At 64.6% G+C, this 109587-nt stretch carries 119 protein-coding genes, 2 tRNA genes, 1 other RNA gene and 2 pseudogenes (2 of these 124 running past the window's edge); 56 read left to right on the forward strand and 68 right to left on the reverse strand.

Annotated elements, in window-relative coordinates:
- Positions 1-288: the 5' end (the start) of a PAS domain S-box protein gene (locus Hhyl2_RS08585; RefSeq protein ID WP_483550327.1), read on the reverse strand. The gene continues 2115 nt to the left of window position 1, outside the view; only the first 288 of its 2403 coding nucleotides appear in the window; its start codon is at positions 286-288; its stop codon lies off the left edge, out of view.
- Between the two features lie 600 nt (positions 289-888).
- Between Hhyl2_RS08585 and Hhyl2_RS08590 the strand changes: the two genes are divergently transcribed.
- The gene (locus Hhyl2_RS08590; RefSeq protein ID WP_483550328.1) at positions 889-1179 is read left to right on the forward strand and encodes an ArsR/SmtB family transcription factor; all 291 of its coding nucleotides are present in this window, start codon (positions 889-891) and stop codon (positions 1177-1179) included.
- Complete coding sequence (locus Hhyl2_RS08595) at positions 1169-1594, forward strand: DUF8036 family membrane protein (RefSeq protein WP_483550329.1); 426 nt, start codon at positions 1169-1171, stop codon at positions 1592-1594. Before Hhyl2_RS08590 ends, Hhyl2_RS08595 begins: the two co-directional genes overlap by 11 nt.
- 77 nt (positions 1595-1671) lie before the next feature.
- Here Hhyl2_RS08595 and Hhyl2_RS08600 read toward each other — a convergent pair.
- Together Hhyl2_RS08600 and Hhyl2_RS08605 are read right to left on the reverse strand one after the other, a co-directional pair.
- Positions 1672-2027 (reverse strand): annotated as a pseudogene (locus Hhyl2_RS08600) (ATP-binding cassette domain-containing protein); the annotation flags it as partial.
- Positions 2028-2100: 73 nt separating this feature from the next.
- The gene (locus tag Hhyl2_RS08605) at positions 2101-4320 is read right to left on the reverse strand and encodes a TrmB family transcriptional regulator (RefSeq protein WP_483550330.1); all 2220 of its coding nucleotides are present in this window, start codon (positions 4318-4320) and stop codon (positions 2101-2103) included.
- Between the two features lie 266 nt (positions 4321-4586).
- On the opposite strand from Hhyl2_RS08605, the gene Hhyl2_RS08610 reads away from it, so the two are divergent.
- From Hhyl2_RS08610 to Hhyl2_RS08635, 6 genes are all read left to right on the forward strand, one after another.
- Positions 4587-6554 carry a glycoside hydrolase family 32 protein gene (locus tag Hhyl2_RS08610; RefSeq protein WP_483550331.1) on the forward strand — a complete coding sequence of 656 codons (1968 nt, stop codon included), beginning with the start codon at positions 4587-4589 and terminating at the stop codon, positions 6552-6554.
- Between the two features lie 61 nt (positions 6555-6615).
- Positions 6616-7755 carry an ABC transporter ATP-binding protein gene (locus Hhyl2_RS08615; protein WP_483550332.1) on the forward strand — a complete coding sequence of 380 codons (1140 nt, stop codon included), beginning with the start codon at positions 6616-6618 and terminating at the stop codon, positions 7753-7755.
- A 42-nt stretch (positions 7756-7797) separates the two neighbouring features.
- The gene (locus Hhyl2_RS08620; protein ID WP_483550333.1) at positions 7798-9171 is read left to right on the forward strand and encodes an extracellular solute-binding protein; all 1374 of its coding nucleotides are present in this window, start codon (positions 7798-7800) and stop codon (positions 9169-9171) included.
- A 2-nt stretch (positions 9172-9173) separates the two neighbouring features.
- Positions 9174-10094 carry a carbohydrate ABC transporter permease gene (locus tag Hhyl2_RS08625; protein WP_483550334.1) on the forward strand — a complete coding sequence of 307 codons (921 nt, stop codon included), beginning with the start codon at positions 9174-9176 and terminating at the stop codon, positions 10092-10094.
- Positions 10087-10956 carry a carbohydrate ABC transporter permease gene (locus Hhyl2_RS08630; RefSeq protein WP_483550335.1) on the forward strand — a complete coding sequence of 290 codons (870 nt, stop codon included), beginning with the start codon at positions 10087-10089 and terminating at the stop codon, positions 10954-10956. The genes Hhyl2_RS08625 and Hhyl2_RS08630 overlap by 8 nt, the downstream gene beginning before the upstream one ends.
- A gap of 4 nt (positions 10957-10960) precedes the next feature.
- Positions 10961-11611 (forward strand): hypothetical protein, encoded by a 651-nt coding sequence (locus Hhyl2_RS08635; RefSeq protein ID WP_483550336.1) that lies wholly within the window; start codon positions 10961-10963, stop codon positions 11609-11611.
- Between the two features lie 286 nt (positions 11612-11897).
- Here Hhyl2_RS08635 and Hhyl2_RS08640 read toward each other — a convergent pair whose 3' ends face one another.
- A complete protein-coding gene (locus Hhyl2_RS08640; protein WP_483550337.1) occupies positions 11898-13286 on the reverse strand; it encodes an ATP-binding protein in 1389 nt (462 codons plus the stop codon).
- A 458-nt stretch (positions 13287-13744) separates the two neighbouring features.
- Between Hhyl2_RS08640 and Hhyl2_RS08645 the strand changes: the two genes are divergently transcribed.
- Complete coding sequence (locus Hhyl2_RS08645; protein ID WP_483550338.1) at positions 13745-14233, forward strand: type II toxin-antitoxin system death-on-curing family toxin; 489 nt, start codon at positions 13745-13747, stop codon at positions 14231-14233.
- A gap of 25 nt (positions 14234-14258) precedes the next feature.
- Complete coding sequence (locus Hhyl2_RS08650) at positions 14259-14399, forward strand: hypothetical protein (protein ID WP_483550339.1); 141 nt, start codon at positions 14259-14261, stop codon at positions 14397-14399.
- A gap of 425 nt (positions 14400-14824) precedes the next feature.
- Here the strand turns inward: Hhyl2_RS08650 and Hhyl2_RS08655 are convergent, their stop codons facing one another.
- From Hhyl2_RS08655 to Hhyl2_RS08670, 4 genes are all read right to left on the reverse strand, one after another.
- Complete coding sequence (locus Hhyl2_RS08655) at positions 14825-15319, reverse strand: DUF8154 family protein (protein ID WP_483550340.1); 495 nt, start codon at positions 15317-15319, stop codon at positions 14825-14827.
- Positions 15320-15321: 2 nt separating this feature from the next.
- The gene (locus Hhyl2_RS08660) at positions 15322-16005 is read right to left on the reverse strand and encodes a nucleotidyltransferase domain-containing protein (RefSeq protein ID WP_483550341.1); all 684 of its coding nucleotides are present in this window, start codon (positions 16003-16005) and stop codon (positions 15322-15324) included.
- Between the two features lie 469 nt (positions 16006-16474).
- Positions 16475-17314 carry an oxidoreductase gene (locus Hhyl2_RS08665; protein WP_483550342.1) on the reverse strand — a complete coding sequence of 280 codons (840 nt, stop codon included), beginning with the start codon at positions 17312-17314 and terminating at the stop codon, positions 16475-16477.
- 38 nt (positions 17315-17352) lie between these two features.
- Positions 17353-18030, reverse strand: coding sequence for a helix-turn-helix domain-containing protein (locus Hhyl2_RS08670; RefSeq protein ID WP_483550343.1), 678 nt, complete (start codon positions 18028-18030; stop codon positions 17353-17355).
- Positions 18031-18636: 606 nt separating this feature from the next.
- Here Hhyl2_RS08670 and Hhyl2_RS08675 point away from each other — a divergent pair.
- A complete protein-coding gene (locus Hhyl2_RS08675; protein ID WP_483550344.1) occupies positions 18637-18909 on the forward strand; it encodes a DUF433 domain-containing protein in 273 nt (90 codons plus the stop codon).
- Complete coding sequence (locus tag Hhyl2_RS08680) at positions 18910-19236, forward strand: DUF5615 family PIN-like protein (RefSeq protein ID WP_483550345.1); 327 nt, start codon at positions 18910-18912, stop codon at positions 19234-19236.
- A gap of 405 nt (positions 19237-19641) precedes the next feature.
- Here Hhyl2_RS08680 and Hhyl2_RS08685 read toward each other — a convergent pair.
- A tRNA-Arg gene (locus Hhyl2_RS08685) sits at positions 19642-19716 on the reverse strand.
- A gap of 178 nt (positions 19717-19894) precedes the next feature.
- Between Hhyl2_RS08685 and Hhyl2_RS08690 the strand changes: the two genes are divergently transcribed.
- Positions 19895-20521 carry an RAD55 family ATPase gene (locus tag Hhyl2_RS08690; RefSeq protein WP_483550346.1) on the forward strand — a complete coding sequence of 209 codons (627 nt, stop codon included), beginning with the start codon at positions 19895-19897 and terminating at the stop codon, positions 20519-20521.
- A 14-nt stretch (positions 20522-20535) separates the two neighbouring features.
- Here Hhyl2_RS08690 and Hhyl2_RS08695 read toward each other — a convergent pair whose 3' ends face one another.
- Entirely contained in the window at positions 20536-20814 is a 279-nt protein-coding gene (locus Hhyl2_RS08695) for a DUF5798 family protein (RefSeq protein ID WP_483550347.1), read from the reverse strand.
- A gap of 79 nt (positions 20815-20893) precedes the next feature.
- Here Hhyl2_RS08695 and Hhyl2_RS08700 point away from each other — a divergent pair, with 79 nt between their 5' ends.
- Positions 20894-21307 carry a DUF7548 family protein gene (locus tag Hhyl2_RS08700; RefSeq protein WP_483550348.1) on the forward strand — a complete coding sequence of 138 codons (414 nt, stop codon included), beginning with the start codon at positions 20894-20896 and terminating at the stop codon, positions 21305-21307.
- A gap of 61 nt (positions 21308-21368) precedes the next feature.
- Positions 21369-21680: signal recognition particle sRNA (gene ffs / locus Hhyl2_RS08705), an RNA gene on the forward strand.
- 197 nt (positions 21681-21877) lie between these two features.
- Here ffs and Hhyl2_RS08710 read toward each other — a convergent pair.
- The 4 genes from Hhyl2_RS08710 to Hhyl2_RS08725 all read right to left on the reverse strand — a co-directional run bounded on the left by Hhyl2_RS08710 (position 21878) and on the right by Hhyl2_RS08725 (position 23957).
- Entirely contained in the window at positions 21878-22192 is a 315-nt protein-coding gene (locus Hhyl2_RS08710; protein WP_483550349.1) for a nucleoside triphosphate pyrophosphohydrolase, read from the reverse strand.
- A 271-nt stretch (positions 22193-22463) separates the two neighbouring features.
- The gene (locus Hhyl2_RS08715; protein ID WP_483550350.1) at positions 22464-23372 is read right to left on the reverse strand and encodes a mechanosensitive ion channel family protein; all 909 of its coding nucleotides are present in this window, start codon (positions 23370-23372) and stop codon (positions 22464-22466) included.
- Complete coding sequence (locus Hhyl2_RS08720) at positions 23369-23617, reverse strand: YhbY family RNA-binding protein (RefSeq protein ID WP_483550351.1); 249 nt, start codon at positions 23615-23617, stop codon at positions 23369-23371. Before Hhyl2_RS08720 ends, Hhyl2_RS08715 begins: the two co-directional genes overlap by 4 nt.
- Positions 23618-23669: 52 nt before the next feature.
- The gene (locus Hhyl2_RS08725) at positions 23670-23957 is read right to left on the reverse strand and encodes a ribonuclease P protein component 4 (protein WP_483550352.1); all 288 of its coding nucleotides are present in this window, start codon (positions 23955-23957) and stop codon (positions 23670-23672) included.
- Positions 23958-24037: 80 nt separating this feature from the next.
- Here Hhyl2_RS08725 and Hhyl2_RS08730 point away from each other — a divergent pair, with 80 nt between their 5' ends.
- Positions 24038-25093: a glycosyltransferase family 4 protein gene (locus tag Hhyl2_RS08730; protein WP_483550353.1), complete on the forward strand. Its 1056-nt coding sequence runs from the start codon at positions 24038-24040 to the stop codon at positions 25091-25093.
- A gap of 36 nt (positions 25094-25129) precedes the next feature.
- On the opposite strand, the gene Hhyl2_RS08735 is transcribed toward Hhyl2_RS08730, so the two are convergent.
- Positions 25130-25648, reverse strand: a complete 519-nt coding sequence (locus Hhyl2_RS08735) for a GNAT family N-acetyltransferase (protein WP_483550354.1) — start codon at positions 25646-25648, stop codon at positions 25130-25132.
- Positions 25649-25764: 116 nt separating this feature from the next.
- Between Hhyl2_RS08735 and Hhyl2_RS08740 the strand changes: the two genes are divergently transcribed.
- Positions 25765-26715: a hypothetical protein gene (locus Hhyl2_RS08740; RefSeq protein WP_483550355.1), complete on the forward strand. Its 951-nt coding sequence runs from the start codon at positions 25765-25767 to the stop codon at positions 26713-26715.
- Here Hhyl2_RS08740 and Hhyl2_RS08745 read toward each other — a convergent pair whose 3' ends face one another.
- Complete coding sequence (locus Hhyl2_RS08745) at positions 26716-28038, reverse strand: MFS transporter (protein WP_483550356.1); 1323 nt, start codon at positions 28036-28038, stop codon at positions 26716-26718.
- Positions 28039-28132: 94 nt separating this feature from the next.
- Between Hhyl2_RS08745 and Hhyl2_RS08750 the strand changes: the two genes are divergently transcribed.
- Positions 28133-29260, forward strand: coding sequence for a glycosyltransferase family 4 protein (locus Hhyl2_RS08750; protein WP_483550357.1), 1128 nt, complete (start codon positions 28133-28135; stop codon positions 29258-29260).
- Here the strand turns inward: Hhyl2_RS08750 and Hhyl2_RS08755 are convergent.
- From Hhyl2_RS08755 to gatC, 5 genes are all read right to left on the reverse strand, one after another.
- Entirely contained in the window at positions 29247-30758 is a 1512-nt protein-coding gene (locus Hhyl2_RS08755; RefSeq protein ID WP_483550358.1) for an FAD-binding domain-containing protein, read from the reverse strand. The genes Hhyl2_RS08750 and Hhyl2_RS08755 overlap by 14 nt on opposite strands.
- A gap of 42 nt (positions 30759-30800) precedes the next feature.
- Positions 30801-31913: a M48 family metallopeptidase gene (locus Hhyl2_RS08760; RefSeq protein ID WP_483550359.1), complete on the reverse strand. Its 1113-nt coding sequence runs from the start codon at positions 31911-31913 to the stop codon at positions 30801-30803.
- Positions 31914-31964: 51 nt separating this feature from the next.
- On the reverse strand, positions 31965-32141 hold the full coding sequence (locus tag Hhyl2_RS08765) for a hypothetical protein (protein WP_483550360.1): 177 nt from the start codon (positions 32139-32141) through the stop codon (positions 31965-31967).
- A gap of 180 nt (positions 32142-32321) precedes the next feature.
- Positions 32322-33599 carry an Asp-tRNA(Asn)/Glu-tRNA(Gln) amidotransferase subunit GatA gene (gene gatA, locus Hhyl2_RS08770; RefSeq protein WP_483550361.1) on the reverse strand — a complete coding sequence of 426 codons (1278 nt, stop codon included), beginning with the start codon at positions 33597-33599 and terminating at the stop codon, positions 32322-32324.
- A 1-nt stretch (position 33600) separates the two neighbouring features.
- Positions 33601-33879, reverse strand: a complete 279-nt coding sequence (gene gatC, locus Hhyl2_RS08775; protein ID WP_483550362.1) for an Asp-tRNA(Asn)/Glu-tRNA(Gln) amidotransferase subunit GatC — start codon at positions 33877-33879, stop codon at positions 33601-33603.
- Between the two features lie 218 nt (positions 33880-34097).
- Between gatC and Hhyl2_RS08780 the strand changes: the two genes are divergently transcribed.
- Genes Hhyl2_RS08780 through Hhyl2_RS08790 form a run of 3 tightly spaced genes read left to right on the forward strand, consistent with a single transcriptional unit; the run spans position 34098 to position 36024 of the window.
- On the forward strand, positions 34098-35072 hold the full coding sequence (locus tag Hhyl2_RS08780) for a transcription initiation factor IIB (RefSeq protein ID WP_483550363.1): 975 nt from the start codon (positions 34098-34100) through the stop codon (positions 35070-35072).
- Between the two features lie 38 nt (positions 35073-35110).
- Positions 35111-35587 carry an NUDIX hydrolase gene (locus tag Hhyl2_RS08785; protein ID WP_483550364.1) on the forward strand — a complete coding sequence of 159 codons (477 nt, stop codon included), beginning with the start codon at positions 35111-35113 and terminating at the stop codon, positions 35585-35587.
- Positions 35588-35616: 29 nt separating this feature from the next.
- Complete coding sequence (locus tag Hhyl2_RS08790; RefSeq protein WP_483550365.1) at positions 35617-36024, forward strand: universal stress protein; 408 nt, start codon at positions 35617-35619, stop codon at positions 36022-36024.
- Positions 36025-36052: 28 nt separating this feature from the next.
- Here Hhyl2_RS08790 and Hhyl2_RS08795 read toward each other — a convergent pair whose 3' ends face one another.
- The 5 genes from Hhyl2_RS08795 to Hhyl2_RS08815 form a co-directional block, all read right to left on the reverse strand.
- Entirely contained in the window at positions 36053-37138 is a 1086-nt protein-coding gene (locus Hhyl2_RS08795) for an asparagine synthase C-terminal domain-containing protein (protein ID WP_483550366.1), read from the reverse strand.
- Positions 37138-37824, reverse strand: a complete 687-nt coding sequence (locus Hhyl2_RS08800) for a PHP domain-containing protein (protein ID WP_483550367.1) — start codon at positions 37822-37824, stop codon at positions 37138-37140. The genes Hhyl2_RS08795 and Hhyl2_RS08800 overlap by 1 nt, the downstream gene beginning before the upstream one ends.
- A gap of 342 nt (positions 37825-38166) precedes the next feature.
- A complete protein-coding gene (locus Hhyl2_RS08805) occupies positions 38167-39390 on the reverse strand; it encodes a TIGR04347 family pseudo-SAM/SPASM protein (RefSeq protein ID WP_483550368.1) in 1224 nt (407 codons plus the stop codon).
- Positions 39387-39701, reverse strand: a complete 315-nt coding sequence (locus Hhyl2_RS08810) for an Htur_1727 family rSAM-partnered candidate RiPP (protein ID WP_483550369.1) — start codon at positions 39699-39701, stop codon at positions 39387-39389. The genes Hhyl2_RS08805 and Hhyl2_RS08810 overlap by 4 nt, the downstream gene beginning before the upstream one ends.
- Before the next feature lie 385 nt (positions 39702-40086).
- Entirely contained in the window at positions 40087-41244 is a 1158-nt protein-coding gene (locus Hhyl2_RS08815; RefSeq protein WP_483550370.1) for a multicopper oxidase domain-containing protein, read from the reverse strand.
- 212 nt (positions 41245-41456) lie between these two features.
- On the opposite strand from Hhyl2_RS08815, the gene Hhyl2_RS08820 reads away from it, so the two are divergent.
- The 3 genes from Hhyl2_RS08820 (at position 41457) to Hhyl2_RS08830 (ending at position 42534) form a co-directional block, all read left to right on the forward strand.
- Entirely contained in the window at positions 41457-41834 is a 378-nt protein-coding gene (locus tag Hhyl2_RS08820) for a winged helix-turn-helix domain-containing protein (RefSeq protein ID WP_276222242.1), read from the forward strand.
- A gap of 4 nt (positions 41835-41838) precedes the next feature.
- Positions 41839-42138: a DUF7521 family protein gene (locus Hhyl2_RS08825; RefSeq protein ID WP_483550371.1), complete on the forward strand. Its 300-nt coding sequence runs from the start codon at positions 41839-41841 to the stop codon at positions 42136-42138.
- A gap of 102 nt (positions 42139-42240) precedes the next feature.
- Positions 42241-42534, forward strand: a complete 294-nt coding sequence (locus Hhyl2_RS08830) for a DUF7521 family protein (RefSeq protein ID WP_483550372.1) — start codon at positions 42241-42243, stop codon at positions 42532-42534.
- Between the two features lie 5 nt (positions 42535-42539).
- Here Hhyl2_RS08830 and Hhyl2_RS08835 read toward each other — a convergent pair whose 3' ends face one another.
- Positions 42540-43856 (reverse strand): hypothetical protein, encoded by a 1317-nt coding sequence (locus tag Hhyl2_RS08835; protein WP_483550373.1) that lies wholly within the window; start codon positions 43854-43856, stop codon positions 42540-42542.
- 44 nt (positions 43857-43900) lie between these two features.
- On the opposite strand from Hhyl2_RS08835, the gene Hhyl2_RS08840 reads away from it, so the two are divergent.
- Positions 43901-44206: a DUF2249 domain-containing protein gene (locus Hhyl2_RS08840; protein WP_483550374.1), complete on the forward strand. Its 306-nt coding sequence runs from the start codon at positions 43901-43903 to the stop codon at positions 44204-44206.
- Entirely contained in the window at positions 44203-44484 is a 282-nt protein-coding gene (locus Hhyl2_RS08845) for a glutamyl-tRNA reductase (protein ID WP_483550375.1), read from the forward strand. The genes Hhyl2_RS08840 and Hhyl2_RS08845 overlap by 4 nt, the downstream gene beginning before the upstream one ends.
- 2 nt (positions 44485-44486) lie before the next feature.
- Here Hhyl2_RS08845 and Hhyl2_RS08850 read toward each other — a convergent pair whose 3' ends face one another.
- The 3 genes from Hhyl2_RS08850 to Hhyl2_RS08860 form a co-directional block, all read right to left on the reverse strand.
- The gene (locus Hhyl2_RS08850) at positions 44487-44810 is read right to left on the reverse strand and encodes a cupin domain-containing protein (RefSeq protein ID WP_483550376.1); all 324 of its coding nucleotides are present in this window, start codon (positions 44808-44810) and stop codon (positions 44487-44489) included.
- Positions 44807-45043, reverse strand: a complete 237-nt coding sequence (locus tag Hhyl2_RS08855; RefSeq protein WP_483550377.1) for a DUF2249 domain-containing protein — start codon at positions 45041-45043, stop codon at positions 44807-44809. Before Hhyl2_RS08855 ends, Hhyl2_RS08850 begins: the two co-directional genes overlap by 4 nt.
- Before the next feature lie 69 nt (positions 45044-45112).
- Positions 45113-45484 (reverse strand): cupin domain-containing protein, encoded by a 372-nt coding sequence (locus Hhyl2_RS08860; RefSeq protein WP_483550378.1) that lies wholly within the window; start codon positions 45482-45484, stop codon positions 45113-45115.
- Positions 45485-45573: 89 nt separating this feature from the next.
- On the opposite strand from Hhyl2_RS08860, the gene Hhyl2_RS08865 reads away from it, so the two are divergent.
- From Hhyl2_RS08865 to Hhyl2_RS08885, 5 genes are all read left to right on the forward strand, one after another.
- A complete protein-coding gene (locus Hhyl2_RS08865; RefSeq protein ID WP_483550379.1) occupies positions 45574-46134 on the forward strand; it encodes a DUF7998 family protein in 561 nt (186 codons plus the stop codon).
- 128 nt (positions 46135-46262) lie between these two features.
- Positions 46263-48011, forward strand: coding sequence for a cbb3-type cytochrome c oxidase subunit I (locus Hhyl2_RS08870; RefSeq protein ID WP_483550380.1), 1749 nt, complete (start codon positions 46263-46265; stop codon positions 48009-48011).
- 52 nt (positions 48012-48063) lie between these two features.
- Positions 48064-48372: a hypothetical protein gene (locus tag Hhyl2_RS08875; RefSeq protein WP_483550381.1), complete on the forward strand. Its 309-nt coding sequence runs from the start codon at positions 48064-48066 to the stop codon at positions 48370-48372.
- A 524-nt stretch (positions 48373-48896) separates the two neighbouring features.
- Positions 48897-51062, forward strand: coding sequence for a phosphoribosylformylglycinamidine synthase subunit PurL (gene purL / locus Hhyl2_RS08880; protein ID WP_483550382.1), 2166 nt, complete (start codon positions 48897-48899; stop codon positions 51060-51062).
- Between the two features lie 40 nt (positions 51063-51102).
- Entirely contained in the window at positions 51103-52308 is a 1206-nt protein-coding gene (locus tag Hhyl2_RS08885; protein WP_483550383.1) for an NAD(P)/FAD-dependent oxidoreductase, read from the forward strand.
- Positions 52309-52323: 15 nt separating this feature from the next.
- On the opposite strand, the gene Hhyl2_RS08890 is transcribed toward Hhyl2_RS08885, so the two are convergent.
- Positions 52324-52515 (reverse strand): DUF7550 family protein, encoded by a 192-nt coding sequence (locus Hhyl2_RS08890; protein ID WP_483550384.1) that lies wholly within the window; start codon positions 52513-52515, stop codon positions 52324-52326.
- A 102-nt stretch (positions 52516-52617) separates the two neighbouring features.
- Here Hhyl2_RS08890 and Hhyl2_RS08895 point away from each other — a divergent pair, with 102 nt between their 5' ends.
- From Hhyl2_RS08895 to Hhyl2_RS08905, 3 genes are read left to right on the forward strand one after another with little or no spacing between them, the layout of a single operon-like run.
- On the forward strand, positions 52618-53622 hold the full coding sequence (locus Hhyl2_RS08895) for a LamG-like jellyroll fold domain-containing protein (RefSeq protein ID WP_483550385.1): 1005 nt from the start codon (positions 52618-52620) through the stop codon (positions 53620-53622).
- Between the two features lie 52 nt (positions 53623-53674).
- Entirely contained in the window at positions 53675-54490 is an 816-nt protein-coding gene (hisF, locus tag Hhyl2_RS08900) for an imidazole glycerol phosphate synthase subunit HisF (protein ID WP_483550386.1), read from the forward strand.
- A gap of 54 nt (positions 54491-54544) precedes the next feature.
- Positions 54545-55408 (forward strand): hypothetical protein, encoded by an 864-nt coding sequence (locus Hhyl2_RS08905; protein ID WP_483550387.1) that lies wholly within the window; start codon positions 54545-54547, stop codon positions 55406-55408.
- Positions 55409-55420: 12 nt separating this feature from the next.
- Here Hhyl2_RS08905 and Hhyl2_RS08910 read toward each other — a convergent pair whose 3' ends face one another.
- The 3 genes from Hhyl2_RS08910 to Hhyl2_RS08920 form a co-directional block, all read right to left on the reverse strand.
- Positions 55421-55702 carry a DNA-directed RNA polymerase subunit L gene (locus Hhyl2_RS08910; protein WP_483550388.1) on the reverse strand — a complete coding sequence of 94 codons (282 nt, stop codon included), beginning with the start codon at positions 55700-55702 and terminating at the stop codon, positions 55421-55423.
- Positions 55703-55780: 78 nt separating this feature from the next.
- The gene (locus tag Hhyl2_RS08915; protein WP_483550389.1) at positions 55781-56071 is read right to left on the reverse strand and encodes a C2H2-type zinc finger protein; all 291 of its coding nucleotides are present in this window, start codon (positions 56069-56071) and stop codon (positions 55781-55783) included.
- Entirely contained in the window at positions 56068-57447 is a 1380-nt protein-coding gene (locus tag Hhyl2_RS08920; protein WP_483550390.1) for a hypothetical protein, read from the reverse strand. Before Hhyl2_RS08920 ends, Hhyl2_RS08915 begins: the two co-directional genes overlap by 4 nt.
- Positions 57448-57539: 92 nt before the next feature.
- On the opposite strand from Hhyl2_RS08920, the gene Hhyl2_RS08925 reads away from it, so the two are divergent.
- The 4 genes from Hhyl2_RS08925 to Hhyl2_RS08940 all read left to right on the forward strand — a co-directional run bounded on the left by Hhyl2_RS08925 (position 57540) and on the right by Hhyl2_RS08940 (position 59702).
- Positions 57540-58409, forward strand: a complete 870-nt coding sequence (locus Hhyl2_RS08925) for a cytochrome c oxidase subunit 3 (protein ID WP_483550391.1) — start codon at positions 57540-57542, stop codon at positions 58407-58409.
- Between the two features lie 33 nt (positions 58410-58442).
- Positions 58443-58685 carry a DUF7385 family protein gene (locus Hhyl2_RS08930; protein WP_483550392.1) on the forward strand — a complete coding sequence of 81 codons (243 nt, stop codon included), beginning with the start codon at positions 58443-58445 and terminating at the stop codon, positions 58683-58685.
- A 49-nt stretch (positions 58686-58734) separates the two neighbouring features.
- The gene (locus Hhyl2_RS08935) at positions 58735-59070 is read left to right on the forward strand and encodes a DUF7344 domain-containing protein (RefSeq protein ID WP_483550393.1); all 336 of its coding nucleotides are present in this window, start codon (positions 58735-58737) and stop codon (positions 59068-59070) included.
- Positions 59071-59219: 149 nt separating this feature from the next.
- Complete coding sequence (locus tag Hhyl2_RS08940) at positions 59220-59702, forward strand: hypothetical protein (RefSeq protein WP_483550394.1); 483 nt, start codon at positions 59220-59222, stop codon at positions 59700-59702.
- A 25-nt stretch (positions 59703-59727) separates the two neighbouring features.
- On the opposite strand, the gene Hhyl2_RS08945 is transcribed toward Hhyl2_RS08940, so the two are convergent.
- From Hhyl2_RS08945 to Hhyl2_RS08995, 11 genes are all read right to left on the reverse strand, one after another.
- Positions 59728-59898, reverse strand: a complete 171-nt coding sequence (locus Hhyl2_RS08945) for a hypothetical protein (RefSeq protein ID WP_483550395.1) — start codon at positions 59896-59898, stop codon at positions 59728-59730.
- Between the two features lie 299 nt (positions 59899-60197).
- Positions 60198-60272: transfer RNA gene (locus tag Hhyl2_RS08950), tRNA-Thr, on the reverse strand.
- A 100-nt stretch (positions 60273-60372) separates the two neighbouring features.
- Positions 60373-60786: a universal stress protein gene (locus Hhyl2_RS08955; protein ID WP_483550396.1), complete on the reverse strand. Its 414-nt coding sequence runs from the start codon at positions 60784-60786 to the stop codon at positions 60373-60375.
- A gap of 1 nt (position 60787) precedes the next feature.
- Positions 60788-61534 carry an ABC transporter ATP-binding protein gene (locus Hhyl2_RS08960; RefSeq protein ID WP_483550397.1) on the reverse strand — a complete coding sequence of 249 codons (747 nt, stop codon included), beginning with the start codon at positions 61532-61534 and terminating at the stop codon, positions 60788-60790.
- A gap of 1 nt (position 61535) precedes the next feature.
- A complete protein-coding gene (locus tag Hhyl2_RS08965) occupies positions 61536-62321 on the reverse strand; it encodes an ABC transporter ATP-binding protein (protein WP_483550398.1) in 786 nt (261 codons plus the stop codon).
- The gene (locus Hhyl2_RS08970; protein WP_483550399.1) at positions 62321-63397 is read right to left on the reverse strand and encodes a branched-chain amino acid ABC transporter permease; all 1077 of its coding nucleotides are present in this window, start codon (positions 63395-63397) and stop codon (positions 62321-62323) included. Before Hhyl2_RS08970 ends, Hhyl2_RS08965 begins: the two co-directional genes overlap by 1 nt.
- Positions 63394-64281, reverse strand: a complete 888-nt coding sequence (locus Hhyl2_RS08975) for a branched-chain amino acid ABC transporter permease (protein WP_483550400.1) — start codon at positions 64279-64281, stop codon at positions 63394-63396. Before Hhyl2_RS08975 ends, Hhyl2_RS08970 begins: the two co-directional genes overlap by 4 nt.
- A gap of 4 nt (positions 64282-64285) precedes the next feature.
- On the reverse strand, positions 64286-65617 hold the full coding sequence (locus tag Hhyl2_RS08980) for an amino acid ABC transporter substrate-binding protein (RefSeq protein ID WP_483550401.1): 1332 nt from the start codon (positions 65615-65617) through the stop codon (positions 64286-64288).
- Between the two features lie 128 nt (positions 65618-65745).
- Positions 65746-67293: an SLC13 family permease gene (locus tag Hhyl2_RS08985; protein WP_483550402.1), complete on the reverse strand. Its 1548-nt coding sequence runs from the start codon at positions 67291-67293 to the stop codon at positions 65746-65748.
- 37 nt (positions 67294-67330) lie between these two features.
- Positions 67331-67582 carry a hypothetical protein gene (locus Hhyl2_RS08990; protein WP_483550403.1) on the reverse strand — a complete coding sequence of 84 codons (252 nt, stop codon included), beginning with the start codon at positions 67580-67582 and terminating at the stop codon, positions 67331-67333.
- A gap of 46 nt (positions 67583-67628) precedes the next feature.
- Positions 67629-68609 (reverse strand): class I SAM-dependent methyltransferase, encoded by a 981-nt coding sequence (locus Hhyl2_RS08995; RefSeq protein ID WP_483550404.1) that lies wholly within the window; start codon positions 68607-68609, stop codon positions 67629-67631.
- Between the two features lie 75 nt (positions 68610-68684).
- Between Hhyl2_RS08995 and dph5 the strand changes: the two genes are divergently transcribed.
- Entirely contained in the window at positions 68685-69467 is a 783-nt protein-coding gene (gene dph5 / locus Hhyl2_RS09000; RefSeq protein WP_483550405.1) for a diphthine synthase, read from the forward strand.
- Here dph5 and artA read toward each other — a convergent pair.
- The 7 genes and pseudogenes from artA to Hhyl2_RS09035 all read right to left on the reverse strand — a co-directional run bounded on the left by artA (position 69464) and on the right by Hhyl2_RS09035 (position 80926).
- Positions 69464-70462, reverse strand: coding sequence for an archaeosortase A (gene artA / locus Hhyl2_RS09005; RefSeq protein WP_483550406.1), 999 nt, complete (start codon positions 70460-70462; stop codon positions 69464-69466). The two genes, dph5 and artA, sit on opposite strands and share 4 nt — an antisense overlap.
- Before the next feature lie 143 nt (positions 70463-70605).
- Positions 70606-73740 (reverse strand): DUF7282 domain-containing protein, encoded by a 3135-nt coding sequence (locus Hhyl2_RS09010; RefSeq protein WP_483550407.1) that lies wholly within the window; start codon positions 73738-73740, stop codon positions 70606-70608.
- A gap of 16 nt (positions 73741-73756) precedes the next feature.
- Entirely contained in the window at positions 73757-77878 is a 4122-nt protein-coding gene (locus tag Hhyl2_RS09015) for a VWA domain-containing protein (RefSeq protein WP_483550568.1), read from the reverse strand.
- Between the two features lie 150 nt (positions 77879-78028).
- A pseudogene (locus tag Hhyl2_RS09020) lies at positions 78029-78121 on the reverse strand (surface glycoprotein); the annotation flags it as partial.
- Positions 78122-78464: 343 nt separating this feature from the next.
- The gene (locus Hhyl2_RS09025) at positions 78465-79217 is read right to left on the reverse strand and encodes a VOC family protein (protein ID WP_483550408.1); all 753 of its coding nucleotides are present in this window, start codon (positions 79215-79217) and stop codon (positions 78465-78467) included.
- Positions 79218-79248: 31 nt separating this feature from the next.
- On the reverse strand, positions 79249-79725 hold the full coding sequence (locus Hhyl2_RS09030; protein ID WP_483550409.1) for a TIGR04206 family protein: 477 nt from the start codon (positions 79723-79725) through the stop codon (positions 79249-79251).
- 91 nt (positions 79726-79816) lie between these two features.
- Positions 79817-80926 carry an OBG GTPase family GTP-binding protein gene (locus Hhyl2_RS09035; RefSeq protein WP_483550410.1) on the reverse strand — a complete coding sequence of 370 codons (1110 nt, stop codon included), beginning with the start codon at positions 80924-80926 and terminating at the stop codon, positions 79817-79819.
- Between the two features lie 131 nt (positions 80927-81057).
- Here Hhyl2_RS09035 and Hhyl2_RS09040 point away from each other — a divergent pair, with 131 nt between their 5' ends.
- On the forward strand, positions 81058-81258 hold the full coding sequence (locus Hhyl2_RS09040; RefSeq protein ID WP_483550411.1) for a VNG_1110C family protein: 201 nt from the start codon (positions 81058-81060) through the stop codon (positions 81256-81258).
- 168 nt (positions 81259-81426) lie between these two features.
- Complete coding sequence (locus Hhyl2_RS09045; RefSeq protein ID WP_483550412.1) at positions 81427-81915, forward strand: 50S ribosomal protein L11; 489 nt, start codon at positions 81427-81429, stop codon at positions 81913-81915.
- A 171-nt stretch (positions 81916-82086) separates the two neighbouring features.
- On the opposite strand, the gene Hhyl2_RS09050 is transcribed toward Hhyl2_RS09045, so the two are convergent.
- Positions 82087-83739, reverse strand: a complete 1653-nt coding sequence (locus Hhyl2_RS09050; RefSeq protein WP_483550413.1) for a sensor histidine kinase — start codon at positions 83737-83739, stop codon at positions 82087-82089.
- Between the two features lie 150 nt (positions 83740-83889).
- Between Hhyl2_RS09050 and Hhyl2_RS09055 the strand changes: the two genes are divergently transcribed.
- The 4 genes from Hhyl2_RS09055 to Hhyl2_RS09070 all read left to right on the forward strand — a co-directional run bounded on the left by Hhyl2_RS09055 (position 83890) and on the right by Hhyl2_RS09070 (position 87285).
- Positions 83890-84528: a 50S ribosomal protein L1 gene (locus Hhyl2_RS09055; RefSeq protein ID WP_483550414.1), complete on the forward strand. Its 639-nt coding sequence runs from the start codon at positions 83890-83892 to the stop codon at positions 84526-84528.
- Between the two features lies 1 nt (position 84529).
- On the forward strand, positions 84530-85576 hold the full coding sequence (locus Hhyl2_RS09060) for a 50S ribosomal protein L10 (RefSeq protein WP_483550415.1): 1047 nt from the start codon (positions 84530-84532) through the stop codon (positions 85574-85576).
- A gap of 15 nt (positions 85577-85591) precedes the next feature.
- Complete coding sequence (rpl12p, locus tag Hhyl2_RS09065; RefSeq protein ID WP_483550416.1) at positions 85592-85939, forward strand: 50S ribosomal protein P1; 348 nt, start codon at positions 85592-85594, stop codon at positions 85937-85939.
- A 119-nt stretch (positions 85940-86058) separates the two neighbouring features.
- On the forward strand, positions 86059-87285 hold the full coding sequence (locus tag Hhyl2_RS09070) for a tripartite tricarboxylate transporter permease (protein ID WP_483550417.1): 1227 nt from the start codon (positions 86059-86061) through the stop codon (positions 87283-87285).
- On the opposite strand, the gene corA is transcribed toward Hhyl2_RS09070, so the two are convergent.
- The 4 genes from corA to cysS form a co-directional block, all read right to left on the reverse strand.
- Positions 87280-88257 (reverse strand): magnesium/cobalt transporter CorA, encoded by a 978-nt coding sequence (gene corA, locus Hhyl2_RS09075; RefSeq protein ID WP_483550418.1) that lies wholly within the window; start codon positions 88255-88257, stop codon positions 87280-87282. The genes Hhyl2_RS09070 and corA overlap by 6 nt on opposite strands.
- Positions 88254-88421, reverse strand: a complete 168-nt coding sequence (locus Hhyl2_RS09080) for a hypothetical protein (RefSeq protein WP_483550419.1) — start codon at positions 88419-88421, stop codon at positions 88254-88256. Before Hhyl2_RS09080 ends, corA begins: the two co-directional genes overlap by 4 nt.
- 53 nt (positions 88422-88474) lie before the next feature.
- A complete protein-coding gene (locus tag Hhyl2_RS09085) occupies positions 88475-88972 on the reverse strand; it encodes a hypothetical protein (RefSeq protein WP_483550420.1) in 498 nt (165 codons plus the stop codon).
- 80 nt (positions 88973-89052) lie between these two features.
- The gene (gene cysS / locus Hhyl2_RS09090; protein ID WP_483550421.1) at positions 89053-90531 is read right to left on the reverse strand and encodes a cysteine--tRNA ligase; all 1479 of its coding nucleotides are present in this window, start codon (positions 90529-90531) and stop codon (positions 89053-89055) included.
- Between the two features lie 90 nt (positions 90532-90621).
- Here cysS and Hhyl2_RS09095 point away from each other — a divergent pair, with 90 nt between their 5' ends.
- Positions 90622-91071: a hypothetical protein gene (locus tag Hhyl2_RS09095; RefSeq protein WP_483550422.1), complete on the forward strand. Its 450-nt coding sequence runs from the start codon at positions 90622-90624 to the stop codon at positions 91069-91071.
- On the opposite strand, the gene Hhyl2_RS09100 is transcribed toward Hhyl2_RS09095, so the two are convergent.
- Positions 91068-91538: a DUF7523 family protein gene (locus Hhyl2_RS09100; protein WP_483550423.1), complete on the reverse strand. Its 471-nt coding sequence runs from the start codon at positions 91536-91538 to the stop codon at positions 91068-91070. The two genes, Hhyl2_RS09095 and Hhyl2_RS09100, sit on opposite strands and share 4 nt — an antisense overlap.
- Before the next feature lie 105 nt (positions 91539-91643).
- On the opposite strand from Hhyl2_RS09100, the gene Hhyl2_RS09105 reads away from it, so the two are divergent.
- Together Hhyl2_RS09105 and Hhyl2_RS09110 are read left to right on the forward strand one after the other, a co-directional pair.
- Positions 91644-92525, forward strand: coding sequence for a CbiX/SirB N-terminal domain-containing protein (locus Hhyl2_RS09105; protein WP_483550424.1), 882 nt, complete (start codon positions 91644-91646; stop codon positions 92523-92525).
- Between the two features lie 63 nt (positions 92526-92588).
- Entirely contained in the window at positions 92589-93677 is a 1089-nt protein-coding gene (locus Hhyl2_RS09110) for a DR2241 family protein (RefSeq protein ID WP_483550425.1), read from the forward strand.
- A gap of 3 nt (positions 93678-93680) precedes the next feature.
- Here Hhyl2_RS09110 and Hhyl2_RS09115 read toward each other — a convergent pair whose 3' ends face one another.
- Both Hhyl2_RS09115 and Hhyl2_RS09120 read right to left on the reverse strand, forming a co-directional pair.
- On the reverse strand, positions 93681-94235 hold the full coding sequence (locus Hhyl2_RS09115) for a DUF7524 family protein (RefSeq protein ID WP_483550426.1): 555 nt from the start codon (positions 94233-94235) through the stop codon (positions 93681-93683).
- A gap of 33 nt (positions 94236-94268) precedes the next feature.
- Complete coding sequence (locus Hhyl2_RS09120; RefSeq protein WP_483550427.1) at positions 94269-94463, reverse strand: methytransferase partner Trm112; 195 nt, start codon at positions 94461-94463, stop codon at positions 94269-94271.
- A 119-nt stretch (positions 94464-94582) separates the two neighbouring features.
- Between Hhyl2_RS09120 and Hhyl2_RS09125 the strand changes: the two genes are divergently transcribed.
- Positions 94583-94948, forward strand: a complete 366-nt coding sequence (locus Hhyl2_RS09125; protein ID WP_483550428.1) for a truncated hemoglobin — start codon at positions 94583-94585, stop codon at positions 94946-94948.
- Between the two features lie 7 nt (positions 94949-94955).
- Here the strand turns inward: Hhyl2_RS09125 and Hhyl2_RS09130 are convergent, their stop codons facing one another.
- Positions 94956-96332, reverse strand: coding sequence for an adenylosuccinate synthase (locus Hhyl2_RS09130; protein ID WP_483550429.1), 1377 nt, complete (start codon positions 96330-96332; stop codon positions 94956-94958).
- Positions 96333-96529: 197 nt separating this feature from the next.
- Between Hhyl2_RS09130 and Hhyl2_RS09135 the strand changes: the two genes are divergently transcribed.
- The gene (locus Hhyl2_RS09135) at positions 96530-96835 is read left to right on the forward strand and encodes a hypothetical protein (RefSeq protein WP_135304560.1); all 306 of its coding nucleotides are present in this window, start codon (positions 96530-96532) and stop codon (positions 96833-96835) included.
- A 49-nt stretch (positions 96836-96884) separates the two neighbouring features.
- On the opposite strand, the gene Hhyl2_RS09140 is transcribed toward Hhyl2_RS09135, so the two are convergent.
- Positions 96885-99638, reverse strand: a complete 2754-nt coding sequence (locus Hhyl2_RS09140; RefSeq protein ID WP_483550430.1) for a DUF7527 domain-containing protein — start codon at positions 99636-99638, stop codon at positions 96885-96887.
- A 71-nt stretch (positions 99639-99709) separates the two neighbouring features.
- The gene (locus tag Hhyl2_RS09145; protein WP_483550431.1) at positions 99710-99880 is read right to left on the reverse strand and encodes a glycine zipper domain-containing protein; all 171 of its coding nucleotides are present in this window, start codon (positions 99878-99880) and stop codon (positions 99710-99712) included.
- 88 nt (positions 99881-99968) lie between these two features.
- On the opposite strand from Hhyl2_RS09145, the gene Hhyl2_RS09150 reads away from it, so the two are divergent.
- From Hhyl2_RS09150 to Hhyl2_RS09175, 6 genes are all read left to right on the forward strand, one after another.
- Entirely contained in the window at positions 99969-100364 is a 396-nt protein-coding gene (locus tag Hhyl2_RS09150) for a DUF7541 family protein (protein WP_483550432.1), read from the forward strand.
- A 48-nt stretch (positions 100365-100412) separates the two neighbouring features.
- Positions 100413-100664 (forward strand): DUF6684 family protein, encoded by a 252-nt coding sequence (locus Hhyl2_RS09155; RefSeq protein WP_483550433.1) that lies wholly within the window; start codon positions 100413-100415, stop codon positions 100662-100664.
- A gap of 140 nt (positions 100665-100804) precedes the next feature.
- On the forward strand, positions 100805-102598 hold the full coding sequence (gene ctaD / locus Hhyl2_RS09160) for a cytochrome c oxidase subunit I (RefSeq protein WP_483550434.1): 1794 nt from the start codon (positions 100805-100807) through the stop codon (positions 102596-102598).
- A 211-nt stretch (positions 102599-102809) separates the two neighbouring features.
- The gene (locus Hhyl2_RS09165; protein ID WP_483550435.1) at positions 102810-103094 is read left to right on the forward strand and encodes a DUF7520 family protein; all 285 of its coding nucleotides are present in this window, start codon (positions 102810-102812) and stop codon (positions 103092-103094) included.
- Positions 103095-103138: 44 nt separating this feature from the next.
- Positions 103139-104053, forward strand: coding sequence for an ABC transporter ATP-binding protein (locus tag Hhyl2_RS09170; protein ID WP_483550436.1), 915 nt, complete (start codon positions 103139-103141; stop codon positions 104051-104053).
- Positions 104050-104898 carry an ABC transporter permease subunit gene (locus Hhyl2_RS09175; RefSeq protein WP_483550437.1) on the forward strand — a complete coding sequence of 283 codons (849 nt, stop codon included), beginning with the start codon at positions 104050-104052 and terminating at the stop codon, positions 104896-104898. The genes Hhyl2_RS09170 and Hhyl2_RS09175 overlap by 4 nt, the downstream gene beginning before the upstream one ends.
- Before the next feature lie 10 nt (positions 104899-104908).
- Here the strand turns inward: Hhyl2_RS09175 and Hhyl2_RS09180 are convergent, their stop codons facing one another.
- The 5 genes from Hhyl2_RS09180 to Hhyl2_RS09200 form a co-directional block, all read right to left on the reverse strand.
- Complete coding sequence (locus tag Hhyl2_RS09180; RefSeq protein WP_483550438.1) at positions 104909-105703, reverse strand: CBS domain-containing protein; 795 nt, start codon at positions 105701-105703, stop codon at positions 104909-104911.
- 37 nt (positions 105704-105740) lie between these two features.
- Positions 105741-107288 carry a DHH family phosphoesterase gene (locus Hhyl2_RS09185; RefSeq protein ID WP_483550439.1) on the reverse strand — a complete coding sequence of 516 codons (1548 nt, stop codon included), beginning with the start codon at positions 107286-107288 and terminating at the stop codon, positions 105741-105743.
- A 35-nt stretch (positions 107289-107323) separates the two neighbouring features.
- Complete coding sequence (gene lrpA1, locus Hhyl2_RS09190; protein WP_483550440.1) at positions 107324-107752, reverse strand: HTH-type transcriptional regulator LrpA1; 429 nt, start codon at positions 107750-107752, stop codon at positions 107324-107326.
- A gap of 77 nt (positions 107753-107829) precedes the next feature.
- Entirely contained in the window at positions 107830-108768 is a 939-nt protein-coding gene (locus tag Hhyl2_RS09195) for a thiamine pyrophosphate-dependent enzyme (protein ID WP_284008220.1), read from the reverse strand.
- Positions 108769-108770: 2 nt separating this feature from the next.
- Positions 108771-109587, reverse strand: the 3' portion of a protein-coding gene (locus Hhyl2_RS09200; RefSeq protein ID WP_483550441.1) for a 2-oxoacid:acceptor oxidoreductase subunit alpha. Its footprint extends 1082 nt past the window's final position; only the last 817 of its 1899 coding nucleotides appear in the window; its start codon lies off the right edge, out of view; its stop codon occupies positions 108771-108773.

Genomic DNA, 109587 nt, shown 5'->3' on the forward strand with positions numbered 1-109587 from the left:
GGCAGTTGCGAGTGTTTCTCGCAGGAACGTCGAATCCCCAGGATCGGCCTGTTCGGCCATCAAATCGAGCAGTGTGTCGCCGAGTATCTGGCCGGACGTGTAGCCGATAATTTCCTCGAATGCGGGGTTCACGAAGACGACCGTCCCCCCATCGGTGAGAGAGACGAGCCCACGATCGACGGCCAGAGCCATTTCCTGATAGAATTCGGGCTCTCCGTCCGCCGACACTGACCTATCGTCGCTCTCGGGGATCTCTGACTCCTGCGGCTCTCGACCTTGATCTGCCACACTGGATATATGCCAACCACAATGGAAAACTCCTCGCCATATATTATCTGATATGATTTCCTTCTTGGCGGTGGGGTCAGTGACCCCCCGTGATAGAGATACGAGCGCATACCCCCGCCTTCCCGTGAGTGACGAGTGTTCCGACACCAGTCGGAACCGAGGAGCGAACAGGCGGGGGTCGAGCGGACACTCCGACCGATACACCGCCGTACTGTGGCGGATCTGGATGACCAACCGAACGTTTTTGTCGTGGCCCGACAGACTGGAAACTGCTACGGAATCGGTGAGATGCCGGTCCCCAACAGACAAGGGGCGGTGACGAACCAGGTCTGTTCGTCACACGGCGATGACACGGATTCCGATGGGGCCTCAGTGACCGGGCCACAGCCCTATAGCGAGGGAGAAAACGAGAGTTTCGCCGGTATGCTGCCGGTTCCCTCTGAGTGCGGGTTGGAACCGGAACGGCCTGTTTCGACAGGCCGGTCATCCGGTGGCCGGATGCCACGGCCTTCAGCCCGTGGAGGAGGTCACTCACGTCCCCAGCGAGTATCCGAGGGTGAAACAGAACACATATTCACAGAATCTCTGTACATCCCGTAGATGCGGCAGTTGCTCTGGTGGCTCATCGGTGGCTCCCGCGGCGGTCGGAACCGGTTGCGGATCGTCCGCGCACTCGACGCACAGCCACGGAACACGAACCAACTGTCGAACGACCTCGATCTGAACTACAAGACCGTGCAACACCATCTGGAGGTACTCGAAGAGAACGACGTCGTCACCACGGAGGGTGACAACTACGGGCAGATGTACTTCCTCACCGAGAGAATGACCAGGCACCTCGACATTCTGGGGGACGTAGCCGAACAGGCGGGGGTGGACGATGACGTCTGAACTGACGAACACACCCCTGCGAACCACACTGGTCGCCGCCATCGTCGGAGGCGTAGTCGCCGTAGCGGTCGTGCTGGCGATACCGATTCCAGCACACGGGCCCCCCGGACGCTCACTCCCGCAGCGTGTGGAACTGTTGATACAGGCGGAAGTGTTCTTCACGACACTGAACCTCGTCCTCCTGCTGGGACTCGCGCGAATCTACGGTGGCCTGTACCAGGACCTCCCGAACAAGTACACGGCGAGTCTTCTCCTGTTGAGTCTCGCACTCTTGCTGTACGCGTTCACCTCGAATCCGATCGTCCACAACCTCCTCGGGTTCCGGCCGAGCCCGAACATCGGCCCCTTCGTCTTTCTCCCGGACCTCTTCGTCGGGCTGGCGATCGTCGTGCTCATCTATCAGAGCCAGACGTGAACGTGACGAATGTGGATGTCGACACGTGAGAAAGCCTCGGGGGTTCGGGCTTGGCAGCTGTGGGGAGCAAGAGACTCCTATCGGTCCGCATCGTGGCGAGGACCGAGTGGCTCGATCTGTGGTCCGCGGGTGTGACTGTCACATCGGCGTCGATCTCGAAGACATCCGCGAGGAGGTCCTCGGTCACGACCTCCGCTGGAGGGCCCCGGGCTCTAACCTCGCCGGATTTGAGAGCAACCATCTCGTCGGCGAGGCGAGCTGCCTGCTGTACATCGTGCAACACGACAACGACTGTCATCTCGCTCTCGTCCCGAAGCGTCTCGATGATCTCCATCACTTCGAGTTGATGGTGTAAGTCGAGAAACGTCGTTGGCTCGTCCAGCAGCAAAACGTTCGTCTCCTGTGCGAGGACCATCGCGATCCACGTGAGCTGTGGACGACGGCGGACTCGTCGAACACGCCAAGTGGTAGTCGTTTCACTCCGTTACGAGGAACAGGTCACTCGTCTACGACTCTGCGAAAAACGAGTCGTACGCCGCGACGAACGACCGGAGCTCCTGCGGTGTCGGCGCCTTGTCGTGGCGCATGAAGTACCCGGCGACCGAGTTTGCCAGAACGAGCGCGGCTCCATCGGATAGCCCCTCAGCGAGTCCGAGCGCCAGTCCACTGATGAAGTGAGCGGTGACGTTTCGAATCTGACGCGGATTGACGACCTGTGGTGCCTGGACGGAGATGACCTCGTCCGGCGAGGCAAGCGTGGCCCCTCGCTGGGAGTGGAGAACGAACCGCGTGATCCCGATCTCGTCACGGACCTGTTCGACCGTCGGCGACGAGGAATCGCTCTCGTCCATCACCAGTGCATCCCTGAATCGCCGGGTTTCACTCCGATTCGCGGTCACGGTCACGGGGACGAGGTCGTCGAGAGCGGCGATCGATTCACACCCCGCTCTGATCTCCGCATCCGACAACTGGCTGATCTCGCCAGGGTGGATGTGGACGTGTGGCGGCGGCGAGTTCAGGATCGGCCAGAGCTCGGTTCGGAGGCCGTCGAGGATATCGGGCAGTTCAGGGGTCGCGAACCACGTACCCATCGTCAGAATCGCGGCATCGTTGACGTGCTCTGCGAGCGTGGAGACGTCGATGCGGTCGGTGACCCGGTCCCAGTCGAGGATCTCCGGGTTGGGCTCGGTGAGGAGGAACTTCCGATCTTCGAACCAGACGTAGTCCGTACTCGTCGTCTGCCCGAGGCTGATGAGTTGCTGGTCTCTGAACTCGCGTGTGAACTCGGACCGGATCGGGTTGCCGAGCTGTCCAAGGAGCGTCACGTCGTATCGCAACTCGTCGAATACCCCACCGACGTGAGCGACGTGTCCGCCCGGTTCCGTGTCGGTCTCGCGCCATTCGATACGTGGCGCCGACTCGCTGGCTTCGAAGCGGACGAGTGCTTCCCGGAAGTCGTCGAACTTTCGAATCCGTTCGTAGTCCGTACCTGGCTTCCTGGTCACGAACTCTCTGATCCGGTCGATAAACGCATCGAAACAGGTGACGACGGACTCGTTGCCGAACTCCGTCGGGAGTTCGGACCGACACGTCTCCAGGTGGCGTGCCGTCTCACTGTCCAGTTCGTCGGCGTGAGTCACACCGTTTTCGCTGAGTTCGATGTTGTGTGCCGCATAGTCGACGTTCCGGGTTCCGACCCCACCGACGGTCACCAGCGAGGACTCGACATCGTTGGCAGTCGATTCCGTGCTGAGCGTGAACGAGGCCCGGATGTCGTACTCGGTGTAGTAGTAGCTGGTCAGCGTCCCCTCCAAGCTGACAGTTTCGCCCGTCTGCGTATCGTACCCGTCGATCGAGACAGTGAACGAATCGACAGGCCGGCTCTCGGTCAACACCGAGATATCAGCGAGGCAATCGCGGATCCGGATGTACTCTTTCGGGAGTGACGGACGACGAGACCCGTGGTCGACGGACCGTGCGAGCGGCCAGATCGACTCCGAGACGAACCGATCCAGCACCATCGTCAGACTGGGGTTCGTGACGTAATACCCCTGGCCCTCGCTCTCGTGGTATTCGTGGCCCTCCTGTACCCAGTACATCCCGCGACGGCGATCGACCGTGAGGACGAAGTCTTCACTCGTCGAGACGACGCGGAGTTCGTCGACAGTATCGGGAACAGCCGTGTCGAGTTCGGAGACGTCGTTCGACTCCGGAGAGACGTTCGAGAGGATGAGACGGAGTTGCTGCGCCTCACACTGGTCTAGAATATCTGCGACCGACGAGAGCTGGCCGACCGGCAGTAACAGGAAGATATCGCGTTCGGCAGTCTGGAGCAGTTCCCGGACGTATTTTTGGATCGTGCTCTCGCTCTTGAACAGCGCGATGCCGCTTTCGACCGTGTCGATCGTATCGTACAGTTCTTCGAGGTATTCCTCGGCCTGTGAGAGCCGGTCGCGGATGGAAGAGATCGCCTCGGATGGGTCGACAGCGTAGGCCTTCTTCGGATAATCGTCGATGACCTCGACGAAGCCCCGGTTCTGCAGATCGTCGACGATGTCGTAGACCCGCTGTTTGGGGACGTCACTCGTTTCAGCTACCTCGGTGAACGTCTGTGCCCCCCCGCGGACGAGCGCGAGATACACCTCTGTCTCGTAGGTCGTGAAGTCGGCGTTGGCCTCCATCGTCTCGCGCAGGAGAGCCATCTTGGCCTCGTCTTCGGCGGTCATTGTTCGAATATCAGGGTTCGGCAATAAGCCGTTTTCTGAACGGCTATCCGGACATGGCCCATGTCATATAGTACCGCGCTCAGACAGATAAGGCTTAAGGAACCACCACGATAGTTGTGAATATGGAATATAGAGGCTCGGCCTGTTCTGCTGACTTCTCTTCACAGACTGCCCGTCTCACTGTCGGCCCGTCTGAGGGCGCTGAAACGGAGTCCGACAGCGTATCGCTCCGCGATCTCGATACAACAAATCTGAACGAGTACGATATGCTATGGTGGCATCGGCGCTCGGCATTAGACGAGGCCGCGTACGATGCGCTCGCCGTAGCAGGGCCGGAACTACTCGCATACGTCGAGTCCGGAGGCGGACTGCTTCTCACTCACGGGGCGATGGAAGCAGCCGCAGAGATAGGAATAGAGTCACACAGTCCCGATACCATCGGGCGAATCCAGGGCGACTCCGCGGGATTTCTCGTCAATCGTGCGTTTTGTAATCACGCACTCTTCGACGGAATCGAGGGACTACGGACAGAGGCCGCACCAACAGGTGACGCCGTGGCAGTCCACTACGAGTCGATTACCCCGAAGGACGGCGACGTGTTCGCTGCGAGTCGTATCGACGGCGAAGACGTGCCTGCCCGGAAGTCGATACTCCACTGGAGCGTCGGCGACGGACGTGTCGTGGGCGTCGGGCACGGCCTGACCGATATCGACAGCGACCACCAATCGACGCTCGTCACCAACATCGAGCGGTACCTGAGTGGAGACGGCGACGACCCTGAGACGGTCGGACGACCGAAGGGAAGTCGAGAGTTGCAGGCACTCCGTGACGAGGTTCCGGACTCAAACCACAGGCCTGCGTACCATTTCACCCCGCCGGCGAACTGGATCAACGACCCGAACGGGCTCGTCCAGTGGAACGGGCGGTACCACCTCTTCTATCAGTACAACCCCGCCGGCCCGTATCACGGGACGATCCACTGGGGTCACGCCGTCTCGGACGACCTGGTAACGTGGGAGGACGAACCGATCGCGTTGACCCCCGACCCGGACGGGCCGGACGCCGACGGCTGCTTCTCGGGGTGCTTCGTCGACGACGACGGCGACCCTGCCGTCTTGTATACCGGTAGCGCCGGACAATCTCAACTCCCCTGTCTGGCTCGGGCAGACGACCCTGCGCTGACCGAGTGGACGAAGGCCGAGGAGAATCCACTGTTAGACGGCGCACCCGAGGGTGTAGACGTCTTCGAGACGATCAACTGGACGGCCGAATTCCGGGATCACAGTGTCTGGCGGACCGGTGAAACGTGGTATCAGCTGATCGGATCCGGGATCGACGAGGAGGGCGGAACTGCCTTCCTCTACCGGTCGGATGATCTCGTCGAGTGGGAGTACTGTAACCCGATCCTCTCCGGTGACTGGCGCAAGACCGGGCCGATCTGGGAGTGCCCAGAACTCTTGCACTTCGAGAACGGATCGCTCCTCCACGTCTCGGACTATACGAACGTCTGGTACTTCGTCGGGGAGTACGACGAGGAAGCGAACCGCTTCGACCCAGACGACAGGGGCAGAGTCGATCACGGCGTCTTCTACGCACCACAGTCGTTCGAAGACGAATCGGGACGGACACTGATGTTCGGATGGCTGAAAGAGGATCGTGACGAGGCGGCCCAGTGGGATGCTGGGTGGTCCGGTGCGGTTTCGATCCCACGAGAGGTTTCACTCACGGCAGATGGGCAGCCCCGGATCACACCCGCAGACGAACTCAAACAACTTCGCGGGACCCATCACACCTTCTCAGACCTTACTCTCGAACCAGGCGATTCCGGAGTACTCGACGCCATCGAAGGTGATACGCTCGAACTGAAAATCACGGTCGATGCAGCGAATGCCGGTGAGTTCGGTCTCGTGCTTCGTTCGACGCCTGACGACGAAGAGAAGACGGTGGTCCGCTGTAAGAGCTGGAAGCGGGAACTGGAGATCGATCGATCCCGCTCGTCGACGAGCGAGGCCGCCTGTGATACCCCAGAAGTGATGCCGATAAACCTCGACGACGGATCTCTCACACTCCACCTGTTCGTCGATCGGTCCGTCGTCGAAGTGTTCGCCAACGACGCACAGTGTCTCTCGACCCGGATCTATCCGACTCGTCACGACAGCAAGGGTCTCGATTTGTACGCGCGCGACCGTGACGTGACGGTAGAGTCGCTCGACGTGTGGGAACTCGCGCCCTGAGAAGATTCTCCACTTTCATTGGGAAAAGTTGAAGTGGTAGTGACAGAGAGGGATTGGCAGGATGAGTCGTATCACGATAGACAATGTACGTAAGGAGTATGACTCCGATGCCAGCACGATCACAGCCGTCGAAGACGTAAGTCTCGACATCCGAGACGGGGAATTTCTCACGATCGTCGGCCCATCGGGCTCCGGGAAGTCCACGCTGCTTCGGATGATCGCGGGGCTCGAAGACATCTCGGGCGGCGAGATCAGAATCGGGGAGACGGTCGTCAACAACATCGCCCCACAGAACCGTGGTGTGGCGATGGTCTTCCAGAACTACGCGCTGTATCCCCACATGAGCGTCCGCCAGAACATGTCCTACGGGCTGAAACTGACCACGGACCTCGACAGCGAGGACATCCAACGCCGTGTCGAGGAGACGGCCGAGATGATGGGTATCGGGGACTTACTCGACAAGAAACCGAACAACCTCTCGGGAGGGCAGCAACAACGCGTGGCGACAGGGCGTGCGATCGTACGCAAGCCCGAAGTGTTCCTGTTCGACGAACCGCTGAGCAACCTCGACGCGAAGCTCCGCCTCCACATGCGGACCGAACTCCAGCGGATCCAGGAGGAACTCGAGACAACGTCGGTGTACGTCACACACGACCAGACCGAGGCGATGACGATGTCGGATCGGATCGTGATCCTCTCGGATGGGACGATCCAGCAACTCGGAACACCGGCGGAGGTCTACGCAGAGCCCGCCAACAAGTTCGTCGCGGACTTCATCGGGTCGCCGTCGATGAATTTCTTCGATACCCGCCTGGAAAACGGTGTCCTCTACGGGGACGAGTTCGAGTACGAACTCGATCCACAGCTCGCGGAGGCAGTTCGGAACGGCAGTACCACCGACGACCTCGTCCTTGGTATCCGACCGGAACACATCCGAGTCGATCCAGAGGAGCGAGATCCCATCAACGCGACGCTGGACGTGCTCGAACACGAGGGGAGCGACAACTATCTCTACCTCTCGAAAGGGGACGCCGAGTGGACGGTCCGGGTCGACGGGAACACGCGATTCGAGGAAGGTGAGCGGATCGAATTCACCTTCCCACCCGAACACGTGCACGTCTTCGATGGATCGACTGGCGAGAATCTGGTCGTAGAGACGCCAGTTTCGGCTGGATCGAGCGATTCGTCGGCAACAGCATAGAGACAGCAAGATTAATAACTATAGTGGTTAATCTAGATAATCATGTCACGGCATGACAGCACGGACGGCGGGCGGCACAGTTCGGCAATCGATCGGCGGCAGGTTCTGAGCGCGGCCGGTGCAGCACTCACTGCGGGGGTCGCTGGGTGTGGCGGTCTGACCGGGAGCACCTCCAGTGGCAGTTCCGGCGGGAGTTCGAACAGTGGGGACGTCGAAATCACCTTCTGGTACTACTTCGGCGCGAAAGAGCGCGAGGTCATGACCTCGCTCATCGACGAGTTCAACCAGCAGGACAACGGGATCCAGGTCAACGCACAGGGAGTTCCGTTCGGTGAGTTCCTGAACAAGGTGTTCACGGGAGTCAACGCCAACAGCTCCCCCCACGTCATGACCTTCTTCGGGTCCTACGGTCGCCACTTGGAGCCAGTGACCTACCCCATCGACGACTACCTCTCAGATGGGGCGAAAAACGAGTACTTCGACGTCGCCTGGAACAGCCTCCAGGTCGACGACTCGACCTACGCGATGCCGATCGACATCCACGGGAAAGCAGTCTACACCAACAACGACGTGCTCGACTCGGCCGGTGTCGATCCGGACTTTACCGACTGGGACTCGTTCTCCAACGCCTGCGATACGATCGTCAGCGAGACAGACGCGAACGCGTTCTCCTTCCTCAACTGGAAATCCGGACAGGAGGCGTTCCGCGCGTACACCAGTGCGCTCAGTCAGGCTGGTGGAACAGTCCTGTCTGGAGAGCCCGGTAATTTGGAGGTCTCGTACAACAACGAGACAGGGATGGAGACTGCCGAGTTGATGGCGAACATCACTGGTGACTTCGGGTGGGATTCGTCGACGTTCCAGAGCGATTCGGCGCGTGTAGAGAACTTCATCGGCGACAAACTCGGGATGTTCATCGCCGGGACGTGGTCGGTTAACAACTTCAAGAACGAGGAGGGCGAACTCATGGACGACCTCTCGTTCAGCTTCGAGAAACCGTTCATGTTCCCCGGCGAGGGTGAAGATGTCGCGTGGTGTGAGTCCAACTCGCTGTTCTTCCCGAAGAACGACAACCACACCGAGGCCGAAAAGCAGGCGGCTGTAGAGTTCGCCGAGTACGTCACACAGAACAACCCGGAATGGGCGTCTGCCGGTGGCCACCTCCCGTCGGCCAAGTCCGTCGCGACGTCCAGTGCAGTCCAGAGTTCCGTCCTGTGGGACGAGGTCGGCACGATCTCGACGATGCACGACATGGTCTCGGACGGGCAGGTCCAGTACCAGCCACAGACCCCTGTCGACATCAACAGCTCCCGGTTCTGGGGCCCCTTCCTCGACATGTACCTGCAGAACACCGACGTCGCCGCTGGCGTGGAAGCCAGTGCGAGTGAACTACAGAACGCCCTCGACAGTGCATAACCATGGACACGAATACGTTGACGAGTAGTCAGACGTCCACCCGCTGGGAGCGCATGTTCGAGCGGTCGACGCGCGAGACGATCATGGGGCTGGTGTTCGCCATCCCCTATCTCGTGCTGTTCGCCGCGTTCCTGCTGTTCCCGCTGTTGAAGGGGCTCTACATGAGCCTCTTCGAGTGGAACTTCCTCAACCCCTCGGAGTCGACGTTCATCGGGCTGGACAACTACGCTCGGCTCGTGAACGACCCGGCGTTCTGGAACGCCCTGTGGAACACTCTCGAGTTCGTGGCACTGACGGTTCCACTCATCGTCGTCGTCAGTCTCGTGCTCGCGCTCGGCCTGAACAAGGAGCTCAAAGGGAGTCGGCTCCTCCAGTTCGTCTACTTCAGTCCGTACGTTCTAACCGTCTCCGTCGTGGCGATCGTCTGGTCACAGATGTTCGCCCAGAGCGGTATCGGGACGTACTTCCTCGGCTGGCTGTTCGAGGGCTCACCACTGAACTCGAAGTTCTGGGCCATGCCGGCCATCGTCATCACGACGGTGTGGTGGCAGGCAGGGTTCTACTTCGCGGTACTGCTGGCCGCTCGACAGAACGTGCCCGAACGACTGTACGAGGCAGCACGACTCGACGGCGCCGGCCCGTGGCGGATGTTCCGTGACATCACGCTGCCACACATGAAGAACGCGCTCCTGTTCGTCGTCATCGCCTCGACGATCTTCCAGTTTCAGGTATTCGGGCAACCGTTCCTGATGACCGACGGGGGTCCAGTTGGCGAGACAGAGACACTCGTCGTCTACCTCTACGAACTCGGCTTCAGAGCCCGGGAGCTCGGGTTCGGAGCAGCTGTGGGGTACACACTCCTCGCAATCCTGGTGGGCGTATCGATACTGAACTACGTACTCGTGGGGACGAACGATGAGTAACGCAGACCGCTCCGAGTCGCTGGTCGACCGTCTCACAGACCGCGATACGCTGTACCGTCTCGGGCTCTACCTCGTGATGTACGGCCTCGCAGCGGTGTTTTTCGTCCCCTACGTCCGGATGTTCGAACTCTCGGTGACGCCGCTGAGCGTCATGTCCGATGGGGGATTCTTCTGGATTCCACCGGAGACGACCTTCGCGGTCTGGGAACGATTCCTGTTCAGAGAGCCGATTATCTACCGCTGGGCGTGGAATACGCTGCTGATCGCTAGCATCACCACGTTCATCGTGTTGGTCGTCGACTCGATGATCGCCTTCTCGATCACTCGCCTGGAGTGGCCCGGACAGAGTCTCGTCCTCGGCATCATCATGGCGAGTTTCATGATTCCCGGGTACGTGAACATCATCCCGCTGTACACCGTGATCAACGACCTCGGGCTCCTGAACTCCTACTGGGCGATCATCCTGCCGTTCGCGGCCGGCCCACTCGGCGTGTTCCTGCTCGTGCAGTTCTTCCGCGACATTCCGGAGGAACTGGAAGAAGCCGCACGTCTCGACGGGTTCTCCCAGTTCCGGATCTACGCACAGATCATCCTCCCGCTGTCGACGCCGATTCTGACCGCACTCGGCCTGTTCGTGTTCATCTGGAGCTGGAACCAGTTCCTCTGGCCGCTGATCGTGCTGAACAACGACCAGCTCTATACGCTCCCCATCGGTGTCGTCATCCTCAGAGACGTTAACGCGCTCGCGCCGAATCTCATCATGACATCGCTGGCGATCGCGTCGCTCCCGTTGTTCGTCGTCTTCTTGCTGTTCCAGGACAAACTCATTTCCAGCGTCCAGATGCAGGCTGGAACGGGATGATACCATGACGGCTGTGACCGACCAGGACGCGTTCCGCGCGGCATTCGCTGGGGTCCCCGGTTTCGTGTACCGGAACTGGCTCACGTTGACGCTCCTCAGTGTGCTCTGGTTCGTCGCATCCGTCCCACTGGTGACGATCGGCCCGGCCACGCTCGGGGTGTACGTCGCGATTCAGGGCCTCCGAAGCGACCGGAATCGGATCGACCGAGACCGTGTCTTCACAGTACTCAAAGAACGCGGAATCGCGAGTCTGGTGTTCAGCGGTCTCCCGGTCGTGTTCGCGGTCGTCGCCGGAACGTATGGCCTGACAGCTATCCAGCAGCGATCACTGCTCGGGGAAGCGATTGCGCTGCTGGCAGCCTATATTGCGTTGTATCTGGCGCTCGCGTTGATGCCGACGTACGTCGCACTCGCACGCGGCGCCGACCCTGTCGACGCGTTCCGGTACGGGATCGGGTGGCTTGTCTCCCATCCGACACCGGCACTCTCGATGGGGCTACTGAGTGTTCTCTTGCTCGTAGTTACTGTGCTCTTGACGATCGGATTCGTACTCCTGTTCGCCGGCCTCGCGTTCTCTCTACAGGTCGCTGTCGTCGAAACGGTGGACTCGAAGACTGCCGAATCACCGCTTCAGGAACGTTTCGCAGCACTGTAGTCGCTCAGAGCCCCCAAGACGGCTAGTTCGCTCGGCCGATTGTCATCGTCGACCCCACAGTCACCTCCACCCTCTCTCTCAGAGGTGACTACCGGGTTCGAACGAAAGCAACAACACTGCGTTCGTAGCGATACAGACAGCGGTGCTGTCTGGCGGTTTGAACCCCGAAAACCTGATACGGGCGCTGAGGGAACTCGTTCGAATGGCGAACGATTACCATTAGATCACTGCTACGGCTTTCTCAGGCTGTCCTCGAAGTCTTCCTCGGAATCGTCTCTCTGCACACTCAGCCGTCTGTCACGATTTCGCCAGGAGTGAAAAGCGACACATCGTCCCGCTCGGCAGCCGTCTCTCGTAGGTCGTTAGAGAACCCGGATCGGCAGAAACAACAGTAATGATCTCTCCGCTCTGCACCATCAGATGGAGACCACTGAATCTGGCCAGCACTGCGCTCCAGATCGGCTAGGTCACCCTCCGACATCTGTCTCGTGGTGTACTTGCACTCGCCCGCAACGAGCGTGCCGTCCTCGGCGAGTCCCACGACATCGAGTTCGTGCTGTCGGTGCCACCAGTAGCCGATTCCCTGGTACACCTTCGGGATCAACGACGGGAGCGCGTTCTGGCAGACTTGCTCGAACATCGTCCCCATATAGTCGCTGAACGTCGGTTCGACCAGTTGCTCGTATGCATCGTCGCCCAGTTGCGTGAGTTTGCCTTCCTGTCCGTAGACGTAGCGAAACCAGAACCGAAACAGCGGTTCGCGGAGCCGATACCGACTCTTCCGAGTCGAGGTCGGATTCGCAGTCACCGGGATATCGCGCTCGACGAGTCGGAGTCGCCGGAGCTTCGAGAGGTACGATCCTAGTGTATTCGAGTCGACCCCGACGAAGTCGGCGATCTCGTTGGCCGCCCGTTTCCCGGTCGCAATTGCCCGGAGGATGGTGTAGTACGTCTGTGGCTCTCGGATTCCAAACTCCGTGCGGAGCAGGAACTCCGGTTCGTTGTGGAGAACGCCGTGTTCCGAGAGGAGATGTCGCTGGATGTTCTCCGCGAGCGACGCCGACGGCGTGAGCGCCTGTAAGTAGAACGGTGTCCCGCCGAAGACAGCCCACGACTGGATGATCGAATCCGGGTCGTCTGCGGGATAGAACGCTCTGGCGTCGGCCAACTCGAGCGGTGGAAGATCGATAGTACCCGTCCGACGACCGTACAACGGGCTCCCACCACTGAGGACCTTATCTTCCATGATGCTTATCGACGAACCCACGAGTACCAGCGTCGCCGCCGTCTCCTGCAGGTGCATGTCCCAGACACGCTGAATCTTGGACGGCAGTGCCCCGTTGGACTCGATCAGGTACGGGAACTCGTCGAGAATCACGACCGCGTCCTCCCGGCCGAGCGCACGGAGAAGTGCTTCCCAGTCACGCTGGATATCGTCTAGAAGTGGGAACGTCTCGCTGGCGGTCTCGACGAAGTTCGATAGCTGTGCCGCCTCGGTTTCTTCGGTTGCTTGCCAGTATACGGTGTTCTCCCGGTCCGCAGCCGCCTCACGAACGAGCGCACTCTTCCCGAGCCGTCGTCGTCCGTACACCACGACCAGTTCTGCCTCGTCGCTCTCGAAGCGTGACTCCAACATCTCCAGTTCGGCGTCACGATTGACGAAACGCAGAGCCATACACTCAGTCTCGGCCAGTGAAAGGTAGTTCCTTCGATTATCTAAATCTATTTTTTACTAATCGTGATTTTACTGTCTGTATCGAGAGGTGGTGGTATATGAATTGACTCGGGACCAACGGGTGGCCACGACTGTCGAGATGAGTTCCAGCGAATCGTTCAGTTTCCGAACGAACGTGCTCTCGAATTCCGTTCACACAACCGATAAACCCGGTCTCGTCTGGTGGTTCGAGCCGCAGAAACCTGCCACGGGCGCTGAGGGCGCTCGTTCGTGTAACGAACGAAGTCCCTTGTTGAGCCTGAGACATCCGAATTCGAGGGGTTGAATACGCCCCTAATATCAGGTTTCAAATCAGACACTCGGGTCGTGGTAAATACAAAACGCGAGTGGGTTTGCCGTAGCAACCTGACTTAGCCGATAGTAAGGGTTACCCTGACTCGGACACAACGCCGAATCGAATGGCCGACTCGTTCTGGTATCCGTCGGTCGAGGATGTGCTCACCATCCACGACGACATCGTGTCGGAGTACCCCGACACGCCTGGCGGTATCAAGAACCGTGGCGACATCGAGTTCGTCCTAAACTTCATCGAAGAAGGTCGTTTCGGAACGGGACCCGAGACGATTCACGAGAAGGCGTTCCACCTCCTCCGGTTGTTAGTCGCGAACCATCCGTTCGTGGATGCGAACAAGCGGACCGCGCTCAACACGACAGTCGTGTTCTACTTTCTCAACGGATACCGCTTCGAGTACACCAGTGAAATCAGATCGATCCTCAAGCAGTTCGGTACTGACGAAGCGAACGTCGATCAGACGGACGTCGTCGAATACCTTCGGTCCCACACCGAGGAGATCGATCTAGTCGGCGAAATCGAAGACTGGCGTGACGACCTCATCAGATATGGGCTGGACGAACTGACTGATGGCTCGTCGGACCCGAATCATTAATCCCGCTCGGCACGACAGTTCGCACATGGCGACCGAAGAAGAGTCCGAGTCCGGGTCTCCGCTCGACGAAGTGATGGAAGACATCCGGAGCGAACTCGTCCGACGGGTCGCGGCGAGCGACCGGGAGGCGAACCGGGATGTCTACGACGCGCTCGAAAACGAGTGACGGTCACGGCTACACTGGACGTACTGTTGCCTGGCAGACGTTGGCGAGTCTGACAGACGTACCCTCTATACTCAGCACGAATTTCTTGATAGAACCCCTGCAGGTTCTCAAAGCCAGGAGTCACCGACACTAGCGTAGTTGCCTCAATTGGCGATTGATTTTCTCTAAGAAAACCTGTGTAGATGTACGCGAATCACCGGACGACACTGCTCCAATTCGGAACCGTTCGACTGTCGAACGAAAGGGACCGTGACGAAAGATCAGATTTGGGACGTAGAACACTTGTAGGGCAAATATTCCGGCGAATTAACCGATACGGGCGCTGAGGGCGTTCGTTCGAGTGGTGAACGAATGTCCTTGTTGGACCTGAGACTGTACAAATCGGGCAGTTCAATTCGCCCGTGGTTCGGGTTTCGGAAAAATATTCACTCACAGACACACTCGTGCTGCACGCCGACGAGATTGACGACGAGCGAATGGATCCGATCTGCGAGCGCTATCATCGCCTCGGCACGCTCCCGTGTCGCCTTCCCGTCTTGGTAGTAGGTCTGTGCCCGGTTTTCGGTCCAGAGGTCGACGAGTCGATCTGCCGTTTCGGTGGATATGAATCCGACAGTCGCACTCCGTTTGATAGCCGTCGTGTGTGACTGGGGTGGATTCGCTGGGCCCTGGTGGCCTTCAGCGATGAGCCAGAACATGAACGTCTTCTCTATCGAGGTGAACGCGGATTCGATAGCGAGCGTATAGAATCCGTCAGCCAGAAGCCGATCACCGCCAGAGAGTGACCGGCACGCCTTCCGTAGCTGGACGAACCCGGCATCGGAAACCTCCAGACCGCTCTCCGTCTCCTGTCCGCCCCGTCGGAAAGCGGCTTCAGCATCGGACAGGAGTGGCTCGATATCGTCGAGGTCGATCGGCATCCCTATTTCCCCTCCGCAGCGGATCGGTATGCTGCGTCCCGTATCTCACCGAAGCGGTCGGTCTGGAGCAGGACGATACCCTCGTCGAATATCTCTGTGAGACGGTCGCCACGCGACCGTGCACTGTCGGGTGTTTCGACCAGCACTTCGAACTGGTACCGGTCGCCATCGAACTGTTCTTCTTCGAGCTCTCGGGCAATTTTGGTCCCGAGACGGCGACCGTGCGTGCCGTCGCCGTCAACGACGACGAAGAGGTCGATGTCGCTACTGCGGTCGGCATCGCCACGAGCGACGCTGCCGAAGAGAACGACACCGATGAGATCGGTCACTGCATCTGTCGAATCCACCCGGTCCGTGAGTTCGTCGATGAATCTGTCTATCGGTGGTCTGAACTGCGGCTGTGGAACCGAAAACAGCGGATCCGACCGTTCGAGATGGCCCTGATCGATACGGATCTGCGACGGGACTCCGTCTGCGACGGTTACGACGCCGACCTGAGAGAGCAGGTCTACGGAACGGGAAATCGAAGACACGTCTGCCCCGGTTATCGTCGCCAGCTCCTGCTGTGTGAAGCCTTCGAACGGATTGTTGACGAGGTGGTGAAGGATATCCTGCATCGCCTGATAGCGGAAGATTCGCTCGTCAGGGAGCGGGAAGTCGAGACACACTCGCGCACCCTCTTGCATATTATGCAATACCTTGGGTAATGTGCAAAAATGTTGCGCCGTATCTCCGACAGTGAGTCGGTTAGTCCACACTATAGTAACAATTGAAACGATTTACACACCGATTGCACTGCCGTCGTGCGGTCGGGTGTGCATTGACTTTCAATGGCTACTATAGTCGAACGTGCCCAGTTGAAAAAGGGAATCTGTGATAGCAAGGTGGTTCGTTCGGAATCCGAACGAAAGCAACGACACTGCGTTCTTGAGCAATACCAGGCCTCCGCCGTCTGTCGGTTAGAACCACGAAAATCGGCGACGGGCGCTGAGGGCGCTCGCTTGGCTGGCGAACGAATCCCCTTGTTGGGCCCGAGACGCTCAAATTCAAGGGTTTGAATACTGGCTACCTGTCAGATTTCAGACTGTCTGTGTGATTCATGCTGAATACAGCGCGCGTATCGGTCAAACAGCGCTCACGGTGTCGGCCTTTACCTCAAACCATGTAGTCGACGACACGGTCGTAGACGCGGTCACCGCCAAATCTACGGAGAGCGATCATGGGTTTGGCGTACTTCCCTGCAACATATCGGTTCTTAGCATCGTCGGAACGGACGGCGTTGCTGATGGTAGTGGCAATGACTTCGGGATCTGACCCGTCCGAGCCGTTCTCACGGGACGCGTCAGCGACGTCTTGTGCCATCTTCGCGTAGGGCCCGTCTCCACTGCGTTCGAGTAACCCGTCCACCATGATGTCGCCCCATTCGGTGTCGATCGCGCCCGGTTCGACGACGACCACGTCTATGCCATGCGGTGCGAGTTCGTAGCGCAGACAGTCACTCCACCCCTCTAGCGCGTGTTTCGTGGCGTGATACCACGCACCCAGTGGCGTCCAGACCTTTCCGCCCATGCTGCTGATGTTGATGATCGTTCCGCTGTGCTGTTCGCGCATGACGGGAATGACGAGTTGGGTGAGGCGGGCGAGGCCGAATATGTTGACATCGAACTGGTACCGAGCCTCATCGATCGGCGTCTCTTCGACGCTGCCGAAGAGACCGAACCCAGCAGCGTTGACGAGAACGTCGATCCGACCGAACTCGTCGGTGACCGTCTCGACGAGCGAGACGAGGTCGTTGTCGTCGGTCATATCCGCTGGGACGACGAGAGCATCTCCACCATTCGATTCGATACGATCTGCAAGTGCGTCGAGTTTTTCGACGCGACGGGCACTGAGAACAACTGTGAGTCCGTCCTCAGCTAGGGTTTCGGCCGTCGCTTTCCCGATTCCAGACGATGCGCCAGTGATGATGGCAACGCGGTTCGGTGTGTTCGTCATCACCGTAACAGACACCTAGCAGAGTGGAGAGAGTGATGCTAAGCAGTAAGTGTGTTTAAATACTGCTCTGGACCGAGCGTCTGGCTGATGAGTTGCCGTTCGGCACGGCGAAGGAGGTCTGACGCTGCTGGGGCAGTGATATCCAACTCTGCAGCGAGTTCCTCGGTCGACATATCCCGTGGGGAGTCGTAATACCCTCCTTCAAGTGCGGTAGAAAGTGCTCGGTACTGCTTGTCCGTGAGTCCGAACTGGTCCCGCTCGCCAGGGTTTTCGGGGTCCGACGCGATGTTTAACAGTTCGAACGGAATCCCGTGTCCCTCACATCTGTCTCGAAGCGTACTGAACGCCTCGTAGTCCGAGAACACCTTCAGTTCCCGCAGGCCCTCGTCGGTCATTGCGGCCTCCATCAGCGTCCCCTCGACTTCCGCCGGGTCGTGAGAGTCGAACAGTTCGGATCCCCCGTCGATAGTCACTTGGTAGAACCATCCGTCTGTCGTCTTTCCAATCGGCTCGACGTGGGTAATCTCGGATTGTGCGTCCAGTTCTCGCTCAAAGACATCTTTCGACTCATCATCGACACTGATAGTAACGAGATGGTGACCGTCTTCAAGTCGCACCGCGTTGGCGACCGAGATCTCACGACTCGGTAGCGCTCGCGCGAGGCCGGTCAGGGGCAACGAGGGGTCGGCGAGTAGAATCTCTGCGACGATTGCCATAACCGGGTGAATGGTGCCGAACGACATAATCGACAGTGGTTCGAGATTCATACCCCGTGGTCGTTCCAGAGGGTGATCGCATCTCAAAATGGCAAGTACCGACGGCCTATCGAATGTCCATCTTCGAGGTGGTTCACAAAGATGTTCGTATTCGGATTGCTGACTATACCTTCTATTTTCAGCACGAATCTCTTGACAGGGGCCCTGCAGGTTCTCGAAGTCAGTGAGTCACAGACACTAGAGATAATGCTGCCTCAATTGGCGAGCGGGTTTCATTTAACCGGCCTGTGTAGATGTACGCGAATCACCGGACGACACTACGCCAATTCGAATTCGTTCGACTGTCGAACGAAAGGAACTGAACCGATGAAGGAAAATTTAGGCCGTAGAACGCTTGTAGGCCGAATATTTCGTCGTATCAACTGATACGGGCGCTGAGGGCGTTCGTTCGAGTGGTGAACGAATGTCCTTGTTGGGCCTGTGGTGACCAAATTCGAGGGTGTAAGAACTATTGGAAATTTGACCGTCTCGCCTACAGAGTACCGCGTCGCAGTGGCCGAATAATCACCCCAACGTCTTAGTACACTACGCGGCGTACGTTTTTCTATGAGTTCGACGGTCCAGATCGTGAAGACACCTGACGTACTACACGGAAAGCCTCGTCTTGAGGGGACCCGAGTCGGCGTCCTGCAGGTCGGCGAGCTGGTGCGGGAAGTCGGCTGGTCCGTCGAGGAAACTGCCGACCAACTGGATCTTGATATCGCACAGGTCGAGGCGGCCACTAAATACTACGACGACCATCCCGAACTGATGGAGACGCTCCGGGCACAGAAAACGGCGCGAAACCAATCCATCGCCGACCAGAGTCGTACCGAGTAGATGCGGATCCTCTTCGACCAAAATTCTGCCCAGAAATACATCGATGCGTTCGAGCTAGCCGATGGTATAACTGTAGCTACTGTTGACGATGTGCTCGAACACGATACATCGGATGCAGATATCGCCGCATATGCTGAAACGCACGATTGGGTCGTCTTCACGAACGATGACGATTTCTTCGTCGCCGGCGGTAATCATGGCCTGCTACTATACGACCAAATAGACGACCCGTCACCAGGAGATGTAGTCGCTGCTGTGCAGAAAATCGAACGAGCGTACGCAGACCCGTCTGAGATTACCGAGAGTGTCCCCGATGGATGGGTCTAAGCAAATACAAGTAGCTGACAGGAACGAGGTCGGTGTGCTATATTGACTCTCGATACTCAGTACGATCCAACTGATAGACCTACTGTAGGTTCTCGATGCCATCGAGTTACCGATCACGGATGATGCTGCACCAACTTGCGATTGAGTATCTCTGTGCAGATGGACGCGCACCACCGGAGAGCGTTACTCCAATTCGGGACCGTTCAATTGTCGAACGAAAGGGACTGAAGGCACAGCGCACTATATGGCGGGTAGAAGGTTTGTAAGAGCCAAATTCTGCCGTATTAATTTATACGGGCGCTGAGGGATTTGAACCGGATGAAGACTCGCTATCGCTCGTCTTCCAGGGTTCAAATCCTCAGATGGCGAATTTGCGGCTCACGGTTTGTTCGCCGCAAAATTCTACGGGCGCTGAGGGATTTGAACCCCCGACGGTTTGGTCCGAAGCCAAGCACTCTGTCCAGGCTGAGCTAAGCGCCCTGTACTCTCACCTATTTCCGGGCCCACTGTTAAACCAACCGATTCGAAAGCAGGCGGCGTGAAACCTACCCAGAATGATACATAAACGATAAATGTAGGGTCCAAGAACGTATCGTGTAAGACAGTCGACGGTGGCCAACGGGGGTCAGTGTCGCTGCCGAGACGAATTAGGGGCTATATGTACGATCTTGGACATCAATTAGCCGGAGTAACGGTCCCACCGGGAACGAACATACTTATCGCCGGCCCACCGCTGACCGGAAAGCGCCGGCTCGCCCTGGAGACGCTTGCCAGTGGGGCTGTAAACGGAGACGGTGGTATTCTCATCACGACACGTGACAGCGCCGACCGGATGCTCACGGAGTACAATCGCCACGTCGACGATAGGGGTACGGCCCCACTCAATGTCATCGACGCCGTCACGAAACACATGGGCCGCTCGGTCGACGATCGCGAAGACATCACGTACACTCCGTCACCGACAGCCATGACAGAGATCGGAATCGAATTCTCCGAACTGGTCGAATCCTACGACGCCGAGGTCGATCAGATCCGCGTCGTGGTCGATTCGATGACGACGCAGTTGCTCTATTCGAACCTCCAGACGGTCTTCCGGTTCATGCACGTGTTCACCTCGCGGGTGGAGAACGCCGACGCCATCGGCCTCTACACCATCGAGTCGACCGCACACGGCGCGGAGACGATGAACATGCTCAGCCAGCTCTTCGACGGCGTCGTCGAGTTCGACCGGGACGGCGAGTTCACCGTCGATATCGACCGCGGGCACACGCACGTCGGCCCGTAGGGCGACACAGACAGCTACTCGTCGCTGTCGGCCTCGTTGCCAGCCTCGGCGTCGTCGATCAGCGCCTCGGTGCGAACCGCGTCGACGTCGATCCCCTGTTGTTCGGCCAGTGCAGCGAGGATAGCGCGCTGTTCGGCCAGTTCCCGATCCAGATCCTCGACGTGGTCGTTGGTCTCCTCGACGGTCCCGCGGAGCTCCTGAAGCTGTGATTTCAGTTCGTTGACCTTCGAGTAGAGTTCGTCGGCGACGTCCGCGACCTTCTGTACCTTCTTGGCGGTCGAGCCCAGTCCCATACCTCCCGGTTACGCCAGGGCCCATTTCCCCGTTTCGTTCGAACGTCGGTGTTAAGACGCCGCCAGCCCCAGCGCCGGTATGAACGACCTCCGTGTCGCGCCCGCCGTGGGCATCGCCGGGTGCCTGTTGTACGTCGTCACGCTCGCCGTGCCGTACCTGCTGGTCGAGACGACGAGTGCCGTCGGGGCATACTACGACGCCGGCGCACTGACGCCGCTCGTGCCGGCGACGCTCGCCTTGATCGCGCTCATCGTCCTGGCGGCGGGCCGCGAGGGTCGCTCGGACCCGAGCATCGCTGCTGGCGCGGGAATCGTCCTCGGACTGTTCGTCGTCGGCCTCTCGCTGTTCTGGGCCGTGACCGTCCCCCAGAGCCTCGTGCTGGGACTGACCGAATCGACCCTCATGGAGCACCACCGCTGGGCCGTCGTCGTGGCCGGGCTCCCGGTTCCGGCGGGTGCAGCGTGGTTCGCACATGCACTCGGACTGGTATAGGCTCTCGCCGTCGGGCGGTCTGGCATCCGAAAGGTCCTTAAGTTACGGCGGCTGATTTTCCAAGTGGACTAGGTCGGGGGGTTTGGCCCCCCTCACAACCCGCACTATGGTCATCAGCGGGGACCGAAACCCGGGGGCGTCCGGTCTGACGGGCGTGGACCCCGTAAGCTAACGTGGAAGCCTCGTCCCGCGGGGACGGCGGTCCACGGGATCGCATCTGCAGGGATGCGCTCGCGTGGTTGATCGATGGCACTCCGCCAGGCACGGAAGTGAGCAGCGGACCATCGGACACCCGTCGCTCGTGGGGTCGCGGGGTGGAGGAGGCGAACGGGATTACCCACGACCGAACGCCGGGCAATTCCGGGGTCCGCACCATTCATACCACCTTTTTCATCGTCGGGTTCGCGCGCAGCGGCCGCTGCGAGCGAACCTCTCCTCGAAAAACGTGGGCGAAAAAGCGGAACTCGCGCCGGCGGCGGAGCCGCCGGATGCTTCACTCACAGCCCTGCTCTTCCCCAGGTCGCTCGGCTGCGACTGCCGTCGCAGCTCTCGTTCCCGGCCACTGCACCGCTACCGCTCGACTCGCTCCAGAACGATACCGTCCTCGAAACGCCCGCGTTCCTCGGCCTTCTGTTCGCGCGTGGCTGCCAGTTCCTCCTCGGAGACACCGTGATAGCGCCGGAGCGCATGGAGCACTTCGAGAACGTCTGCCAGTTCTGCGACGGTGCCGTCCTGGCGGTACTCGGTCGCTTCTTCGACCAGTTTCTCGGCGAGTCGGTCACCGTACTCCTCGTCGGCTGCGACGTGAGTCACCGGCGTCTCGCCGTCGGCCTCGATGATCGCGGGGATGTCGTCACGGACGAGTTTGTCGTACTCACGGGCCATACCCGAGCCACAGCCCACCGGACAAAATGGCTGGTGGTCGAGACTGCCGAAGAGTACCTGCTCAGGAGACAACCGCGCTGGCCGTTCGCGGCCTCCGTGCCGCGAAGACGGGGAAAGGCAGGCTAACCACCGAGCATACCGCGCCGGAGGCGCGGTTTCACCGGACGAGCGCTCGAAGAGCGCGACGTCCGGCAGTTTTTCCCCAAATTTTTGCGCGGGGGTTGAAGCGAGCGCGGTGCGCTCGCCGAACCCCCCGCGTAAAAAGTGGGGTCTAGTCGTCCGCGGCTTCGGCGACGTTCTCGAAGCCAGCGATGTCCAGCCCACCACTGAGCGTGCGGTTCGGGTAGGGGATGTCGATGCCCTCCTCGTCGAACCGCTCCTTGACCGCCTTGACGTACTCGGCTTTGGTCTTCACGAAGTCGCTGCGGCTGGGATCAGAGATCCAGACACGGGACTTGAGACCGACCGAGGAGTCGCCGAGTTCCGTCAGGCGCACGGACGGACCGGGGTCGTCCAGAATGTCCGGGTGGGCCTCGGCCTCCTCGATGATGATCTCGGTGGCCGTGTCGATGTCGTCGTCGTAGCCGATGCCAAAGAGGAACTGCAGGCGCAGTTGCTCCTTCGCGACGGGGTTCTTGATGACGCCGTCGGTCAGGTTGGAGTTGGGGACCGTCAGCAGTTCGTTGTCGAACGTTCGGACGCGAGAGACCCGCAGGCTGATGTCCTCGACGATACCCGAGTTCCCGTCCCACTCGATCCAGTCGCCGATCCGGAACGGCTTGTCGGTGTAGATGAACACGCCGGCGACGAAGTTCTTGATGACGTCCTGCATCGCGAAGCCGATAGCGAGCGTCGCCGCGGCGGCGACCGTCGCAAGCGACTGCAGGAAGTCACCGTAGCCAGCGAAGCCGAAGGCGACGGCGATAGCGACGAAGATCACGAGGATGCTGGCGACCTTCTTCAGCGGCCGGCGTGCGTGGGCGTCGAGGTCGCGGGATTTGAGCGCCCGGTCGACGATGGGAAGGAGGACCGCCTTCCCGACGATGTAGATGACGGCGAACGCGATGACGAACGTGATCGCGGCCCCGATAGCATCGGCGTAGGGGATTCCGAGCGTGTCCAGGAAGCTCGCGATCGCCCCGTTGCCGGTCGTCCCACCGGTGGGCGTGGTCTGCATCATCGTTCGAACACCGCCGTGTGCCCGCGGCACCGGACAACGTCGGCGTCGACGAGGGCAGCGAGGTCGGCAGCGAGGTCCTCGGTCGTCGTCCCGCCGCGGGCCGCCCGCAGGAACTTCACCTTCACGAACGACCGTTCGGTGAGCTGGTCGGCGAGTTCGTCGGCGACCGATTCGATGCCGTGTTTCCCGACGCGAAGTGTCGTATCGAGATTATGAATCTCCTGTTGTCGACTCGTGTCTGACATGTAACTCTCCTAGCGAAGAGAGACATATAAAACCAGCAGTCGTAAAGAAATCCTAATCGTACGGGTAGCGCGACTGTGCACCACATTCACAGGTGACGACGACGTGCCCAGACTGTGTCCGAGCACGTGCGTTGACCCCGTGCACCAGGAACACATCACAATTTTCACACGTCGAGCGCTCGAAACTTCGGGGGAGGCGGAGCCGTTGCCGTTCGGCGACGCGTTTCGCGCGCCTGACGTAGGCCCTGGCGCGGTCGGGGTTGCCCTCACGGACCGCCTCGCGCGCGAGCGACTGGAGGCGCTCGATTCGCTCGCGGGCGATGGCCGTCTCGTCTGTCATCGCTCGTGTTTCGGGGGTGGCGGGAAAATGCCTTCCGGAGAGTCGGTAGGAATTTGAGGACGGCCGGCCTCTCCCGACCCGTGCGCGTCCTGAACTACCTCGAACTCGAAGGCCGGCTTGACCGGTCGGGCATCGGGACCTCCGTCGACCAGCAGCGAGCGGCCCTCTCACAGGCCGATACGGATCTGGAGGTGCTGACCACCCCGTGGCACGACGGGCACCCTGGCTGGGCCCTGGGCGGGAACCTCGCCTTCGACGACCCCGTCTTCCGGGAGTACGATCTGGCCCACTGCAACATGATCGGGCCTGGGTCGGTCGCCGTCGCACGGCACGCCAACGCCAACGACGTCCCGCTGGTCCTGCACGCTCACGTCACCCGCGAGGATTTCAGGGAGAGCTTTCGGGGGGCCAACCTCGTCGCGCCGGCGCTGGGCGAGTACCTCCAGTGGTTCTACTCGAAGGCCGACCTCGTACTCTGCCCCTCCGAGTACACGAAGGGGATCCTCGAATCCTATCCGGTCGAAGCACCCATCCGGCCGATCACCAACGGCGTCGACATCGACGCGCTGGCGGGCTTCGAGGAGACCCGCGAGTCCTACCGGAAGCGGTACGACCTCGACGGGATGGTCGTCTTCGCCGTCGGTAACGTCTTCGAACGCAAGGGGCTGACGACGTTCTGTGAACTCGCAGAGGCGACCGACTACGACTTCGCGTGGTTCGGCCCCTACGACGACGGCCCACAGGCCTCCAAGCCGGTCAAGCGGTGGGTCAACGACCCGCCCGAGAACGTCACGTTCACGGGCTGGATCGACGACATCCGGGGGGCGTTCGGCGCCGGGGACGTCTACCTCTTCCCGACGAAAGCCGAGAACCAGGGGATCGCCGTCCTCGAAGCGATGGCCTGCGGGAAGGCCGTCGTCCTCTCGGACATTCCCGTCTTCCGTGAGTACTACGAGGACGGCCACGACTGTCTCATCTGCGAGGACGAAGCGGAGTTCCGGGCGGCGCTGGACCGACTGGCCGAGAACCCAGACCTGCGCGAGCGACTCGGCGAGAACGCGAAAGAGACGGCCCGCGAACACGGCCTGGACCGGGTCGCCGACCGACTCGTCGAGACCTACGCGGAACTTGTCTGAGCCGCCGTCCCGCCCGTCGCACTCTGTGGTCGCGCTTCAGCGCTCGGAGCGGAGGAGCCCGAACCGGTACTCGTCGACGTACCGGTCGAACCCGTACCACTGTTCACGGAGGACACCTTCCTGCTGGAACCCAAGGTTCTCCAGGACCCGTTTCGAGGGTTCGTTGTCGCCGACGGTGCGAGCCCAGACCTTGTGAAGACCGAGTTCGGCGAAGGCGTGGGTGAGACAGAGGTCTGCGGCGGCCGTCGCGTACCCGTTGCCCTGCTCGGCAGTGGTGATCCAGTAGCCGAGTTCGGCCGTCCGCCCCGCGAGGTCGATGTTCTTGAGCGAGACGCTCCCGACGGGCGTCTCCTCACGACAGGCGAGAAACAGATGCCGGTCGTCGGCATCCAGTTTGGCCTCGATGTCGGCGGCCGAAACGGGCGTTCGATAGCCTTCGTAGCCGCCGTGTCGTATCTCTGGATCGTTGAGATTGCGGAGTAAGAAGTCGTCGTCTTCCGGTGTGGCTGGACGAAGTGTCACTGTCGGGCCGTCGAGATAGACCGGACCGGGCATGGCGGAGACTTCCGGAACCGGTCGGATAAGCCTTTACCGTGGCCCGATCGCGCAGGCTCAAACCCCGGTTTGACCCACCCCCCGATTCTTGGGTCCGGCGGCGGAATGCTAGTGGTATGGACCGCCGTTCGTTCCTCCGCGGAGCCGTCACGCTCTCCTCGGCTGTCACAGTCGCCGGCTGTACGGGACCCGTTACACCGTTCCGCCGTGGCGACCTCGCCGCGGAGGCGCCGACCGCACGTCTAGATATGCATGCGCTCCCGGACAGCGAACTCCCCGATAGAGTCCTCTATTCGGTCCCGACGGAGGAGACGGACCGGAAAGCGAGGCTCGTAGAGAGCATTCTCGACGGCGGTGCGACCGTCGAACGGCTTCGCCCACCGCTACCGACGGACCGTCGGATCAGCTACGGCGACGGCGTCTACGAACTGGGCGCCACTGTCGTCGACGAAACACCGGCGACGACCTACGCCGTGAAAGTCGATATCCTCCAGTCGTCCCCGCCCCCGTCGAAGACCATCGCCTTCGCGGACCTGCCAGCGGTCGACCGCCAGCAGTTCGCCGAGCACGGCCTCGACGACGGCGCCCCCGTCGGCATCGGGACGACGTTCCTGTACACCGACGCCGAGCGCGAGCGGTCGGTGCTGGTGCCCGACTCACAGTACAGCGCCATCACGTGGGCAACCGGCGCCGAGGCCGAGTGGGTCGTCGACGGGTCCGACGAGTCGGTCCTGAAGACCTTCGAGTACGGCGGCGAGCGGGTCACGTCCGCGTCGGCCTACGGTCGCCGGCTCCGAGAGCGGTTCGCGTTCGCCTTCGAGGATCTCTCCGGGGCCGAGCGGGAGATCGTCGAGACCGCGACCGACGAGGACCGCTTCGTCGTTCCACCTGACGAGGAGCCGCCGGACGCTGTCCGGTCGCTCGCCGAGCGGTTTCGCCAGCAGGATCCGGTTCGGCCGCTGGCAGCCGAGGACGACGAGGGAGGGAGCACGTATCTCGTCCGATACGAGGGCGAGGGCTACTGGACGACGTTCTCGCTGCGAGCAGAAGCGACGGCGACGCCCTGATCACCCCGCCAGCGGTGACTGTTCGGGGCTGTTCTGTGGGCTCCGGCGCCAGACGAGCGCGACGAGCAATGCGCCGACGAAGACGAACCCGCCGGCGACACCGAACGCCAGCATGAACCCCTGACTGCCCAGCCAGCCACCCAGAACAGAGCCGACGCCGTTTGCCAGCCCCGAGACGGCCGTGTAGAGCCCGAGTGCGACGCCCCGGATGGACGGCGGCGCCAGGCGCGTGACGATACTAGCCGCGGTGACCGCGATGACCGCCCAGGCGACCCCGATGAGGACGAAGACGAGCCCGTTGGTCACGAGCGCGACCGTGGTCGCCGAGATGGAGAGTCCGACGACGGCGACGGCCGGGTGCAGCGCGGCACGGGCGAGCAGGCCGCCAGCCTGGAGTCCGCTGGCGTCGTAGCGCTCGGCCAGTCGTCCGGCCCCGCCGTAGAACAGCGCCGAGCCGACGCTGGAGACCAGATACAGCGCGAAGATGATCCCCGAACTGTACTCCAGCGTGCGCGAGAGATACAGCGGCAGTGGCCCCCAGAACGTCCCGAAGCCGACGAAGATGGCGACGACCGCGACGAAGTACAGTGACAGCGACGGGGTGAGCCGCGCCAGGATCTCGCGGGGATGGATCGACCGTGTGAGCCAGTAGAGCCGGCCTGGCCCGACCGGGAACGTGGCGCTCCGGACCGGGAGTCGCCGTGAGCGGACGACCGCGCGGGCGATGCGACTGGGTCGGGGTCGTTCCAGTTCGTCGGGGTCGCCCGGGAGCCACCCGCCAGCCAGCAGCGCGGCCAGTCCGGCCGCTCCGGCACAGACCCACAGCAGCGTCCGCTGTGCGAACTGCGCGCCCAGCGGCCCCGAGAGTGCGGTCGTCCAGAGCAGGCCGAGCACGAGTCCGCCGGCCCAGCCCCACCCCTGGTACCGGTTCAGCGTGGCGAACCGGCCCGGCCAGTCCCGTTCGAGGTGGCCCACGGTGACCAGCAGCGTCAGCACGGGTGCGACGGCACCCGCAGCGAACCACAACAACCCGTTGCCGGCGACGACCAGCCACTCGGACTCGGTCAGCGAGACGGCGGTGATGGCGACGACGGCCATCCCCAGCGCTGCCAGGACGAGCGAGCGCCGTTTGCCCGTCCGGTCGGCGATGCGGCCGAAGATGAGCGCGCCGGGTGCACCCGCGGCGGCCGCGACGCCGGCGAGCACACCCAGCATCAGCGTCTCGCCGCCGATGCTGACGAAATACAGCGGGACGAGCAACGACGCGGCCCCGAGTGCGACAGAACCCAATGCCCACGCGTACAGCCAGCGGTCCGAAACCATTGCTCACCCATCCGGTAGCAGCCACAAAACCGTTTGGCCCGCGGACAATCGCGTATGGCAACGATTTAACCGCTGGTCGTGTTACGCCGCGTCGATGGCACTGCCACACGTCGCGACGTTCACAGACACCTACCTTCCCACCGTCAACGGGGTCACCTACACCGTCAAGACCTGGCGGGACTACTGGCAGGCCCGTGGCGGTCGGATGGACGTCGTCTACCCGCGCAGTGCACACGACCCACAGCCCGGCGAACACCCCGTCCGGAGCCTCCCGTTCCCCTTCTACGAGGGGTACCGGCTTGGGATGCCACAGATCCCCAGTGCCGTCCGCGGGGCCGACCTGGTCCACGCTCACACCCCGTTCAGCCTGGGGATGGCTGGCCAGCGACTCGCCCGGAAACTGGACGTCCCGCTGGTCGCATCCTATCATACACCGACCGCCGAGTACGCCGAGTACGTCTCGTTCAACGGAACCGTCGAGTCGGCGGTCCGCTCGTCGGCCGAGAGCTACGAGCGGTGGTATCTGGACCGGGCCGACATGGTTGTCGCCCCCAGCGACCGCACCGCCGACTACATCCGGGACCTGGGGGTCGATGTCGAGGTGTCGGTCATCTCCAACGGCGTCGACACCGACTTCTTCGAACCCAAGGACAGGGAAGCGTTCCGCGAACGCCACGACCTCCCCGACGGTCCGCTCGTGGGCTACACCGGCCGACACGGCTACGAGAAGTGTCTGGACGACGTCGTTGCCGCCTGCGAGGGACTGGACGTGACCGTCGTCTTCGGGGGGGACGGCCCTGCCCGCGAGGATCTGGAGGCCACCGCCGCCGAGAGCGACGTCGACGTCCACTTTCTGGGTTTTCTCGACCGCGAGGAACTGCCGGCACTGTACAGCGCGCTCGACGTCTTCGCGTTCCCGAGCCCCGTCGAGACACAGGGACTGGTCGCGCTGGAGGCCAACTGCTGTGGGACGCCCGTCGCCGGCGTCGACGCGGGCGCGCTCCGGGACACTATCGACGGGGGCGAGACCGGCTACACCTACGACGAGGGGGATATCGCCGGCTTCCGGCAGGCCATCGAGCGCACGCTCGACGACTACGACCGCCTCCGCGAGAACTGCCTGGCACGCCGGGAGACGGTCGGCGTCGACCACGCCATCGACCAACTGACCGACGTCTACGACCGTGTGCTGTCCCCCAAGCGCAGCGTCAGAAGTCGGTGAGCGACGCCTGTCCGCGGCTGTCGTCGTCATCGGTCCGGTCGCGACCACGGTTCGAGAACGAGCCACGCCGCCGAATCCGGGGATCCGACAGCGCTTCCCTCGCCCGGTCGGCCAGGTCCGCATAGATCTGGCGGGCCCGGTCGGCTTCGTGGTCGTAGTCGACGACCGGATACGGGTAGTCCGTGCCGACGTCGACGCCGCACTCGCGCTGGACGTGGACCGGCGTCTGCTCGGGGCGGGCGAGGTGTTCGTCCGGGAGCGATGCCAGTTCGGGGACGTACTTCCGGACGAACTCGCCGTCGGAGTCGTACTCCCGCTGCTGGTTCGCCGGGTCGTACACCCGGACCGGGTGGACGCCGGTGAGGTTGCACTGTGACTGCCACTGCGTGTAGTTGATCGCTGCGTCGGCGTCGACGAGGTGGGCGTACATGAAGTCGGCACCGCGCTTCCACCACTGCTTGAGGACGTAGACGTAGACCGTCGCGACCAGCGCTCGCATCCGGAAGTTGATGTAGCCGGTCTCGGTCAGCGCCCGCATCGCCGCGTCGGCCATGGGGAACCCCGTCCGTCCCTGCTTCCAGGCCCGGTCGAGGTCGGAGTCGTGCTCGTCGCGAAACAGTCCCCGGAAGACCGGGTTCACCGCCCGGTCGGTCCAGCCCGGCCAGTCGGCCAGTTTCTGGTGGTAGTGGCGGTTCCAGTAGAGCCGCGAGACGAACATCGACGTGCCGCGGCCGTCCGGGCACTGCTGGACCCGCTGGTAGACCTGCCGGGGCGAGAGGACGCCGAACGCGAGGTCCGGCGAGAGACGGGAGGACCGCTCGGCGGCCGCGGCCGGCGGCGACACCACCGACGGGTATTCGCCGATACGGTCGCAGAACCCCTCCAGACGGGCGTTGGCCGCGATGGTCCCTCCCTGTGGCATCTCTCGCTTGTCGGGGTCGAGCCCCGCTCGCGAGGCCACCTCATCGAGCGTCACGTCGCTGGCGACGGGAGTCGCCGACATCTCGGTCGGTCGCGGTGCGGGGTCGGCCTCGAAGTAGCTCTCGCAGTGGTCGTCCCAGTCCTCGTGGGTGTCGACCGCCGTCGTTCCGTCGCGGTGGCGCTCGTCGGCGTACCGGATGCCGTCGTCGGCGAACGCGGTCGTCGCCGGCCAGGAGCGGACCTCGTCGGCGACCCGCCTGCCGTACCGGGCCGTCGGATGGCGGTTGTAGTAGATGGCGTCGACAGCCTCGTCGAGGAGCCCTCGGAGTCGCTCTCTGGGGTCACCCTGGAGCAGCACCAGCGACCCCTCGCGGTCACGGTACTGGCGGTCGAGGTCGTCGAGACAGTCGTGCAGGAACTGGAGACGGCCGTCACAGGCCAGCCCGTCCGGCCCGTAGTAGCGTGGGTCGACGACGAACGCCGGTGCGACGCGGTCGCCGTCCTCGCAGGCGGCCGCCAGCGCACGGTTGTCGGCCGTCCGGAGGTCCGCCCGGTGCCAGACGAGGATGGTCGTCACGGGTCGGCGTTAGGCTCCCAGCGACTAAACCGGTCGGGCGACTCAGTCGGCCCGGTCGAGGGCTGCCTGACGCTCGCGAAGTGCCGCGATACGCTCCTCGGGTTCGGGATGGGAGCCCGGCAGTACGTCGCGACAGAACGCGTCCCATCTCTGGACGATGCGGTCGATCCGGTCGGGGTCCGCGTCGGTCTCCTCCTCGACAGCGGCCGTATCGATGGCATACGGGAGGACACACAGTTCCCGGACACCGGTCTCGGCGGTCCGGAGATCGCCCTCGGGACGGTGGTCGGTCGTCAGCGTCTCCAGTGCGCTGGCCATCGCCGCCGGAGACCCGCAGATGGCGACCCCGCCGGCGTCGGCCGCGTACTCTCGGACCCGTGACAACAGGCGGTAACAGGCCGTGCTCCCCAGGTACAGCGCGCCGACGACGGGCAGTGCGGCCACCGAGAACAGCAACACCATCAGCGGGTTGTACGATTTGAAGACGGCGGTCAGGTCCCAGTCGACGTCCTCACCGCGGAGCCGTCTGAACAGCGGAGAGTCGGCGGCGTCCTCGAAGAGCCGTTCGACGAACCGCGTCGTCACCGTCGGGAGGAACGCGGCGGCGGTCATCACGAACGAGTCGCCGTTGTCGAGGTGTGCGAGTTCGTGGGCCAACACGGCACCGAGTTCGTCGTCGTCGAGCACCTCGACGAGCGCCGTCGTCACGAACAGCGTCCGTTCGCCCGGTCGGCTGGCGACGAAACTGTTGGGCGTCTCCGACTCGATCACCCGCACGTCCGGCCGCGTCATGCCGGCGGTGTGTGCCAGTTTGGCGACCTGGTCGGAGAGGGCGTCGGCGGGCATCTCGGTCCCGTCGGTCCCGGTAGCGACGGTGTCGACGTCCCTGAGTGTCATCCGGTAGCCGAACACGGACTGGGCGACGAGTGCGACCGGCGTCCCGACGAGCACGAACGGGCCCAGCGGGACGAGGTCGAAGCGGAGTATCGCCGCCGCCATGTCGGGATTGAACTGCATCGTGGTGACGACCGCGAAGAAGACGTGACCCAGGACGTACGCGGCGGCCACGGCGACGGCGTCGAAGATGACCAGCACGGCGACCAACACGGCGAGACGGCCGTACTGACGTGGGGTGGAGGGCTGCGTCGGGGGCATGGCTCGCAGTTCACCCCGGCCGGGCAAAAACGTGTCGAGCGAGCTGACAGTTCACCCGTGGCGCGTCCGGGACCAGCCGACGCCGAACGCGAGACCGTTGAGCACGCCGAGCAGGAGTCCGAAGTAGAAGTCACCGAACGCGACGGCCAACAGGAGTCCGGCGCCGATACCGACTGCCAACGCTTTCGCCATCGTCGGCCAGTGGAGCCAGGTCCCGTCGTCTGCCATGGGTATTCGTTGGACCGCGACCGGCTAAACGCTACCGTCGCGGACTCCGACGGGTCACTCGTCGGGGTCGAGAACGACTGTGAGCGCGAGGAGTGCTGTGCGGGTTCGTCGGGTCCGGCCAGCCGTCGTCGCCATCGCTACGCGTCGGTCACCGAGCGATGGACGAGCCGTCGACGTCGGCTACGCCAGCGCGCTGCCGGCCCGAATTATCTCCCGCTCGCCGAACGCGGGGCCGACGATCTGAAGCCCGACCGGGAGGCCGTCGCCGGTCTCGCCGGCAGGCACGGAGATGGCGGGGAGGTTCGCCAGGTTCACCGGCGTCGTGTTGGCGTCGGCCAGATACATCGTGAGTGGGTCGTCCAGGCTCTCGCCGCGTTCCATCGGCGGGACCGGCATCGTCGGCGAGGCCAGCACGTCGGCGTCGGAAAGCGCCTCGTCGAAGTCCTGTTTGACCCACGCACGGGCGTCCTGGGCTTTCTTGTAGTACTTGTCGTGGTAGCCCGCAGAGAGGGCGTAGGTGCCGAGCAGGATCCGGCGTTTGACCTCCTCGCCGAAGCCCTCCTCGCGGGCGTTGGCGAAGGACTCGTTCCAGTTGCCCTCGAAGCCACCCGACTGTCCGTACCGGACGCCATCGAACCGTGCGAGATTCGAGGAGGCCTCCGACATCGCGATGACGTAGTAGGCCTCGACGGCGTGTTCGACGCTGGGGAGGTCGACCTCGTGGTAGCTGGCGCCCTGGGCTTCCAGTTCGTCCATGGCGTCCCAGAACGTCTCGACGACGGCCTCGTCCGCGCCGTCGAGCAGTTCCGTCGGGACCCCGATCGAGAGGCCGTCGACGTCGCCGTCGGCGGCGTCGGCGTAGGAGCCCGCTGCCTCGGGGGCCTCGCGGGTCGTCGCGTCACGCTCGTCGGGGCCGGCCAGTACCTCCAGCAGTTCGGCGGCCTCCTCGACGGAGGGGGCGATCGGCCCGATCTGTTCGAGGCTGTTGGCGTAGGCGATGAGGCCGTACCGCGAGACGAGCCCGTAGGTTGGCTTGATGCCGACGACGCCACAGAACGCGGCCGGACAGCGGATCGAGCCGCCGGTGTCCGAACCGAGTGCCATGTCGGCGTCACCGGCGGCGACGACGGCCGCCGAACCACCCGAGGAGCCACCGGGGACGTGACCCTCGGCGGCCGGATTCTCGACGGCGCCGTACGCGGAGGTCTCGGTCGTGGTCCCCATCCCGAACTCGTCCATATTCGTCTTGCCGGGGATGGTCGCGCCGGCGTCTTTCAGCCGCTGGACGACCGTCGCGTCGTAGGGCGGGACGTACCCCTCCAGCATCGCCGACCCTGCGGTGGTCTGGACGCCCTCGGTCGAGATGTTGTCCTTGACCGCGACGGTCGTGCCGGCGAGCGGCCCATCGTCGGCCCCCTCGATGGCCTCGGCGGTGATGTAGCCGTTGTACTCCGTCATCTCAGGACACCTTCGGCCCCTTGAACTGTCCGGCCTCGGAGTCGGGAGCGTTCTGGAGCGCTTCCTCCTGGCTCAGGCTCTCTCTGACCTCGTCGGGACGCATCACGTTCGAGAGATCCTCCTCGCGGTCCGTCTCGGGTACCTCGTCGAGCGCCTCGAAGGCGTCGAGGATATCGGCGAACTGCTCGGTGAACCGCTCGACCTCCTCGTCGTCGAGGTCGACGCGGGCGAGGTCCGCGACGTGGCGGACTTCGTCGGGGTCGACGGCGCTATCGCTCATGTCCGTGCGGAGAACTGGCCCGTCGGTAAGCGTTTCGAAACGGGTACTCCTCTCGGCTGTTGGCCGGTCGGGAGAAAATGTGATCGTGAAAGCGAATTTTGTTTTCCGATACGGAAAGGAATGCTAACAGAGTAGGCAAAGGATTTAAGTTTCTCGGCCCATTATCATTGAGTGCACAACACGTTTTCCGGGTATCCAGACCCGTCTGTACGTAACCAATGACCGACACCACCATCCGCCGATACACGAGTGAGCGCGACACAGAGCACGAGCAGACAGACGAGGAGGAGGACGAATCGCTCGTCTGTCCAGAATGTGGTGGCTCCCTGCTTTCGGACAGCGAACGTGGCGAGACCGTCTGTGAAGACTGTGGCCTGGTCGTCGAGGAAGACGAGATCGACCCCGGTCCCGAGTGGCGGGCGTTCGACTCCAAGGAGAAAGACGAGAAGTCCCGCGTCGGTGCGCCGACGACGAACATGATGCACGACAAGGGCCTGTCGACCAACATCGGCTGGCAGGACAAGGACGCCTACGGGAACTCCCTGTCCTCGCGCCAGCGCGAGAAGATGCAGCGCCTGCGGACCTGGAACGAGCGGTTCCGCACGCGTGATTCCAAGGAACGGAACCTCAAGCAGGCGCTGGGCGAGATCGACCGCATGGCATCGGCGCTGGGACTGCCCGATAACGTCCGCGAGACCGCCAGCGTCATCTACCGGCGCGCGCTGGACGAGGACCTCCTGCCCGGACGGTCTATCGAGGGCGTCTCGACGGCGTCGCTGTACGCCGCGGCCCGCCAGGCCGGTACCCCCCGGTCGCTCGACGAGATCGCCAACGTCTCCCGCGTCGACAAGGACGAGATCGCCCGCACGTACCGCTACGTCGTCCGGGAGCTCAACCTGGAGATCCAGCCCGCCGACCCCGAGAGCTACGTCCCCCGCTTCGCCTCGGATCTCGACCTCTCCGAGGAGGTCGAGCGGCGCGCCCGCCAGCTCCTCCAGAACGCCAAACAGCAGGGCGTCCACTCCGGGAAGTCGCCCGTCGGCCTCGCGGCCGCGGCCGTCTACGCGGCCTCGCTGCTGACCAACGAGAAGGTCACCCAGAGCGAGGTCAGCGAGGTGGCCAACATCTCCGAGGTCACCATCCGCAACCGCTACCACGAACTGCTGGAGGCCGAGGACGAGGTCCACCCCTGATCGTAACCTAGACCACCGTCCGTCTCCTCGCGGGTGGTATGGAGACGACACGGCATTTCGTCGCGACCGTCTACGTCGTCAGCGACGGCGCCGTCGCGCTGCACGAACACGACAAACTCGAAATGTGGCTCCCGGCCGGCGGCCACGTCGACCGGGACGAACTCCCGCACGAGGCGGCGCTCCGGGAGACCCGCGAGGAACTCGGCATGGACGTCGACCTCGTCGCCCCACAGGAAGCTATCGAGAGCGAGACGGTCCGGTCGATCCCCCAGCCACAGCACTTCCTGCTGGAGGACATCAACGTCGATTCCGACGGCGCCGTGGGCCACCAGCACATCGACTTCATCTTCTACGGAGCCGCCGAGCGCCGCGACATCGATCCCGGCCCCGGCGAACAGCCAGCCGACGACTGGGAGTGGTTCACGCCGGCGGACCTGGACGCCAGTACCGACGACTTACCGGCTGACGTCGTCGAGATCGGCCATAGAGCGATCAAAACGGTAGCCGAGTCATAACTTTCCTGGGGATCGAGCAAGATGCTAGCATGTATCACGTTCTGCTCCCGGTCGACAGCAACGAGGAACGCGCGTCGGCACAGACGGCAGCCACACTCGCCCTGCCGGAACCCGCCGAGTTCGTGAAAGCGTCCGTGATCCACGTCTTCGACAGCGAGGAGATGGCCGAGAAGACGACCGTCGAGCAGACCACCGCTGGCAAACTGATGGTCGAGGACCTCCGGGACGCCGGCGTCGAGGTCGAGACGGAATCGGTCTACGGCGAGCCAGCCGAGCGTATCGTCACGGTCGCCGAGGACCACGACGTCGACATGATCGTCATGGGCGGTCGGAAGCGGTCACCCCTGGGCGCGCTCGTGTTCGGGAGCGTCAGCCAGTCGGTCATCCTCGACTCCGAGCGGCCGGTCGCGGTCACCGGTGCTGGCCGGAGCGCCTGAGACGCCGTTCGCACTAGCTCCTCGGGGTTCACTCGACCAGCGACTGGACGTACTTCGTCACGTGATCGTCCATCCGGCGCTTGTAGCCGGCCTGTCTGGCCAGCCGGTCGAGTTCCCTGGACGCGAGCGAACCGTACTGGGCGGCTTTCTTGTCTCTGGTCGCGATGGCCTCCGGAAGCGAGTCACGGGCCGCCTGCCGGAGCGCCCACTTCCGGGTGTCACCGTCGACAAGCTGGTGGTCGTCCAGACGGAGCGCAGCGTCGACCACCCGGTCGTGGAGCAGCGGCGCGACCGGTTCGACGCCGGCCGCTCGCAGGACCAGAACGTCCCGTTCCAGCTGATCGGGCAGCGTCGCGACGACCTCCCGCTGGGCGCCCCGAACCGCCTCGGCCTCCACGCGGGGATCCTCGGGTGCCTTCGCCACCTTCGCGTACCCGCCGAACAGTTCGTCCGCGCCCTGACCCACCGCGAGGCGGTCGAAGCCGTCGGCGGCGACGCGCTCTGCTGTCAGGTACAGCGGGAGCGCGATCTGGACGGCCATGGCGTTCGTGCGGCCGGTTGCCGCGACGATCTCCGGAACCGCGCGCTCGATGGCGTCGTGGGTCAACTCGACGACCCGAAGCTCCCGGTCCAGCAGGTCGGCCGCCGAGCGTGCCGCCTCGACATCGTGGCTGTCGGGAAAGCCGGCGACGTACAGCGGCGCATCCAGCCGCGCGGCCAGGAGCGCGGAGTCGACGCCGCCCGAGAAGGCGATAGCGAGGCCGTCGGTCGAGACGGCGTCGACGCTCGTCTCGGCGGCCTCCCGGACCGTCTCGACGGCCGTCTTGTCGTCGCCGAACGGGTCGGGGTCGGGGAGCGACCAGACCCGCCGTGTGCCCGTCTCGTCGCGGACGTGGCCGGCCGGGAACGATCGTGGGTCGTCGAGGACTGCGGGGTCGTGGCTCCAGTCGGGCGCGTCCGTCTCGGTGTCGGTCGCATCCACGAACAGCGGATAGCGACCGAGGACGTCCCTGACGAGACGGTCGTCGAGTCGTCCGGCGAACCCGCCGGTGCCGGGAAGCGGATCGCCGACCTCCAGCGCCGCCCTCACGGCGTCGTCGTCGGCCCCCTGCATCAGTCCAGAAAGCTCCCGAGGCGGTTCTTCATCCGTCGTTTAGCGCCCCCGGCGGCCTGCCGGAAACTGATCCGCCAGGGCGTTCGTTCGCCCTCGACGGTCGTCCGGCCGGCCCGGACGGCATCGAGGATCGCCGCCTGTGAGCGCCCCTCGGCGTCGACGTTGGTGACCGCCTGGCCGACCATCTCGGCGATGTGGGCGTCGCTCCCCGCGGTCATCGGGAGGCCACGCCGTCTGGCGAACCGCTCGGCCTGGCGGTTCGACCGGCCGGTCAGCAGCCGGGAGTTGTACACCTCGATGGCGTCGGCAGTCGCGAGTTCGTCCTTGGAGATGTGTTCGAGGACGCCCGAGCGGGACTCCTGGAAGGGGTGGGGGACGACGGCGGTTCCGCCCTGGTCGCGGATGCGGTCGAGCGTCTCGGCGAACGATAGGCCCTGCGGAATCGCCTCCTGGATACCCAGCGCCAGCACGTGGCCGGCGGCGGAGGTCACCTCCATCCCGGTGATCCCGATCAGGCCGTACTCGGGGGCCAGTTCGGCCGCTCGGAGACTGGCGTCGATCTCGTCGTGGTCCGTGACCGCGAGCGCGTCCAGACCCACCGCTTCGGCCTGTTCTAGGAGTAACTCGACAGGGTCACGACCGTCGTACGACAGCGACGAGTGCGTGTGAAGCTCGACCGACAGCACACCCACGAGTAGACGAGGACGGGGCAAAAACACCTCGGTACGTCGCTGTCGGGAGGTGCGCTACGGAAAACACGGCGGAAATCGGTGAGATGGGTCGGGTTCGATACCCCACGCCATGTGCTACTGAGACGCGATCCCTGCTGTCATCCGAAACGGTCGCCCGAGCCCACCGGGCGACCGATGCCCGAGCGGTCGCGACTGGTGCTCCCATGCTGGAGCCACGGACAGATACCTGCACGGCCGCGAGACGACGGCCGCACGTAGATGTTCGGGACAGAACCTATTCCATCGTCTCCCTTTCTCGTGGGGGGATTGAAACGGGGGGCGATACTCCCCGGCGGTTCAGTCGGCCGCGCCGGGCGACTCCGCCCCGGCGAACGGTTCCGGACCACGGATCTCGTTGTCCGTCAGGTAGCACTGCGGGTCGGGCGCGAACAGGTCGTCCTCGACGGTGAGCGCCCGGAGGCGGGACGCGCCGCGACAGACGCTCGCGTAGCGGCAGTCGGCGCACTTGCCGGTGAGACGCCCCTCGCGGTCCCGGAGGCCACGCAGGAGCGGGTTCGACTCGTCCTCCCAGATAGCGCCGAAGGGGCGGTCCCGGACGTTGCCCAGCGTGCACCCCTGCCAGAACTGCGTGGGGTGGACGTTCCCCTGGTAGTCGATGTCCGCGACCCGCTCGCCGGTCGGGTCGCCGCCGTTGACCCGCAGGTACTCGTAGACCCGCCGGGCCTGGGCCTCGCCGAGGTGTTCACGGGCGTACTCGACGATGTAAGCCGCGTCGGCGTAGTTACCCACCAGCAGCGTCTCGATCTCCTCGCCCCGGTCGTGGTACTTACGGGTCATGTCACAGACGCGCTCGACGGCGTCCCGGCGTTCGCTGGGCGTGAGGTCGGCGTCGACGATCTCGGTCCCACGGCCGCCGTAGTCCAGGTGGTAGAAACAGAACCGGTCGACGCCGACGTCGGTCAGCAGGTCGACGACCCCTTCGAGATCCGCTGCGTTCCGGTCGGTGATCGTGTACCGGAGGCCGGTCTTCAGCCCCGCGTCCAGGCAGTTCTCGATGCCCTGGATGGCGCCCTCGAAGGCCCCCTCCATCCCCCGGAAGTCGTCGTTGGCCTCGGGAAGGCCGTCGACGGAGATGCCGGCGTACTTCAGACCAGCGGCCTTCAGCGAGCGGGCCCGTTCGGCGGTGATGAGCGTCCCGTTCGTCGAGAGCACCGGGCGGACGCCGACCTCGTTGGCGTGGGCGACCAGTTCTTCGAGGTCCTGACGGACGAGCGGTTCGCCGCCGGAAAAGAGGATCACGGGAGCGCCGTAGTCGGCCAGATCGTCCAGCAGCGCCTTCCCCTCCGCGGTCGAGAGTTCGCCGTCGGCGATGTCGGTGTCCGCGGCGGCGTAGCAGTGGTCACAGTAGAGGTTGCACTGCTTGGTGACGTTCCAGACGACGACCGGGCGGCGCTGTTTCTCCTCGCGGATCTGGGCCTTCGTCGAGTCGTCGGCCGCGTCGTAGCGCAGGCCGTCGCCCTCCGCGTCCAGGTCACAGAGCAGTTTCGAGACGGAGATCACGCGTCCTCACCCCGGAGCGTCTCGGCGTGCATCTCGGCCTCGTCCATGGTCGCGTCGCCCTCCTCGGCCGCCGGGTCGAGTGCCAGCGACTCGTCCTGGTACCGGCGGGTCTCGTCAGCCGGACAGAGCCACAGGGCGACGGCGGCGTGACCGAACAGTTTGGCTGCCTGCTCACGAGCGATGTCCTCGGTGGGCGCGCTGACGCTCCCGGCGTGGGTCAGCGGGTCCGCGGCTGCCTCGCGGACGAACACCTCCCACTCGCGACTCGTCGCACCCCGCGGCGCGTCGACCTCGTGGTCCAGTTGTCCCATACCCGTGCCTTGTTTCCCCACTAAAAAACGGGTCCAGCGCGTTCCCATCCGGTGGGAACGGGGGGAACACGATCGGCCGATTCGGGTCGGAGCTGCCAGCTCCCGGCCGCCACTGGCCCGTCGCGAGTCGCGGTGCTTGCGAGGGCTGTCCGACGGTCAGCCTTCGTCCCCCACGGGTCGCTTCGACTCGCGGTTTCACCGCTCGTCCTCGAGGCACGGAGCGCCTCGCTCTCCCCGCTCGCTTGTTCCGAGGGTCTCGCTTCGCTCAGCCTTCGTCCCTCACGGCTCACTTCGTTCGCCGTTCGTTTGTTTCGAGGGCTTCCCTAGGGTCAGCCCTCACTGCTCGCGGCTCCGCCGCTCGCTTGGTACGAGGGTCTCGCTTCGCTCAACCCTCGTACCCCGCATACTCCATCAATTTCCCGAAGATATCGGTGTCCATCGCCTCCTTGTAGACGACGCCGGTGAGCATCCCGCCGGGGTAAGCCGACCCGTTCATCACGTGGTTGACCTTGTGACAGTGCATCAGATAGATCCCGGGATCGGCGTCGGCGGTGAACTCGACGGTCCGCCGGCCGGCAGGCGGGATCGAACAGACGTCCTGCTCGTGGCGAGCGGCGTCGGGGATCCGGCCGCCGTCCTTGTGGGTCACCTCGAAGCGGTGGTTGTGGATGTGCATCGGGTGGTCCATGTAGCCCGAATTGAGCAGGTGCAGGCGGACCGTATCGCCCTGCTCGACGATGATCGGCGAGCCGTCCTCGGGGTGGAGGGTCCGGGGCGCGGACTTGCCGTTGACCGTGAACGTGTCGGGGTTGCGGTTGCGCGGGCTGTAGCTGGCGTCCATGCCAGCCATCTGCTTGTTCAGTCGGGAGTCCCACTCCTTCAGCGAGAGGAAGTACTCCTTGTCGGCCGGTTCGTACCCCTTGGGGTCGACGCGGAAGATGCCGAACATCCCCATGTCGAGGTGCCGTGGGGTCTGGTAGTGGCAGTGATAGAGGTGCGTCCCGGGCACGTCCGCGGGGATGGTGTAGGTGTGTTTCTGGCCGGGGTCGACGCGGACGCCGGTCGTCGTCGGGACGCCGTCGTCCTCCCACTGCTTCGAGACGGCGTGGAAGTGGATGGTGTGGGGTCGCATCCCGTCGGAGTTGTCCAGGGTGACCTCCATCGGCTCGCCCTCAGTCGTCCGGAGGATGGGACCGGGGACGCTGGGCGCGCCGTCGTCGGCCTTGAACGCCCAGACTTGCGGGAGTTCGACCGGGCCGCCCATCGTATCGCCAGGGTGGGCCTCGTGGCGGGCCGGGACCGAGGAGAGGGTTACTTTGCCGCCCTGTTCGTCGACGTTGACGACCTCCGGCGGCGACGTCGTCGGGAGGTCGCTGGACGTGCTGGCCGCCGTCGTGGCCGTATCCGTGGCCGTGTCGACTGTCTCCTGCGGGTCACCAGGTGCGGAACAGCCCGCGATAGCGAGCGTGCCACCGAGACCGGATGCCTTCACGAAGTCGCGACGAGAGATACCCGAACCGGGTGCGCCGATGTGATCCGTCATGTGCACTCGGCGATACGGAACCTCAGTATAAACCCCCTGAGCGTGTTCTCAGCGGGGTAGAAGTGTTCCCGGCCGCTGAGAACGCCCGCGAACCTTTCATAAGCCCACCCTAAGTTTCACGGGAGGTTTTTCCCGGCCGACACGGCCGCTGTCGGTAGGTTTGCGCGTGATTCGGGAATCTTAAACGTGTAGAGGGGCCACGTCCGGGCAAGATGGTCCGGGACCCGTTCGCTGACGACGAGACACCGGAGCTAGAGACGGTGCTCGACGCGCTCGACGACGAGGACTGTCGAGCCATCGTCAGCGTGCTCGACGAGCCGATGACGGCAAGCGAGATATCCGACGAGAGCGGCGTCCCGCTGTCGACGGCCTACCGGAAACTCGAACTGCTGACCGAGTCGTCGCTGCTGTACGAGGGTGTCGAGGTGCGCCCCGACGGCCAGCACGCGAGCCGGTACGCTGTCGATTTCGAGGAGGTCGTCATCGCCCTAGACGAGGACCGCAACCTCGCGGTCGATATCTCACACCGCGCGCGTTCGCCGGACCAGCGCCTGGAGAACCTCTGGTCGGAAGTCCGCAAGGAGACGTAGTACCATGCCACACATACCCAGTTCACAGATCGGTATCGTCGTCTCGAAGACGCTCATCCTCATCATCGGTGGGCTCATCACCTACTACTCGTACCAGGCCTACCGGCGGACCGGGACACCACAGCACAAGTGGCTCACGTACGGGTTCGGAGTCGTTACGTTGGGGGCGGTGTTGGGTGGTGTCCTGGACATCGTCGTGGGCAACTTCTACGGTATCGACCTCATCTACACGAGCGTGTTCGTCTCCAGTGGCCTGACCGCTATCGGCCTCGGTATCATCCTCTACTCGCTGTACGTCCGGTAGTGCGGCCCGAGAGACCACGCCGACCAGCTCCGAGCCGGGCTTCCCAGGCGCTGAAAACGCCCTGGAATATATATGAAGGATTCTATCGCAGGAGAGAATACTATGATCGGCCCCAGTACGATCCTGCTCATCGCAGCCAAGACAGTGACACTCGCGTGTGGCGCGGTGTTGACCGCGCTCACCTACCGCGCGTACCGCCGAACGGACGCTCCTGCCATGCGAGCCCTGTTCGTCGGTATCGGCCTCGTGACCGTCGGCAGCCTCTTCGCCGGGAGCCTCCACCAGGTGCTGGAGTTCCCCGTCGCGACCAGCGTCACCGTCGAGAGCACGTTCACGGCCGCCGGATTCGCCGTGCTGACCTACTCGCTGTACACCGACCAGCCCAGCGACGGATGACAGCGCTAGCGGTTCCAGACGCGATGGAGGCGCCCGCCGACGAGTTCCGGGACGGACTGGGGACCGTGCGTGACGAGCACCGAGCCGAGGTTGGCAGCGAACATGACAGCACCCAGGAACGCGAGTGCGCCAGCCACCAGCGCTGCGCCGTCCGGGACCACCGCTGCCTCGTGTGCGACGGCCACGACGCCGGCACCGACGAGCGTGGTCGCGTCGCCAGCCGCTATCCGGCTGTCGTAGAGGTCGTCGATCATCGGGACATCCTCGAAGCCCAGGCGGTCGCTGTAGCGGTGGACCCAGACGATGAACGGAACGACGTGATAGAGCGTCCCGAAGACGACGAACCCCACGCCGCCGACGAGCAACAGCGTCCCCGCCACTGGATGCCCGAACAGGCCGGCGTACCCCAGCGGGTCCTGCCACCAGGTCGTCGCGGCGAGGGGGCCCCAGATTGCCAGCGACGCCGCGACGACTGCGTAGCGGGTCAGCATCGGCGACCAGTCGACGGTCGCACCGGCCAGCCGGCGTGCCAGGACGAGCGCGACGGCGGCCAGCCCCCCGGCGACGAGCAGCCCACCGACGCGGGCGAGTCCCGCGTTGCCGACCAGCCGTCCGCCAGCCAGGAGGACGACGCCGACCGGGTAGCCGACGAGGCCGGCGCGCTGGAGCAGTGCGGTCGGCCGACCGGTGTCGGCCTGCGTGAACATCGGGGCCAACTGCGCGAGCGCGCCCGCGACGGTCGTGAGGATGGCGCCGAACACCGCCAGCGTCGCGTGGGCGGTGAGCACGCCGGCGTACGTGAGGCCCGCGAGGGACAGGAGTCCGACGGCGCGGTCCAGCGCGAGCGCGAGTCCGGCCAGCGTCACCAGGACGAAAAAGCCCAGTGCGACCGCGAACAGTCCGGTCGTCTCGTCCAGGTCCGCCGCCGCGAGCGTCCGGGCAACGTTGTAACAGAACAGCCAGACGCCCAGCAGTGCGAGGGCGCCTGCGACCGGCAGGACGACGTCGACGCGGAGCGCGAGCCCGGCCGCGAGCCCGGCGAACCCGACCGCTGCGAGGGGCAACTGCAGCGCTGCGAGCCGGCGGGAGTGCAGCGCCACGCCGGCCCAGACCGGGACGAACTGGGTCATCGCGCCGAGGATTGTCAGGCAGACCCAGCCAGCGAGCAGCAGATGGACCTGTGCGAGGTGGCCGGCGCGGCCGCCGAGGACGCCGACGGCGACACCGGCCACGAGAAAGCCCAGCGCGACGACGAAGTGTCGCAGCGGGATCGTCATCGGCGGGCCGGCCTCCGCGTCGATGGATCCGGGGATGGCGCTCATCACTCGATCGTTCGGCCCGCGTCGTGCTGGCAGTGTCTCCGAACATGTTCGGGGAAACCGGGAGCGGCGGCGAGTGGCTATCGACACGTATGGATCCCGCGGCCATCCTCGCCGAGACCGACGCGCCGGCCGACGCACCGACCGAGCGACTGGACGTCCGCGAACTGGGGCCGCCCGAACCCCTCCGGCAGACACTGGAGACGCTCGCCGACCTGGAGGACGACGCCGTCCTCGTCCAGGAGAACGACCGCGCCCCACAGCACCTCTACCCGAAACTCGACGACCGGGGCTACGCCCACGAGACCGTCGAGACCGACGACACGACCGTGACTGTCATCTGGAACCCATGAGCGTGAACGACGATACGATGGAGACGACGACGGATGTGGAACAGGCACTCGGAGAGCTCTCGGCACGCGGCGCCGAGGTACAGGCCGAACAGCTCGAACGCGCCCTCTCGCGCCTGCGTGCCGAGGACGACCTCTCCGACGAGCAGGTCGCCGCCGTCGAGCAGTTGAGCGAGCGGCTGGTCGACAGGCTGCTGTCGGTGCCCGAGGAGTCGCTGCGGGCGGCCGACACCCGTGGCGACCAGCAGAAAATCGAGACGGCGATGGAACTGTTCGGCTGACGCTACGCCGACGGGGCGAGCACCAGCAGCGCCTCGGCGTCGGTGGTCGCCGCCGGCGAGATGTCCTGTGCCCCGTCGAAGCGAGCGACGCCACCGGCCGACAGCGATAGTGTCTCCTCGCCCAGCGTCAGGTCGAACGCTCCGTCGAGGACGTGGAAGACGATCTCCCGACCGGGGTGCTGGTGTGGCGGGACCGACTCGCCGGCGTCGAGGGCCAGTCTGACCGTCCGTGGCTCGCCTTCGAACAACGGCGTCCGGCCCTCACCGTCGAGGTCCGACAGCGAGACCCGTTCCGTCTCGCTTGGCGCGTCGGTCGACTGTGTCATGGTTCCTTGGGCAGGTCCGCGACGTACTTGCCGTCCGCTACCCGCCGGCAGTCGTACCGCTCGGCGTCGAAGGCGCCGACCTCGGCCTGCATCTCGTAGAACAGCGGCTTCGGTTCGTGGTCGTTGACGATCCGGAGTACTTCGCCGGCGTCCAGGTCCGCGAAGGCGGCGTGGATCTTCGGGTGGCGTTCCGGCGGCGGCATCTCGCGGAGGTCGAGTTCGGTCGCTGGCATCACCCGACGGTTGGCACCCGACGACCCAGGGCGTGTCCCCGAACGTGTTCGGGTCGGCGGTCGAGCGTCTCACTCCGGATCGAAGGCACCCTCACGGAGTCCACGGCGGACCGGGTCGTGTTCGGCGTCGGTGGGCGGGGGTGCCGTCACGAGCGTCGCCTCCAGACGCCCCTCGACAGCACGGACGCCGCGGTCCTCGCCGGCCGGAATGGCGACCACGTCGCCCGGTTCGACGGTGTGCTCGGCCTCGCCGTCGCGGACGACGCCGGTCCCTTCGAGAACCGTGATAGCGACGTCACTGTCGGGCGCGTGGACCGGGATGAACTGGTCGGGCTCGAAGTAGCCCAGCACGACCTTCTGGCGGTCGGTCGAGTGGACGGTCTGTGCCGAGAACTGTTCGTCCTGATACGTTCGCTCCGCGTCGAGGCTCGTCGCGACCATCACCGGAGTGTCAGGGCTGCCACGGGGAGGGGGTTCGGGCGAACACGTTCGGCACAACCGCCTGTGTGACGGCGCCACGAACTGTGTGTATGAGCTTCCTCTCCGGACTCCGCGGGTCGAGCACGGACGCCGGGTTCGACGACTACGACACGTTCGCGCCCGAGCACGTCCCCGAACCGGGGTCGTTCCTGGCGGACTGTGCGGTCCTGACTGGCACCGACCACGCCGCCTTCCACCGGTTGACGATGGCCCTGTTCGACGAGCGGGGCGTCTACGACATGACCTTCGGCTACAACCTCGCGCAGTTGAACCTCGACCACCGCCACCCCGGCGCTGGATTCCGCTACGCCCGCGAGCCCGACGACCCCGCCGTCCTGCGGGCGGCGTTCACCCCGACGACGGAGTTCTGTCCGCAGAGCGATACCCTCACCGTCGGCGCCTTCCGGGCCTGGAACGGCCTCGCGGAGCGCCACGAGTACGATCTGGTCCGGGTGCGTGTCGACCCGATGCACCACGAGAGCGTCGCCATCAACGGCAAACTCCAGCAACTGGAAGAGAGCTACCGGGAGACCGGCGAGATACCGGACCAGGTCGGGGCGAGCGACACCGGCGGCGAGCGACCGGAGGCCGACGTCGAGACGCCGTTCTGAGCGTCCGGCAATCGGTAGCGGCCGGGGTTCCGACAATCCGTGGATGCCGGAGTTCCGGCAATCTGTGGACGCGGGGGCGAACATCTTCCCGACAAGCCCCACCCTGGAGGAACCGCAACGACACCCAAATGGCGGCAGTCGGCTCGATAGTCACGACGGTACTGATGGCGACGTTGCTCGTGGGCGTGACGGCCACACTCGCTCGCGTCGAGAACTGGCGGTCCTACGCTCCGACGGTCGGTGGCGGCGGGACCGTCTCCGAGACCACACACGAGAAGCCCAGTGGCATCGTTCGCTGGCTCACCACGGTCGATCACAAGGACATCGGCATCCTCTACGGCGCGTTCGCAGTCCTGGCGTTCGCCTGGGGTGGCGTCGCGGTCGTGCTGATGCGCTTCGAGTTGCTCTATCCCGCTCAGGACTTCATCGGCGCGAACCTCTACAACGGCCTCCTGACCACCCACGGCATCACGATGCTGTTCCTGTTCGGGACGCCGATCCTGGCGGCGTTCTCGAACTACTTCATCCCGCTACTCATCGGCGCCGACGACATGGCGTTCCCGCGGGTCAACGCCATCGCGTTCTGGCTGCTTCCGCCCGCGGCCCTCCTGATCTGGGGTGGCCTCATCGGCGCACCGTTTCTGGAGGGCGTCGAACCGGCACAGACGTCCTGGACGATGTACGCGCCGCTGTCGGTCGAACAGCCCAATCCGGGTGTGGACCTGATGCTGCTAGGCCTCCATCTCTCGGGGGTCGCGGCCACGATGGGCGCTATCAACTTCATCGCGACCATCTTCACCGAGCGCGGCGAGGACGTCACCTGGGCGAACCTGGACATCTTCTCTTGGACGGTGCTGGTCCAGTCCGGTCAGATCCTCTTTGCCTTCCCGCTGCTGGGCAGTGCGCTGATCATGCTCCTGCTGGACCGGAACCTCGGGACGACGTTCTTCGCCGTCGAGGGCGGCGGCCCGCTGCTGTGGCAACACCTCTTCTGGTTCTTCGGCCACCCCGAGGTGTACATCCTCGTGCTCCCGCCGATGGGACTGATCAGCTACATCCTGCCGAAGTTCACCGGCCGGAAACTGTTCGGCTTCGAGTTCGTCGTCTACTCCACGCTGGCGCTGGGCGTGCTCTCCTTCGGCGTCTGGGCCCACCACATGTTCGCGACGGGCATGGACCCGCGGCTGCGGGCCTCGTTCATGGCCGTCTCCATCGCTATCGCCATCCCCAGCGCGGTCAAGACGTTCAACTGGATGGCGACGATGTGGAACGGCAGCCTGCGTCTCACTGCACCGTTCCTGTTCTGTGTCGGCTTCGTCGCGAACTTCATCATCGGCGGTGTCACCGGCGTCTTCGAGGCGGCTATCCCCGTCGACCTGATCCTCCACGACACCTACCACGTCGTCGCGCACTTCCACTACGTCATCATGGGCGGCATCGCCTTCGCCGTCTTCGCCGGCATCTACTACTGGTTCCCGCTGTACACCGGCCGGTGGTACCAGCGGACGCTCGCGAAGTGGCACTTCTGGCTGACGATGCTGGGGACCAACGTCACCTTCTTCCCGATGGTCCTGCTGGGCTACGCCGGGATGCCCCGCCGGTACGCCACCTACGACGTTACTGCCGGCCCCATCGACCTGTTCACCCTGTTGCACCAGTTGGCAACGCTGGGGGTCGTCCTGCTGGTCGTCGGGCAGCTGATCTTCCTCTGGAACATTGTCCAGTCCTGGCTGGAAGGCCCCCGTGTCACCGACCGCGACCCCTGGGATCTGGCCGAGACCGATCAGTACAGCCGGGAGTTCGCCTGGTTCGCCGACGAGAAACTCCCCGCCGTGACCGACGGCGGCGAAGAGGCGGACGAGGACAGGGAAGACTGACCGAACACCTTCGCGACCAGCCCCTTCGCCGTGGCGAACGAACCCCGGACCGATGACAGACCGTGACCAGACAGTCCGGGACCTGGTCGAGGATATCGCCGACCACGGCGGCGTCCGCGACGCCTGGACGGCAAAGAGCTTCACCGACCGGCTACTCGTCGTCGAAACCGCCGCCGGGGAGTCGCTGCCACCCGCGGTGCGTGAACTGCTCGCCGCGTACGGCTTCGCCGGCGCCGACGAGGTCTACGACGTCGGTGACGTCTCGGACGCCGCCTTCGCCGGCCAGCTCGACGGGTGTCGTCGCTACCAGTTCGTCGACACCGAGAGCCGCGGCCAGCACCGGTCGTACGTGGTGGAGTGAAGAGAAACTGTGAGCAGGGACGCTGCTGTGACTGCGAACAGCCAGAAAGCCCCCACGTTCTCGTCAAGACGAGAGACCTTCGGTCCCTCGCGACCCGCGACTCGCTGCGCGTGCTACGCGTGCTCGCGTCGTCGGGGTTCGCCGAGAACGTGGCCCCTTTCATTCCCACCCCGCTCGGTTGACCAACCGGCTACGGGTGGGAATGAAAGGGGCGGCTGGCTCCGGGAAGGCGGCCGATGTAAGGACCGCAACGCAGTGAGTAGCGAGGGACCGGAGGTCCCTCGGACCATGCGAACGGCGGCTTTGCCGCCGTGAGCAGAGACCGCAACGAGGCCCCCGACCGGAGCCAGGGCGAGAGCGAAGCTCTCGCGGGCAATCGGACGCTTCGCGTCCGATGACAGCCGGGGCTTTCTGGCTCTCTGTAGACCCGACTCTGAAATGTAACAAGACCACGGATGGTACCCCTAGGACGAGTCGCAGGCGCATGGAAAGCGATTTAGCCGGCGGGCAGCCACGGGGAGGTAATGAGCCTGTCCGACGCGGACCACGACATCGTGGTCGACGAGATCGGTCGGGAGCCCACGCGCGCCGAGGCCGCTCTCTTCGAGAACCTCTGGAGCGAGCACTGCGCGTACCGCTCCTCGCGACCGCTCCTGTCGGCCTTCGACTCCGAGGGCGATCAGGTCGTCATCGGCCCCGGCGACGACGCCGCCGTCGTCTCCCTGCCGAGTCACGGCGACGGCGACGAGATGTACATCACCATGGGCGTCGAGTCCCACAACCACCCCTCCTACGTCGACCCCTTCGACGGCGCGGCCACGGGCGTGGGGGGAATCGTTCGTGACACCCTCTCGATGGGTGCCTACCCCATCGCGCTCGCGGACTGCCTGTACTTCGGGGACTTCGACCGCGAGCACTCCCGGTACCTCTTCGAGGGCGTCGTCGAGGGCATCTCCCACTACGGGAACTGCATCGGCGTCCCGACCGTGACGGGGTCGGTCGCCTTCCACGACGACTACGAGGGCAATCCACTGGTCAACGTCTCCTGTATCGGCCTGCTGGAGCCCGAACGGACCATCACCGCCGAGGCACAGCAGCCGGGCAACAAACTCGTCCTCGTCGGGAACTCGACGGGACGTGACGGCCTGGGCGGGGCCTCCTTCGCCAGCGAGGACCTCGCCGAGGACGCCGAGACCGAGGACCGGCCGGCGGTCCAGGTCGGCGACCCCTACACGGAGAAGTTGCTCATCGAGTGCAACGAGGCGCTGCTGGACGAGGACCTGATCGAGTCGGCGCGGGACCTCGGTGCCGCCGGGCTGGGTGGTGCGTCCTCCGAACTGGTCGCCAAGGGTGGTCTGGGCGCACGGATCGAACTCGATCGGGTCCACGAGCGGGAACCGAACATGAACGCCATGGAGTACCTGCTGGCCGAGAGCCAGGAGCGGATGGTCTACGAGGTCGCGCCCGAGAACGTCGACCGCGTGGCCGAACTGGCCGAGCGGTACGACCTTGGCTGTTCGGTCATCGGCGAGTTGACCGAGCCCGGCACGAACTACGTCTGTACCTTCCAGGGCGAGACCGTCGTCGACGTCGACGCACACTTCCTCGGTGAGGGCGCGCCGATGAACGACCTCCCGAGCGAGGATCCACCCGAGCAGGAACGAGACCTCCCGACAGTCAATCTGGAGGAGGCGTTCCGCCAGCTCGTCGCCAGCCCGAACACCGCATCCAAACGGTGGGTCTACCGCCAGTACGACCACGAGGTCCAGGTCCGCACGAGCGTGCTGCCGGGCGACGACGCGGCGCTGCTGGCCATCCGCGAGGCCGGCACCGGGTTGGCCTTCTCGGCCGGTGCCGACCCCAACTGGACCGACGCCGCGCCTTACGAGGGTGCCCGCGCCGTCGCGCTGGAGAACGCGACCAACGTCGCCGCCAAGGGGGCGACCCCTCACGCCGCCGTCGACTGTCTGAACGGCGGCAACCCCGAGAAGCCGGACGTCTACGGCGGCTTCAAAGGTATCGTCGACGGCCTGGCGGACATGTGCAGTGATCTGGACGTCCCGGTCGTCGGCGGGAACGTCTCGCTGTACAACGACTCGGCGGCCGGCCCCATCCCGCCGACACCGACGCTCGCGCTCGTCGGCGTCAAGGAGGGGTACGACGCCCCGCCGATGGAACTGTCCGGCGAGGGGACGCTGGTCGTCGTCGGCGACCGCGCACTGGAGGGCGAGGCCGACCCACGGCTGGGCGGCTCCGAGTACGTCGCGCAGTTCGGCGGCACCGACCGGTTCCCGGAACTGCCGGCCGACCCGAGCGGCCTGCTCAGCACCGTCGCCGACGTCGCCGACGAGGATCACGTGCTGGCGTCCCACGACGTGAGCCACGGCGGGCTGGCGGTGGCGCTGGCCGAGATGGTCCACGAGGACGCCGGCGCCGACGTCGAGATCGAGACCGTCGAGCGCGGGACCCGCAAACGCCTCCTGTTCGGCGAACAGCCCGGCCGCGTCGTCTTCGAGACGACCGACCCCGCGGCGGTGCGGGAGGCCTTCGACGGCGTCGCCCCCGTGACCGAACTTGGCGAGGCCAACGGCTCGAACCACCTCGACCTGACTGTCAACGACGAGCGGCTGCAGTACCACGCGAGCGAGATCGCCGCCCTCCGGTCGACGATCACGGACGAACTCGCGTAGTCGCAGAACGGTTTTCTACGTTCCGTCCTGACGGGCACTCATGCAGGAGACGTACGACGTGGTCGTCGCCGGCGGCGGGCCCTCCGGCCTCCAGTTCGCCAGAGAGATCGCCAGCCGATCCGAGTTCTCTGTCGCCGTCCTCGAAGCCCACGACGACCTCTCGGACAACGACAAGTCCACCGGCGGAACCTTCGACCAGGTCGTCCAGGGGTACGACATCCCCGATTCGGTGGTGATGGCCGACAGTTCGGGCGTGGTCTTCGAGGGGCCGAGCACCTCCGAACACCTCGACATCCCCGGTTACGTCCTCGATTTCCCGAACTTCCTGGAGTACCTGGGCGCGGACGTCGCGGACAACGGCGGCGAGGTCCACACCGGCGTCCGTGTGGCCGAGCCGGTTCTGGAACGTGGCACTGTCACCGGCGTCCGGTGTCGCGAGGACGGCACCGAACGGACGGTCTCGGCCGACCTCGTCGTCGACGCGACCGGTGACGCGGCGACACTGACCGGCCAGCTCGACATGTTCGACCGCGACGCCGCACAGCGGGGCATCGGCAAGGAGTACGAGGCCGAGGGGACCTTCGAACTGGACGAGATGCTGTTCCGGTTCGACCACTTCGACGCTCCGGGGGGGTACGCCTGGACGTTCCCGGCCGGCGACGGCGTCTTCAAGGTCGGCGTCTGCTGGATCGACGACTTCTACGAGCGCCACCGGACCGATGCCGGCCGGCGCATCGACGACTACGTCGAGCGCTGGGCCGAGACCGACGACCGCTGGAACGTCGACTCGATCCGGGCGGTCCACGCCGGCCAGGTGTACTCGAACAACTCCATCAACACGCGAGCCGTCAACGGGCTACTCGCCGTCGGCGACGCCGTCTCCAGCATCAACCCCCTGTTCGGCGAGGGCATCCGGCCGGGGATGGAGTCGTCGGAGATGGCCGCCGACGTGGCCATCGAGGCGCTGCGGGCCGGCGACACCTCGCGGCGACGGCTTGCCGCGTACGAACAGCGATGGAACGACGAGAAGGGGTGGGACTGGAAGCTCCAGCGGGCCGTCGGCGAACTGCTCTACGACTTCGACGCCACCCAGCAGGACCGGTTCGTCCGTGCGGCCGGGACGATGTCACCGACACAGCTCGACCGGCTCCAGCGCTACGAACTGACGATTCCCGACCTGCTGGAGCTGTACCCGTTCCAGCTCTCGGACCTCTGGAAGGCACGAACGCTGGCACGGCACCTGTAGACCAGTGAAAGCGGGTCAGACCAGGACGAACGCGATTCCGAACGTCAGCAGCAGGCCGACCAGCGCGACGACCGCGCCGGTCGAGACCTGCGACATCGTGAAGTCGCTCTGTGGCGCGGTCGAACGCAGCGGCGGCTCCTTCGCGGGGAGGTCGGGGTTGTGTGGATCGAACTCCGGACGGTCCTCCTCGTGGTGGTCGTCGGACATACGCGAGCGTTCTGCCAGGGGCTACCTGTAGCTGTCGGATTCGGTCGCTCGCTCCTCGATACTGGCGGCAAGGTTTTGCTCACTGAGACACAACGAGCGGCCATGCGGGGGGAGGCCAACAGCACCGACGAGACTGACCGGGGGATGACCAGCGTCATGGGGAACCTCCTGCTCGTGGCGACGGTCGTCCTCGTCGGGATGGTCATCGCCGTCGGCGCGTTCACGTTCCTGGACGGACTCGGCGCACCGACGGCGAACGCGGAGTTCACGTACGAACAGACGCCGGCCGGCCTGGAGATGACGCCCGAGGCCCTCTCGACGTCCGTCGACGTCCAGCTCAACGGCAAGCGCGTGGCGACGTTCAGCGAGGACGCGGCCGGGCGGACGGTCCTCCTGCCGACGGCGCCTGGCGACCGGATCACCGTCGTCTCCAGGGACGGCGAGAAGAGCGTCCTGGTCGAGAAGACCGTCGACGACCGCTCGGAGGTCGGCGACTTCATCGCCTACTACACGTTCGACTCGACCAGTGGGACGACACTCGTCGACCGGTCGGGCAACGGCAACGACGGGAGCCTCTCTGGGTCGCCCGACTGGACCGGGAACTCGTTGCGGTTCAGCGGCGGCGGTGGCGACCACGTCGACGTCACGAACCTCGCAGTGCCGGGGACCGAGGTCTCCGAGTTCACGGTCGCCGTCGCGTACCGACAGACTGGCTCCTCGGGCCGGGTGAACCAACTCGTCGAACACTACGACGGCGGCAACGAGTGGTTCCTGGAGAACCCCGGCGCCAGTGGATCCCAGTACTCGACGGACTTCGCAGTGAACTACCCAACGAACGTCACCAACTCCGGGACGACCTACACGACCGGCGAGCGCCACGTCGCCGTGGGGACCTACGACGGCTCGACCTACGAACTCTACGTCGACGGGAGCAGTGTCGGGAGCGGGAGCTACAGTTCCCAGGTCGCGATGGGGGATCTGGTGATCGGTGCCGACGCGCCCGGCGGCGGCTCACAGACGTTGGACGGCGAGATCTACGAGATCCGCCTCTACTACACGGCCTTCGACGACGACGAGGTCCGCGTCATCTCGACAGCGATGAGCTAAGTTGCGCCAGTCGAAACCGTCAAACGGGTCTGTGGCGAACTCCCGATAGCGAATGACCCTCACCAAACGCATCATCCCCTGTATCGACGTCGACGTCGACGAGAACGGGGACGCCGCCGTCTACACCGGCGTCAACTTCGAGGACCTGGAGTACACCGGCGATCCGGTCGAGATGGCCAAGGCGTACAACGAGTCCGGGGCCGACGAGTTCGTCTTCCTGGACATCACCGCCTCCGCCGAGGGACGCGAGACGATGCTCGAGACAGTCTCTGCGGTCGCCGACGAGGTGTTCATCCCGCTGACGGTCGGGGGCGGCATCCGCACCCGCGAGGACATCAAGGAGACGTTGCGGGCCGGCGCCGACAAGGTCTCGATCAACTCCGGCGCCATCGCCGAACCGGAACTCATCGAGGAGGGTGCGGCCGCCTTCGGCAGCCAGTGTATCGTCATCTCGCTGGACGCCCGGCGTCGCTTCGACGACGAGGGTGAACACTACGCCGAGGTCGACGGCGAGTCCTGCTGGTTCGAGTGTACCGTCAAGGGCGGTCGGGAGGGGACCGGCCTCGACGCCGTCGAGTGGGCCATGGAGGCCGAGGATCGGGGCGCCGGCGAGATCTTCGTCAACTCCATCGACGCCGACGGTACCAAGGACGGCTACGACATCCCGCTGATGAAAGCCGTCTGTGACAGCGTCTCGACGCCGGTGATCGCCTCCTCTGGCTGTGGCAGCCCCGCGGACATGGAGGAGGTCTTCGTCGAGGCCGGCGCAGACGCCGGGCTCGCGGCCTCGATCTTCCACTTCGGCGAGTACTCGATCCGGGAGACCAAAGAATATCTGGACAGCAAAGGTATTCCGGTCCGGTTGTAGCCACTGTCTCCCGGTTCCGCGCAGCCTTTGTAGTTCGGTCACCTAGCGTAACCGATGGAATGGCGGTGTGAATGGTGTGGCAAACCCCACGAAGAGAACGACCCACCGTGTGACAACTGCGGCCACGGGACCTTCGAGAAGGCAGTCCAGCCGATCGCCCCCGAGAGCGCCGACGACGACGTGACGCCGGGTGGTTCGGTCTGGGTCTGTCAGGACTGTGGCCGCCAGCATCAGCGCAACTCCCCACCGTGCAGACGGTGTGGCGGCGCGAACTTCGAGCGCGAGGCCGTCGCCGACACCGACCCGCTCGACGACATCGGGACCTCCTGGGGCGACGTCATCGAACCGAAGTACGTCGTCGGCTACGCCGTCGTCGCGGTGTTCGTCGGTGTCCTCGTCCTCGGGTTTCTGGGGATCGTCCCGCTGCCGGGGTTCGGCAGTGGAGCTGCCGACGGGCCACCGCCGGCTGTCCCCGACGCACCGGGTGCCGCCGACAGTATCGCGGGCCTGGACATCGCCGCCGTCGAAGAGGCCTACCTCGCAGCGCTCAACGACCGACGGGCCAGAGGCGGTGCCGCCGAACTCTCGCGCTCGACGGCCGTCGACGAGGCCGCCGCCTACTACAACAAGGCGACCGTCGACGCGCGGTACGGGGACGGCGAACCGCCGAGCAGAGAGGCCTTCGAGCGGTTCCAGCTGACCTGTGAGCGTCCGACCGTCGTCGGCTACCAGGTCGCCTACGACCGGACAGGGACGTCGCTGTCGAGTTTCGAGAGCGAGACGGCGCTGGGCGCAGCACTGGCCGATAGCTACGTCGAGCGAGGGTCGCCCTTCCGGAGCGCCGAGCGCGGGACGGTCGGCGTCGACGTCCACGTCGCCCCCGACGGGCGCGTGTTCGTCACCCACGTCCTCTGTTGATACCGGCGAGAATCAGGCGGCCTCGAAGGCCTCGGTGAACGCGTCGGTCTTCGCGACGACGCGGTCGGTCCCGTCTTCGAGCACGTCGAGCGCGTCGACGCCCTCCTCGGACTTGATCGTTAGCACGGGGTCGGTCTGTCCACCGGACTGTTCGGGATTCATGTCGTAGGTCGCCGCCGTGACGCCCTCGGTCTCCAGCAGCGCGCCCTTGAGGACGTTCATGAACGTGTGGTCCTCGCCGGCGATCTCGATAGAGAGTTCTGTGTCGGATTTGTCGATGACACGGAGGTCCATAGCCACTGTTGGACGGTTGCGACCCATCAACGTGTCGCTTCCCGTCGACAGCGAGACAGGCGCTCAACGACGGGCGTCTCACACCAGCGCGTAGATCATCAGCAGGACGAAGTAGATGGCCACGAGGGCACCGAGGGCTCGAAGTCGGAACTCCCGGAGCTCGGTCTCCTCGGTGTCGTGGGCTGTCCGGAACGCCTCGACCTCGTCGTCGGTGAGCTCCGCAGGGTGGGCCCGACCATGGTGCAGCGCCAGCCACTCCTCGCGGGCATACGGTTGCCCGCAGTACTCGCAGGTGACCGGGTCCTCGTCGGTCGGGACGTCGAACGAGATCGGCTGTGGGTCGGTCGTGGGACGGTCGCTGTCGCTCATAGATGTGGGAGTGGCACCTCCGGGCGAGAGACGATCCAGAGACTGATCATCGTGTAGACGACCATGACGGCGATGAATGGGTACTGCGAGCGGATGGCCTGCAGTCTGCTCGGGAACAGGTCGAAGGCGGCAGCGTGGGCCACCCAGATCGCAAGCAGGTGGCCGACGACGACCGAGGCGATACCGACGGCGCCGAACCACTCGGGGAGGACGTACACCGGCACCATCGCCGGCGAGGACAGCGGCGAGACGGCCGCGAGCGCCAATGCCGGGGCCAGAAAGAGGAAGTAGCCCAGGTAGTGCGCGAGGTGGTACCCGACGGCGATGGCGAGCAACGGCGGCGCGAACCGGACCGCGAGCGTCCCTGCAGTGAGGTACGTCTCTGCCGAGCGGCGTGCCAGGCGAGCGGCCAGTCGGTACGCACCCAGGAACAGGCCGAACCCGAGCGCGAGTGCGACAGGATAGAGGACGTGCGGCGGGACGCCGGCCGCGACCAGCGGCGTCGAGAGGTCCCGCCACAGCGCCGTCGTGACGAAGCCGTCGTAGGTGGTCCCCCACAGCACGGCGACGACGAAGGCGACCTCGTCGGCACCGTCGACGAGTCGGGGCCGCGAGAGGTCCATCGCCGGCAATCTGAGACGGAAGCCATCGGGGCCACGCGTCACCGGCGCGAACCGGCCGTAGTACCGGAAGACGCGCTCGACCGGATCGACGTCTCGGAACCACGTCTCGGAACCGAATACGACCGCGCCGGCCAGCGTCACGACCGCGTAGGCCGCGACCACCGTCGCGAGCAGTTGGGCCTGGTCGGCCAGCGGACTCACGACCTCGACCCAGATCAACACGAGCAGGCCGACCACGCTCGGCCAGGCGCCCAACCGCTCGGGGTAGTCGACGCCCAGCGACGGCAGCAGTTCGGCGATAGTCTTGAACGGGTTCAGGACCGTCCAGGTGTTCCCTAGAAGGTACGTCGTGATGACGAGTCCGGCCCACCAGCCCGCCCAGACGAGCAGGATAGCGAGGTTCGTCCGTGGCGTCTCGGGGCCGACGAAGCCGATCGCAAGCACCGAAGCGAGTCCGACGAGACCGAGCAGGCGGCCGCTCCAGACGAGCGCGCGCTCGCCGCCCGCGCCGAGTCCGACACCCCAGTCGTGTAGTCGCTCGACGAACGAGCGGTCGGTGACGAACGAGGCCAGGAGGAACGAAGCGCCGACCGCGGCGCCGCCCGTCGAGAGGAAGAGCCACGTCGGTATCGTCAGCGACTCTCGCCCGCCGGCAGCGAGACTCCCGCCGTGTGCGCTCGCCGTCCCTGCCAGCGAGAGGGCTGCCAGGCCGGCGACGGCTGCGACCAGTGCCCTGATTCGGGACACACTCATCACTGTCCGGTTGGGTGTTCGGACGCCTATGGCTTCCGACATCGCACGACCAAGTGGATGGGCTTTTAGTAATCGACTCGTAAGGGCCCAGTATGAGTCTCTCCGATGAACAGACGGACGGCGGCCACGGGCACGGGGACCACCACCTCCCGGCGACGGAGGACTGGCCCCGCGGCTTCGGCGAGGCCAGCTGGTGGCCGTTCATCACGGCCATCGGCGCCGCCGGCATCTACGTCGGTGCCGCGCTGTTCGTCCTCTCGCTCGGCGAGGAACCGCTTATCAGCACGACGATCGGTGCCGGTGCGACGGTCGGCAGCGTCGGCATCTTCCTGGCCGGTATCTACGGCTGGCTGTACCACGCGTTCGTCTCGGACTTCTGGGACCGCGGGACCGACCACCACTCCGGCCGGACGCTGAAGTTCGCGATGCTCCTGTTCCTGGGCTCGGAAGTGGCGACCTTCGGTGCCGGCTTCGTCTACTACTTCATCGTCCGTGGGACCGACGTCTGGACCTCGACGGCGATCCCCGAGGTGTTCGGGTCGCTCGTCATCGTCAACACCGTCATCCTGCTGATCAGTTCCGGGACGCTGCACTTCGCCCACGTCGCACTCCGGAAGGGCAACCACGAGCGGTTCCTGCAACTGCTCGGCCTGACGCTCCTGTTGGGCGTGATCTTCATCGGCGGCCAGGTCTACGAGTACTACGAGTTCATCATCCACAAGGGCTTCACGATTGCCGGCGGCGCCTACGCCTCGGCGTTCTACGGCCTGACCGGCCTGCACGGCCTGCACGTGACGCTCGGCGCGGTGCTGCTGGGTATCGTCTTCGTCCGGGGCTACTACGGGCAGTACTCCGCCGAACGGCACACGTCCGTCTCGACGGCCTCGATGTACTGGCACTTCGTCGACGTTGTCTGGGTGTTCCTCGTCGTCGTGCTGTACATCGGCGCGAACCTGGTCTAACGCTTATTAACGGTTCTCACCTGGTATTTTCGTATGGAACAGCTCGACGTCAGCGACGGCTTCGACGTACACGACTACCGCCACGGGTTGAAACTGCTCAAACAGGATCGGGGGACGATGACGCTGGCCAACCGCGACGGGTTCGCCTGTCCGGCCTGTAGCGAGCCATTCGAGCGCCTGTTCGTCACCGAGCGACGCACGAACACCTTCGGGAAGCCAGACGACCGGTTCTGTCTGGTCAGGACCGACGACGAACTGTTGGTACTCACACACTGACGACGCCGTATCGGTACTTTCTATACGTCGGACTCCACTTCCCGCCTGTATGGGTACTGTGGGTCCCGTCGATACGTTGTTCCGTGCGCTCGCGGACAGCCGTCGCCGGGCGGCGCTCGACTGCCTCTCGACCCACCAAGATCTGACGCTGCCGGACCTCGCGGACGAACTGGCCGAGACCGAGTACGGGCGCCCGCTCCACGAGATCTCCGCGAAGACGGTCACTGAACTGTACTTCGACCTCTATCACAGTCACGTCCCCAGACTGGTCGCCGCGGAGCTCGTCGAGTACGACCAGGAACAGGACCACGTGGCTATCACTGACCGCGGCGAGGCCGTCACCGACGACCTGATCGAGCAGGCCCAGGCGCTCGTCACACACTGACGGCTGCTCGCGTGGGGTGTCTGACGTAGATTTATACAGCCGGAGCCCGACGGGTTAGACGGGAATCCGGTCCCCACCGTGCATCACTCACCACCACCGACCGGTTCCTCCTCGTAATTGTCTTCCGGCCCGAGTGTGTCCATCTACCAATGAGCAACGGCGACATCGACGTGGCGGAACTGGCCGACTACTGTCGGACGCAGGCCCGGTTTCTCTGGGGGCGCGTCGAGACATTGGAGGCGGAGACGGAGGACTTACTCGACGCACTCGCCGACGACATCGCCACCCTCAAAGACAGCGTCGCCGAGCAGGACCGCCCGACCGAGAAGTCGACGGTCTCCCCCGAGACGCCGACCGACGGGACCGACCAGTCGATCGCCGACCTGGAAGCCCGGGAGCAGGATATCGCGGAGACACAGGCCGTCGCAGAGGCGAAACAGGCCCGCCGTGACGCCTTCGCGGACTTGGCGACCGCCTACGCCGATCTCGCCGCGGACCTCGACGGGAGTGAGCGCTCCCAGCAGGACGCACTCGCCCGCGTCGTCGAGTTCGAGCGCGACCACGATGCACCGGCGTACTTCGAGGACCAGGAGACGCTCCTGGAGGCAGTGGCCGACTCAGCAGAGGAGTGAGCCGGCGGCGTCTCCACTCGACCACTCACTCCTCTCCAGGTATCGAAACGTCGTCCCAGGACTGCTCGCCGAAGAACGACTGGAGTGCCATCAGAACACCCACGTACGTCCCGAGTGCGACGACGACGAGCGGAACGACGAGCGCCAGGACGAGTCCGCCGATCGGGGTCGTGCCGAACAGCTGGAGGGGTATCACAGCTGGCGGTAGATCGTACCGAGCGATAGTATTGTCGGTTTGTTGCACTACTGTACGTCGCACTACCGGTCAGGTATCGTCGTGGCCGACTTCGACCTCACGATGATTCGAGTGACAGAAGAGATCGTTGCTGCGGTCGTGAACGACGCGAAGGCGTTAGCTCACTGCTCGCGGAATACCAGAAGGAAGTGGAGGGATTGTGAACTACGCGAAGACGGTCGCTCACTCCGTTCGCGCTGCGACTTCTCTCGTTCAAATCCCTCTCTGGCGTTCGCTGCTCACGTTCGTTCGCAGCAGAAAGCCGGTGGAGGGATTTGAACCCTCGGCCTAATCCTTACGAAGGATTCGCTCTAGCCAGTCTGAGCTACACCGGCGCGCGGCGCCAGCGCCCACGTCGAGGCGTCAGCGTACATGCTGTGTTGTGCCGATAACCGCAATAAGGATTGCGAATCGGGCCCGTCGAGAGAGTGGTTCTCACGCCTCGCGGGCGCCGACGACCGTGACGGGGACGTCGCCCTCCAGCAGGACCTGCTGGGCGACGCTGCCGAAGATGACCTTGCCGGTCGGGGAGCGCTTGCGCGACCCCATGACGATCTGGTCGACGTCGAACTGGTCGGCCAGTTCCAGGATGCCGTCGGCGGGCGGGACGCTGGCCTCGGCGAGCTGGTATTCGACATCGTGGTCGTCGAGGTAGTCACGGACCTGCCGGACCGTCTCGACGCGGTCGACAGATTTGATTTCGTCCGGGGCTTTGGCTTGTTCGGGTGTCAGTGCGTGGGTGACGATGGCCTCGACCTCGTCGGTACCGCCGGGTAGTTCCGCGACGAAGGCCGCCTGGCCACGCGCGCGGTCCGGGTCGTCGTCGACTGGAACGAGTACTCTGTACATATTACCCTCCCAGGTAGAGTCGTCCGACTTCCTCGTCGTTAAGTAGTTCGGTACCAGTACCCGTGAATTTGATCTCGCCGCTCGCGAGGACGAACCCGCGGTCGGCCACGGACAGTCCCTTCTCGGCGTTCTGTTCGACGAGCAGGATCGTCGTCCCGAGGTCGTTGAGCTGTTCGATGCGCTCGAAGACGTCGTCGATGAACCGCGGTTCGAGCCCGATAGAGGGCTCGTCGAGCATCATCAGTTCGGGTTCGACCATCAGGGCACGGGCCAGTTCCAGCAGGCGGCGCTGGCCACCGGAGAGGGTGCCGGCCTTCTGCCCACGGATGTCGCCCAGCACCGGGAACTCGTCGTACAGTTCCTCGGCGCGGTCGGCGGCACGGTCGTCGTCGTCGAAGACGTACCCGCCCATCAGCATGTTCTCGTGGACGCTCATCCGGGGGAAGACGCTCGCGTCCTGGAGGACGTAGCTCATCCCGCCGGCGAGGTTCTCCTGTGGCGAGCGGCCGGTGATGTCCTGCTCACGGAAGGTGACGGTTCCCGACTGGACGTCGGCGAAGCCGTAGATGCTCTTCATCAGCGTCGACTTGCCCGAGCCGTTGGGCCCGATGAGACAGCCGATCTCGCCTTCTTCGACGGCGATGCTGACGTCGTGCAGGACGGTCGTGTTGCCGTAGCCCGACGTGACGTCGGTCATCGACAACAGCGTATCGTCGGTCGTGGTAGTGGATGTGTCTGTCGTCGCCATCTCATTCCCTCCCGAGGTACGCGTCGAGGACGCGCTGGTCGTTCTGGATCTCTTCGGGCGTGCCCTCTGCGATGCGCTCGCCGTGGGCCAGCACGTAGATCCGGTCGGCGATCTCCATCACGAAGTCCATGTTGTGTTCGATGAGGAAGATCGTCGCCTCCTCGTCGGTGTTGGCCGTCCGGATGTACTCGATGAGCTTCTCGATCATCGAGGGGTTGATCCCGCCGGCCGGTTCGTCCATCAGCAGGATCTCAGGATCGGCCATCAGCGCCATACTGAACTCGATCAGCTTCTGCTGGCCGAAGCTCAGGCGGCCGGCCCGCACGTCCGCCAGCCCGCCCAGGTCGACGTATTCCAGTAGTTCGTTCGCGCGGCCCAGCAGCGAGTCGTCGGGCCGACGGAGGAGGTTCCCGACGTCGGCACCGGCCTCCTGGGCTGCGATCAGGAGGTTCTTGCGGACGGTCATGTCCCCGAAGATGCGCGTCTCCTGGAACATCCGCCCAAGTCCGGCCCGGGCGATCCTGTACTCGGGCCAGTCGGTGACGTCCTCGCCCTGGAGGTAGACGTGGCCCTCGTCGGCGTCGTAGGTGCCGGTGATGCAGTTGAACAGGGTCGACTTGCCGGCCCCGTTCGGGCCGATGAGACCGACGATCTCGCCCTCGTTGACCTCGATGTCGACGCTGTCGACGGCGGTGAGGCCGCCGAAGCGTTTGGTGACACCGTCGGTCCGCAGGACGGATCGGTCACCCTGCGGGTCGGTCGTCGCCGCGTCGGTGGCCTTGCTCATCAGGACTCACCCCCCGACGGGCTCTCGTCGGCGGGGTCCGCAGCGTCGCCATCGGTCGCGGCCATGCCGCCGTGTTTGTAGTAGTCCATCTGGCTGGCGTACTCCCGTAGCGAGCCGACCAACCCCTGTGGGATGGCGATGACGGTCACGATGACCGCCAGTCCCAGCAAGACCAGTTGCCAGCCGACAGCGTACGATTCGACGATCTCGATGACCGTGTGCAGGCCGAACGCACCGATGATCGGCCCAGCCACGGTACCGGAGCCGCCCAGCAGCGCCATCGCGATTAGTTCGACGTTCCAGGCGCCGTTGTAGGCGGTCTGGGGGTCGATGAACGTGTTGAACAGGCTGTAGGCCCCGCCGGCAAAGCCAGTAAAGAGGGCCGCCAGCATCCACGCGGCCGTCTTGTAGTAGGTCGTGTTGAACCCCATCGCGGTGGCCTTACCCTCGTCGTCGCGGATGGCGTTGAGGACGAAGCCAAAGCGGGTACTGGAGAGGTAGTAGATGACCGCGGCCTCGGCGATCAGGATCGCCAGGAACAGGTAGTAGAACTCAGTCCCCGACGGCGTCTCCAGCAGGATCTTCCCGCTGGCACCGCCGGTGATGTCGAGGTTCCGCGATACCTGCTGGGCTGCCAGCAGGACGCCCAGTGTCGCGATCGCGAAGTAGTGGCCCCGCAGGCGCAGAACGATGATCCCGATGACGAGCGCGAACGCCGTCGCCACCAGTCCGGCGACGAGGAACGCCGCGGGGAACGCGACCGCGAAGTCCTTGACCAGGATGGCCGTCGTATAGGCACCGATGCCGAAGAAGGCCATGTTCCCGAAACTCGGGTAGCCGGTCTGACCGCCGACGATGTCCCAGGACAGCGCCAGGATGGCGAAGAGGTACATCTCGGACAGGACCGTCATGTAGTAGCCCGATTCCAGGCCCAGGACCGGCGGGAGCGCACCGACGACTGCCCCGGCGAGGATGAGCTTCCAGCCGTGGTCGTTGCAGGTCCGGAAGAGCCGGTCGACCTGATCCGGGGGGAGGATCGAGCGGAGCCGTCCGGAGTCGTCGGTCTCCGTACTCATTCTCCCACCCCCTCACCGAACAGGCCCTTGGGTTTGACGACCAGCAGGACGATGAGCAGCGAGAAGCTCACTGCCAGCGTCCACTGGGAGGAGATGAAGCCGGCGACCAGCTCCTCGACCGAGCCCAGCAGGAGGCCGCCGACGAGCGCGCCGGGGATGGAGCCGACGCCGCCGAAGACGACGATGACGAAGCTCTTCAGCGTGTAGATGAGCCCCATCTGTGGCTGGATGTTGAGGATGACGGCGATGAACGCACCGACCCCGCCGGCGATGGCCGACGAGAGGCCGAAGGTCACCGCACGCGTATGTTCGACGTCGATGCCCACGAGGGCAGCTGCCTCCGGGTTCTGTGCGACCGCCCGGATCGCACGGCCGGTCCGGGTCTGCTTGAGGAAGACGAACAGCGCAGCCGTCAGGACCAGCGCCCCGACGAAGGCGACGAGTTTCATCTTCGGGACGACGATGCCGGCCAGCGTCATCGAGGGGTCGGCGAAGGCAACCCGGATCGACCGTGGATTGGCCGACCACGCCTGTAGCGCGAGTTGCTGGATGGCGATACTCGCGCCGAAGGTCACCAGCAGCGTCAGGAAGATGTCGGTCCCGATGACCCTGGAGACCAGCGTCCGCTGGAGCGCGTAGCCGACGACGAACAGCACGCCGATGGCCACAGGCACGGTCGCGAGGAACAGCAGTGGTGTGCCCTCGGCGTTGCCGGTGACCAGCGTCAGCACCCAGTAGGAGGTGTACCCGCCGAGCATCACCATCTCGCCGTGGGCGAGGTTGATGATGTCGACGACACCCCAGATGAGTGCGAAGCCGACGGCGACGGCTGCGAACAGCGCGCCCACCAGCAGGCCGTTGACTACGAACTGTGTCGCCGCCATGATCTTAGCGTTCACTCCAGTCCGGCATCGGGTAGATGGGGTCGGACTGAGCGACGTTGTCGGGGTAGGTGATCTGGAGGCCGTCCTCGGGCTGCCACTGGTAGACCAGCATGTTCTTGTCGATGACACCGCTGTCGTCGAAGGCGACGGATCCGTACACCGACGAGAAATCCGAGTTGCGGATCTGATTACGAACTGGCGTCGGTGCCACCTCGTCGACGTTCTGGAACGCGTTCATGAACGTCAGGATGACCGCCTCGCCGGCGGCGCTGTGGTAGTCCGGCGTGTAACCGTAGTTCTCCTCGATGGCCGAGACGAAGTCGCCGGTCTTGCCGTAGACCGGATCGTCGAAGTTCGCGTTGACTGCCCACGAGGAGGGGCCGTACATGTAGTCGCCGTTGGCGCCGACCTCGTTCTTGAACGAGTCGTTGAGACTGCCGACCGTCCCCATCGCGGCGTCGACGTTGACGTTCTGGCTATCCATCTGGTTGGCCAGGATGATGTTGTGCTTCTGGTGGGCACACAGCAGGAGGATGTCGGCACCGGCGTCGCGCACCCGGCCGAGGTTCGTCGAGAGGTCCGACGTCTCCGAGGGGAACGTCTGGTCGACGACGAGTTCGAGGTCCGTGTTGCTGATCTTCTGTCTGGCGCCCTCGGCGGTCGACTGGCTGAAGGTGCCGTCCTCGGCGAGGATGGCGATGGACTCCGGCGTCTCGTCCTGAGCCAGGCACATGTCGATATAGGACTTGGCGTACTTGTTCGCCGTCGGCAGCAGGCCGAAGATCCACTCGTTGCCCTGTGCGAAGATCTCCGGGCTCGCACCGCCGCCCTCGACCATCGGCTTCTGATTCTGCGCTGCGACCGCACTGGCCGGTAGCGTCACCGTACTGGAGTACGGCCCCAGGAGGTAGTCGACGTTCTCGCGGTCGATCAACTCCTGGTAGATCGACTTCGAGGTCGAGGCGTCGGTCCCGTCGTCCCGGAGGATCATCTCCAGTTCGTAGGTGTTGCCGTCCCCGGCCTCCACGCCGCCGTTCTCGTTGATGCGCTGGATCGTGAGTTCGTAGGCGTCCTTGTACAGCTGACCGAGATCAGCGTTGTCGCCCGACAGACTCATCGACCCACCGAGTGTCAGCGTGTCCGACCCGCCGGAACCACCGCCGGTGGAGCCACCGTCGCCACTGCCACCATCGCCGCCGCTCCCGCCGTCACCGCCACTGCCACCGTCGCCGCCACTGCCACCGTCACCGGAACAACCGGAGAGGCCTGTCAGTCCAATCACGCCTGTACTACCCGCAATCTTGAGGAACTGTCGTCGGTCGTGTTCTCGGGTCATAGCTTCAGTACGTGCGTGTATCAGTGATACACGCCCTATACGGAGCGAATGGTCCCCCATTAATAAATATTGAGGATAATTCCGCTACCGGGTGGTAAAAATAAGAATACTGATAGAATTTTACTCGCTTACCAGAGAATCGTTGGCCAGATCGTCGCGAAGAAGACGACGACCAGCACGGTGAGCACGAGCGTCATCAGGACGTTCAAAACGACACCAGCCCGGATCATGTCCCGCTGGCGCAGGTGGCCGCTCCCGAAGACGATGGCGTTGGGCGGCGTCGCGACGGGGAGCGCGAACGCGAAACTCGCCGCGATAGCGCCCGTGACCGTCAGGAAGATGGCGGCAGGCACCGGATCGACGCCGAGTGTGCCCGCCAGCACGCTGCCGAGACCGATGAGTACCGGCGCGACGATGGTCGTCGTCGCGGTGTTCGAGGACAGTTCGGTCACCAGCACCGTGAAGACGATGACCGCCAGCACCACGAGCACGAGCGGCGCGCCGACGACGGCGTCGAACACCGACCGGGCGAGCCACTCGGTCGCGTCCGTCTCCGCGAGGGCGTCGGCCAGCGAGATGCCCCCTCCGAACAGGATGATCGTCCCCCAGTCGATGTCGACGAGGTTCTCCCACTCGTCGGCCCCTGAGAGGACCAGCGCCGGAATCGCGAGCAGTCCGACGACGACGAAATAGAGGATCCCGCGGTGGCCCTGGAGGCCGAATATCGTCCGGCCCTCGCCGCCGAACAGCGTCACGAACCAGGCGTCTGGGAGGACACCCTGGAACAGCACGCCCAGCCCGCCGAGGATCCACAGCCCCGCCGTCCCGGCGAAGATGTACGCCGCACGCCGTCCCGCCGGTGACAGTGGCCCCTCCTCTTGGAGGTACTGCCCGGCCTGGGCCTGTGCGTCGGTGACGTCGTCGACCTCCGGCGGGTAGAGCCAGAAGGTCAGGACGTACCACGTCAGGGGCAGTGTGACGACGACGACCGGGAGCCCCACGGCCAGCCACTGTGCAAAGGATATCTCGACGCCGACGAGTCGGTCGAGGAAGGCGACGGCGACGACGTTCGGTGGCGTCCCGATGAGCGTCCCGACACCGCCGACGCTGGCCGCGTAAGCCGTCCCCAGCAGCGTCGCCACTCGCATGTTCGAGACACCATCCGCTGTCGCCTCACGGCCGACGACCTCCGCCAGCACGCCGAGTGCGACCGGCGTCATCATCGCCGTCGTCGCCGTGTTCGACACCCACATCGAGAGCCCCGCCGTGGCGATCATGATCGCCAGGATGAGCAGCCGCGGCGAGCGGCCCAGTCGATTGATGAGATACAGCGCGATCCGCCGGTCGATGTTGTGGCTCTGGAGCGTCTCGGCCAGCATGAACCCCGCGATGAACAGGAAGATGAGCGGGTCCGCAAAGCCCGACAGCGCCGCCTCCATCTCGTCGTAGACGCCAAAGACCGTCAGCGCGACCGGGATGAGCAGCGCCGTCACCGGGAGCGGGAGTGCCGTCGTCACCCACAGCGTCGCCGCCAGCACCATCGTCGCCAGCGCGTACTGTGCGGCCAGATCCAGCCCCGATGGCGTCGGTGCCCCGGCGACGACACCCGTCAACAGGAGCGCCACCAGGATGGCACCCGCGGTCCGGCGCGGCGTCTGCAGACCGCCCCAGGTCATCGGCATCCACCCAGTGTCAGTCTATTCCGGCTCATCGTTAGAAGTTCTCGACCAGTACGACGACCTGTTCGTCGTCCAGTTCCCCCCGGTAGAGGGCAAACAGTTCCTCCAGGCGCGCTTCGGAGAGGCTCCGGGTATCGCTCTCCAGCATCGAGATGTGCGCTTGCATGATATCGTCGACCTCCGACTCGACTTCCCGTTGCCCGAACCCGGCCGCGACGCGCAACAACCGCCACGCCATCGGCGAGATGTCGCGCACGTCGACGTCGTCGGCCACGCTCACACCCATCCGTCGGTGTTTTCCACCATCACACGGGTCCACATAACTGTTCGCCTCACCTCGTCAGTCGAACGTCCAGTACGACGTTGTGCTCGTGTGGGGCGTACGACCGGACCGAATGCCGCGTCTCGACGTGGACGTCGTAGGCTGGTTCGGCCGCTGCCCTGATCGCTCGTTCGCCCGGTCCGTACAGGTCGTCCTCGTGCTGGATGTCGTAGTAGTGGAGCCAGCAGTCCTCGCCGGCCAGCGCGACGGCGGTGTCCAGGAACTCGTCCGCGCTGTGGGGCAGGTTCATCACGACGCGGTCCGCCCAGCCCTCGTAGTCGGCCGCGACCTCACGAACGTCACCACAGATCGCCGTCACCCGGTCCGCGACGCCGTTCCGCCGCGCGTTCTCCCGGAGGTACTCGATGGCCGTCTCGTTGATGTCGGTCCCGACACAGACTGCCCCACGCCGAGCGAAAGGGATCACGAACGGCCCGACGCCGGCGAACATGTCGAAGGCGTGCTCGCCGGCCTGGACCTGTTCGACGACGCGGTGGCGCTCGGTCGCCAACCGCGGCGAGAAGTAGACCTCGGCCAGGTCCAGCAGGAACTCCGAACCGTACTCCCGGTGGACGACCTCCGTGTCCTCCCCGGCGAGCAGGTCCCAGTCACGGACCCGCTGGGTGCCCTTGATCTTCGAGGCCCGGTTCAAGACCGTGCTCACCGGGAGATCCGACTCGACGATCGCGTCTGCCAGTTCCCGCGCCCGCTGGTCGTCGTCCTCGTCGACGATCACGGTCTCCCCGATCCGTTCGTAGCTCGGCTGGAACGGGACGAGATCGACCGGCATCGTCTGTCCCTCGCGTGCCGACGCGTCGAACTCGACGACAACGAGGTCCTCGGGGACCGCCGTCGGGTCGCTGACGGGGATATACAGCGACCCACCCTCGACGGTGATGTCGTACCCGTCGTCGACGAGTCCCGCCTCGGCCAACCGCGCACGGGTGGCCTCACCGTCCTCGCGTGCGACGCGAACGCAGGGAACGCCCATATCCACTCTCCCCGGTCCCAGGCGGTAAGCCTGACGCTTCGCGCCCTTTATCCACGCCGCCGACCGAGTGAGGGTATGCTCACCTTCGTCGGACTCGGCCTCTACGACGAACGGTCGGTGACGGTCGCTGGCCGCGATGCCATCGACGCTGCCGACCGCGTCTTCGCCGAGTTCTACACCAGTCGCCTCGTCGGGACAGACCTCGACTCTCTGGAAGCGTTCCACGACACCACCATCGAGGTCCGCGACCGCGCCGGCGTCGAACGTGATCCGGAACCGGTCCTCGAAGCCGCCGAGACCGAGGACGTCGTCTTCCTGACGGCTGGGGACACGATGGTCTCGACGACACACACCGACCTCCGCCTGCGCGCCATCGAGCGCGGCATCGAGACACACGTCGTCCACGGGACGACCGCCCAGACCGCCGCCGGATCGCTGACCGGGCTCCAGAACTACCGCTTCGGGAAGGCGACGACGCTCCCGTTCGAGGACGCACACGGCGCCGATGGCGTCCCCGACAGCGTCGTCTCGACGATCGAGGACAATCGGTCCCGTGACCTCCACACGCTGGTCTATCTGGACATCAAAGTCGACGATCCCCACTGGGACGAGAGCGACGACACGTACATGACCGCCGACCACGCCGCTGGACTGCTCGCCGAGCGGTTCCCCGACACACTCGGCGTGGTCGTCGCACGCGCCGGCAGCCCCGACCCGACCGTCGCCGCCGACACGCTGTCGGCGCTCTCGGAACGTTCGTTTGGCTCCCCCCTCCATCTGCTCGTGATTCCCGGCGACCTCCACATGGTCGAAGAAGAAGCGCTGACCGAACTCGCCGGCCTCCCTGGCGACCGTTAGTCGTCACCGGGAGTCGCCGACGCGTCGGCACTGTCCGCATCGAAGGCTGTCGCGAGGTCGTACTCGTTGCCCGTCAACATGAACAGCAGGTCTTCGACCAGTACCGTCATCTCGGGGAGTTCACGGACCAGAATCCACGTGATGCCCACCAGGACGACCACCGAACCGACCTGTGCGAGGATCCGGTCCGCAAGATAGTACGACACCAACCGTGGGTCCGAGATGCCGAACAGCGACATGATGACGCCCTCGAAGACCTGCATCCGCTGGCGGCCAAAGGAGATCCCGATGAACACGTTCCGGAACAGGTTCAGCACGTAGATAACCGCCGTCGTCGCGGCCAGCGCCCGGAGCTTCCGGCGCCAGGGCGCCGACACGGCGAGGATACCGCCCGCGAAGATCGAGATACTCCCGATGCCGGTACACGCGAGCAGGATGTTGTACGTGATCGGCCCCTCCTCGTGGTCGAACCAGAACGTGCTCTCGTATGGGTACTGCTTGGTCACGATCTCGATACCGTTGTGCGAGAAGCCGTCGACGACCACAGGATCGACACCCAGTAGCGTCATCAGGAACCCCGTCTGGTCGGTGACCAACTCGACGAGGAACTGTCGCAGCGGTTCGATAGTGAGAAACGGGACGTAGACGATCCCCATCACACCGATCGCCCGCGTCAACACGAGCAGCGAATCGCGGCCGTTCCACAGCAGATAGCCGGCGTACAACGACAGCGGGACCGCCGCGACGCTGCCGATTCCCTCGACGAAGCTCTTCTGCGTAAAGACGAAGTGGGGGATCAGGACGAACCAGAACGCTCCGAACAGCCCCCAACCTGTGACTGCGACCCGTCGTGCCCACTCCTCGTCCTGTCGCTGGAGGACAGCACTGCCGAGAAACGTCGCCAGCACGAGCCACATCAGCGGTTCCGAGAGGACAAGCGGATCGAACGACAGCCCACCGAGCGTCACTCGCGACTGCAGGACTGTCGCTATCATTGCGCGTATGTTGGCCAAAACAGCCTATATGCTTTGTCGTTACGCCGCTGTGTGCGAGGGCGGCGCAACCGCCACCGGGTGCTGTAGCTGGTCGGTCAGCGCGCGAAAGAAAAGGCGAAGTTCAGGGACCGGAGGTATTCCGGTTAGTTGTTACGGCGGACTGCGAGCAGCGCCGCGGCGACCAGCGCGACCAGAGCGATCACAGCGGTGAAGCCGGGACCGTCCTGGGACGTGGTGGTCGGCTCTTCGGTCGGCGTGCTCATATCCGTGGTCGGCTCCTCGGTCGGCGTCGGCGTCGGCGTTGCCGTCGGCTCGTCCGTCGGCGTCGGCGTCGGCGTCGGCGTCGAGGTGACGACCGTCACGTTCGCGCTGTCGGTCACTGCCGACCCGTTGTCGGTGTAGGGACCGTCAGCACTCGGGAAGTCGTACTCTTCGTTGCCGTTGGTGTCGAGGTGCGGCATCGCGACCGCGGTGAAGTCCTCTTCCTGGGTGTCGATGTCGATCTCGACGTCCTCGTGACTACCGGATTCGAGGTAGTCCGAGTTCCCGATGACGTCACCGCTTGCGCTGCCCTCGTGGATGGCGATGAAGCCACCGTCGGACATCTGGACGCTGTCAACGACGACCGTCTCGCCGTTGGATTCCTGGTCGCTGATGCTGACGGAGGCCACCGGTGCGGCGGAGACCTGCCCGTCGATCTCGTCGCCCAGGTCGTTCCCGCTCAGGCGGACCTGTGCGGTGAAGTTCGCGCCGGGCTGTTCCTCGCTGAAGTCAGCCGTGGCCGTGAAGGAGCCGTCCGGCTGGACGACTGCGGTCGGCTGCTTCAGGAACGGCGCGCTGGAGTCCGTACTCCGGATGCGCACCGTGACCTCGGTACCGGGTGCAGCGACAGTCTGACCAGAGATGTTCTGGCCAGCGGCAGCCCGAACAGTGACATCGTCGTCGTTGTTCAGGCTGGTGCCGTCACTGCGGTCCTCGATGTTGAAGGACATGTTGACGTCCTGTGCATCTTCGTCAGTACCGAGTTCAGTGGCGTCGTCGCCGGCGACACTGAAGTTGGCAGTGTACTCGTCACCGTCCTCGACGTCGTTGTCAAGGAGACCCTGACTGTCGACGGCGAGGAAGTGGGAGTTGTTCGCTTCGTCGACGAGAACGTGCAGGTCGCCACTGTTGATCTGGTCGATCGGGAGATCGGCCTCGTCAACGTTGGCGCCGGGGTTCTCGTCTTCGAAGATCATCGAGATGTGGCCCGTGTCAGTACTCTGGAAGTTCGACGTGTGCGCCTTCAGCGCAGCGGTCTCGGAGAGACCGTCGATCTCGTCGTGGTACATGAACAGGCCTTCGAGGCCGGAGGCCTCGATCTGGACGACGAGCGTGTCCTCAGTCGCGAGGTCGTTGGACTGGGTCAGCGAGCCGTCCTCGATCAGCGAGTAGACATCGCCGACCTCGTCGTTGTCGAGGTCCTCGATGTCACTGAAGCTGTCTTCCGGAGCGACCCACGTCTGCAGGTCCTCGGTCGAGCGCTCCTGGATGGAGATCGTGCCGACGTCCTGCTCGTTGTCGCCCGTAACGTCATCGTCGTTCTCGCCGGTGACGTTCATCTCGTAGTCCGTGGCGTCGAGGAGGTTCTCCCCAACGTCACGGTTCGTGTCGACGAAGCCACCGTTACGCTCGATCACTTCGAGGTTGTCGTCGTCGTCGGCAACCGTGACGACGCCAGGCTCGATCTGATCCATCGGGACCGCACCCGCGGAGTAGCTGTTGAACTGGACGGTGACCTGACCGTTGTCACTGTCGTCCGTCAGTTCGAGCAGCAGGTTGTAGTTGTCGTCCGACTCGTCACCGATGTTCAGCATCGCGGTATCGGTGTTCTCGAGGTTGATCGTGACGTTCGCGACGTCACCACGCTCCTCGACGAAGACACCGTCGTCGGAGAAGGTGGCCTCGGCGTCACCGGCAGAGACGACTTCGAACTCGTCGCTTTCTGCGGTGACCTGGGTGTTGACGTCCGTGACTTCGACGGTGTAGTTGCCGGTGTCGACCTCACCGAAGTCGATCTCGGCGTCACCGTCGGATCCGATCGTCACCGTCGCTTCTTCCTCGGTATCGCCGTTAGAGGCGATAAGTTCGGCGTCGATCTCGCGGTTGATGTCGTTGGACTCGACCGTCGCGGTCACGTTCTCGTCGTCCTCGAACGTGTCCTCGTCGGATTCGACCGACAGGCCGAGGTCCTCGAGGGTGAGCGAACTGTTCGTACCCGTACGCGGGTTCTCGACGCGATAGTCGCCGAGATCACGGTTGTCCGTGTCGAAGACGTAAACCTGACTGTTGACGCCAGTACCACGCGTGGCACTGTAGTCCAGGTCCTCGTCCGTGTTCGTGTTGATCTCGAACGTGTCACCAACGTCCCCTTCGATGGTGATGTTGGAGCCCTGGAAGGCGTCAACATCGTCGTTGGTGTTCGTGTTGACCGTGGTCGGTGCGAACTTCGCATCTTCGGTGACTTCACCGAGGGCGTTACCGTCAGCGTCCTCGTAGCCGGAGACGGTCACTTCCTCGATGCGGTTGTAGACGGTACCGTCCGTGTCCACGACCACGCGCCCGTTGTTCGGGGCCTGGATCTGGGACGACGGAACGGAGACGTCCGTGTCGTTGGAGAGGTGGATCGTAACCTGCGGGTTGTCCTCGTTGACGTCCTCGGTGAACGCCAGTTCGAGGATGGCACCCTCCTGGGTGTCGACGTAGTGCGTTGCCTTACGGAGCTCCGGTGCGCCGGGCTGAGAGTTGCTCGGCGGCGGGGTCGAACTCGAGGAGACCGTGACCGTGGTGGTCGTGGTGTCCGTCGAGGTAGCCGACGAGTCGCGGAGCTCGGCTTCGGCATCGATGTCGTAGTCGCCGTCACTAGCACCGGAGTCGACCTCGTAGGTGATAGTGGTCGTGATCGAGTCGCCGTTGTTCAGCGGGATCACGCCCTGTCCGGGCAGTCCGTAGAGGACCGAGCCCTGACTGAGGCTCCCGGTACCGCTGCTCACCGAGACGGCGGTGACGCCGTTCGGGGTGTCGGGAGTGAGCGAGCCGCCTTGTGCCGGGTCAGGCCCGGTGTTTGTGAGTGTATACGTCACTTCGAACTGATCGCCAGGCTGGAGTGTTCCAGCGTTGGTAGAGGCGGAGAGATCCGCCGCGGGAGCCGCAGCTGCGGGCGCGGAGATCGCGACGACTGACAGCACCATCAGTGCTGTCATCGCGACCGCCTGTACCGTCTTGATCGTGTTTGTCATGTGTTAATGTACCTCCTTAGCTGTTGAACGCGACGATAACGTCAAGGACATCACTCTGGCTGATCTGGCCAGTGTTGAAGTCCACGATGGCGTCGAGGACTTCGTTCTGGTCGATGTCGCCATCGTTGTTGTCGTCGTACTGGTCGACGATGCTCTGACTGCCCGACTGCTGGACGGTCAGAGGCGTCGATGCACTACTGTTCGAGGTGCTCACGGTAACCGTGTAGTTACCGGGAGCGAGGTTGCTGGTGTCGTTGCTACCGAATTCGAACGTGACCGTGCCGCTCTCGCTGGCGTTCAGCGAGATGGTCTGGCCACCGGACCGCTGAGCGATCTGGCCCGAGATCTCCTCTTCGAACTTCTGCGAGAAGTTACCCGCGAAGATGTTGAAGAATTGACCGTTCTGAGTGCTGTTGGCGAGCGAGCCAACGCCCTGGCTCGGGATGCTGACGCCAGCGTCACCGGGCGAGACGGCGAACAGCGAGATGTCCTCGCTGTCCAGCCGGTTCGCCAGTTCACTCTGGCTCGGCGTGGCCGAGCTGGTGTCGGAGTCCTCATCAGTGAACGTGATGAAGTACTCGTCTGCGCCCGAGCGCTCGTTGAGGTCGTCGATCGACCCGTTGATCGCGCCGTAGCTGTCCTCGAACGTGCCGCCGGTCGAGATAGCGTTGAGCGTGTTCTGCGTCGCAGTCACGTTGGACGTGTAACTCTGACGCAGGTTGTAGGGCTGCTGGTCCGCGAAGGTAACGACGGCGTACCGGACGTCGATACCCTGGGACTCCAGGTTGTTCGTGAACGTCGTCAGACCGCTCTGGATGCTCGCGATCTTGTCAGACATCGATCCCGAGGTGTCGATCAGGAAGACGATGTCGACCTGACCGGCACCAGTCGAGACGTTAGTCCCGTTGATCTCAACCGAGATCGAGTCCGAGCCGGGGCCGCCAATGTTCGTCACGTTGGCGTCCACGGTCAGGTTCTCGCTCTGGTTGATGGTCGACGGCGTCGCGGTGACGTCGTTGACCTGGTAGTTCGGCGGGTTCTGCGTGGAGACGTTCAGCGTACCGGTCTCCTCGTCGTCGGGAGTGCGGACGCCGAACGTGTAGCTGTCCTCAGCGAGGCCGGACGTGTCGCCCGTGAGGGTGACCGTCTGGTTCTCGCCGCTGGACAGCGAGTTCGTGGTGACGGAGTCGAGGACGGTGTCGAGCGTACCGTCGCCGGTCGTGTCGACAGCGAGCTCGACGTCCGTCGTGTCGACGATGTCACCGTTGTTGGTGATCGTCGCGTTCACCGTGAAGCTGCTACCCTGGCCCACAGAGACGTTCTGCGGGTTCAGGTTGCTGACGTCGAAGTCCTGCTCGGTGGCTTCCTCGATGACGATGTTGGCGTCGTCGGTGAAGCCGGTCTTCGTCGATGCGGTACCGTTCCCGCGTTCCCCGTTAGGCGACACGCCACGGACCGTGTAGTCCGAGTTGCTGCTGACAGCTGGGACACGTGGGAGCGTGTACTCGGCACCGTCGTCGGTTACTGCCGGGTTGGCCGCGCTCTGCGTGTAGAGCGTGAAGTTCCCGACGTTCTGCGGCGGGACGACGCCCCACTGCTGGCGGAACGAGTCGTTGAAGTCCTGGAACGCGTAGTTCTCCAGGTCCGACGGACTCACGACAGCAGTGTCTTTGACGAAGTCCGTAGCGTTGAGGAGCTGAACTTCGTATGCGGAGTCGTTGATTCGCTCGATGACGACTTCGTTGTTGTTGCCAGTAAGCTGGAACTCGCCGATCCAAACGTCGGTGTTTGCGATCGGGTTGTTGTTGCCGTCCGTGACGATCCCGGAGATCGAACCGGTCTGGGTGATGCCGACGAACCGCTTGTACGTCTTGTCACCGCCACGTGCGTTGTTGGCAACGGTCGCATCGATATGGGTCCGTTCGGTTTCGGCGTCATCGTCGAAGCCGTCTGCGAAGAGCGTCGACGTGGATCGGTCGGCTTCGAGCCAGACCTGTGCTTCACCGGACGAACCGGTGTTGAACGTGACCGAATCGTTGGCGTTGTCGTACTGGACGTTGCTGACCGTCGGGCCAGCCACGTTGATGAACTCACCGGCGAAGTTGGAACCGGTGGCACCATCGCCGTCCGAGTCCGGCCCGAAGTAGTCGTCGTTCACTTCGAGCGTGACAGTCGCGTTGACCGATTCGTTCGAGTCATCCTCTGTGGTCTCGACGTTGATCACGTCGACGAACTCGCCGTCACGGCGGACGGTCTGGTTGAACTCGTCGGTCTTGTTACTGAACTCGGTGATATCGCCGTTCTGCACGGCAGTCTCGTTCGCACCGAATCCGAAGTTCGTGATGTTGACCTCAGGGGTCACTTCACGCGGCTTCAGGCTCAGGATTTCGTCGTCCTGGTCCTCGAAGTCGTAGCCGTCTTCCTGAACAAGCACGTCACCGAACTCGGTCGAGTAGGCGGGCTTGTCCGCGATGACGACGTAGTACTGACCGTTCTGTCCGTCGGTGAACAGCTTCCGCAGCTGGTAGTCACCGTCTTCGTCGGTCAGGTCCGTCAGGACCGGGCCGCCGTCAGCGTACGGATTGCTGTCAGCCTCAGCGCGTTCGTAGGTCAGGTTCGACGTGGTGGTGAAGAAGTCACCAGTCTGACCGTCGACACTGTAGTTGGTGAAGTCTTCGGGAGCAGTGTCGGACTCAGTCGGTTCGCGACTGGCATTCGGAGCCTTCTCGGAGACCTGGAGCGCGTAGTCGCCAGGCTCGAGCATGACGATGGTGAAGGCAGCATCCGTGGTACTGTCGTCGACGAAGAATCCGGAGCCGACACCTTTGTCGGTCTCATTCAGGAACTCGATGTTCCCGACGTTCGTGTCGCTGATGTCCTGATTGTCTTCGTCGTCTCCAGGGTCACCCGAGACTTCGACACCACGCTGGACTCGGTAGTCATCGACGCTGACTGGCTCTTCAGTCGACGCGTTGATGATCCGGAAGTAGTCTTTCTCGGAGTTGACATTGGACGCATCGTTGTCGGTATCGTCGGTATCGTAGTTCGTGACGGTGACAGCGGAGTTGTAGAACGAATCGTCCGTTGTCGTCCACACGCGTGCGTCCGCTGTTCCTTCACCGACATCCTCGGCGAAGACTTGGCCAGGGATATTACCCTCACCACTGAGGATACCGAACTGTGCGAAGTCCGTCGTGAAGACGGAGTCGTCCTCCTGAACGGTGAAGTTCAGATCAGCCCTCTGGACGGAGCTGGAGTCGACGCTGAACGCAGTGGTACCGTTAACCGTGGTACCATTCGGCAGCGTCAGCTCTTCCGTCGTGTTGGTCTGAGTTGCGGGGTCGAAGTCCAGGGCGCCCTGGCTGGGTGCATCGTCGACCGAGATGTCGACGTCCTTGCCGTTGAGCGGTTCGTTGTTCTCGTCACCGAATTCACCTGTGACCTGAGCGTAGAACGTGACCTGTGACTGACCGTCGGCAGGAGCCGATTGGTCAGTGGGCTCCACAGCGATAATTTCGATATCACGTGGAATACCCTTCGCGGTCAGGGTAACGTCCAGCTCACGGTCTTCTCCCTGCGGGATATTTGCAACGGTAGAGCTGGAAGTCTGGAAGCCTCCTTTACGTGCTTCTGCGCGGTAGTCGCCAGGGCCGACCTGAACGGAGTTGGTGTCCCCGTTGACGTTGGTCGTGCGCGTAGCGACGACTGTTCCAGAGTTCACGTCGATGAAGTCGACAGTGGCACCCTCAACGCCGGGGCTATTCGTCGTCTTGACCGACGCACTCACGAAGGTGTCGGTATCCACGATGGTCTGGGTTCCAGCCGTGTCGTACGGGCTGGTACCACCGTAGGACTCGATGTTTCCGTTAGCGGTCAGGCCGAAGAGTTCGATACCGGCGTCGATCTCTTTGCCGTCTGCAGCGCCGCTATCGGTATCAGCGAGTACACGGACACTGGCAACCTGTTCCCCGCTCTCAACTCCCGAGCCAGGGAACGTAACGTTGACCTCGGACGAGCCGTATGAGGTTTCGTTACTCGCAAGCAGGTTACCGTCTCCATCGTATAGGGAGACGTTGATACTGTCAACCTCTCCAGTCGAGATGGGAGTCGTAGCATCGGCCCCTTGGGTGAGTCCCACATGTACGTAGGAGACGTTACCAGGGGTCTGGAAGTCTATGTCTGTTACTTCAGTGGTTCGTCCGGGAGCGACATTTGCATCCGTTGTAATGTCGCCCGGAGCATTGCCGGCGGTATATGTACCGCCATTGTCCGGTGCATTTGCAGCCGCTCCTCCCGAGAACGCGATGGTCCCTCCGAATACGGAGAATACCATCAGCGCCGCGAGGAACAGACTGCGGAGCTTTTCATTGGTTGTTGTCATGTTTGGTTGTTATCTATCTGGGTCGGCGACGGCAGCTTTCCTCGATCGCAGACGCGACCCGCGTACCGGTCTGAACGATCGTACTCACTCCCATCACCATGGGTAGGGGTACGGTCTAAACCAACGTTGGATGTTATAAATGCTTTGTGGTCAGTAAACCGGGATGAGAAGACTTAACACACCGGAATTCGCCGGTTAGAGGCGATATCGACGCTATCAGCGAGGATTTACACTACTATCAGGTGTGTGTCATCGTAGCGTCAGACAAGTGTAAAATGGATATGATTACTGCCCAGCAAGATCTCAGAGCCCGACGACGACAGAATATCTTTAGACGGTTATCTCAGTCGGTGACGATCTCGACTTCGTGGCCGTCGGCGTCTTTCGTGAACGCGTACCGGTCGCCACAGCTCTCGGGATCGCGGTAGTCGGCTGCGTGGCGATCCATCAGCGTCTCCCAGGTGTCGTGGAGGTCGTCGGTCCGCACGGCGAGGTGGCCCCAGGCGTCGCCCATCTCGTAGGACCGGCCGTCGTAGTTGTACGTGAGTTCGACGGACATCGCCTCCGGGGGCGCCGCGCTCGGCTCGACGAAGTAGAGCGCGAAGTCGTCGAACTCGGCGCGTCGGGTGAGGTCGTAGTCCAGTTTCCGGACGTACCAGCCGATCGCCTCGTCGGCGTCTTCGACACGGATCATCGTGTGGTCCAGCGACCACTTGGCCCCGTGATCGCGTTCGACGATCTCGACCTCGTGGCCGTCGGGGTCCGTGACGAACGCGTAGGACCCACCACAGGAGTCCGGGTCTCGGTAGTCCTCGACGCCCGCCTCCATCAGCTCCTCGTAGGCGTCGTAGACGTCGTCACACCGGACGGCGATGTGTCCCCACGCGTCGCCCATCGTGTACGTGCGCCCGTCGTGGTTGTACGTGAGTTCCAGCAGGGCACCCTGGTCGTGGGCATCCTCGGGGCCGAGGAAGACGTTCGTGAAGGTCTCGGCCTCCCAGCGACCCTTCTCCTCGTAGTCGAGGTAGGTCTGGTACCAGTCGAGCGACGCCTCGAGATCCTCGACACGCATCATCGTATGGTCAAGTGTCAGCATATCCGGACCGTAGGGCGGCGCGGCGAAAAGGCTACCGGGCAACAGTCCCTCCCTCGTCAGCGGTCAGCAGTGGCCAGTAGTACCACCAGACAATCGCAAGGAGGAGGACCGTCCCCACGGGGAGGGCCACGTAGCCGATGCGACGGTTGAACCCGAGGAAGACACTGATCTGTGACAGCCCGGCGCCGGCGAGCGACAGCGCGGTGATCCGCTCATCCTCCCGCCAGACCACACCGGAGATAGCACTGAGTAGACCGAAGAGATAGAGGACGACGCCTGTCCGCCAGGCCTCGATGAAGGCCGGCAACCCCTGGGTGAACCGGTAGAAGTAGTCGTAGATGGAGACCACTGTCGGTGGGTTGGTGTTGAACAGCCCGAACGTGAACACGAGTGTGAGTTCCCCGCCGATGACCAGAACGGTCCAGGGAGCGAGACCGGCGAGGACGACCACCAGCAGTCGTCGCCGCGCACCGAGACGACCGCCGGGCCTACTCGCGTCGGACTCCATACTGGCACGCAGTGGTACGGAGGGATAAGTCTGCGTCTTCGCCACGCGAGCGAGCACGCGCAATGGGTTAAACTAAGTAGCGACTGGCGCCTCACTTCCGTGCGACGATCCGGAGCACGTCCTCGTCGGCGAGTTCGTGTCCACGGCCGACCTGCTGTTCGTCGTGTTTCGCACTCGGTCCCGTCACGCGGGCGAACCGGAACCGCTCGTCGAAGCTCCCGCCGAGTTTCTCGCAGGCGTCACCGACGGTGTCACCCGCCCGCAGGATGAGCGGTTCCTCGTAGTCGACACCCCGTCCGGGCTTGTCCATGTAGATGCGGATCAGGCCGAGTTCGTCCCAGATCCGCTCGGTGAGCCCATCGAGGCCGCGCTCCTCCTCCGCACTGATGAAGATGGCGTCGTCGGGATCGATGTCTCGCTCCTCGAGTTCCGATTCGACGGTCGGGAGATAGTCTGGCTCGATGAGATCGGCCTTGTTGACGACGGTGATCGAGGGCAGATAGACGCGGTTGTCCATCACGCCGTCGATGAGTCGGTCGAGGTCGACCTGCTCGCCGATGGTGACGTCGGCGTTGACGTAGCCGTGTTCCCGGAGGACGGATTTGATCGTCTCCTCGTCGAGATCCAGATCGACCGAACTGTTGACGCTGAGACCGTCCTTCGCTTTCTTGCGGATAGTGACACGCGGTGGCTCCCGATCGAGGCGAATCTTGTTCTTGTAGAGTTCCGCTGCGAGGCGGTCGTACTGGTCGATTTCGAAGACGGAGATCAGGAACACGATGAGATCGGCCGTCCGGACGACCGAGAGGACCTCCTGGCCGCCACCACGACCGCCGGCAGCGCCCTCGATAAGTCCGGGAACGTCGAGGATCTGGATGTTCGCACCCTTGTGTTTCAACATGCCGGGGTGGACGTCCAGCGTCGTGAACTCGTAGGCACCCGTCTCGGAGTCGGCGTTCGTAAGCGCGTTCAACAGTGTCGACTTGCCGACACTGGGGAACCCGACCAGTGCGACCGTGGCGTCGCCGTGCTTCTCGACGCCGTAGCCGCCCCCACCGCCGGAGGAGGACTGTTGCTCGAGCTTCTCTTTCTTCTCGGCGAGTTTGGACTTCAACCGGCCGATATGAGCCTCTGTCGACTTGTTGTAGGGCGTACTGGCGATTTCGTCCTCCAGTTCCTGGATCTCCTCTTCGAGCCCCATCGTGTGTACGTCGGCCCCTCACACCGAATAAGGCTTTCTTCCCTGGTCCGCCCCGTCGTCCGACAAACCGTCCTTATAATTTGCACATGTAATTCGTTACACCTATACGGCGCCCACCGTCAGAGTCGATAATGGCAGACGCGAACCGGTTCCGCGACAGCACTCAGATCCTCTTGCCAGCGGGTGCGCTGAACGGCATCCGTGAGGAACTAGAGCGGCGGTTCACTCTCACAGTCCGGGAAGAAGGGAACCAGGTCCGGATTATCGGTTCGCCAGTCGAGATCAAAGACGCCGGTGACTTCCTCGCGATGAACGGCGTGAGCTTCGCCTGAGGACGGTCGTCGGGCCGGCGAGCAGAATCAATCGTGGTACTGGGGTGTCTCTGTCGCTTTCCCATCACCAGTCAAACACGACTGGGGCGCGTAGGGATCCATGTGGAACGGTCACGCAGGTGTCGCTGAAACGCAATCCTTTAAGCCGCAGCGAAAAATTGGCCATACATGGCTGGAACTATCGAAGTACTCGTTCCCGGTGGCCAGGCCAACCCCGGCCCGCCGCTCGGTCCGGAACTCGGCCCGACACCCGTGGACGTGCAGGCAGTTGTTCAGGAGATCAACGACCAGACGGAAGCGTTCGACGGGACCGAGGTCCCTGTCACGATCGAGTACGAGGACGACGGCTCGTTCAGCATCGAGGTCGGTGTCCCGCCGACGGCCGAACTCATCAAGGACGAGGCCGGCTTCGAGACGGGCAGCGGCGAACCCCACGAGGAGTTCGTCGCCGACCTCTCGGTCGACCAGATTAAACAGATCGCCGAGCAGAAACACCCGGACCTGCTCGCGTACGACCTGAAGAACGCGGCGAAAGAGGTCGTCGGGACCTGCACCTCGCTGGGCGTCACCATCGAAGGCGAGAACCCCCGCGAGTTCAAAGAGAAGATCGACGCAGGCGAGTACGACGACGTGTTCGCCGAAGAAGCGGCGGCCTAAGCCGCTTCGAGGCAGACGGCTCGAAAGACGATTTCTGCGGGTCTCTCTTCGTGTTCGGAGCGATGCGCCCAGGTCGCCAGGCTGGGTAGTGACCCGTCGAACTATAGTAGCCATTGAAAGTCACTGCACACCCGATCGCACGACGGCAGTGCGATCGGTGTGTAAATCGTTTCAATTGTTACGATAGTCCTCGAACCGGGCGTCCGCAAGCGGCAACGTGACCGTAACGGTCGTCCCGCGCTCGGTGTCCGTCGAGACCGAGATCTCGCCACCCAGCGAGTCGACGAGCCACTTGACGAGCCAGAGTCCGAGTCCGTTGCTGTGAGAGGTGGGTGTCTCGGTCTGTAACCCCGTCAGGAGCGCCTGCTCGACGTCCGGGAGACCGGGCCCGTTGTCCGTGACGGCGATGGTCGCCGTCTCCGTGCCGTGCGTGACCGCCAGTTCGACGCGACGATCGGCGGTCGGCCAGTCGTTGTGTGCGAGCGCGTTCCGGCCGAGTTCCTGTAACAGCGGTGCGAGGGCACTCTTTCCGTAGACAACCGTCTCGTCCGGGAGGTCCGTCTCGACAGTGGCCTCGGGGAACTCCTCGCGCAGCGTCGTGGCGGTTTCGTCGGCGATAGTCGTCGCATCGACCCGTTCCGGACCCGTCGAGTTCCCGCTCAGTAACTCCTCCTGGATCGCCCGTGCGTGTTCGCTCATTTCCATGAACGATTCGGCGCGGGTCTGGATCCGCCCCGCCGAACGCTCGACGGCTTCGGACACCTCCTCGGCGTCGAGGATGCGTTCGGCCGACAGCAGGATGACCGACATGTCGTTACGGAGGTTGTGTCTGAACACGCGGTTGAAGACGAACATCTGGGAGGTCCGGCGGTCCAGTGTCGCGGCGAGTTCGCCAAAGCGCCGGGCGATCCGTTGCCACTCTGTCGTCGTCCCCAGATCGACTTTCGTCCCGTAGTTGCCCGCTTCGAGTGCGTCGAACCCCGCGAGGAGTTTGTCGATCTGTCGGATCGTCAGTCGCGAGGCCCAGATACCGAGGACGCCGACGGCGAAGAGTGTCAGGACGAGCGCCCCGAACTGGTAGGTCGTCGCCTGCCTGAGTGGCCGCTCGACGGTCGCTCTGTCGACAGCGACCGAAACCGTCCAGCCGGTTCGGTCGACGGTCGCAGTCGCGGTGAGACGGTCCGCGGCCGAGAGCGGGTCCGTGTACAGTTTCGACCCGTCAGCAGCGCGGACAGTCATGGCCTGCTCTCGCGGGAGCAGCGCCGTCGACGACTCGAAGAAGTTCGTCGCGGTAAGGTGGAACGCACCGTTGAGCGTACCGACGACGTCGCCGTTCCGTCTGACCGGTGCCGAGATAGTGACGATGAAGTTCCCGCTCTCGGCGCCGAAGGGGTCGCTGATGTACTGCTGGCCGTCGAGTCCAGCCTGGACGTACGGCCTGGAACTGAAGTCACTCCCGACCAGTTCACGCCGCTGATCCGACGGGAGTCCCGCCGAGTCGATGGCGACCATCGTCCCGTTGGCAGCGACGACCGACACCCCCTCGAAGGCCGTCTCACGACGGAACGTCGCGACCGCGTCGCGCTGGGCCGACGTTCCGTGGGCGGCGATGGCGTCGTTGCTGGCCCAGAGCGCGACCGTCGACTGTTTCTCCCCCAATCTAGTGTCGATATCGTGGGCGACGGTCTCCGCGGACGTGTTGAGCGTGGTCCGCTCCTGTGCTGTGACCGTCTCCTTGTGTAGCGAGAAACCGACGAAGACCACGGCCGAGAGCACGAGCGCAACTGCGGCGAGCGTCACGACGAACGTCGTCCGCAGATGCATTGTAGGGTGGTAGCACCATCGACGCATAAATTGACCGGGAAGGGCGGTTCGACGCTTTTAAGTGTCGCATTGGCCTCTACCCGGACGAGACAGGCATCCGCCTGTTTCACTGACCCGTAGAAGCCACTTGGCGCACTACGGAGGTGAACAATGGCAGATCAAGAAATAGAGCAAGCAGTCTCTCGCGCACTCGAGGATGCACCCCAGCGGAATTTCCGCGAGACGGTGGACCTCGCGATCAACCTGCGCGACCTAGATCTTAACGACCCGTCGAACCGCGTCGACGAGTCCGTCGTTCTTCCTGCCGGTACCGGCCAGGAGACCACCATTGTGGTCTTCGCCGAGGGTGAGACAGCCCTTCGTGCCGAGGAGGCAGCCGACGACGTACTCGACCACGACGAACTCGAGGAGCTTGGTGGCGACGACGACGCCGCCAAGGATCTCGCTGATGACACTGACTTCTTCATCGCAGAGAAGGGCATGATGCAGGACATCGGGCGATACCTCGGGACCGTCCTGGGCCCGCGCGGGAAGATGCCGGAACCGCTCGACCCCGACGACGACGTCGTCGAGGTCATCAACCGCATGAAAAACACCGTGCAACTACGCAGCGGGGAGCGCCGTACGTTCCACACCCGCGTCGGTGCACAGGACATGTCCGCCGAGGACATCGCCGACAACATCGACGTCATCCTGCGCCGCCTGCACGCCGACCTCGAGAAGGGGCCGATGAACATCGACACGGTCTTCGTCAAGACCACGATGGGCCCCGCCGTGGAGGTGGCCTGAGATGAGCGCCGAAGGTGAACGGAAGACCGAGACGATCCCGCAGTGGAAACAGGACGAGGTCGACGACATCGTCGGGATGATCGAATCCTACGAGAGCGTCGGCGTCGTCAACATCGCCGGGATCCCGTCCCGCCAGCTCCAGGACATGCGCCGTGACCTGCACGGCACCGCGGAGCTTCGGGTCGCTCGGAACACCCTGCTTTCGCGCGCGCTGGACGAGGTCGACGCCGGCCTCGAAGAGCTCACCGACTACGTCTCCGGACAGGTCGGTCTCATCGGGACCAACAACAACCCGTTCTCACTGTTCAAGTCCCTGGAAGCGTCGAAGACGCCCGCACCGATCGGTGCCGGCGAGATCGCGCCCAACGACATCGTCATCCCGGAAGGGGACACCGGTGTCGACCCGGGGCCGTTCGTCGGTGAACTCCAGAGCGTCGGTGCCGACGCGCGCATCCAGGAGGGGTCGATCCAGGTACTCTCGGACTCGACCGTCCTGGAGACCGGCGAGGAGGTCTCCCAGGACCTCGCGAACGTCCTGAGCGAACTCGGGATCGAGCCCAAGGAAGTCGGGCTCGACCTCCGTGCGGTCTTTGCCGACGGCGTCCTCTTCGAGCCCGAGGAGCTCGAACTCGACGTCGAGGCCTACGAGAGCGACATCAAGGCGGCCGCCGGGCAGGCGTTCAACCTCTCGGTCAACGCCGAGTATCCGACCGCCGAAACGGCCCCGACGCTGTTGCAGTCGGCTCGCGCCAACGCCAAGAGCCTCGCGCTCCAGGCAGCCATCGAGGACCCCGAGGTCGTCCCCGACCTCGTGTCCAAGGCCGACGCACAGGTCCGTTCGCTCGCCGCACAGATCGAGGACCCCGAGGCACTGCCCGAGGAGCTCCAGGACGTCGACGTGGAGACCGCGGACACAGAGGAATCGGCTGACGACCAAGACGACACCGCATCCGAGGACGACGCCGACGAAGACGCCGCGGCCGACGAGGCCGAGGACGACGACGATGACGACGAGGACGCCGGCGACGCGCTCGGAGCGATGTTCTAACTCACAACGATACCAATGGAATACGTTTACGCTGCACTCATCCTGAACGAATCGGGCGAAGAGATCAACCAGAGCAACCTCACCGACGTGCTCGAAGCCGCCGGTGTGAGCGTCGAGGAGTCCCGTGTCAAGGCACTCATCGCCGCGCTCGAGGACGTCGACATCGAGGAGGCCGTCGAACAGGCCTCCGCCGCACCCGTCCCGGCAAGCGGTGGCGCCGCGGCACCTGCCGCTGGCGACGACGATGACGCCGCCGACGACGGTGGCGACGAGGCCGAGGAAGCCGCCGACGACGGTGGCGACGACGATGACGACGAGGACGACGAGGCCAGCGGCGAGGGCCTCGGCGAACTCTTCGGCTAAGTCGGACACGACAGCACCCTTTCTTTGCGCGACGTAACCCGGCCAGCGACAGCGCTGTCGCTCACGACGGTCGACGACCGACCCGAGGTTCAAGTACCGGGACGGGGCCAGGCACGAGCGTGCTCGCGTCATCCACCACCGACCCGTCGGTCGCGACCGTCCCGTTGCTCGCCGCCGTCGCTGCCGGGGTCGGACTCGGGACCGTCAGTGGGCTGGTGCCGGGACTTCACGCCAACACGTTCGCGCTTTTGTTGGCAGCGGTCGCGAGCGAGGTGCCCGGCCCGGCGGTCGCCGTCGGTGCGACGATGCTCGCCGCAGGTGTCACCCACACCTTCCTCGATATCGTCCCGGCATTGGCGCTTGGCGTCCCGGACCCGGCGATGGCGGCCAACGCGCTCCCTGGGCATCAACTGGTCATCGAGGGACGCGGGCGCGAGGCATTGCGGCTCTCCGCGCTTGGCAGCGCGCTCGCGGTGCTGCTGGCCGTGCCACTCGCCGTTCCGGTGACCGTGATCATGGAGCGGGCGTACCCTGTCGTCGTAGCACACCTCCCGCTGGTTCTGGCGGGCGTGGCGACACTGCTCGTCGTCACCGAACCGAGCGTGCGGAGTGTCGCCGGTGCTGCCTGCTCGCTCGCTGCCAGCGGTGCGCTGGGACTGGCCGTCCTCGACGCGCCCGTCGACTCGATGCTCCCGGTCGCCGACGTCCTCGTCCCGCTGTTCGCCGGGCTGTTTGGCGCACCGGTGTTGCTCGACGCCATCGAGGGGACTGGCGTGCCACCGCAGACAGATCCTGCGGTGACGGTCTCACCGCGCACCATCGGCCGACTGGCGGCGGTCGGGACGCTCTGTGGGGCTGCCGTCGGCTATCTCCCTGGGGTGTCCAGCGCCATCGCGGCCACGCTGGCACTGGGGGTGACGAGCGGGCGTGGTCCTCGCGCGTTCACCGTCACGACCAGCGGCGTCAACACGGCGACGGCCGTCTTCGCACTGTTCGCGCTGGTGGCACTGGGGACCCCACGGACGGGCGTGCTGGTCGCGCTGGACCGTGTGGGTGCCCCACTGGCGTTACCGGCACTGGTGGTGGCCGTCGCGGTCGCCGCACTCGCGGGCGCCGTACTCGTCCCCGTCCTCGGCGACCGGTACCTGCGGACGGTCGGTCGACTCGATCCAGCGCGACTCTCGCTTTCGGTGCTCGCCGGACTGCTCGTGCTGTCGTACGTCTTCGCCGGTGGCCTCGGCGTTGGCGCATTCGGCCTGGCGACACTCGTCGGTCACATCCCGCCGTACTTCGGCGCGCGCCGGGCGAATCTCATGGGGGTGTTGCTCGTCCCGCTGGCGTTATAGGTAACCCCGGCGCCGGAAGTGCACGAGCATGACGGCAGTGATGAGCAACATCCCGAGCATCGTCGCCGGATAGCCGAACGTCCAGCCCAGTTCGGGCATGTTGTACGGACCCCCCGCGAAGTTCATCCCGTAGACACCGACGACGAACGTCAGCGGGATGAAGATGGTCGCGACCACCGTCAGTACCTTCATCACCTCGTTGGTCGACTGCGAGAGCGTGTTGAGATAGATGTCCCGCGCGCCCGCCACGAGATCCCGGTAGGTCTCCGTGAGGTCGACGATCTGGACGAGGTGGTCGTAGGCGTCCCGGAAGTACTTCTCAGTCTCGGGCTGGATCTGTGCCGGGTCACCGCGGGCGAGGACGCCGACGGCCTCCCGCGTCGGCCAGGCGATCTTCCGAAAGGAGAGCAGGTCGCGGCGGACGTCGTTGATCTTCTCTAAGGTCTCGATATCCGTCGAGACGGTCACCTCCTCCTCGATCTCCTCGATATCGGTCTCGATGCCGTCGAGCAGGTCGAAGTAGCCGTCGACGACGACATCGATAACGCGGTAGGCGGTGAAGTCCGGGCCCCGCTGGAGCAGTCGCTCGTCGCCACGCGCGACGGCGTCGAGGACCCGCTGGACCGGCGTCGCGGGACCCGTCGCGACGGTGACGACCCAGTCGCCCCCGACGAAGATGCCGACGGGGCTGGTCGCGACCTCCTTCTCGAAGGTCGTCTCGCCGGGCGTGAGCGTCGCGATCTTCAGCAGGACGAAGGTGTACGTCGAGAACTCCTCGGTCTTTGCCCGTGTCTGGCTCTGGATGTCCTCGATCGTGAGTGGATGCAGATCGAACGCCGTCCGGACGCTGTCGAGGTCCGCGGCCGTCGCTTCGGAGACGTGGACCCACGTGGTGCCGACAGCCCGACGTGCGGCAGCAAGGTCGTCGTACTCCACGGGCTGGCCATCGGCGTAGACGACGGCCGAGATCACGCTCCCTCCTGGTCGGGGATCCGACCGACGGAGAGCACGGTTAGGCCCACCATCACAGCGGTCAGCGAGAACGCACGGCCCGGATAGGGAACCAGGACGCCGACCACGTACGCGACGAGTCCGACGATGGTCAACAGCGCCCCGGCGACGGCAGCGGCCTTCATGCCCTGGCAATCGCGCCGCCCGACAAAAAAGCGTACCCCCGAGACCGGTGGTCTCAGCGGAGGAGGTCGGCGATGACGTTGATGAGGAACCACTTCATCGCGTTGACCGGGCCGATGCCGTCGATGCGGATATCGCCGTCAGCGACCGCCGCCTGGAAGTCGGCCGACGGCGTCTCGGAGTTCAGTATCTGCGTCATGGTATCGCGGTCAGTCGACAGCTTCAGCGTCGCGTCCGACCGCGTCTCGGGGCGCTGGTCCTGGATCTGCAGGTCCGCGTCGAGTTCGAACGACGCGGTCGCCTGCGAGCCGTCGGTATCCGTGACGACCATGTTCACGCGCTCGTTCCGAAGCTGGCCCGCAAGCGGCCCGTAGTCGTCGGGGTCGACCTGATCGTTGTACGCCGGGACCATGGCGTCGAAGTCGTCGTAGAGGTCGTCCGCCCACGCTGGCTGCCCGCTCTGTGCGACGGTCGTACCCGTCCCAGCGGCGATCACGAGGAGCGTCGAGAGGACGAGCGTCACGAACCAGGGTTTCGTCGGTAATCCCACCATACCGGATAATTCGCCGGAGAAGAGCTTAAACTAGTACTGTCACGGTGGGGAGGGCAGTCGCTGCCCCGGACGTGGCTCGCTCAGAGCCGGAACGTCGGCCCGTCGTCGGTGTCCTGGACCTCGACGCCGAGCGCTTCGAGTTCGTCCCGGAGGTCGTCGGCCCGTTCGTAGTTGCCCGCCGCCCGTTCCTGTTCGCGGACGTCCAGAACGAGTTCGACGAGGTCCTCGGCGACGGTGACGTCGCTGTCCTGCTCGCTCCCGAAGCCGAGTCCCAGCACGTCCCCGCCGAACGTCTCGAAGGCCTCGACCGCCCGGCGGAGACCGCGATAGTCGTAGGCATCGTGGCTGTCGACGTGGGTGTGGACCGCGGCAGTCAGGTCCAGCAGCGCCGTCATCGCCTCCCGTGTGTTGAAGTCGTCGTTCATCGCGGCTTCGAAGTCGGCCTCGGCCGCGTCGACGGCCCCACGCAGGGCCTCGTCGACGGTCTTCGCGTAGGCGTCGACGCTGTCGCAGGCCGCGACGGCCCGCTCGTAGCCACGTTCCAGGCGGTCCCAGCGCTCCTGGGCCTCGGCGATCGTCTCGTCGCTGTAGGTGGCCCGCGAGGTGTAGGCCGTCGACAGCAGGAACGTCCGGAGGACGTCGGGGCCGAACGCCGCGACGGCGTCGCCAACGGTGAAGTAGTTGCCCAGCGAGGAGGACATCTTCTCGTCGTCGGTTTCGAGCAGGCGGACGTGGAGCCAGTACCTGGCAAACTGCTGGCCGGTCGCGGCCTCGCTCTGGGCGACCTCGTTCTCGTGGTGGGGGAACACGAGGTCCTGGCCGCCGACGTGGACGTCGATGGTCTCGTCGAGGTGGGTCATCGACATCGCCGAGCATTCGATGTGCCAGCCCGGCCGGCCCTCGCCCCACGGCGAATCCCAGGTCTGGGCCGTCGTACAGGCCTCCTCGGCGGGTGCGGCTTCAGGGTGCTGATGCTCGGCGATGTCCGCGGGGTCGACGCCGCCGGCCTTCCAGAGCGCGAAGTCCGCAGGGTGGCGCTTCTCCGTCTCGGCGTCCTCGTCCTGGGATTCGATGTCCTCGACGGTCTGGTTCGAGAGCTTCCCGTACTCCTCGAAGCTCGTGACGTCGAAGTAGACCGAGCCGTCGGCCTCGTAGGCGTAGCCGCCCTCGACGAGTCGCTCGACGAGGTCGATGATCTCGGGGACGTGCTCTGAGACCCGCGGGTACACCTCGGCGCGATCGAGGTTGAGCGAGCGCATGTCCTCGATGACCTGTGAGACGTAGTGCCGGGCCACGTCGGCCTCGCTGTCCCCGTCCTCGCCGACGCGGGCGACGATCTTCTCGTTGACGTCGGTGAAGTTCTCGACGTGACGGACGTCGTAGCCGACCTGTTCGAGCCAGCGGCACATGACGTCGACGTGGACCCAGCCGCGGGCGTGGCCCAGATGTGGCGGGTCCGAGGTCGTCAGGCCACAGTAGTACAGCAGCACGGAGTCGGGGTCCTGTGGCTCGAAGGGCTCTTTCTCGCCGGTCAGCGTGTTCGTCACGCGGATCGTCATTACCCGAGTGCACTCCGTCCGCTCGTTTCAACCCGTCGGAACCACGCGGGAGCCGGAACCGATATGTGAGGGGTTGACAAATTACCGGCCGTGACTTCCGGGGGGAGCAGCGACCGGCGTGGAACCACTGCAGTGACCACCAACCTCCTGCTGGTCGTGGTGGCCGTCGTCTTCGCACTCGGTCTGGCGATGTTCGCCTTCGACATCGGCGAGACGGTCGAGGACACCGGACCGGCGGTCGCCGTGACGATCACCGGCGCCGATGGCGACGGCGCGACCGCCGACTGCAACCCGACGGTCGGTGCGACCCTCGTGCGTGTGCACCACGAGAGTGGGACCGCGATCCCGGCCGACGAGGTGCGACTCCGTGGCGCGACGCCGACCGACGGCGCCCTCGCCCTGAGCGCACGCTGTACGGGCGTCGGGAGCCGACTGGCCGCGGGTGAATCGTTCACGGTCGCGGCGATGCCGGACGACGCCGTCGAACTCGCGTGGCGACCGGACGACCACAACGTCACGCTGGCGGAGTGGGCCGACTAGTCGACGACAGCTTCGACGACTCTGAGAGCGTCGGGGCCGTCTCGGCGGCCCACCGCCACGATCAACGATTCCCCGGCGGTGCCGGCCGCCTCGACCTCGATATCGGCGGCCCGGAGCCGTCCCAGCACCTCGGCCAGAACCGCCGGCGAGACGTCACCGGTGGCGACGATGCCCGTGAGCGACCCGCCACCGCTGGCGAGGGATTGGCCGCCGACTCGCAGGAGCGGTCCCTCGCCGTCGGTGGGGCCCAGACCGCTCTCCATCGAGACACGGGCGTCCGCGGTCGGTGGTTCGTGGCCGGGCAGTTCCTCGGCGAACCGACGCAGTGCCGTCGCGACCGCCTCGGTCTCGCCGTCGACATCGAGCGTGCGTGCAGCGGCCGTGTAGTTGACGACGCCGGCCTGGAGCGCGTCGTAGAGGAACGGGCGCGCCCGGACCGCGTCGCGGGTCTCGGCTGCGAGTGACATGGTTCAGAGGGCGGGCCGGGACAGCAAAAAGGTGTCCAGACCGGGAGACGATACCGTGGGACGGGCAACGAAGCCCCTAAGGACAGCTCGGCCCAACACGGCGGTATGGAACAAGCGCTCGTCATCGCAGCCCACGGCTCGCATCTCAACGCCGAGTCGAGCACGCCGACGTTCACCCACGCGGACACCATCCGCGCGACCGGCGCGTTCAGCGAGGTCCGGGAGTCCTTCTGGAAGGAGGAACCGGCCTTCCGCGAGGGGCTGCGGACCGTCGACGCCGACGAAGTGTACCTGGTGCCGCTGTTCATCTCCGAGGGCTACTTCACCGAGCAGGTCATCCCCAGAGAGTTCCGCTTGGAGGAGTGGGACCCCGAACTGTGGGACTCGGACGGCACCAGCGCGACCCACGCGACGCTGACGGCCAGCGACACCGACCAGACGGTCCACTACTGTGGCCCGGTCGGGACCCACGACTCGATGAGCGACGTCATCGTCCAGCGGGCCAAATCCGTCACCGGCGACCCGGACGTCGGTGACGGGTTCGGACTGGCCGTCGTGGGCCACGGCACCGAGCGCAACGAGAACTCCGCGAAGGCCATCGAGTACCACGCCGACCGCATCCGCGAGATGGACCGCTTCGACGAGGTCCAGGCGCTGTTCATGGACGAGGACCCCGAAGTCGACGACGTGACCGACTTCTTCGAGGTCGACGATATCGTCGTGGTCCCACTGTTCATCGCCGACGGCTACCACACCCAGGAGGACATCCCCGAGGACATGGGCCTCTGTGAGGACTACCGCGACGGCTACGACGTCCCGGCGGCGGTCGACGGCCACGACATCTGGTACGCAGGTGCAGTCGGCACCGAACCACTGCTTGCCGACGTGGTCCTCGAACGGGCCGCCGACGCTGGCGCCGACGTCGAGCGTGCCATCGACCAGGTACGTGACCGGACCCGCGGCGCCGACCCGGCGGCCGGCGACTGAGGCCGGTAATCGACCAGGCCCGGAACGGGCGCCTTTTTGCGGTCCGACTCCTACCCGGCGGATATGGACGACACCCACGTCGAGGCGTTCGCCGACGCCGCCGTCGACGGCGTCGACTTCGACGGCATCGAGGCGCAGGTCGACGACGACAGCTTCACGCTCTCGACGGCCGACGGGACGACCGCCGAGGGCGCCGCCGGGGACCTCGCCGACGTGGCCCAGCAGGTCGCGGACCACGTGACGAACTGGTACTTCTGGCACGCGACCGCCCCCCAGGCCGAGCCACGCTGGGCCTTCCTGCGCTGGCTCGAAGGTGCCGACGAGACGTCGGTGCCCGAGCGCTACGACCGCCTCGGCGACGGAGTGACGACCACCTGGGGAGAACTCGCGATCACCGTCACAGTCGACGCGGACGGCCAGCGCGTCTACGACCTCCGCCACGAAGAGGACCGCGACGCGGACCCGGCCGATCTAGAGAGATACGAGGGACCGCTCGCGGCTCGCGACCTGGCGAAACACGACGAGCGGGGCCGATACCGGCCGCTCAAGACGGCCCCGACGCTCCAGCGTGGCTGGGCCCTCTCGGACCTCGGTCCAGACGAACTCGTCACTGCAGTCCACACCTTCTATCCCGCGACCGTCGAGAACTGGTATCGGGAGCGACAGGGCGCCCTGGACGTGACCCACTGGCACGAGACCACCCAGCGCCAGACCGGCATCTACGGCGTCGTCAAGACCTGGGACCGCGGCGACGGCTACGAGCACGTCAACTGGGTCGCCGAGGCCTGCTGTGACGACTCCCAGTGTCTCAAGCGTCGCGAGTGGCAGTACGACGAGGAGACAGACCTGGATGTCGACGGTGGGAGCGGGGTATTCCCCTGTCGGGAACCCTGCTCGGTCGTCATCACGGCCGCGCGCCAGTGGACGAAGATGGAGTCCGAGGAGCCCCAGACCTACGAGTTCGAGTTGACCCCAAGCGAGAAAGAACAGATCGAAGCCATCATCGACGCAGTCGCGGACGGCGAGGTCGCCGACATCCGCGAGGCGGACATCTACGAAGGTGCCAACCGCTACCGGACTCGGTTCCTTCGTGCGAAACGCCTCGGCGACGAGGGGAACCTCGGCGGCGTCCCGACCGGAAACGACGAGTGACCATCAGGCCAGCAGACTGTACAGCGCGATCAACACGCCGACGACGACGACCGCCGCGCCGACGAAGACGACCGTGTTCTGGAACAGCGCGACCGCACCCAGCGCCGTGAGCAGGGCCAGCGTCGCCAGAACCATCACCGGGAACGTGCCGACCGAGGCCGGCAGCCCGCCTGGTTCCGGATCCGGCTTTGGTTTCGGTTGCGACAGTTCCTCGCCGACCTGGACCGTCTCTTCGGTCTCGTCGGGTTCGACCAGCGAGATCTCGACGAGTCGGGTCTGAGCGCCGTAGCCGCTCACCACCTTGAGATTCCCCCGGACAGACCCCGCGCCGGTCACCTCGACACGGACGAGTCGTTCGGACTCGCGCTCGACGTAGTGGTTCGTCGCCGCCAGCGAGGCCACCGACGAGAGGTCGCTGTCGAGATGCAGGTGGACGTGGGTGGGTTCACCGTGGTTGATCAGTCGGATGTCGAACCCACCGGTCGACTCGTAGTCCGTGGGGACCTCCAACCCGTGTATCTCCTCGCGGTTGATGTGGATCGGCAACGGGTCCGGCACGGGTACGACTGCGCGGTGACGGAAGAAAAAGGTTCAGGCCGGTGCTTCGTCGCGCATGTCCGGGGGCAGCAGGTTGGGGATACCGTCCTCGATGGGGAAGGTCTCGCCACACTCGGTACAGACCAGCGTGCCGGCCAGGATCTCCTCGCCGTCACGCTCGTCGACGTCCAGGTCCAGGTCGTGCTTGTCGAGCGGACAGCAGATGATGTCCATCAGGTCCTCTTTCATGCCCGGAGCCAGGGCCGGCCCTCGCAAAAGTCTGCCGCTCTCTCCGGGTGGGTAGCCATCGAACGAACAGCGTTGCTGTATCCAGCGGCCTTATCTCGGTGGGAGACCAGCACAGGATCATGAGCGAGACCACACTGTACGACCGACTCGGTGGTCGTGACGGGATCGCGGCCGTCGTCGACGCGTTCTACGACCGCCTCGTCGCCGACGAACAACTCGGACCGTACTTCGAGGGTGCCGACATGGAACTGCTCAGACGGACACAGACCGACCACCTCTGTGAGGCCGCTGGGGGGCCCGAGACGTACGACGCGACACCGGTCCGGGAAGCACACCTGCACGTCCCGTTCTCCGAGGATGACATCGCCCGTGCGGTCGAACTGCTCGACGAGACACTGGCCGAGGCTGGCGTCTCCGGCGAGGACAAGGACGCGGTACTGGCGGCGGTCACACGGTACGAAGCCGATCTACTCGCAGAGGAGTGAGCCGCGATCAGAAGGGGCGTTCGCGGACGATGGTCTCGCCACGGCCAGGGCCCACGCCGATGGCGTAGACCGGCGTGTCGAGTTCGTCCTCGATGTACTCCACGTAGGTCCGTGCGTTCTCGGGCAGAGCGTCGTAGCCCTCGTCGGCGACGGCCGCCCAATCGACTTCGGGCCAACCCTCGAAGGTCCGGAAGTTCGCTTCGCACTCGCCCCACTGTTCGGTGGTGGCGGGCATCGAGAGCATCTCCTCGCCGTCGAGGGTGTAGGAGTGGCCAACCTTTACCTCGTCGAGGCCGGCGAGCACGTCGAGATGGTTGACGGCGAGGCCGGTGAATCCGGATGCCCGCTCCGCGTGGCGAAGCATCGGCATGTCGAGCCAGCCGACCCGGCGCGGTCGACCGGTAACAGTCCCGTACTCGCCACCCTCCTCGCGGATGTACTCGGCCAGTTCGGCGTCCGGACCGGGGTCGTCCGGGTCGTACCCAGGGGTGTGTCCCTCGACGCCACCGAGTTCGGTCGGAAGCGGGCCGGTCCCGACACGCGAGAGGTAGGCCTTGACGATACCGACGACCTCCCCGTCGCCGACGACCGTCGGGCCGAGACCGGTGCCGGTGCAGGCACCGCCCGCTGTCGGGTTCGAGGAGGTGACGTAGGGGTAGATGCCGTGATCGATGTCGATAGAGGTCCCCTGTGCGCCCTCCAGCATGACGTTCTCCCCGTCGGCCATCGCCGCCGAGAGGAACTGCCCGGCGTTGACCGTCATGTCGCTCGCTTCGAGCCGGCGGCCGAACTCGCGGAACTCCGTGAAGATCGCGTCGATATCGAAGGCGTCCGGCTCGTCCAGTTCCGTGACGTCGATCCCGTAGACGTCCTCCAGCAGTGCCCGTTTCTGCGGGACGACGTACTCCAGGCGGTCCCGCAGGACGTCGGGGTCGAGCAGGTCGCCGACCCGGACCCCGCGTCGCCCGGCCTTGTCCTCGTAGGTGGGGCCGATACCCCGACCGGTCGTGGCGGCTTCCAGATCGGTCTCGCTCTTGACGTCCTCCTCGATGCCGTCCAGAACTCGGTGGAACGGCAGGATGACGTGGGCGCGTTCGGCGACGCGCACGTCCGGGTCGAGGCCGCGGTCCTGTAGTGTGTCGATCTCGTCGAACAGCGTTCGCGGATTGACGACGCACCCGTTGCCGAGGACGCCGACTTTGCCACGGATGGCTCCACTCGGCACGAGCGAGAGCTTGTACTCCTCGCCCTCGTGGACGACGGTGTGGCCGGCGTTGTCGCCGCCCTGATAGCGCGCGACGACGTCCGCGTCGTCGCCGTACAGGTCGACGATGCCGCCTTTCCCCTCGTCGCCGAGTTGTGAGCCGACGATGGTTACGGTCATCGCTCGGACGTTTTGGCCTGCGTGATAAACCGATTACGGTCCCTCTCGGGGCTCGTCCGAGCGTCGACCAGTGGTGGCGTCTCCCATGTGAATCGTTACGACGCTTTTAAGACACTGCCGTGTGAACCCGAAAATCCGGCAAAGCGGGCGGTCCGAGGGTAACTTTTAAATCCTGCTACCACAAGTTAACAATTGCCATGATAGACAGGCTTGAGAAGGAAGTCGACATGCTGGAACGCCACCTACAGGTGCTCCGCATGGTCATCGAGAACGAGCCTATCGGGATCGTGAAGATGTCCAACGAGACTGGCTACCCCCACCACAAGGTTCGCTACTCGCTGCGGGTCCTCGAAGAGGAGAACCTCATCGAGCCCTCCAGTCAGGGTGCGATCACGACCGAGCAGACGGGCGAGTTCGTCGACGACTTGGACGAGAAGATCGACGAGATCATCGAGAAGCTCGAAGGAATGAAGATCGAAGACGCGGCCGAAATCGAAGGCTGATCTCGCGGGTTCGATAGCCCGGGCGACCCTGTTCTGTGTTGCTCTCGAACTAGAGCTCCGGGACGGCCATATTGAACTCCCCTTCGCGCGCCTCGAGCAGACAGAGGTGATAGCCGTCCGACCGCGAGAGGTTCACGAAGCTGGCCCGCTTGCTCCGGCTGAACAGCCCACTGGCAGTGGCCTCCTCGGCCGTCTCCAGGGCCTCCGGGTCGAAGAAACTCTTGGTGACCAGGAACGCCGCCGCCAGCGAGCGACTGGTGTTGCCGAGCTTCTCCGTCGTCGTGATCAGATCGGTCATCTGCTCTCTCGTGGCGGGCTGTTTGCGGTCGTTGATGTTCGCGACGATGAGCGGGTTGCCCATCCGGTCGCGGACGACCACGTCGTATCGCTCCTGTTCGCGGTGTTCCTCGCCGTCCTCGACGTAGGTGATCGAGACCTGACCGTTGAGTTCGATCCGGTCGATGTTCGGGAGGGCGTTGTAGACGACCTCCATCTCCGTACTGTGGCCCGTGTCGCGGATCTCGTAGAGGAGCCTCCTGACGAGCCACGCGACGAACTGGTACTCCAGACAGCCGGTGAGGAACTCGTGGAACGGCCGGCCGTCGACGGTGGTACCCTCGGCCTCGAACTGCGTGTGGTACTGGATCCGGAGGTTCGCGTCGACGTCCTCGGGATCTGCGCTCCCGTCACGAGCGTCCGCGAGTGTCGCCGCGCTCTTGGAGTCGTAGCGGACGAAGAGGTTCGTCCCGCGCAGTGCCTCGTCCGGTCGCAACCGCTGGCTCGGGTCCGTCCCGGTCACCTGGTCGGGGAGCTGACCACGGAGCGAGGAGACCCGCTCCTCGAGACGGGCGATCTCCTCGTTCGCCTCGCGGAGCTGTGACTGCAAGCTGTCCCGCTCGGCTCGCAGATCCTCGGCCTCGCCCTCCAGCGTCGAGAGTTCCGACTCCAGTCTGGAGAGTTCGGCGGTCCGTTCGTCCAGTTCCCGGCGGAGTTCCCGGATCCGGTCGTCACTCCTCGACCGGCGGTCCGTCGACGCGGACTCGTCCGACCCCGCCGACTGGTCCGCTCGCCTGTCGGTACCGGCTGGCGGACTCGACTGGTCGGGCGTGCCCTTGACAGCCTCGGTCGAACGCGGTGACTGCTGGTCGCGTCGGCGTGGCTCTGCGGACTCCGTCCGCGCTGCCTGTCGCTCGGACGATGCTGGCTGGTCGGACTGCCGTTGGGACGACGACCCGGTCTGGTCGGGCTGTCGCGGCGAGGACGGTTCGGCCTGTCCTGTCGATGGCTCGGAGCGCTCGGACTGGTGCTGTGGCGGTGTCTCTGACTCGTCGGCCTGACTCCGAGCCGGCGTCTCCGACTGGGCGTTCGCTGTCGTGTCGGTCTGTCGCCGGTCGACGTCCTGCGACTCGGGGCGCTGTGTCTCCTGGGCGGGCCGGTCGCGGTTGTTCGACGTCGCGCCGGCGAGCTGTGTCGAGCGCTCCGGGTCCAGCGACGGGATCGAGCGCGTCTCGAAATCCGGGACCCCGCCGTCGCTCTCGTCGTCGGCCGGTGTCCTCGTCTCGGTCGCGTCTGACTGGTCCGATCCAGTCAGTTCACTGGCTGGTTCGGGGTCGTCTCCTGTCGCGGCTGGCTCCACCGTCTCGGTCGTCGTCGACGACTGGTCGGGAGCCGCTCCGGCTCGGTCCTCACGTCGCCGTGACGCTGTATCTGTCGGCGCCTCGTCGACCTCTCGACCGCTCTCACCGGTGGTCTCGGACTCGTGGTGTCGTCGCTCGGGCTCGTCGTCCCGTCGCTGGTCGTCTTGCCGGTCCGGAGCGGAAGCGTCACCGCCGTTGGTGTCGCTCTCGACGGGTCGGGTCTCCTCGCGCTCGGGGGACCCAGAAGACTCCCGCCGGTCCCGACTCCCGGTTCCGGTCTCGCGGCCACCGATACTCTTGGATCCAGGGGGGCCCCCGGTCGGCTGGTCGCGCTGTGTCTCTGTCGGTGTGGTGTCTTCCCTCTCGTCTGTCGCTCGTGCGTCCGTAGATTCTGTCGTGGACGTGTCCTCGGGCACGTCTCTCGTCGCCCGTGCCCACTCCTCTGGCGAACGATCGTCGGTGGTCGAGGAGCGCTGCTCGCTGTCGGACCGCTCGGCTGTCGCCTGCTGCCCCGACGAGTCGGCCCCACTGCCGGTCGACCGCTCTGTGTCCCGGTCCGCAGATGTGTCGCTCCCGTCGCCGGCTCCACCGCCGCTCATCACGTCGTCGGTCGACTCACTGCCGCCCGCGTCCGGAATCTCGACCGGGTCGATGTCCGCGGGGAAGACCTCGTAGATGCCGACCTCGCCGTCGGCCTGCTCGAACGCCTCGTCGTCTGTGATCAGCCGGCCGGACGAGCCGACCCAGGCGACGCTCATCGACCGACCCTGGTGGTAGACGACGTAGTAGTCACCGGAGAGGACGTTCTCGGAGAGTTCGACGTAGCCAGTAAAGCTCCCGCTCGACAGCGTCGAATCGACCTCGGAGATGGAGGTATCCTCGGTGTAGTACTGGCCCTGTGCGTCCTGGCCTTGCGCCTCCATCACGGCGAGCAACGGCAGCGCCTCGTGGGGGGCCTCGCGTGCCGTCCCGTCGGCGTCCTCGAACTGCTCGATGTCGCCGCCGAGAATCCCGACGACCGTCCCGTTCAACATGAACAGGCGCGCCGGCCCTGCCAACACCACGCCGGAGAACTCCCGGTCTGCGAGTGTCCGGAGCCCCGCATAGCCCCCGCGGAACGACACCGGGTCCCACTCGTCGACCTGATCGACCGTACGGCTACTCATTACCCCTACCAAGCCACATTACGGACAAATAGTTTGTGCCCCGTCAGACGGGCGGCGTGTAGCCTGTGAGACTACCGGGCCGACAGTCCGGCACCGACTGCGATACCGATGCTCAACCCGATCGCGATTCCCAGCGCGAGGTTGTCCAGTACGATCCCGAGCGCCACACCCAATCCTGCGCCGATAGCGATCCCGACACCGAGATATTCCGCGTTCGGTTCGTCGTCTGGTTCCGCTCCCATGACGGGAACTCGCGCGGACGGACAGTATAGCTGTTCCCACAGGACTCGACTCCGACGAACATATGACCGGTGAGCCGTAACTGCGGGTATGGAAGAGGAACCAGGGTTGAGCGACCAGTACCCGACCGCCAGTCCGTGGCCGCTGTTCGTCGCGCTCGGGCTGGCACTCTCGGAGGTCGGCGTGTTCGTCGGGCTGTTCCCGGTGGCCGTCTTCGGCCTCATCCTCTTTGGCGGGAGTATCGCTGGCATCCTCACCGAATCCGGGTACGTCGACCGACCGTGGCCGACGCTCGTCGGTGTCGGCGTCGTGCTGGCGGCCATCGCCGCACTGATCGCCGTCACACAGCTCCCGATGGCCGAACTCGTCGTCTCGAACATCGGCGAGGGGCCGCTATTCACGCGACTCGTCGCCGTCGTCGTCGCCGGCGTGGTGATGGCTGCGATGGGTGGGGTCGGCTCCATCATGGAGCAGACTGCGGTCTGAGCGAAACCAACAGTCTATTTACCGGCCTTCGCTAAGCCACATCCATACATGGCACTGTTCGGGTTCGAAAAGGACACCCTACTCGACCTGACGGTCAACGTCATCCCGCTCGGGATCCTCGCGTTCTTCATCCTGGCGTTCGCCGTCGTCCCGGCCTTCGGTACCGATCCGGTGTTCTCGGGGCTCCAGTTCGCACTGATGATCACGATGTTCTTCCTGCTGGCCGTGCTGACGTACTACGCCGGCAGGGCTGTCGAAGACGCCGAGAAGGCCGAAGAGGCAGCGGAATCGGCGGAGTAAGCGGCCCGTATTCTCACGCCGTTCTCGACCCGGTTGGGGAGCTACGCCACCGTCCAGTCCCCGTCCTGTCCCCGACATATTCGGGTGGTGTTTGAAAGGGAATCGTCCCTTTCATTATCTCCCAGTCCTGAGAGGCGACCATGGCAGCAGGAGATCTAGTGCTGACGGGGTTGATGGCCGTCCTCCTCGTCGGCATCGCCGCGCTCTTGACGCGCATCGAGAACTGGCGGTCGTACACACCGCTGGCCGGTGGGACAGCCACCGGGGAAGACATCACCGTCGTCCGCCGGGAGAAGCCAACGGGAGTCATCCGCTGGCTGACGACGGTCGACCACAAGGACATCGGCCTCCTCTACGGGCTGTACGCGATCATCGCCTTCGCCGTCGGTGGCATCATGGCGATGCTCATCCGGCTCCAGCTCGTGACGCCGTCGGGGGCGTTGCTCGGAGCGAGCGCGTACAACTCTATCCTGACGAGTCACGGTATCACGATGCTGTTCCTGTTCGGGACGCCGATCATCGCGGCCTTCGCGAACTACTTCATCCCGCTGCTGATCGGGGCCGACGACATGGCGTTCCCCCGGATCAACGCCATCGCGTTCTGGCTGCTCCCACCGGCCGCACTGCTCATCTGGGCCGGCTTCTTCCTCGCACCGGTCACCGAGAACATGATCGAACCGGCCCAGACCGCTTGGACGATGTACACGCCGCTATCGGTCGAGCAGACCAACCCCGGCGTCGACCTGATGCTGCTGGGACTGCACCTCTCGGGGGTCGCGGCCACGATGGGTGCGATCAACTTCATCGCGACCATCTTCACCGAGCGCGCCGAGGACGTCTCCTGGGCGAACCTGGACATCTTCTCGTGGACCATCCTCACCCAGTCGGCGCTCATCCTGTTCGCGTTCCCGCTGCTTGGGAGCGCACTCGTCATGCTCCTGCTCGATCGGAACCTCGCGACGACGTTCTTCGCCGTCGAGGGCGGTGGCCCGCTGCTGTGGCAACACCTCTTCTGGTTCTTCGGCCACCCCGAAGTCTACATCCTCGTGCTCCCGCCGATGGGGCTGGTCAGCCTCATCCTGCCGAAGTTCTCGGGCCGGAAACTGTTCGGCTTCAAGTTCGTCGTCTACTCGACGCTGGCGATCGGTGTGCTCTCCTTTGGCGTCTGGGCCCACCACATGTTCTCGACCGGGATGGACCCCCGGCTTCGGGCCTCGTTCATGGCCGTCTCGCTGGCCATCGCGATTCCCAGCGCCGTCAAGACGTTCAACTGGATCACGACGATGTGGAACGGCCGCCTGCGGCTCACCTCGCCGATGCTGTTCTCTATCGGCTTCGTCGCGAACTTCATCATCGGCGGTGTCACCGGCGTCTTCCTCGCCGCGGTGCCCGTCGACCTCATCCTGCACGACACCTACTACGTCGTCGGTCACTTCCACTACGTCGTGATGGGTGCGATCGGTTTCGCCGCCTTCGCTGGTATCTACTACTGGTTCCCGATCTTCACTGGGCGGATGTACCAGCGGACGCTCGGGAAGGCCCACTTCTGGCTCTCGATGGTCGGGACCAACCTGACCTTCTTCGCCATGCTGGCGCTTGGCTACCTCGGGATGCCTCGTCGCTACGCCACCTACGAGATTAACGGTGCCATCGCGCCGCTGGTCCAGATCGAAACGTTCCACCTGCTCGCGACGGTGGGTGCGGTCATCCTGCTGGTCGGGCAGCTCATCTTCGTCTGGAACGTCGTCCAGTCCTGGCTCGAAGGGCCGCGAGTCACGGACGGTGACCCGTGGAACCTCGAACGCGACGGCATGCTCGACCGCGAGTTCCAGTGGTTCGACGACCAGCTCGAGACCGCAATCATGGACGGCGGACAGGAAGAAGACGCAGTCCGGACCGACGGCGGCCAGCCTGCCGACGAGTCCGAGAACTGAGCGGTTCGGCGGTTCTGCTTTTTCGAGATCGGTTCGCTGTTTCGCCTCGACCGCCAGCGCCGTCAGGCGCCGGCGACCAGGACGATAGCGGTGACGAACATCATCACGGCGATACCCGAGAGGACGACGAACAACAACTCCTTCTGGGACATACCACGACTACGGGGCCGAAGTGAAAAAGGCTAATCGTCCTGACTCCCTACATCTGTCCATGACAGAGGAGCCGGCCGGCCGGTCCGGCGAACGCGTCGTCGTCTGGTTGTACGGTATCATCGTCGCCCTGGCCGGTGTGATGGGCTTCGTCCTGGGCTCGATCCGCCCGGATGACCTCGAACCCGAACTGTTCGGGGTGATCACACTCCCGCCGACGCCACTCGGTGTCGCTATCTACGGCGTCGCCACGGTCGGCGTCGGGCTGGGGATCCTGCTCGGCCTGGTCATCGTCGTCTCACGCAACACCGAGACGGAGGTCAGGGACACCGGACCACGACAGTAGCTTTAATTCGACGGACAGGATACAAGGAGGTAACACCCCGTCGTATGACCCTCCTCCGGATACACAACCTGACCAAACGCTTCGGTGACGTGACCGCTGTCGACGACCTCTCCCTGGAGGTCGGCGACGGTGAAGTGTACGGCTTCCTCGGGCCCAACGGCGCCGGGAAGTCGACGACGATCAACGTGCTGCTGGGCTTCATGCAGCCCACGAGTGGCAGCGTCTCGGTGTTCGACCTGGACGCCCAGGAACACAGCGTGGCCGTCCGCCAGGAGACCGGGACGCTCCTGGAGGGCTACGGCGTCTACCAGCAGTTGACACCCTCCGAGCACCTCGACCAGGCAATCAGCACCAAGGAAGCGACCGACGATCCCGAGCGGTTGCTCGACCGGGTCGAACTCGAAGGGGACGCACGCGACCGCCCGGCCGGCGACCTCTCGAAGGGGCTGCGACAGCGCCTCGCACTGGCGATGGCACTGGTCGGCGGGCCGCGATTACTGGTCCTCGACGAACCCACGACCGGCCTGGACCCGAACGGCGCGCGGATGCTCCGCCGCGTCGTCCGGGAGGAGGCCGACCGCGGCGCGACGGTGCTGTTCTCCAGTCACATCATGGCCCAGGTCGAGGCCGTCGCCGACCGCGTCGGTATCCTCCAGCACGGCTCGCTCGTCCAGGAAGGACCCGTCTCGGCTCTCCGGCAGGAACTCGACGCCGACACCACGCTGTCGATCTACGTCGAAGCGACACCAGCGGACCTCGTCGAGGACCTGCGGACGATCGAGGGCGTCTCCCGCGTGAGCGCGAACGAGGGCGAGCTGACCGTCACCTGCAGCGGCGGCCAGACCAAGGTCTCCGTGCTCGACCGGGTGGCTCGCGGCGGCGTCGGCTTCGACGACTTCGCCGTCCGGGAGCCGTCGCTGGGCGACGTCTTCTCGGCCGCCACGGAGGGCCCGGCATGACCTGGCAGGACGTCGCGCGCGGCGACCTACTCCACCTGCGTCGCTCGAAGATGGGCTGGACCGTCGCCGCCCTCATGCTGCTGTCGACCGTCGGCGTCGCGGTGACCGCCTTCCTCATGACTCTCGGTGGGGGGACGACACCCGAAGTCAGGGCAGTCCTGATGTTCATCGCGGCGATCCAGGTCGTCCTCCTGCCACTGGTCGCACTTGTCGGGAGCTACGGGGCTATCGTCACCGAGCGCAAGACCGGCAGCGTCCGGTTCCTGCTCGGGCTCCCGAACTCCCGGTTCGACGCCTACCTCGGAAAGCTCGTCAGCCGGACGCTGCTGGTGGCACTGCCGTTTGCAGTCTGTCTGACAGCCGCGTGGCTCTTCTCGGCGCTCGTGTTCGATGGGTTCGCGCTCGTCGGGTTCCTTGGCGTGCTGGGCTGGTCGCTCGTCTACGCGGTCGTCGCCGTCGGGATCGGACTGACGATCTCTGCCAGCGTCAAGACCGAGACAAGAGCGGTCGCCGGAATCGCGGGCAGTATGCTGCTCTTTGGCGTCATCTGGCCGCTCGCACAGCACTTCGCGCTCATCCTGGCGCCGACAGAGTATCTTGAGTACCCACAGCCACCCAAGCCATCGTGGTACTACGCGTTCGGCCAGCTGAATCCGGGTGTCGCCTACACGCGGCTGGTGTTCGGCACGTTCGAAGAGGGCGCCATCGTGCCGCTTGCGGCCCCCAACGAGCCGCTGGGCTACGTCACCGCAACCGCCGGGTTCGCCATCGTCGGACTGCTGGGCTGGTTCGTCGTGGCTCCGTGGCTGGGCTTTACGCTGTTCCGGTCGGTCGACCTGCCCTGAATACCTCGCGCTACTCGTTTTGCAGTCGCTGTGTCGTCTCGACGAGCGGGTGGTGGGCGTAGTCGACCACGTCGATGTCGTCGATGCGTTCCAGTCCCGACTCGGCGGCCGTCTCGGCCATCCCGAGCGAGACCGGCTCGTCGAGGACGATGACGTAGGCGTCCATCTCTTCGACACCGGCCCGCTGGGCGGCTTTCACGCGGTGGTGCCCGTCGGCCAGCAGGAGCTGGCCGTCGTTGTCGATGACGACGAGCGGTTCGGCCAGCCCGTGTTCGAGTTCGTACATCCGCCCCTCCAGTTCGTCGGCGTAGACGGTCGTCTGTGTCGGTGTCAGGTCCGCGAGCGCGACCTCGCGGCGTTCCTCGTGGGCGGTGACACCGTGGATACGCTCCAGCGTCTGTGTGAGGTTGTCCACCTTGTCGGGGGTCGCGCGCTCGATCTGTGAGCGGACGACGTCGGCGTTCGAGATGATGCCGACGAGGTGGCCGGCATCGTCGACGACCGGGAGCTTCTGGAGCCCCGACCGGAGGATGACCCGCGCAGCGTCCTGGATCGCCATATCGGGGTGTGCGACGACGATGTCCTCACTCATCACGCGGAACATGGGCTCGTAATCCTCCGCGAGCAGCAGGTCACGCGCGCTGACGAACCCCTCGACCCGGCGCCCGTCGGTGACCGGGAAGCCGTTGAAGCCGTCGCTCTCGGCGATCCGGCGGGCGACAGTCGCGACCGTGTCGTCGAGATCGACCGTCGAGACGTCCCGGGTCATGTACTCCCGTACGCTCGGCTGTCCGGACTGACCCATCAGCGGAGGTTCGCCACGCGCGAACAAAAAGTCTCGCCTACGGCGAGTCGACCTCGGAGGCCGACTCGCCCTCGTCGGTCGCGTCGGGACCCTCGGACTCGGGTTCGACCGTGGGACCGACGACCGCCTCGGGCCCGTACGTCGAGTTGGCGTAGACGGTGCCGAGCAACCGGTGGGAGCGGGACTCGACGGCGTCGAGGAACCGATCGTTGACGACCGAGGTGACGATCTCGTAGAGCGACTCCTGCCGGTCGTCGACCGACTCCAGAACGCCCAGTGTGATCTGTGCCCCGGCCATGTCGGCGTGTCCACCGGCCGAGCCGATCTGCCCGAACGCGTCTCTGAGTACCTCGCCGAGGTCGATATCGGCTCCGCGGGCCCGGGCCGACGCGTAGATAGTGCCGTCGATGACACCGTAGACCAGCGTCGTCTGGACGTCCTCCATGTCCAGCAGCCTGTCGGCAGCCTGTGCCAGCGCGTCTCTGTCCGAGAGTTTCCCGACGCAACTGAGCAGGACCGACCCCTCCATGGTGCGGTTGGTGATGGCGCTAGCGATGACCGAGAGCGTCTCGGCGCTCACGCTCGGGTCCTCGATGCGCTGGAGGACGGTCATGTCCGACCGGGGAACGAGGTGTGCCGCCGCCTCGAAGTCGACGGCCGACACCTCGCGCTGGAAGTCCCTGGTATCGACGCGAATGCCGAACAGCAACCCGGTCGCGACCGCCTCGGGGATGTCGACGCCGAACTGCTGGAGGTAGTCCACGAGCAGCGTGCTGGTCGCACCGACACCGCTCCGGAGGTCGACAAACTGGGCCTCGACGGGCGCACGGGGTGGATGGTGATCGATGACGATATCGACGTCGAGGTCGGCCGGGAGCTGGTCGTTGACGCCGGGCCGGGAGTGATCGACGAGCGCGAACCCCTCGTAGGCCTCCAGATCGGCGGGCGAGTCCGGATCGAGCTGGACGAGGTCGTACTCCAGCAGGTTCACGAACGCGCGGTTCTCCTGGTGGGAGATCGACCCGTAGTAACAGATCGTCGACGCACAGTCAGCCCGCTCGGCGAGCAGTCCCAGCGCGACGGCACTGGCGATGGCGTCCGGGTCCGGGTTGTCGTGCGTGACGATGGCGATGGAGTCGAGGTCTCTGAGCACCCGCTGGAGCTGTCGGACGCGGGTGCTCTCGCCACCGACGACCTCCTCGAGCCGGTCGGTAATCGCCGCCGCGGGGTCGACGACCCGGTCGACGCTGCCAGCCAGCGCCGTGAGTTGATCCGCCGTGGGGTCGGTGCCGGCGTACGCCAGCGTGAAGGCCGCCGGGAACTCGTCGGCGACGGCGCTGGCCGCCGCCAGGTTCCGGGCCGGGTCGTCGCTCGCGATGGCGACGGTGTCCGGGTCGATATCGAGCCCAGCCAGTGTCGCGGGGTCCGTCTGGTCGGCTACCTGGACGGCGACGCCGTCCTCACGGAGCGCAGACGCCTGGTGCTCGTCGTCGGTCACCACGGCCAGCTCCTCGCTGCTGTCTCGCATCTCCTCGAGCAGGGCGAGCGCGGTAGACCCGGTTCCGAGCACCAACCGAGAAAGCATACCAGTCTGTCGACGCCGGAGCGTCTAAAAACCCGTCACTTCAGTCGTTCCTGCAGAAACGAGGGGTGGGCGGCCGTGACACCGTCGATACTGAGGATCTCCTCCTCGATGACGGCCGCCAGCGAGTCGCCGTCGCTGGCACGGAGTTCGGCCATCAGCATGTGATCGCCACTCGACGTGTACAGTTCCTCCAGCCCCGGAATCTCCTTGAGCTGTCGGGTCGCCTCGACGTAGCAGTCGCTGGCGACGTCGATACCGACCATCGCGATCGACTGGCCCGCGAGTTTCTTCGGGTCGATGTCGGCGGAGTACCCCACGATGACGCCCTCCTCCTCGAGTTTCTTGATGTACTTTCGCACGGTCGGCTTCGAGACCTCCGCCCTGTCGGCGATCTCGGCGTAGGACGCCTGTGCATCCTCCTCGAGGACGGAGAGGATTCGACGCTCCGTAGACTCGGCGCTCATAGGGTTCTCTTTTCGGTCCGTAAAAAAATATCTTCCGAACCACAAACCCGAGTTCGCCGCCGCTGGCGGGTCCGGGGTTATTTGTGATGCTGGAGCAGCTTGTCGTAGGTCCGCTCCCACTCGGCGTCCTCGTCGAAGTACCGTTCGGCGAGCGGTTCCTCGGGCATCTCGCCGATCTGGCGCTTCTCCTCGCCGTAGGAGGGGCGAGCGTCCTCGACGTACATGCGACCGGTGAGTACTTCGCCCTCGTAGAGCTTCTCCTCGGTCTGTCGCATCATCTCGGCGGCCTCAGCCCGGTCCGAGAGGTCGAAGTCGTAGTCGTCGGACTGCTGGACGTCCGTGTAGGGCACGTAGTGTTTCGCGTCCTTGTTCCAGGTCGGACACTGGGTCAGGAAGTCGATGTGCGCGAAGCCGTCGTGTTCGATGGCCTCGGCGATGATCTCCTTGGCCTGGTTGGGGTTGACCGCGGCCGTCCGGGCGATGTAGGTCGCACCTGCGTTGAGCGACTGGCTGAGCGGTCGGATGGGCGACTTCGCCGAGCCGTGGGGCTGGGTCTTGGACTTGTGGCCCTTCGGCGAGGTCGGCGAGGTCTGGCCCTTCGTGAGCCCGAAGATCTCGTTGTTGAACACGATGTAGGTCATATCGTGGTTCTCGCGGGCCGTGTGGATGAGGTGGTTCCCACCGATGCCGTAGCCGTCACCGTCACCGCCGGCGGCGATGACCTCCAGTTCGGGGTTGGCCAGTTTCGCGGCCCGTGCGACGGGCAGCGAGCGGCCGTGGATGGTGTGGAAGCCGTAGCTGTTGAAGTAGCTGTTGAGCTTGCCGGAACAACCGATCCCGGTGAACAGCGCGACTTCGTCGGGGTTGCGCCCGACCTCGGGCATGGCCTGTTTCAGCGCCTTGAGGACGCCGAAGTCGCCACAGCCGGGACACCAGGTCGCCTGGGGTTCGATCCCGGGTGTGAACTCGTCTCGGTCGATCTCGCGGTCGTCACCGATTGCACTGAATGCACTCATGGTTAGTCACCTGCTGCGGGGAGGTACTTCATGTTCGAAGCGGCGAGGTCCTCGCCGTTGATACTGGACTCGAACCCGTCGACGATCTCGGCGGGTTCGAAGGGGTTGCCGTTGTACTTCAGGAGGCTCGACAGCTTGTCGCCGTACTTGCCGATCTCCTTCTGCGTGAGCCCGCGGAACTGTGCCGTGGCGTTCATCTCGACGACGAGTGCCTCGTCGACGGAGTCGAGCCAGTCGCTGACCTCCTCGACGGGGTAGGGCATCATGTCCGAGACGCCCAGGGCCTTCACGCTGTGGCCGTTCTCGTTGAGGCGGTCGACGGCCTCGAAGACCGTGTCCTGCTGGCTGCCCCAGACCAGGATGCCGTAGTCGGCCTCGTCCGGGCCGTAGTAGGTCTGGTGGCCGGCGTTCTCGTCGAGGTCGGCTCGGATGTCGTCGAGCTTGTTCAGCCGACGCTCCATCTGGGCGATACGGTTCTCGGGGTCCTCGCTGATGTGGCCCGATGGGTTGTGCTCGTTGCCGGTCGCGAGGTAGCGACCGTCCTTCTGGCCGGGGACCGACCGCGGGCTGACGTTCGAGCCGTCCTCCGGTTCGTGGAGGAACCGCTGGAACTTGCCCGAGGAGTGGTGTGCCGCGTCCTGAATCTCGTCTTCGGTGAGCACCGACCCGGGGTCGGCGTTGGCCTCCTCGTCGAAGTGACTGGCCGGCAGGTTCCGGAGTTCGCCCTGGATCTTCTGGTCGTAGACGACGATCGCCGGGATCTGGTACTCGTAGGCGATCCGGAAGGCAGCACGCGTCTGCGTGTAACATTCCTTGATG

It is taken from the genome of Haloarcula sp. H-hyl2 (assembly GCF_056934385.1).

Bases quoted from the DNA above. Each gene is read 5' to 3' on its own strand.
- Hhyl2_RS08590 (WP_483550328.1), top strand. From the start codon at position 889: ATGCGGCAGTTGCTCTGGTGGCTCATCGGTGGCTCCCGCGGCGGTCGG.
- Hhyl2_RS08595 (WP_483550329.1), top strand. From the start codon at position 1,169: ATGACGTCTGAACTGACGAACACACCCCTGCGAACCACACTGGTCGCC.
- Hhyl2_RS08605 (WP_483550330.1), bottom strand. From the start codon at position 4,320: ATGACCGCCGAAGACGAGGCCAAGATGGCTCTCCTGCGCGAGACGATG.
- Hhyl2_RS08610 (WP_483550331.1), top strand. From the start codon at position 4,587: ATGCTATGGTGGCATCGGCGCTCGGCATTAGACGAGGCCGCGTACGAT.
- Hhyl2_RS08615 (WP_483550332.1), top strand. From the start codon at position 6,616: ATGAGTCGTATCACGATAGACAATGTACGTAAGGAGTATGACTCCGAT.
- Hhyl2_RS08620 (WP_483550333.1), top strand. From the start codon at position 7,798: ATGTCACGGCATGACAGCACGGACGGCGGGCGGCACAGTTCGGCAATC.
- Hhyl2_RS08625 (WP_483550334.1), top strand. From the start codon at position 9,174: ATGGACACGAATACGTTGACGAGTAGTCAGACGTCCACCCGCTGGGAG.
- Hhyl2_RS08630 (WP_483550335.1), top strand. From the start codon at position 10,087: ATGAGTAACGCAGACCGCTCCGAGTCGCTGGTCGACCGTCTCACAGAC.
- Hhyl2_RS08635 (WP_483550336.1), top strand. From the start codon at position 10,961: ATGACGGCTGTGACCGACCAGGACGCGTTCCGCGCGGCATTCGCTGGG.
- Hhyl2_RS08640 (WP_483550337.1), bottom strand. From the start codon at position 13,286: ATGGCTCTGCGTTTCGTCAATCGTGACGCCGAACTGGAGATGTTGGAG.
- Hhyl2_RS08645 (WP_483550338.1), top strand. From the start codon at position 13,745: ATGGCCGACTCGTTCTGGTATCCGTCGGTCGAGGATGTGCTCACCATC.
- Hhyl2_RS08650 (WP_483550339.1), top strand. From the start codon at position 14,259: ATGGCGACCGAAGAAGAGTCCGAGTCCGGGTCTCCGCTCGACGAAGTG.
- Hhyl2_RS08655 (WP_483550340.1), bottom strand. From the start codon at position 15,319: ATGCCGATCGACCTCGACGATATCGAGCCACTCCTGTCCGATGCTGAA.
- Hhyl2_RS08660 (WP_483550341.1), bottom strand. From the start codon at position 16,005: ATGCAAGAGGGTGCGCGAGTGTGTCTCGACTTCCCGCTCCCTGACGAG.
- Hhyl2_RS08665 (WP_483550342.1), bottom strand. From the start codon at position 17,314: ATGACGAACACACCGAACCGCGTTGCCATCATCACTGGCGCATCGTCT.
- Hhyl2_RS08670 (WP_483550343.1), bottom strand. From the start codon at position 18,030: ATGGCAATCGTCGCAGAGATTCTACTCGCCGACCCCTCGTTGCCCCTG.
- Hhyl2_RS08675 (WP_483550344.1), top strand. From the start codon at position 18,637: ATGAGTTCGACGGTCCAGATCGTGAAGACACCTGACGTACTACACGGA.
- Hhyl2_RS08680 (WP_483550345.1), top strand. From the start codon at position 18,910: ATGCGGATCCTCTTCGACCAAAATTCTGCCCAGAAATACATCGATGCG.
- Hhyl2_RS08690 (WP_483550346.1), top strand. From the start codon at position 19,895: ATGTACGATCTTGGACATCAATTAGCCGGAGTAACGGTCCCACCGGGA.
- Hhyl2_RS08695 (WP_483550347.1), bottom strand. From the start codon at position 20,814: ATGGGACTGGGCTCGACCGCCAAGAAGGTACAGAAGGTCGCGGACGTC.
- Hhyl2_RS08700 (WP_483550348.1), top strand. From the start codon at position 20,894: ATGAACGACCTCCGTGTCGCGCCCGCCGTGGGCATCGCCGGGTGCCTG.
- Hhyl2_RS08710 (WP_483550349.1), bottom strand. From the start codon at position 22,192: ATGGCCCGTGAGTACGACAAACTCGTCCGTGACGACATCCCCGCGATC.
- Hhyl2_RS08715 (WP_483550350.1), bottom strand. From the start codon at position 23,372: ATGATGCAGACCACGCCCACCGGTGGGACGACCGGCAACGGGGCGATC.
- Hhyl2_RS08720 (WP_483550351.1), bottom strand. From the start codon at position 23,617: ATGTCAGACACGAGTCGACAACAGGAGATTCATAATCTCGATACGACA.
- Hhyl2_RS08725 (WP_483550352.1), bottom strand. From the start codon at position 23,957: ATGACAGACGAGACGGCCATCGCCCGCGAGCGAATCGAGCGCCTCCAG.
- Hhyl2_RS08735 (WP_483550354.1), bottom strand. From the start codon at position 25,648: ATGCCCGGTCCGGTCTATCTCGACGGCCCGACAGTGACACTTCGTCCA.
- Hhyl2_RS08740 (WP_483550355.1), top strand. From the start codon at position 25,765: ATGGACCGCCGTTCGTTCCTCCGCGGAGCCGTCACGCTCTCCTCGGCT.
- Hhyl2_RS08745 (WP_483550356.1), bottom strand. From the start codon at position 28,038: ATGGTTTCGGACCGCTGGCTGTACGCGTGGGCATTGGGTTCTGTCGCA.
- Hhyl2_RS08750 (WP_483550357.1), top strand. From the start codon at position 28,133: ATGGCACTGCCACACGTCGCGACGTTCACAGACACCTACCTTCCCACC.
- Hhyl2_RS08760 (WP_483550359.1), bottom strand. From the start codon at position 31,913: ATGCCCCCGACGCAGCCCTCCACCCCACGTCAGTACGGCCGTCTCGCC.
- Hhyl2_RS08765 (WP_483550360.1), bottom strand. From the start codon at position 32,141: ATGGCAGACGACGGGACCTGGCTCCACTGGCCGACGATGGCGAAAGCG.
- gatA (WP_483550361.1), bottom strand. From the start codon at position 33,599: ATGACGGAGTACAACGGCTACATCACCGCCGAGGCCATCGAGGGGGCC.
- gatC (WP_483550362.1), bottom strand. From the start codon at position 33,879: ATGAGCGATAGCGCCGTCGACCCCGACGAAGTCCGCCACGTCGCGGAC.
- Hhyl2_RS08780 (WP_483550363.1), top strand. From the start codon at position 34,098: ATGACCGACACCACCATCCGCCGATACACGAGTGAGCGCGACACAGAG.
- Hhyl2_RS08785 (WP_483550364.1), top strand. From the start codon at position 35,111: ATGGAGACGACACGGCATTTCGTCGCGACCGTCTACGTCGTCAGCGAC.
- Hhyl2_RS08790 (WP_483550365.1), top strand. From the start codon at position 35,617: ATGTATCACGTTCTGCTCCCGGTCGACAGCAACGAGGAACGCGCGTCG.
- Hhyl2_RS08795 (WP_483550366.1), bottom strand. From the start codon at position 37,138: ATGCAGGGGGCCGACGACGACGCCGTGAGGGCGGCGCTGGAGGTCGGC.
- Hhyl2_RS08810 (WP_483550369.1), bottom strand. From the start codon at position 39,701: ATGGGACAACTGGACCACGAGGTCGACGCGCCGCGGGGTGCGACGAGT.
- Hhyl2_RS08815 (WP_483550370.1), bottom strand. From the start codon at position 41,244: ATGACGGATCACATCGGCGCACCCGGTTCGGGTATCTCTCGTCGCGAC.
- Hhyl2_RS08820 (WP_276222242.1), top strand. From the start codon at position 41,457: ATGGTCCGGGACCCGTTCGCTGACGACGAGACACCGGAGCTAGAGACG.
- Hhyl2_RS08825 (WP_483550371.1), top strand. From the start codon at position 41,839: ATGCCACACATACCCAGTTCACAGATCGGTATCGTCGTCTCGAAGACG.
- Hhyl2_RS08830 (WP_483550372.1), top strand. From the start codon at position 42,241: ATGATCGGCCCCAGTACGATCCTGCTCATCGCAGCCAAGACAGTGACA.
- Hhyl2_RS08835 (WP_483550373.1), bottom strand. From the start codon at position 43,856: ATGAGCGCCATCCCCGGATCCATCGACGCGGAGGCCGGCCCGCCGATG.
- Hhyl2_RS08840 (WP_483550374.1), top strand. From the start codon at position 43,901: ATGTTCGGGGAAACCGGGAGCGGCGGCGAGTGGCTATCGACACGTATG.
- Hhyl2_RS08845 (WP_483550375.1), top strand. From the start codon at position 44,203: ATGAGCGTGAACGACGATACGATGGAGACGACGACGGATGTGGAACAG.
- Hhyl2_RS08850 (WP_483550376.1), bottom strand. From the start codon at position 44,810: ATGACACAGTCGACCGACGCGCCAAGCGAGACGGAACGGGTCTCGCTG.
- Hhyl2_RS08855 (WP_483550377.1), bottom strand. From the start codon at position 45,043: ATGCCAGCGACCGAACTCGACCTCCGCGAGATGCCGCCGCCGGAACGC.
- Hhyl2_RS08860 (WP_483550378.1), bottom strand. From the start codon at position 45,484: ATGGTCGCGACGAGCCTCGACGCGGAGCGAACGTATCAGGACGAACAG.
- Hhyl2_RS08865 (WP_483550379.1), top strand. From the start codon at position 45,574: ATGAGCTTCCTCTCCGGACTCCGCGGGTCGAGCACGGACGCCGGGTTC.
- Hhyl2_RS08870 (WP_483550380.1), top strand. From the start codon at position 46,263: ATGGCGGCAGTCGGCTCGATAGTCACGACGGTACTGATGGCGACGTTG.
- Hhyl2_RS08875 (WP_483550381.1), top strand. From the start codon at position 48,064: ATGACAGACCGTGACCAGACAGTCCGGGACCTGGTCGAGGATATCGCC.
- purL (WP_483550382.1), top strand. From the start codon at position 48,897: ATGAGCCTGTCCGACGCGGACCACGACATCGTGGTCGACGAGATCGGT.
- Hhyl2_RS08885 (WP_483550383.1), top strand. From the start codon at position 51,103: ATGCAGGAGACGTACGACGTGGTCGTCGCCGGCGGCGGGCCCTCCGGC.
- Hhyl2_RS08890 (WP_483550384.1), bottom strand. From the start codon at position 52,515: ATGTCCGACGACCACCACGAGGAGGACCGTCCGGAGTTCGATCCACAC.
- Hhyl2_RS08895 (WP_483550385.1), top strand. From the start codon at position 52,618: ATGCGGGGGGAGGCCAACAGCACCGACGAGACTGACCGGGGGATGACC.
- hisF (WP_483550386.1), top strand. From the start codon at position 53,675: ATGACCCTCACCAAACGCATCATCCCCTGTATCGACGTCGACGTCGAC.
- Hhyl2_RS08905 (WP_483550387.1), top strand. From the start codon at position 54,545: ATGGAATGGCGGTGTGAATGGTGTGGCAAACCCCACGAAGAGAACGAC.
- Hhyl2_RS08910 (WP_483550388.1), bottom strand. From the start codon at position 55,702: ATGGACCTCCGTGTCATCGACAAATCCGACACAGAACTCTCTATCGAG.
- Hhyl2_RS08915 (WP_483550389.1), bottom strand. From the start codon at position 56,071: ATGAGCGACAGCGACCGTCCCACGACCGACCCACAGCCGATCTCGTTC.
- Hhyl2_RS08920 (WP_483550390.1), bottom strand. From the start codon at position 57,447: ATGAGTGTGTCCCGAATCAGGGCACTGGTCGCAGCCGTCGCCGGCCTG.
- Hhyl2_RS08925 (WP_483550391.1), top strand. From the start codon at position 57,540: ATGAGTCTCTCCGATGAACAGACGGACGGCGGCCACGGGCACGGGGAC.
- Hhyl2_RS08930 (WP_483550392.1), top strand. From the start codon at position 58,443: ATGGAACAGCTCGACGTCAGCGACGGCTTCGACGTACACGACTACCGC.
- Hhyl2_RS08935 (WP_483550393.1), top strand. From the start codon at position 58,735: ATGGGTACTGTGGGTCCCGTCGATACGTTGTTCCGTGCGCTCGCGGAC.
- Hhyl2_RS08940 (WP_483550394.1), top strand. From the start codon at position 59,220: ATGAGCAACGGCGACATCGACGTGGCGGAACTGGCCGACTACTGTCGG.
- Hhyl2_RS08955 (WP_483550396.1), bottom strand. From the start codon at position 60,786: ATGTACAGAGTACTCGTTCCAGTCGACGACGACCCGGACCGCGCGCGT.
- Hhyl2_RS08960 (WP_483550397.1), bottom strand. From the start codon at position 61,534: ATGGCGACGACAGACACATCCACTACCACGACCGACGATACGCTGTTG.
- Hhyl2_RS08965 (WP_483550398.1), bottom strand. From the start codon at position 62,321: ATGAGCAAGGCCACCGACGCGGCGACGACCGACCCGCAGGGTGACCGA.
- Hhyl2_RS08970 (WP_483550399.1), bottom strand. From the start codon at position 63,397: ATGAGTACGGAGACCGACGACTCCGGACGGCTCCGCTCGATCCTCCCC.
- Hhyl2_RS08975 (WP_483550400.1), bottom strand. From the start codon at position 64,281: ATGGCGGCGACACAGTTCGTAGTCAACGGCCTGCTGGTGGGCGCGCTG.
- Hhyl2_RS08980 (WP_483550401.1), bottom strand. From the start codon at position 65,617: ATGACCCGAGAACACGACCGACGACAGTTCCTCAAGATTGCGGGTAGT.
- Hhyl2_RS08985 (WP_483550402.1), bottom strand. From the start codon at position 67,293: ATGACCTGGGGCGGTCTGCAGACGCCGCGCCGGACCGCGGGTGCCATC.
- Hhyl2_RS08990 (WP_483550403.1), bottom strand. From the start codon at position 67,582: ATGGGTGTGAGCGTGGCCGACGACGTCGACGTGCGCGACATCTCGCCG.
- Hhyl2_RS08995 (WP_483550404.1), bottom strand. From the start codon at position 68,609: ATGGGCGTTCCCTGCGTTCGCGTCGCACGCGAGGACGGTGAGGCCACC.
- dph5 (WP_483550405.1), top strand. From the start codon at position 68,685: ATGCTCACCTTCGTCGGACTCGGCCTCTACGACGAACGGTCGGTGACG.
- artA (WP_483550406.1), bottom strand. From the start codon at position 70,462: ATGATAGCGACAGTCCTGCAGTCGCGAGTGACGCTCGGTGGGCTGTCG.
- Hhyl2_RS09010 (WP_483550407.1), bottom strand. From the start codon at position 73,740: ATGACAAACACGATCAAGACGGTACAGGCGGTCGCGATGACAGCACTG.
- Hhyl2_RS09025 (WP_483550408.1), bottom strand. From the start codon at position 79,217: ATGCTGACACTTGACCATACGATGATGCGTGTCGAGGATCTCGAGGCG.
- Hhyl2_RS09030 (WP_483550409.1), bottom strand. From the start codon at position 79,725: ATGGAGTCCGACGCGAGTAGGCCCGGCGGTCGTCTCGGTGCGCGGCGA.
- Hhyl2_RS09035 (WP_483550410.1), bottom strand. From the start codon at position 80,926: ATGGGGCTCGAAGAGGAGATCCAGGAACTGGAGGACGAAATCGCCAGT.
- Hhyl2_RS09040 (WP_483550411.1), top strand. From the start codon at position 81,058: ATGGCAGACGCGAACCGGTTCCGCGACAGCACTCAGATCCTCTTGCCA.
- Hhyl2_RS09045 (WP_483550412.1), top strand. From the start codon at position 81,427: ATGGCTGGAACTATCGAAGTACTCGTTCCCGGTGGCCAGGCCAACCCC.
- Hhyl2_RS09050 (WP_483550413.1), bottom strand. From the start codon at position 83,739: ATGCATCTGCGGACGACGTTCGTCGTGACGCTCGCCGCAGTTGCGCTC.
- Hhyl2_RS09055 (WP_483550414.1), top strand. From the start codon at position 83,890: ATGGCAGATCAAGAAATAGAGCAAGCAGTCTCTCGCGCACTCGAGGAT.
- Hhyl2_RS09060 (WP_483550415.1), top strand. From the start codon at position 84,530: ATGAGCGCCGAAGGTGAACGGAAGACCGAGACGATCCCGCAGTGGAAA.
- rpl12p (WP_483550416.1), top strand. From the start codon at position 85,592: ATGGAATACGTTTACGCTGCACTCATCCTGAACGAATCGGGCGAAGAG.
- Hhyl2_RS09080 (WP_483550419.1), bottom strand. From the start codon at position 88,421: ATGAAGGCCGCTGCCGTCGCCGGGGCGCTGTTGACCATCGTCGGACTC.
- Hhyl2_RS09085 (WP_483550420.1), bottom strand. From the start codon at position 88,972: ATGGTGGGATTACCGACGAAACCCTGGTTCGTGACGCTCGTCCTCTCG.
- cysS (WP_483550421.1), bottom strand. From the start codon at position 90,531: ATGACGATCCGCGTGACGAACACGCTGACCGGCGAGAAAGAGCCCTTC.
- Hhyl2_RS09100 (WP_483550423.1), bottom strand. From the start codon at position 91,538: ATGTCACTCGCAGCCGAGACCCGCGACGCGGTCCGGGCGCGCCCGTTC.
- Hhyl2_RS09105 (WP_483550424.1), top strand. From the start codon at position 91,644: ATGGAACAAGCGCTCGTCATCGCAGCCCACGGCTCGCATCTCAACGCC.
- Hhyl2_RS09110 (WP_483550425.1), top strand. From the start codon at position 92,589: ATGGACGACACCCACGTCGAGGCGTTCGCCGACGCCGCCGTCGACGGC.
- Hhyl2_RS09120 (WP_483550427.1), bottom strand. From the start codon at position 94,463: ATGAAAGAGGACCTGATGGACATCATCTGCTGTCCGCTCGACAAGCAC.
- Hhyl2_RS09125 (WP_483550428.1), top strand. From the start codon at position 94,583: ATGAGCGAGACCACACTGTACGACCGACTCGGTGGTCGTGACGGGATC.
- Hhyl2_RS09130 (WP_483550429.1), bottom strand. From the start codon at position 96,332: ATGACCGTAACCATCGTCGGCTCACAACTCGGCGACGAGGGGAAAGGC.
- Hhyl2_RS09135 (WP_135304560.1), top strand. From the start codon at position 96,530: ATGATAGACAGGCTTGAGAAGGAAGTCGACATGCTGGAACGCCACCTA.
- Hhyl2_RS09140 (WP_483550430.1), bottom strand. From the start codon at position 99,638: ATGAGTAGCCGTACGGTCGATCAGGTCGACGAGTGGGACCCGGTGTCG.
- Hhyl2_RS09145 (WP_483550431.1), bottom strand. From the start codon at position 99,880: ATGGGAGCGGAACCAGACGACGAACCGAACGCGGAATATCTCGGTGTC.
- Hhyl2_RS09150 (WP_483550432.1), top strand. From the start codon at position 99,969: ATGGAAGAGGAACCAGGGTTGAGCGACCAGTACCCGACCGCCAGTCCG.
- Hhyl2_RS09155 (WP_483550433.1), top strand. From the start codon at position 100,413: ATGGCACTGTTCGGGTTCGAAAAGGACACCCTACTCGACCTGACGGTC.
- ctaD (WP_483550434.1), top strand. From the start codon at position 100,805: ATGGCAGCAGGAGATCTAGTGCTGACGGGGTTGATGGCCGTCCTCCTC.
- Hhyl2_RS09165 (WP_483550435.1), top strand. From the start codon at position 102,810: ATGACAGAGGAGCCGGCCGGCCGGTCCGGCGAACGCGTCGTCGTCTGG.
- Hhyl2_RS09170 (WP_483550436.1), top strand. From the start codon at position 103,139: ATGACCCTCCTCCGGATACACAACCTGACCAAACGCTTCGGTGACGTG.
- Hhyl2_RS09175 (WP_483550437.1), top strand. From the start codon at position 104,050: ATGACCTGGCAGGACGTCGCGCGCGGCGACCTACTCCACCTGCGTCGC.
- Hhyl2_RS09180 (WP_483550438.1), bottom strand. From the start codon at position 105,703: ATGGGTCAGTCCGGACAGCCGAGCGTACGGGAGTACATGACCCGGGAC.
- Hhyl2_RS09185 (WP_483550439.1), bottom strand. From the start codon at position 107,288: ATGCTTTCTCGGTTGGTGCTCGGAACCGGGTCTACCGCGCTCGCCCTG.
- lrpA1 (WP_483550440.1), bottom strand. From the start codon at position 107,752: ATGAGCGCCGAGTCTACGGAGCGTCGAATCCTCTCCGTCCTCGAGGAG.
- Hhyl2_RS09195 (WP_284008220.1), bottom strand. From the start codon at position 108,768: ATGAGTGCATTCAGTGCAATCGGTGACGACCGCGAGATCGACCGAGAC.